Genomic DNA, 96615 nt, shown 5'->3' with positions numbered 1-96615 from the left:
CCTGTAATACCACCAATAATGTGATAAAAGGCTGTCAAGTTGCAGTACATACCTGGCATATGTCTTCCCCCAATCTTGGTCATGGTCCCTACAGACTCAGACCCTGGCTTGATGTTTCATACGATTTATTGGGTTACAACTCTATTTACAGTAATGAGGTTCAATTCCATAATCAGGGAAGTACCATTTACGCCATTGGAAACAACTGGTCTTTACAATCCTGTTCTTTTACCGGTCCGTTTGGTTTTGATGAAGAATCAGCCCCAAATGTAATTTGGTCCCCGGTCTTGGCAGAACTGGTTCCTTCACCAGAGATTGCCAATATTGAAGAGCTGTATCACAAAGCTTCCAAACTTGAGGCCATAGGCGAGTTTGAAACGGCACTGGAACTATATTCCCAGGTTGTAACGGCAGTCCCGAATGAAAAGCCCGGAGAACTTTCCCTGTATGGATTGGCACGCTGTTACAAGGCACTTGGTCAGGAAGAAGCCATGATACAATCACTTGTTTCTATTTCAGAACAATTTGAAGGAACCGGTGTCCATAAACACGCTCACTCACTCTTATCATCTCATAAGATCAAAGACGGTGAACTACCAATGCTTTTAGAAGCAGAAGGTCACATTCATACCATTCGCACGGAATACCCGAATCATGAGATGGAGCCCAAACTCTTGTATGAAGAATTTTTGATTGCAAATAAACGCGGCGATGGTCCTTTAGGCAGAACCGTTGCAGGAAGTGATGTATCTCTTAGTGCCAAAGAAGTTTACCGTAAACTTGAGAGAAACCATCCAGACTCGCCGTTTACCTTTCTGGCTGGTTTAGAGTCAGCAAGCAGTAAAAAGACAAAAACCACCGCAGCCGTTCCAACATCATTTACCCTGTATCCCGCCTACCCGAACCCCTTTAATCCAACCACCACCATCCGGTTTGATATTGGCGTAGGGGCGAGACATGTCTCGCCACTACAATTGCGGATTTACGATATCACCGGCCGGCTGGTGGAAACCCTTCTAAACGAACCGATTGCACCCGGAACACATGAAATCATATGGAATGCAGAATCATCATCCACCGGTGTTTATTTTATCGTCCTCACATCCGGAAAGGAACAACAAGTGCAGAAAATTGTGTTGGTGAAATAGAAGGACACTCGTCCCTCAAATTCGCAATTTCTAAAGCTTTTTTATTACTATTATAATTATTATGGATCATGAATTCTGACAAGAAAGCTCTCATAGTTACAGCACTTAAATCAGAGGCAAAACCGTTGATTGAGTATTACGGTCTGAAATTTGAGACGGAAACACAATTTCGGGTTTACCATAAAGATTACATCACACTTCTCATTTGCGGGCTCGGGAAACAAAAAGCATCCGAATCGGTAACGGAATTTCTGAGAATTTATCCGGAAGATTATTTGCTGGTCAATGTAGGCATTGCAGGCGGAAATCCCAAAACAAGCAAGATTGGTGAAATGTATGTGATTCATAAAATTACAGACAAAAATTCCAAACGTGAGTGGTTTCCGGACATCCTGCTGAAGCACGGTTTGAAGACTTCAGAATTAACTACTGTGGAAAATGCGGTCACGGACGGTTACGGTGAATATGAAAATCTGGTGGACATGGAAGCATCCGCGCTGTTTGAAGCTGGAATAAAATGCATCCCGGCGCATAGAATGGTGTTCCTGAAAATAGTATCGGACGCGATGGAAGCGTCTGAATTCAGCGCAATAAATGTGGATTTACTAGTTCGAAAAAATATATCGGAAATAGCCCGGGTTATTCAATTGTGTTTAAAATCTAATATTTGAGTTTAACTGCCTGACTCATCGGGCGATTCTTCTGATTCTTTCGATTCCTGATTCACAAAATCCTTTACTGTTTCTACGACTTTGGGTGCAAGGTCCAACAGTTTTGATGTAACGCTGTCTTTTTCGCCAATGGTCAATAACCGAGCGCCATCCGGGCCGATGATCACAAACCCAACCGGCTCGATAGACCATCCTCCACCAACACCTTGTCCGGCATCAGTTTCTTTACTTTCACCGCCTCCTCCGCCGAATCCGAATGTCACCTTGGAAACCGGAATAACTGTATGATCTCCGGCTTCAATTGGGTCACCGACTACAGTGCGCGTAAGCATTAAATCTTGAATTTCATTCAATGTATTTTTTATGAGGTTTGTAATGTCCATGATTTATCCTTTCTGAAAGCTAAAATTAAAATAAGTCTTAGTGAGATTCCACACTAATAGTACAGGTATAAGCTTGAAGCAAATGGAACCGGTCAAATCTGTATCAAGTTGATGGGTAAAAATCGGTCGAATATTAAAATTGAATCGAGAAGAGACAATGGATCCATTCAATGCCTGAAGTCCGCCAAATACGATTCCGGTATGCGCAGAATTTTTAAACCCCAGTTTTCCGGTTAAATCAAATTGGTTCCATTGTAGTGACTTTATCGCCGGTTTCATATATTTTATTGAAAGAAATTTCTTTCTTTTCGTTGTATCATCGAGTTTAGTTTGAGTCCGCCTACTTTTTTTTATTGAAAACTGAAACCACGGATTTTGATAGGGGCCCAAAGAAATAATTTTTGAAGGCAAAACAGATAGACCGAATTGATTTGTGCCAAATTTTACGACGCCTTTTGTAGAAATAATAGTTTCTTTCAAAACCAAATTTCCATCCAAAGATATTTTCCATGGGAGAATAGAAATAAAGAATAATACGAACAGAAGTCCGCAAAAAATTTGAAGTAGTAAAAAGACAATACTCATTCAAAAAGCATATTGGTATGCGTTAGAAGTTCTTCTGCACGTTCTTGTGAAAGCAAGTTTTCCGGCATAGCATCCGGCAGAAGGGCAGGATCTGCATCAATCACAAATTGTAGGTCTTTTTCAAAAGATTCCCGGTCACCCGACTTGGTATGTAAGTACCGCGCTCGCAAAAGATATGTCTCGAAATAATTTGGCTCGGTTGCGATAGATTTGTTAAAATAATCAGTTGCGAAAGAAAGATCCACTCCCGGCAACCGTGCATAAAATGCTCCGAAAAATCGATTGGGGCCTCCAAAGAAATAATCCGAATTAGAAGCTATAATTTTATGCATTAGCACTTCAAGCGTTTCTCTGTACTGCAATCGCTCAATCACTTTTTTGTTTGCAAGAAATCGTCCCTTGTTTGCGCAATACCAGTACATTACCGGCACTGAATTTTCCGGTAAGGCAGACAATCCCGCAAACGATTTGACTATGGAATCACCTTGGGTTGAATCAAATACAGTCATATAATTTTTTGATGAAGTTATCCAAGTCCAAGTCGCATCAGCGCCTTCCTGAAAAAGAGCATCTTTCATAGCGGGATCTTCTTCTACATAATAACCAAGGAAATGACAAATGCGAGCAAAAAGAGCAACTGCATTTTGATCGTGCGGCGCTAGAGAAACGGCTTGTTTCAGCATGACATGCGCCAAGCGGGCATCCTTAAAACGAACCCGCTTTCCCCAATGTTTTTCTCCGCGCTCAACCAACTGTTGGACATTGTCAGAAATATTATCAGGTATTTCACTTACTCCAAATGAAGCACAGCTGGAAACGAATATCAAAATGATAAGGAAAAATGATGTAACTTTCGCAAGTGAAGAAACAGTTATTTTATCGCTTACACTTGATAGGTGTAATTTATTGTTCATTGACCGGAATTCATTGTTTAACAATCGGGAATTTCGCACGCAATACCTTATGGGTTCAAGGAATTGGATAAAGCCATTAAAATAAAAGGAATAGACCTTGCGTCACTCTTTGGTGCTGCAGATGCACATTTGCGTTTAATTGAAGATACATTTTCTGCTCAAATTATTGTTCGTGGTGAGGAGATTAAATTAAGCGGTGAAATTGAAGCGATCAACCAAATCCATGAAATATTTCATGAAATGATTCAAACACTAAATCGAAAAGGATCACTCACACAAAAGGATGTAAAAGGATTGGTGGATTTGGTGCGGGCGCACAATGGTCATGAAAAAACTACCCCGGATGATGTCATTCATTATGGAATAAAAGGGTCCATTTCACCGCGCACAGATGGACAAATCGCATATATGAAATCGTTCCGAGAAAATGATATCGTGGTGGCTGTTGGTCCAGCCGGAACAGGAAAAACATATCTTGCCGTTGCCGCGGCCGTCGCCGCTTTAGACAACCATGAAGTCAGCAGGATTGTATTATGCAGGCCGGCAGTTGAAGCAGGTGAAAATTTGGGATTTCTTCCCGGCGATCTAAAAGAAAAAGTAGATCCGTATTTAACACCGCTTTACGATTCGCTGGATGATATGCTACCCAAATCCCGATTGAACCCAATGTTAAATAACAACACGATTGAAGTCATCCCTTTAGCCTATATGCGAGGTCGCACCTTGAGTGATGCGTTCATGATTTTGGATGAAGCGCAAAATGCCACAACCATGCAAATGAAAATGTTTTTAACACGATTGGGCGTGAATTCAAAAGCGATTATTACAGGTGACGCAACACAGATTGATTTACCAAAACGAACCGAATCCGGGCTTTTGCAAATTATGGATATTATGCAAAATATAGATGGAATTGGATTTGCGAAACTCACTGAAATGGATGTGGTAAGGCATAAACTTGTGCGCGATATTATTAAAGCATACGATTCGAATGGTGGAAAATGACGAGCAATAATTCCACTCCGTTTTTTCTTTCAAAGGAATCTCTAGGGGTAGATTTGGATCAAACATTTGGCACCTTAGAAAAAAACATCACGGCGGATATTGCTGTAGTGGGTGGCGGTATCACCGGTGTTTTAATTTCATACTTTTTGGCAGAAGCCGGAATAAAAACTGTTTTGCTTGAAGGGCAAATTATTGGGAAAGCAGCAACCGGACGGAATACAGGATTTATATTAACCGGTACCGTTGAACATTATAGTCGTGTTAAAGAACTACTTGGAAAAGAAAAAGCAAAAAGATTGTGGAACCTGACACAAGAAAATCATGAAGTTTTGTTTGACATTATTTCAAACGAAAAAATTGCATGTGAATACAGAAAAAACGGAAGTTTAATTCTTGGAGTAAGCGAACAGGAAGGGAAAGAATTAAAAGCAACTTATACAGAATTAGTTTCTGATGGGTTTCACGTAGATTATTTGGATGAAGTTGCTTGCAGAGAACATTTGAATTCTAATCAATTTAACGGTGCAATTAGAATGCGAAATGATGGCGAAATTCAGCCGGTGAAATTTGTTCGGGATTTGGCGAATATTTTGAAAAATAATGGTATGCCCGTTTTTGAAAAAACGATGGTAAACCATATTTCAACTGATGAAACATCTGATTCTGTTCAGATTGAAACAGATAAAGGAACTGTGTCTTGTGCAATGGCGATTCTTGCAACCAATGCTTATTCCGCGAAACTTCAATCTCGCCTAAAAGATAAAATTGTTCCGGTGAAGGGTCAGGGGTTTGTGACGGATCCTTTTTCTGAAAAATTATTTGAAGAAGTGATTTACGCAAATTTTGGATATGAATATTGGCGACAACTTCAAGATGGCAGATTTATGGTTGGCGGATTTAGAGAAAATGCTCAAAATTCTGAGGAAAATGATTCCGAAAATGTTGATCTTGAATTGTTGCAGGGATTATATGATTACTTCACATCCTTATTCCCACAGGCAAAGTCGGTTAACATTTCCCACGCTTGGGCAGGAACAATGGGTTTTAGTCAGGATGGACTTCCGCTTTTGGGCGCAGTTCCGGGAAGCTCAAATGTATTTGTTTGTGGTGGCTATACAGGGCACGGCTTAGGATTTGCCGGATCGCTCGGAAAAATGGCAGCGGAAATGATGATTGAAGGCAAAACACCAAATAGTGATTTATTTTACACACAACGATTTGCAGCATAGGAAAAAAATATGAAAAATACCTTTAGAGATGTCTTTTTAGTAGCAGCTAAACGAACGCCTGTAGGCGCATTTCAGGGTAGTTTGTCTTCTGTATCTGCAACTACTTTGGGTTCGGAGGTGGTTAAAGCAATTTTAGAAGAAACAAAAATCTCACTCGACTCTGTTGATGAGGTGATTATGGGTTGTGTCCTTTCTGCCGGCCTTGGACAGGCACCGGCCCGTCAGGTTGCTTTACGATCGGGTCTCTCGAATTCTGTTGAATGCCTTACCATAAATAAAATGTGTGGATCCGGATTAAAAGCAGTTATGCTTGCGAGTCAGGCAATCAAAACCGAAGATGCAGACTTGATCATTGCCGGCGGAATGGAAAATATGACGCGGTCTCCGTATTTGATTCCAAAGGGAAGAGATGGGCTTCGTTTAGGTCACGGGAAAATTATTGATAGCATGATTGGAGATGGCCTGTGGGATGTATATAACGATAAGCACATGGGTAATTGTGCAGAAACTTGTGCTACAGATAGAAATTACGATCGAGAAGATCAGGATGCGTTTGCGATTGAATCATACACACGAGCGCAAAAAGCTCAGGCTGACGGATTATTTGACGAAGAAATGATTCCTGTTTCTGTCCCCCGCCGAAAAGGAGACGATATTATTGTGGAAGTAGATGACGAACCTAACCGTGCAAATTTTGATAAAATGAAATCACTCCGCCCTGCTTTTGATCGGGATGGAACTATTACCGCTGCCAATGCTTCCAAAATTAATGATGGCGCTGCAGCTGTTTTAGTTGCTTCGGAAAAAAAGGTGCAGGAATACCAATTAAAGCCAATGGCTAAAATAATCTCTCAAGCTTCCGCGGCTCATGATCCAGAATGGTTTACGACTGCTCCGAGTAAGGCAATTGCTAAGGCACTTTCTAAAGCAAATATCCAAGCAGATGATATTGATTTATGGGAGATAAACGAAGCATTTGCTCCTGTTGCTCTGGCAGCGATAGAAGATTTTAATTTAGACCGTGAAAAGGTAAATGTGCATGGCGGCGCGATTGCTTTGGGTCACCCAATTGGCGCAAGTGGCGCGAGAGTTTTGACCACTTTACTACATGCCATGGAAAACCGAAATGCTAACAGAGGACTTGCAACGTTGTGCATCGGCGGCGGCGAGGCTGTTGCCCTCATCGTGGAAAAAGTATTATGAATTTTGATTTAACAGAAGAACAATTATTGATTCAAAAAACCGCAAAGGAATTTGCGAAAGAACATCTCGAACCGGGTGTCATTGATCGAGATGAAACTTGTACGTTTCCGAAAGAACAAATCGCTTTAATGGCCGATCTTGGGTTTATGGGCATGATGGTTCCGGAAGAATATGGTGGCGCCGGTTTGGATGCCGTCAGCTATGTAGTTGCATTAGAAGAAATTGCTGCAATTGATGCATCGGCTTCCGTCATCATGTCTGTGAATAATTCTTTAGTCTCTCAGTTAATAATCCATTTTGGTTCGGATGATCAAAAGACCAAATATCTACCGGATATTGCCAATGCAACAACCTTAGGTGCTTTTAGCTTGAGCGAACCACAATCAGGATCGGATGCCGGAAATATGAGGACGTTCGCCGAGCGTAAAAATGGCAATTATATTTTAAACGGAACCAAAAATTGGGTTACAAATGGATTAAGTTCCGGGTTGGTAATTGTTATGGCGGTAACCGAAAAAAATGTGGGCAACAAAGGTATTTCTGCCTTTATTGTTGAAAAGGGAATTAATGGGTTTTCCACCGGAAAAAAGGAAGATAAAATGGGTATTCGGGGTTCAGACACATGTGAACTATATTTTGAAAATTGTGAAGTGCCTGCAGATTCCATCATTGGCAATGAAGGAGACGGTTTCAAAATTGCACTTGGCACATTGGATGGCGGGCGGGTTGGAATTGCAACCCAAGCTTTGGGTATTGCCAGGGCCGCAATGGAAAAATCTGTTGCCTATGCAAAGGAACGAAAACAATTCAAGAAACCAATTGCAGAATTTGGAGCAATCCAGAGTAAACTGGCTAGAATGGCAACGAATATCAATGCTGCTAGATTGCTCATTATGAATGCTGCTCATTTAAAAGATGAGCATAAACCATTTTCAAAGGAAGCGGCTATGGCAAAAGTATTTGCATCCCGAGTTTCTATGGAGGCTTCTACCGATTGTGTTCAAATTTTTGGAGGCTATGGTTACATGCGTGAGTATGGAGTAGAACGATTAATGCGGGATGCGAAAATAACCCAAATTTACGAGGGTACATCAGAAATCCAAGAAATGGTGATTGCGAGGTCTTTACTACATGAATAATATGAACCCATCTTCCGATATTAACTGGGATAGTCTCGGATTTGAATTTTTTCCAACTCGAAGTATGTTTCGGATGGATTCAAATGAATCCGGACAATGGAATAATGGAGGACTTATCCCGTTTGGCGAACTTTCTTTTTCTCCGGCATCGGGTGTATTGAATTATGGTCAAGGTGCTTTCGAAGGCACCAAGGCATTTCGTTCAGTGAAAGATAGAATAGTACTTTTTCGCCCGGATATGAATGCGGAAAGACTGGGTCAATCTGCAAAAAGGTTGGTGATGCCCAAAGTGGAAAAAATTGATTTCCTTAGTGCGGTAGAAATGGTTGTTCGAGATAATGCGGATTTCATTCCACCGTTGGGAAAGGGATCTCTTTATATCAGACCATTATTGTGGGGAACGGGACCTGTGCTTGGAGTTCGTCCTGCTCCAACCTATACATTTATAGTATTTGTAACACCGGTTGGATCTTATTTCAAAAATGGCGTAAAACCTCTCAAGTTAAAAATGACAAGAAATTTTCACCGAGCCGCTCCGCATGGAACCGGAAATGCCAAAGCTATCGGAAACTATGCAGCATCTCTGTTCCCGTTAAAGCTTGCAAAGGAAACAGGTTTTGACGAGGTATTGTATCTGCATGCTGCCGATGAAACACAACTGGAAGAAGTTGGATCTGCAAATGTTTTTATTGTGAAAGACAATGTGATTAAAACACCCAGATTATCAGGATCAATTTTGCCCGGTATTACCAGAAATTCCGTCATCCGAATTGCGAGAGATATTTTGAAATTGGAAGTAGAAGAAACAGAAATAACGATTAAGGACTTATTAGCGGCAGATGAGGCTTTTTGTACCGGAACTGCCGTAGTGGTCACTCCAATTGGCAACATTACCGTTGAAGAAGATGCGCATTCTATTTCCGGTGGTGGAGAAGGAAAAATCACAGCGCAATTAAGAAAAGAAATAGTAGGAATTCAGCGTGAAGAACGTGATGATCCGTTTTGCTGGGTTCACCCAGTAGATAAAGAATCCAATGACGAAAAGTGATAACTGATGCATCCCCGTCGTAAAGCTAGAGAGTGGGTTTTGCAAGGACTGTATTCTATGGCGATTTCTAAAGAAGATAAAGACAAGGTTTTGGCAGATATCCTTGCTCGAGGAAATCCTCAAAAAAAAATTCGATCTTTTGTAGAAAATTTGTTTACCACCTGCGTGGATAAACAAGAATGGTGCGAAGAACAGATCAAGTCGCACCTTCAAAATTGGGATATGGATCGAGTTGCGCTCTTAGATAAACTGGTTCTTATTATGGGAATTTGTGAGATTCATTTCATTGATGAAGTTCCTCCAAAAGTAGCAATTTCAGAAGCGATTGAGATTGCTAAAATATTTAGCACGGATGAAAGCGCATCTTTTGTGAATGGAATTTTAGATGCAGTGTATAAGAATACCAAAGCAGAAAAAACGGTATTGAATGAATCAGAAAGAGAATAACTCCTCATTTTGGGAAGAAAAATATTTGGATAATAGTCTTGGTTGGGATTTAGGAGGTCCTACACCAATATTTATTCAAATTTCTTCAGAATTTAACCCGGGAAAAATTTGTTTTGTAGGATGCGGGCGAGGTCATGATGCAATACGTTTTGCTCAAAAAGGGTTCGACGTTACAGCCGTTGATTTTGCACCATCAGCGATTCAAGCTGTAAATAACTTAGCAAAAAAATCAAATGTTATAGTTCATGCAGTTCAGGCCGATATATTTTCTTTAACACCTAAATACTCCGAAACGTTTGACTACATTATTGAGCAAACATGTTTTTGTGCTATGCATCCTAATTACCGGATCAATTATGAAACATTAGTGAAATCAATTTTAAAACCCGGAGGGCACTTGATTGGGCTTTGGTTTCCATTAGACAAAACCATTAATGAAGGTGGGCCTCCTTGGGGAACAAGTGTGGAAGAAGTAAAAACACTCTTTAATTCTGGTTGGAAAATAAAAAAGGAAGAATTTCCGGAACTATCAATTGAACGAAGAAAAGGCCGAGAAAAATTGATTATTTTCAAAAAAGAATAACAGCTTAACTTCTTTTTACACCATTAAATTTCAAACTAACTTTGAGGTCATGATTTCAAATTATAATATCGCAAACATCGCGGATAAATAATTCTATTTGCAAAGTATATTGACACTCAGAACCCATTAAATTAATTAGATGTTTCAGAATACCTTAAAGAAAATGTTCGGCACTCACTCTGATCGTGCCATCACGAAATTAAACCCTCTAGTTGAGGATATTAATCGCGTTGCGGAGTCGCTCCTTTCGAAAAGTGATGAAGAGTTGGTTGCGCGAACACGCGAATTTCAATCTGAATTTTCCGAGATTGAATCATCCATTCGCTCATCTATGGAAGAGAAAGCAGCAGATGATGTTCTGGAAGCAGTCCGGGAAGCGCAAAACATTAAATTAGAAGAAATTCTCCCAGAAGCCTTTGCGATGGTGAAAGATACTTGCCGAAGATTATGTGGTCAATCATGGAATGTGGTTGGGCTCGAAACCGATTGGCAAATGATTCCTTATGATGTTCAGCTGGCTGGCGCGTTGATTCTTAACAAAGGTTCTGTAGCGGAAATGAAAACAGGCGAAGGAAAAACTTTGGTTGCTACCATGCCTATTTACTTGAATGCGCTTAGCGGAAAAGGTGTGCATGTGATTACGGTGAACGACTATTTGGCACAGCGTGATGCAGAGTGGATGGGCGAAATATATAAACGGCTAGGACTTAGTGTTGGTTTTATTCTGAATTCCATGGACAATTCAAAACGTAGAGAAATGTATGGATGTGATGTAACCTACGGCACGAATAATGAATTTGGGTTTGATTATTTACGAGATAACATGGCCCTTCGTCCGGAAGACCAAGTACAACGAGGACATAATTTTGCAGTTGTAGATGAAGTAGATAGTGTTCTGATTGATGAAGCACGAACACCTTTAATTATTTCTGGCGCAGTAGATGCCCCCGTGGATAAAACGTTTACTGAACTTCGGCCGCTGGTGCAAAGTCTAGTGAAAAGACAGCAATCGCTTGTATCGTCTTTACTTTCAGAAGCAGAAGCTTTTATGAAAGTGGAAAAGGATGATGATGCAGGATATAAATTGCTTCAAGCAACTCGTGGAATGCCAAAGCATCGTCAATTGTTAAAAGTGTTTCAGGAACAGGGGACGAAAAAGCTTGCACACAACGCAGAATCTGAACTGCTTCGCGATAAAAAACTCCACGAAGCAGATGAAGATCTTTATTTCAGCATTGATGAAAAAACGCATGTTATTGATATTACGGATAAGGGTAGAGAAACGATTGCACCTGACAATCCCGAAGCGTTCGTAATCCCGGACCTTGGTGAATTACTTCATGAAATTGACGAGCAAGAAGATTTGTCTAGTTTAGAAAAAGACCAAGAAAAGGAAAAAGTACACCAACTTCATGCCGAACGCAGTGGAAAGATTCATAATATCACACAATTGTTGAGAGCATTCACAATGTATGAAAAAGATGTGGAGTATGTTGTGGATAGCGGTAAAGTGTTAATTGTAGATGAATTTACCGGAAGAGTACTTCCCGGCAGACGCTATAGCGATGGACTTCACCAAGCACTGGAAGCCAAAGAAAGTGTAACGGTGGAGCGTGAAACCCAAACGCTGGCAACTATTACGATTCAGAATTATTTTAGACAATATGGAAAACTCTCGGGCATGACGGGCACTGCTGTAACTGAAGCGGATGAATTTGGCAGCATTTATAAATTGGAAGTCATGGAAATTCCACCCAACAAAGAAATTATACGCGATGACCGGAATGATTACGTGTATAAAACAAAACGGGAAAAATTCAATGCGGTGATTGATGAAATTGAAGAGTGTAATAAACGGGGACAGCCTGTGCTTGTTGGAACCATTTCGGTGGAAGTTTCGGAATTGTTATCTCGAATGCTAAAAAGAAAAGGTGTCGTTCATAATGTTTTGAATGCCAAGCAGCATCGCAGCGAAGCGGAAATTGTAACATTGGCCGGACAAAAAAGCGCTGTGACAATTGCGACTAACATGGCCGGGCGAGGGACAGATATTAAATTGGACAAAGGAGTAATTGAACTTGGCGGTCTTCATATCATTGGTACGGAACGACATGAATCCAGACGGATTGATCTTCAGCTCAAAGGAAGATCCGGTCGACAGGGTGATCCCGGTTCATCACGGTTTTATCTGAGCTTAGAAGATGACCTTATGCGCTTATTTAATAGTGAACGGATTGCCAGCATCATGGACAAAATGGGCGTGGAAGAAGGAGAAGTTATTACGCATGGCATGGTAACACGCGCAATTGAAAATGCACAGAAAAAAGTGGAAGAGCGAAATTTCGGTATCCGAAAACATCTACTCGAATATGACGATGTTATGAACCAACAACGTCAAATTGTCTATAATATCCGTAATCAAGCACTGAACGGTGAAAATGTTAAAGAATTTATTCAAGATTTAATGGAAGATTTTATTGATAATGAGATAGACCGCCAGGAATCTGAAGATCCTTATGGTTGGGATTGGGAAGGATTAAAACAAAATTTGGCGTCTCATTTACTTGTTGACGTTGGTTTACAGAAAATTGAAACCAACAAAGGAACTACCATATCAGCAAATGATGTTCATGCTTTTGTTCTTGACAGAGCAAAGGACGTTTACACTGCAAGAGAATCCCTTATCCCGGAAGATGCTATGCGGGGCTTTGAACGGTTTGTGGTTTTAAGAACGATGGACGATAAATGGAAAGACCATCTTTATGCCATGGATCAAATTCGAGAAGGTATCAATTTGCGTGCGTACGGACAAAAAAACCCGTTGTTGGAATATAAATCGGAAGGTTTCGCGTTATTTTCTAACATGATGAATACTACAACAGCTGAAACTGTTCAACGCTTGTTTCGAACACAAATTAGAGGAATGGAGGGCGCTCCGGCTGTTCAGGAACCTCAATCTCGAAATGTTAGTTTGCAGCACGATGAATCAACCGGAATGGGGTTTTCAGCTCCACGCCAAACCGAACAACCCCGGCAGGGACAACCCAAGCAACCTGTTCATAACGATAAAAAAGTAGGCAGGAATGAAAAAATTAAAGTTGTCAGTCCAAGTGGAAAAGAAGAATGGATTAAACATAAAAAACTTCAGCAATATTTAAATAAAGGATACTCTAGAAGCGTATGAGCATTAAAGATAAAAAAAATAGATGGGGATTTTCGACGCGTGCGATCCACACCGGAAATAAAAGTGACGAACAAACGGGGTCCATTTCGCCACCAATTTATTTGACATCCACTTATAAACAGGATGCAGTTGGAAAAACTCGCGGTTTTGATTATTCCAGAGTTGGCAATCCAAGTCGGCAGCGTTTGGAAGAAAATTTGGCAGCGCTTGAAAGTGGTAAACATGGAATTACATTTGCCACGGGAATGGCAGCATCAACTGCTTTGTTTCAACTTTTTAATAAGGGTGACCATATTCTCATTTCCCGAAATACATACGGCGGGACTTATAGAATGAGCATGGAAGTTCTTCAGAGGCAGGGTATTGAATTTAGTTGGGTAGATACGAGGGACCCCGAACATGTTGCCACCCAAATAAAAGAAAACACAAAGTTGGTATTCGTTGAAACTCCTACGAACCCACTCTTAGAATTGTGTGATTTGGAAGCCATGTCGAACCTATGTAAAAGCAACGGGATTTTACTTAGTGTGGATAATACGTTTATGAGTCCCTATGGTCAGCGTCCATTAGAATTTGGCGTGGATATTGTTATGCATAGCACCACGAAATCTTTAGCAGGACATTCCGACGTATTAGGAGGTGCGCTAATAACAAACAGTTCAAACTTGGCCGAAAAACTTCATTTTATGCAAAAAGCAACCGGTGCGGTTCCAAGTCCTTTTGATTGCTGGATTATTTTACGGTCAACAAAGACACTTGCATTGAGGTACCAAAAAGCATCGGACTCAGCCAACGAACTTGCTGGGTGGCTTTCCAAACAAAAAAAAATATCTGGGCTGATATACCCGGGACTAAAAAGTCATCCTCAATATGCATTGGCATTAAAACAACAAACGACACCGGATGGTACTCCGATTTTTGGAAACATGATTTCGTTCGATTTAGGTTCAATCAAAATGCGGGATTCCTTTTTGGAAAAACTACAGTTGTTTACTTTGGCTGAGAGTTTGGGCGGTGTGGAAAGCCTTGTATGTTGTCCCTATCATATGACACATGCAGCAATCCCAAAGGATTCAAAATTAAAAATGGGTATTACCGAATCCTTAATAAGATTATCCGTAGGTGTTGAAGATACGGTTGATTTAAAGTCTGACCTTTTGACCGCTTTTAATTAAAACAAGGTGTTTATTGAAGATTTGATCTAAATCACATGCTCAGGATTGTTTTTGGTAAATAGGATGTCATGAAATAACTTTCGCCACTTTCTCAAGAACAGTTGTGGGTGATTATTCCCCTGAAAACAAGGAAATTTGGTAAAATACTATGAAACAAACAACACGACTAATGCAGTTATTAATTACAATTGCTCTGGCTATAATTAGCCAAGCGCCTCTCTATGCTGATACCGTTACGGTTTCAATTGGTGAGGTTGAATTTGATGGGTATCCAACTTCTGTGACGGTGCCGGTTATGGTGAACAATCCATCCAATACTGTGGGTGGAATCCAATTTGATATTACAGGTTCCCCGGATATTGTTGACCTTACTACTGTTTCCGGTACGGGAAATGCATCCGGATTTACCGCATCATTCACCACATATTCAAATGGGACGAATAGAATATTGTTTTACAATGGAACAGGAATAAGCCCGATTCCGGCGAATTCCGACACTGTGTTATTACTTATTTATGATGCTTCTAGCATTGCATCATCCGTAATAGAATTGCCCATTTCCAACCTTGTCGTTACGGATTCGGCCGGAGTGGCTCTCCCATCAGTTGGCGTGGACGGAAAAATTGAAATTGGGAATGTTGTATCTTTTAGTATGGATTCAGATTCAGGTGATATTACAGATTTAGTTACGCTTCACATTTCAATGGTAAATGATGGTGCTGTTGGCGGCTTTCAGTTTGACTTGGTGGATGAACCGGAATATTTAACTTTGGATTCTGTTTGGCTTGCCACCCGTACGGAAAATTTTACTTTATCTACTTCAAACCAATCCAATGGAACGCGATTTATAATTTACAATTCCGGTAATAATAACGTTGCTGCTGGAAGTGGCGAAGTATTGAATGTTCGTTTTCGGATCGACTCATTAGCTTATGTAGGAGAGGTTGAGGTACAAATTGAAAACCCGGTCGCTTCTGATAGTATTGGCGGTTCTTATTGGATTTCTGAAGCTACAAGCGGGTCCGTAAATGTTTGGCCGGGATATTTAGACAGACCACATTCGTTAACTGCTTCATCTGGAGAAGATGCCCAAGTAACTCTGACTTGGAGTATACCAGGATCCGGCGGTGGTGGAGGTGGCGGAGGCGGAACCGACGAACTTCCAATTGACCAAGGGTTTGAAGATGGCGAATTTGGGAACTGGGCAACTATTCAAGGTGGCGGAACACCGGGAGATGCGACAACAGGGCCGAATTCCTATTGGCATATTTCAGATGGAAATCCAAATACCGGGACATACAACGCTCAGGTAGATTGGGGATTTAATATTGACACATGGCTTATGACACCTTCGCTTGATTTAAGTAGTGAAACTTCTGTTTCACTTGGATTTTTTTGGAATTCGAGTTATACATGGCACGTGACCAACGACAATGGTGATTTATTTGTTAAAGTCAGCACCGATGGTGGAACCACTTGGGGTAATTATCTTTGGACTTTCGGAGACATAGGCGAATGGGAAGATTTTACTTGGTATGAAACAAATTTAGATCTTTCCGCTTATGCCGGAGAAAGTAATGTTATAGTCGGCTTTCATGTGGTTGCGGATGATAATGGTGCCATTTATATGGATGATGTAACAATTACTGGATCAGATGATTTAATAGCTGGTTTCGGTACAATTTTTTCCGCAAGGAATTCAGAACCATTATCTTCAGAATTAAAAACTTTAGCATTATCTAACGGAAACCCGACATTTCCCAATACAAGAGAAACAAATCGCGATTTATCAGGTTACAATATTTATCGGTCCACAACATCACCTGTAGATGTTTCTTCTTTGAATTTCATTTCATCAGTCGGCGCATCTGCCGAGACTTATGAGGATACCGATGTCAGTAATGGTGTTGATTACCATTATGTTGTGACTGCTGATTATGGCGATATGGGTGAATCCGGTCCATCTAATGAAGCAACCGGTACCCCTGTCGAGTGGGTTGAAATTGGAATTGGTAGCGGTGAAGCACTTTCAGGTCATCCGGATACTTTGGATCTCACAATTAATAATGACGGCGGAATTTCATCCTTTGGATTTATAGTAGCAGATGTCCCGGACAAACTAATTGCTGTTGATGTATTGACTTCTGACAGAACCAATGGGTGGATTGTAGATGTGGCGGAGAACTCTGATGGTGAATTTGAAGTAACAGGATTTTCGGCCACAGGAAGTCTTTTGGGATCTGGAAACGGTGCGGTTTGTAAAGTTGTAGTTACACCGTTTAGCCTTGAGGCTTTGACGCTGAATCTAACGATCACCGGCGCAGAAATTGTTGATGCCAATGGGAATGAAATGCCGTGGTCTTCAAATGCAGGTATTTTTGAGATTGATGTTGAGACGCAATCATTAATGTTATTAAATAATTATGGTGATCCGGGTCAATCAGTATCTTTGTCGCTACTGCTCAATAATACTCAAAATGTACATGCTGTCCAGTTTAATATTGATGATGGTGGTGCCGGATATGTTGTTGGCTCATCCGTGAATGTGACGAATGCGACGAATGGTTGGCAGATTAGTGGTGCGATTGTTGGTGGAACTTATCAAATTTTACTTTTTGATCTCTCAGGCAATAATGGAATTGGTCCCGGCACAACGCATTTAGCGGATATCGAGTTTGCAATTTCAAGCTTTGCCCCAACCGGATCGGCTGTCATTGTTAACATTTCAGATGTGAGCATGACAGATGCTAGCTCGGTGGAAATGTATGTGGAATCATATCCTGCGTCAATCGGGGTTGGAGTTCCGGAAGCTATTTTTACCATTACGGATATTGTGACGACTGCATCGGGTAAGGTGAGTGGTTATTCTATTGGGCTCGCAAACACAGCGACTGTGGGATATTTTGAAGTAAAAGTCATTGATTTACCAAATGCGTTACTTGCTATTGATGTTCAGCCTACTACTAGATTATCAGGAGGAACAACAGGTTCCGGATCTATCGGTCCTGGTTCAGGTGAAATTGAAACAGGCGATGCATACATTTGGGGTTATTTCAATTCAGGAGGCATTGCACCGGGCACGGGGGCGATTGCAGATGTAACAGTCTATGTTGATGAAACGTCCGGATATTTTGGTAGCGCAATGTTAATGATAACTCATACAGCTGCCACGAATGAAAGCCAACAAGTTCTGTATTCTATGGGAATGGGACAAAGTAGTGTGGCATTAGCCACGGATACTGAAACAAATGTTATCCCAAAAACATTTAGCCTACATCAGAATTATCCAAATCCCTTTAACCCGGCAACCATTGTATCTTACGATTTACCAAAGGCATCTGATGTCCGTCTTACCGTGTATGATATGATGGGAAGACAAGTTAAAGTTTTAATTCAGGGGCATGAGTCTGCTGGTAGAAAACAAGTCGCATGGAATGGAACGGATGAAAAAGGTCGAGCAGTTAGTGCAGGTGTTTATCTTTACAGGATTAACACAGGATATCACTCCGCTACTCGAAAAATGCTTCTCATGAAATAATCCGTAACTGTTTATTAGTATTATTTAAAAGGGCTGACTTTCTCAGCCCTTTTTTGTTTCTGTGCGCTATGAATGGATGTAATTTCCGCGTCTGAGTAATGCCGCGGTGGTGGAATTGGTAGACACGCTAGATTTAGGATCTAGTGCTCTCAAAGCGTGAAGGTTCGAGTCCTTTCCGCGGCACAAATATATGTATGATACATGACACCATTTGATCCGATAAATCCTCCAAAGGATAAACAATCCATATTGAAAGTTGTAGTCCACAGCTTTTTTGTGGTTCCTCTAATTATTGCGGGGTTTGCATTGTTGGTGTTTCTCATGGTGCGGATACTTACGGATGAACCTCGGACGGCAGAAGATTACTTGGTAGATGTAAAAGTAGGCGGTAACACCAAACGGTGGCAAGGCGCCTTTGAATTATCTAAAATATTATCCAATCCCAAATTAGTTCCAAATGATCCACGGTTTGAGGAAGAAATGATATCAGCATTTGAGTATGCTAAACACGATCGTGACCCTCGAGTAAGACAATATTTAGCTTTGGCAATGGGGCAACCAGGGAAAACAGCTTATTTACAACCTCTAATCAATGCATTAAATGATGATGAGGTTATCATTGCATCAGCTACGAGAGCAATTGGCCTTATCGGTAGTTCGGACGGCGTTCAACCACTAATAGAATTACTGGAACATTCCTTACCACAAGTTAAACTGCAGGCAGTTATTGGTTTAGGGATTATTGGTGAAAGATCTGCAATTCCGCATTTAATACGAACACTTGAAGATTTAGAACCAAATATTCGTTGGGATTCAGCGATTGCTTTAGCAAAGATGCAAAATAATGCCGGAAAGAAAATTTTATTAGACCTCTTGGATAGAAGTTATTTAGATTCTTTTCCAAATATTGATGCTGGAGAGCAAGATCAGGCTATTTTGATTACTGTGAAAGCTTCGCGGTGGATTTTGGATCCTGAATTAAAACAATCATTAATAAAGCTAAGAGATTTCGATAGAAATCTGCATATACGAAATGCGGCTAGAAAGATATTGAAGGAAAAAGAAAGTTAGATTTTCAAATGGTAGATATTGAAAAGAAAACCGTCACAAAAGATCCCGGTCGAAGACCACCGGCTGCACTAGAACATTCAAAAGAATCCAAAGACGTAACTAGGAGATCCTTTTTTTCCTGGCTTTCTTTCGGCTGGTTGGCATTTGTTGCAGCAACGGGTGGCTTTTTTACCATGATGCTTCGATTCTTTTTTCCTAATGTTCTGTTTGAGCCGGAGCAAACCTTTCGAGCTGGGTTCCCGGATGATTATGTCAAGGGCGATGTTGATTTACGGTGGAAAGATAAATATGGCGTGTGGATGGTACGGAATGACGAAGGGATTTATGCTCTTTCAACTGTGTGCACACATTTAGGTTGCACGCCAAATTGGCTCCCCAATGAACGCAAATTTAAGTGTCCCTGCCATGGTAGCGGATTTCAGGCTTCTGGAATTAATTTTGAAGGACCCGCTCCCCGTCCACTTGAACGATATAGAATTGTATTGGCAGATGACGGGCAAATTATTGTAGATAAAACACGAAAGTTTCAACAGGAAAAAGGACAATGGTCTGATCCTGAGGCATTATTAAAGGTATAATACTCTATGGCTGAAAACAAAAAGAAACCTTTTTTAGAAAGGGCAAAAGAAACTCCGGTATGGAAATCAATTTTCCGCGGAGGTGGTGTTCCAAAAAGTCGCCGTCAGCGAATGATGGCAGTGCTGAATTCAGTATTTCTTCATCTTCATCCGGTTCGTCTTCCCAAACATGCAGTAAAGCTAAAGTTTACTTGGTGCATGGGTGGTCTATCTTTTTTCATATTCCTAATTTTGACAATTTCTGGAATTTTACTCATGTTTTATTATAGACCGACAATTGAATATGCATATACGGATATTATTGATCTTGGCGAACAAGTTCCTTTCGGAATTATGCGCGAAGTACATCGTTGGGGCGCACATGCTATGGTGATAACGGTTTGGCTGCATATGTTCCGTGTGTTTATGACAGGTTCATACAAACCGCCGAGAGAATTTAATTGGGCGGTTGGGGTAATTTTATTGCTATTAACATTGTTGCTTAGTTTTACCGGTTATCTATTGCCATGGGATCAGCTGGCAATTTGGGCGATTACGGTTGGATCTAATATGGCGCGGGCAACACCTTTTCTTGGGCACGAAGGTCCGGGCGCAGCCATGCTGGCAATCGGTGATATTAATTTTGTTACCATGGCTAGTGATGTCAGATTTGCTCTTATCGGTGGACGATTTATGGGCGAAGCGGCATTGTTAAGATTTTATGTTCTCCACTGTATCGGCCTTCCATTTATTATCATGATATTTATGGCAGTACATTTTTGGCGCGTTAGAAAGGATGGGGGAATTTCCACTCCTGTGTAGATTATGGAAGCATTTAAAGACCTTGTAAATACCCTGTCAAACCCGACCATTCTTTTTACGATCACGGTGACATCGTTCTTTTTTATTTTCCCTCCATCGGAATGGTTTGATAAATGGCATAGACGCTTAGGGCTTCATCTTATTTGGACGAAAAAAGGTTTCATCATAATTACTACTGCAATGATTGGATTTTTTATCATTGGATTAAATGATCCTAATTTTCGAGCGATTGTTTTAAAACCTGATAATGTACCGATATCAGGTCTCATTTTTCTTTTATTTTTCTTTACCTGGCTTTCTATGCGACAAGCGTATCGAAATGACGAAAGAATGTTAGCCGGTGAGAAACCGGATGAATATTATGATCCGCCTAATGATAAAGTATTGGTATGGCCGGATTTGGTTTATGTAGAATTTATTGCTCTGATTCTGTTTTCAGCATTTTTGATGGTTTGGTCTATCGGATTACCGGCACCTATCGAAGAACCTGCGAATCCAACGGAATCACCCAATCCCGCTAAAGCACCCTGGTATTTTTTGGGTCTACAGGAATTGCTCGTATATTTTGATCCGTGGCTTGCAGGTGTATTGTTCCCGTCATTAATTATAGTCGGTTTAATGGCGATTCCATTTTTGGATAGAAATCCTGAAGGATCGGGATATTATAGTTATAAAAATAGAAAATTTTCGATTGCAATGTTCATGTTTGGTTGGTTGATTTTGTGGAATATGCTAATTATTGTCGGCACTTTTTTACGCGGTCCCAATTGGAATTTCTTTGGTCCGTTTGAATATTGGGATATTCATAAACTGGCACCCCTAACCAATATTAATTTATCCGAATTTGTATATGTGAAATGGCTTCATTCCGCATTGCCGGAAAATATACTACTTCGTGAAATATGGGGATTTGCTGTTTTGGGAATCTATTTCCTAATTTTACCTCCGCTGTTAGCAAAGACACTCTTAAAACGATTTTACAATGATTTGGGATCTTTTCGATATTCAATTTTCGTAATTCTCCTCCTTACCACAATTATGCTACCCGTTAAGATGTATTTAAGATGGATTTTCAATCTCAAATACATTATTGCAATTCCTGAGTATTTTTTCAATATCTGACCTTTATGCATCAATCTCAAGAACGTCATTACAATATTCTAAAGTTGAACAAATGGTTCGCTATTTCAAGCTTACTGTTCACCTTTGTTTGGTTATTGGTGTTTGCGAATGACTTTAATCGCCAATGGAAACCATACCAAAAAACTTTCCGAAAATTAGAAATAGAAAAAATTCGATTGGATCTTAGTGCTGCTGAAAAAGAATTGGCTTCTAACGAGAAATATGATCTTGTTTCTTCAGAGCTTCAAGATGCTGAGAATGAATTGTCTTCCAATGAGGATAAACTTAATTCATTTCAAATCACTATTGACACGTTAAAAGCTGAACAGTATCGCATGAATCAGCTTTATCAATTTTCAAAAGCACTCTACGATGCTCAGAAATATACTGTTGAGCAGGCAATGTTTGGTCATGGAGAGAAACAAGTCGAGGCTGCGAAGTTGAATCGGTTAAAAGAGGAAACTCTAACCTTTAAAATGGATTTGGAATCCATAGAATCGTATCTCGAAACAGAAGAAGAATCCGTAAAGAAAATTCAGTCAAATGTTAAAAAGGCCAAAGATCGAGTTGGGCGAGTTAAACGGTCTAAAGTTCTCCTAGAACGTAGATTGAAAAAAACTGATCCGGAAGCGATGTCATTTGCCAATAAAATTGGGAATGTGGTGCGCGATTTACCAATCCTTGATTTCATTAACCCGTATTACGAAGTGAAACAAGTTGTGGTAAAGGATTTAAAAGATGACCTTATTTTCTTGGATGTCCCGAAGGTTGATCGATGTGTGACGTGTCATCTTGGAATTGATAAACCCGGATTTGAGGATGCACAACAACCCTATACAACTCATCCGGATTTAGAAAAATATATAGCACCAAATTCTGCACATCCGATGAAGGAATTTGGTTGCACAACCTGCCATATGGGGCGTGGACGTGGTACCGATTTTATTTCAAGTGTACATTATCCCGATTCTGAAGAACAGAAGAAAGAATGGGAAGAAAAATATCATTGGCACAAACTTCACCATTGGAGTGAGCCAATGCTGCCAATGAGCCTAGTGGAAGCATCGTGTTATAAATGTCATAGTGGAACCATGCCTGTAAAGGGGGCGCCGAAATTAAGTCTTGGACTCGCCATCGTAGAAAAAGGTGGCTGTTTTGGTTGCCATCAGATAGATCGTTGGGAAGAAACTCCAAAATCTGGTCCCGGACTAAAAAAGATTGCGTCTAAGACAACCAAAGATTTTGCATATAAGTGGATTTATGCTCCACGGGAATTCCGCCACGACACATGGATGCCGCATTTTTTCAAACAAATTAATTCCAATAATGAAGAATCGATCAAACGTACAAATCAGGAAATCCATGCTATTGTGACATTTCTGTTTAATCAGAGCGAATCATACAAAATGGATCGAGTATCGACGGGGAATATAGAAAACGGCAGAATGTTGGTGAATTCTCTCGGTTGTAAAGGATGCCATCGCATGGAAGAAGATTCTGAAAGCGAGTGGGAAACTTCCTTTAATTCAATGCGCCGCCAACAAGGTCCCAATCTAATTCATTTAGGATCCAAGACTTCCCAGCGTTGGGTTTACAATTGGATTAGAAATCCCCAAGGATATCATCCTGAATCCAAAATGCCGAATCTTCGTTTAAATAAACAAGAAGCAGCTGATATATCTGCCTTTTTAGTGTCCAATCGGAATGAAGAATTTGATAGTCAAATTATTCCAGATTTAAATGAAGGCGAACTAAATAAAATTGTAAAATCGTTCCTAGAACAAACTAGGCGTAAAAAAGAGGTGGATTCTGTTCTTGATACAATGGATATCAATCATAAACTAAATTTTGCGGGAGAAAAGTTGGTAAGTCATTATGGTTGTTTTGGATGTCATGATATTAGCGGGTTTGAAAATGCGAAACCAATTGGCACTCCACTTTCTATCGAGGGAAGTAAATTAATTACCAAACTAGATTTTGGTTATTTGCATGATGAAATTGATCACACAAAATGGGATTGGTTTCGTTTGAAATTAGATAATCCCCGTATTTATGATATGATTCCGCAAGGAGAACAGAATTATGAAATGAAAGTGAAGCGTCCGTTGGAAAAAATGCGTATGCCTCATTTTGGATTAAATGAAGACGAACTTGATGCAATTGTTACGGTTATTATGGGGTGGGTTGATGACGAACTTCCCGCTGATAAACTACCTCCCAGAACAACGCGTAATATGGTGGTTGAGGAGGGTGAACGTCTTCTCCAAACGTATAATTGCAAAGGGTGTCATAATATTGATGGAGATGGTGGCGCTATATTATCGACTGTCGCTGAATGGTTGGAAGAAGTTGGAGGCACAGAATCTGCGGAAGACGCAAACCTAGTCCAATCTTTTGGTCCACCAATTTTAAATTCTGAAGGGAAAAAAGTTCAACCTACTTGGTTATATAATTTTTTCAAGAATCCAATCATGATTCGACCGAATTTACAGGTTCGAATGCCCAGTTTTAATATGATATCCAATAATGATTGGAATAAAATGATAAAGTATTTTCAGTATAAAGATGACCAAATGTTGGCGTATGAAAATCCTCATAAGGTTAATAGAAATTCAACAAAGTATAAAGCAGGAAAAGTAATTCAGGAATTAGGCGCCTGTAATAATTGTCATTTTTATGGATCTAAAAAACCAAAACAGGCGGCGCTAACATGGGCTCCAAATCTGGCGTTGACCAAAGAGAGATTACGTCCCGGATGGGTTGTAGATTGGTTACGAGATCCACAGGCTATCATGCCCGGAACCAAAATGCCGGCACCGTATCTTCCGGTTGATGAACCCACTGAAGATGTGCGGTCTAATTGGGGGAAAGATGTTGCCAAATTGCATCCGGATAGCGAGATATTACTCAATGCACTTAGAGATTATCTTTGGGGCTTAGAAGGACGTAAGGATGTTTCATCCATTGTAAAGAAACATTTGAAAGTAGAAGGGTACGGATTTATTGTAGAGGACGAAGAGGATGAGGATTGGTAGCTAGAATCTCAAATCCAATAATTATTAAATAAAAAAGGGGCGAGTAAACTCGCCCCTTTTTTGTAGGAGGGTTGACCCGATTATTTTTTATCGGGTCTCTTAAACGTCAAAATTAATTCTGTTGATTCTTTTCCAATGGTAACACTTTTTTCTAAAATTCCGTATCGTGGGCTAAATTTTTCCTGCCAGGCAATAACTTCATACTGACCGGGAGGAATATCACTAATTTTAAAAGAACCGTCACTCGAAGTTACTGCAAAATAGGGATGATTAAAAACTTGAATATAAGATCTCATCCACGGGTGTACATCGCATTTAACTTTAAACACATCTTCAGCTTTTTCAAATGAAATAACTTTTTCCTTCACAGTTTTAGGCATACCAAAATTGAATTCTTTGTTGACTTTAGGTAATCCATGGATATTGTGCATTGTAGCATCGCTATTTAAGATTTTTACATTCTGACCGGCTATAACTCCAGAAACATGTGGAGAGTACATGCACCCACTTTGATCTAATATGACTGGGTCTGTTGGCGTGTCGCCGTCAAATTTAACATCTTTTAAATATACAAGAACGTTTGCCATATTGCCTTTTTCATCAACAATAAAACTTTCGTTATAAACTTTTGCTTGATGAGACGCACCGCAAACAGGGTCAGAATCCATTCGGACAGCTTTTCTTTTGGGAGCTTTTCCCTCATATTTTACTGTTCCTAACAAATCGCCTGCAATCAACGAAACTGAAAATGAAAAAAGAATTAAAAAACTAGTTTTGTATTTCATATCTGATACAACTCCTTTGGATTGTTCTAAATTAAACCTGCGAATTTAATTGCTCAAATTAACCTAATCAAAGGGTGTTGTTAAAACTAATAATCATCAAAAAGATAATGCAACCTTTGATGCTTGTATTTAATAACACAATAATATTATATTGAGATAATATATTCCACAAAAAATATTTGACATTTTTGTCATTAATAATATAAAGGAAATGAGTGAAAAAGGTATTTATGAATGCAAATTTTTGTTGTTCTAGCGCTTCTCCGAGAGTTATCAAATTGATGTTATTGTTTATATAATGCCCTTGTCAAGGGGCAGAATATTTACTAAGGATGAAATGGATACATGGAATACTGTTTTATCTATGCATGAAAAAACCCGAAGTCAACAAGTTGTAGATGTGTTCCATAGCGGGCTGGCAACTTTGAATATTTCAGCAGAAAAAATTCCACAACTATTTGATATCAATAGACAATTAGAGAAAAGTAGTGGATTTAATGGAGTGTATGTTTCTGGTCTGGAAAATGGAGAAAGTTTTTATTCTCTTTTGGCAAAACGATTATTCCCTATTGGGAATTTTATTAGAGATAAAGGAGATTTGAGTTATACACCCGAACCGGATATGATTCATGATCTGTATGGACATATTCCTTTTTTGATTGATAGAGAATACGCTGACTTTTGTCAAAAAATTGGTGAAGTTGCCTGCATGTTTATTGATAATGAAAAAAAATTCCATCAGTTTGAACGGTTTTTCTGGTTTACCATTGAATTTGGCCTCATCAAAACAGATGACGGCCCCCGTGCATTTGGCGCCGGAATTGCATCGTCTATTGGTGAATGTGACTTTGCACTCAGTGGTGGACCTGAAGTAATTGACTTTGATATTGAACTTATGATTAATCAAGAATTTCGAATCGATGAAATGCAGAACAAGCTATTCATATTAGATAATAAAGAACAGCTTTATGGATGTGTTGAAGAACTGGTTCAGAAAGTAAATACTTGATAGGTTGAAATTGTTTAATAAAAATAAAATTAATACTCAGAGAATTATTTTACGATCGCTTCCAATCTTATTCACGCTCTCTTTTCTGTTGGCTCAAAATAAAGAAAGTGAAATTTTATATAAGGAATATTGCTCCGGATGTCATGGAATAGATGGAAATGGGAACGGAGATTATTCATACCTACTTTATCCAAAACCACGAGACTTGACCAATGGCGTATTCAAAATAAAATCCACTTCTGCCGGCAACCCTCCCACCGATCAGGATCTGTTTACTACAATTCACGATGGAATGCCGGGAACGGCCATGCCGCCCTTCAATTTTTTACAAAAACATGAAATAAAATCTCTGGTTGATATTGTGAAAAAATTCAGTTCAATGAATAATAAAGGTGTTCAAAAAATATCTGTACCGGATGAATTACCCGTAACGAATGAACTCATTGAATTAGGGAGATCAATTTATACAGAAGTTGGTTGCAATATGTGCCATGGGAATACCGGTAAAGGTGATGGATTGTCATCCCAAAAACTGGTGGATTCCCAAGGATATCCAATTATTCCAAAAGATTTTACCAGCGGTGTATACCTGGGCGGGGGAACAAATCGGGATTTATATTTACGATTTGTAGGAGGAATGGATGGAACGCCAATGCCATCCTACGGAAATCTGGCTGAAGTGTTAGGAAAGCCAAAATCCGAAGAGAATAAACTGGCTTGGGCTTTGGTTCATTATGTAAAAAGTCTGGAAACAAAACCAGATAATATATTACAGAATCAAGCAAAAGATAGAAAGCTGGCGGCCGTAAAGACAAGTCGATTTGTCAAACCCGATCAATTTATGGACGCTTCTTTTTCTTTATGGAATCGTGCTAAAACCTATTCCATTCCGATCTCCCGCCTATGGCAAAGTGACAATGTGAATTACCAAATGGTGAATGTGCAGGCTCTTTATAATTCAAAATATATTGCCATCAAAATGGAATGGGAAGATCAGTCCCAAGATCAAGAATTATATCGGGTACAGGATTTTCAGGATGGGGCGGCTATTCAATTCTCACTTGATGGAACCAAAGGATTTCATGGAATGGGGTCTGAAGATCATCCTACAGACATTTGGTTTTGGAAAGCAGAATGGCAAATGCGGACCAATGAAAAAACGGAATCCGATATTGTATTGGCTTACGCCAATCGGATCAGTGATTCAAATGTGAACACTTACCCCACACTCATGAATGATATGGCTTATCTCTCCGGAAGAGATGCAGGAAATATCAATTCTGAATTAGGGAAAACATCGCCTGTCGAAAATGTAACAGCAGTAGGTCCCCAAACGGTAACACCCTTTTCTGAAAATGAACAAAAGGTAATGGGTAATGGCACATGGGACGGACAAAAATGGCAGGTTGTATTTGTCCGCAAACTCCAATCCGATTCAGAACAAAAAGTGAATTTTAAGAAAGACAAATCCTCTCCCATTGCATTTGCGATTTGGAATGGCAGTGAAAAAGATCGGAATGGACAAAAAATGGTTTCAACTTGGTATGAATTAGAACTGAAGGATTAGTAATGAATAAAGACTCTATTAATAATGGTAAAGTCAATCCTGAAAATCAAAAACCACAAAACGGGATTAGCCGTCGGGATTTTTTAAAGGCCGGTACAGCTGGGTTAGGTAGCGCCGGACTTTTATGGTCCATGCCCGGAAGTATGTTTTTTCTGAAAGGTATTCCCGGGATTGAGAATCCTCTGACCCATTATCCAAACAGGGATTGGGAAAAGATCTACCGCAACCAATACAAATTTGACGATTCTTTCACTTTTATCTGTTCTCCCAATTGTACCCACGAATGCCGAATGCGGGGCTTCAAACGCAATGGCGTTATGATTCGGACTGAACAAAATTACGATTCCCATAAAATTAAAGACCTTTACGGCAACCAATGCACCCATGCATGGAATCCACGGGGTTGTTCCAACGGATTCACTTTTCACCGGCGCATTTACGGCAGTTACCGATTAAAATATCCCATGGTGAGAAAAGGCTGGAAGCGATGGGCGGATGATGGCTTTCCATACCTTACGCAGTCGAACCGAGACAAATACAAATTCAATTCCCGCGGGACGGATACTTTGGTGAAAATATCCTGGGATAAAATTGAAAACTACATTGCCAATGGACTCATCAATATATCCACAACTTACAGCGGCGATATTGGGAAAAAGCGATTGCTGGAACAAGGCTATCCTGAAGAAATGCTCACCCATTGGGAAGGCGCCGGGACGCGCACTATAAAGTTGCGGGGTGGTATGGGTTTATTAGGTGTGATAGGGAAATATGGCGCTTACCGCTTCAGCAATACGTTGGCGTTGGTGGATCATCATGTTCGCGGCGTTAGCAAAAAAGATGCAAAAGCCGGCCGCAATTGGTCTAACTATACTTGGCATGGTGATCAGGCACCCGGTTTTCCATTTGTTCATGGATTACAGGCTTCCGATGTGGATATGAATGAAATGCGTTACAGCAAACTGTTGGTTTCGATTGGGAAAAACTTGGTGGAGAATAAACGGGCTGATAACCACTTTGCGGCAGAGATCATGGAACGGGGCGGAAAATTGGTGAATATTTCACCGGAATACGGCGCTTCGTCTTCCAAGGCTGATTATTGGCTCACCGTTCGACCCAATACAGATACTGCTTTATTGCTCGGTATTTCCAAGATTATTATTGATAAAAACTGGCACGATAAGAAATTCCTGAAAGAATTTTCGGACTTCCCCTTATTAATTAGAAAAGATACGCTGAAACGCCTGAAGCCGGAAGATTTTATTCCAGACTATAAAAACCAACTATCCGAAAATGGTCCCAGTTTCAAAATCCACGGCATGAAAAAAGAGCAGTATGAAAAAATTGGTGATTTTACCATTTTTGACAGGACGACCAAATCTGTCCAGCCGCTCACCCGGGAAGATATTGGCGAATTCCTGAAAAAGAAAAAAATTGATCCGGCGCTTGATTGGGATGGAACCATCAAAGATAAGGACGGAAATGAAATTGAAATATGCACCGTTTTCTGGGCGTATAAGCATATTCATTTAAAAGATTATGATCTCGATTCGGTGGTTGAAATCACCCATTCAAATAGGGAATTGATTCAACAATTGGCCAAAGATCTGGCCACAATCAAGCCGGCGGCGATCCATATTGGTGAAGGATTAAATCACTGGTTCCATGCTGTGGAAAATAATCGCGCCTGTTATTTGCCGGTGATTCTCACCGGAAATATTGGCAAGCGGGGTGCCGGGTGCCATACCTGGGCCGGAAATTATAAAGCAGGGATTTTCCAAGGGTCAAAAGAAGTTGGACCCGGATTTAAAGGCTGGGTAGCGGAAGATCCATTTGCACCCAACTTGGATCCAAAAGCCACCGCAAAGGAATTAAATATCAAGGGGTATGCCCGGGGAGAAGAGCCATCGTATTGGAATGTAGGGGATTTCCCTTTATTGGTGGATACGCCCAAATTTGGTAAAAAATCATTCACCGGCGAAACCCACATGCCCACCCCCACCAAAGCGATTTGGCATAACAATGTAAACCTGCTGAACAACGCCAAGTATCATTATGAAATGATAAAAAATACCAATCCCGGGATTGAAATGATCATCAGTCAGGATATTGAAATGACTGCCACCTGCGAGTATGCGGATATTGTGCTGCCGGCCAACAGTTGGGCAGAACAACAGAGTTATGAATTAACTGCATCCTGTTCCAATCCATTTTTGCAAATCTGGAATGGCGGTTTGAAACCAGTTTTCGATTCCAAAGATGATGTGCTCATTTGGGCAAGTGTTGCCGAAAAGTTGGGTAAAATCCTGAAAGATAAACGATTCGAAGAATACTGGAAATTCGTGCTGGAAGGAAAGACGGAAATCTATATTGATCGTCTGTTGGACGGCAGCAACACGACAAAAGGTTACACAACCAATGATATCATGGATGGGAAATACGGCGAGCCCGGTTCTGCGCTCATGTTATTTCGGACTTATCCCCGGATTCCTTTTTATGAGCAGATCAAGGAAAGTACACCTTTTTATACCCCCACTGGAAGACTGCAAGCCTACAACGATGAACCGGAAATTATCGAATATGGTGAAAATTTCATCGTCCATCGGGAAGGTCCTGAAGCAACGCCTTATCTGCCCAATGTAATTGTTTCCAACAATCCCCTAATTCGTCCAGAAGATTATGGTATTCCAGCTGATGCAACTTCGGCGGGAGAACGACAGGCGCGGAATCTGAAACTGCCTTGGCAGAAAGTAAAAAAGACCAAAAACTTTTTATGGGAAGACGGTTTTTCATTTTATTGCTTAACGCCAAAATCTCGCCATACAACCCATTCAAGTTGGGCAGTGACGGATTGGCACTTTATCTGGAGCAATCCCTTTGGCGATCCATATCGAAAGGATAAGCGGCAGCCCGGCGTGGGTGAGCATACAATGTATATGAATTCCGATGCGGCGAAGGATTTGGGTATCGAAGATGGCGATTATGTTTATGTGGATTCGGATCCCCAAAATCGCCCTTATCGCAATTTTGATGTGAAGGATCCATTTTATAAAGTGGCACGGTTAAAAGTCCGTTGCCGTTATAATCCATCTTATCCTTACCATGTGATCATGATAAAACACGGCGCATGGATGGCCACTGAAAAATCTGTTTTGGCTCATGAAACCCGGGCGGATGGGCGTGCTCAATCCATAGATACGGGATATCAGGCCAGTTATCGCTATGGTTCTCACCAATCCTTAACCTATGGCTGGCAGATGCCCATGCAGCAATTGGATAGTCTCTTCCACAAAGCAAAAGCAAAAATGGGATTTTTATTCGGTTACGAAGCGGATAATCACGCCATCAATACCGCGCCAAAAGAAACATTGGTAAAAATCACATTTGCTGAAAAAGGTGGCTTGAAAGGAAAAGGGAAATTGGACATAGTTAAATCTGGTTTCACGCCAGCGAATGAAAATGAATTCATGGAAAATTATATTGCCGGAAATATCACAACCATCGGAGATGATGAATGGTAAAAGACTACGATAAAGAAGATCCTTTCGAAATGAAAGCGATGGAAATCCCCGGTGGAAATATAATTCATCAAGCGAAGGTGATGTCGGAAGAATTTCGAGATATGGGAACAACAAAAGATGAATTATTGACTATGTTTTCCAATCCTTTTTATGGTGGTTTGTTTATGGCTTATAGTCAACTTGGAAAGGAATCCATTGAAAAAATTGTTGGTCAGATTTATGAAAATATTCATGTGATAAATGGGCAGGAGAACTAAATGAATAAAGTCTATAATTGGCAAATAAACCGTGATATGAGTTATCCTTATGAAGGGAAATATCCAGAAAGACAATTTGCCGCCGTTTTTAATATTAATCGCTGTATTGCCTGCCAAACCTGCACCATGGCTTGCAAAAGCACCTGGACATTTTCCAAGGGACAGGAATTGATGTGGTGGAATAATGTTGAAACAAAGCCCTATGGCGGTTATCCCCAATATTGGGATGTGAAATTGCTCAACCTGATGCAAAAGGCTCATGACCGTCAAGACAAAACTATGACTTGGAACGATGAAGGTGAATATGATGGTATGACCATTTTTGAAGCAGCTGAAAAAGAAAAAACGCAAAATGGGCAATCCCGTGTTTTGGGCTATTTACCTGAAGATCATGAATGGACCAAACCCAATATTGGTGAAGATGTTTCGCCGCCCAAATCGACGAAGAAAGATAAAATGGGATATATTACCGATCCTATCAAACTGCCGGAACATAAGAGTTTCTTTTTCTATTTACAGCGAATTTGCAACCATTGCACTTATCCAGCCTGTTTGGCGGCTTGTCCAAGAAAAGCCATTTATAAACGAGATGAAGACGGTGTGGTTCTTATCGATCAGGAACGGTGTCGCGGTTATCGAAAATGTGTGGAAGCATGTCCGTACAAGAAAGCCATGTATAATGGTCAGACAAAAATTTCGGAAAAATGCATTGCTTGTTATCCCAGATTGGAAGGTCAGGATGACCATATTACACCCGATGGTGTTTCGGTAGAAACACGATGTATGGCATCTTGTGTGGGGAAAATCCGAATGCAGGGTTTAGTGAAAATGAATCAAGATGGATTGTGGACAAAAGATGAAGAAAATCCATTATACTGGATGATCCAAAAGGAAAAAGTCGCCCTGCCGCTCTATCCACAATTTGGGACTGAACCGAATATTTTTTACATCCCGCCAAGATGGGCGCCCAGAGCTTATTTGACCCAAATGTTTGGCCCGGGAGTGGAACAAGCTATCGATCGTTACACGGCGCCATCCCGTGAACTCATGGCGATTTTGCAACTTTTCCGTGCCCAACGAGAAGTGATCTATAAATACCAAATTAAAAAAGGTCCCAAGATTTATGAAAAAGAAGTCACACTTTCAGACGGTTCACAAAAGATATTAAATATATACAACGATACGGTGATCGGTTACAATGAACAGGGTAAAGAATGCGTTCGCACCACAGTGGAAGAACCCATGTATGAACGGCCGGGCATTCATTTTAATTCAATTTGATATGGATACATTAACAAAACAAAGCCATCTGTTAGAAATACGTTCAACTCTTTATGGTACTGTGTCTGCACTGTTTTCAGATCCCGAAAGTGAAAAATTTGCCATGTTGTTCACACCCAAAATCCAAGGCTGTGTTCTGGATGCCTGTTTCCAAATAGAAGAGTTGGAGCATAGTGAAGAAACCACCTTGTCAAAATCTTTCCAAATGTTGATGTCAAAATTGGATGAAAAGAAAAAAGAAAATATCAGGAATGAATTTGTGAATGTATTTGGCCATACCCTGTCCAAGCAGATTGCTCCTTATGCATTGGAGCATTTAAAAAATTCCGATGTGTTTTTTCGCACCCAGAAACTGGCTGACTTGAATGGATTTTATAAAGCATTCGGGATGGAAGTGGAGTCCATCGAAAGAGCCGATCATATTTCTACTCAAACCGAGTTTCTTTCTTTCCTATTGCTAAAAGAGTTGTTAGCTCTAACAAATGAATTAGATGAAGAAAAAGAGATTTGCGAAACAGCATTTATTGATTTCAATCAAAATCATTTTTCAGATTGGGCCAAAATGTTTGCTGGAAATCTGGCTGATAAAATTAATGGTGACTTTTACAATTTGAGTGGAAAGTTTTTACACACTTTTATTGATTGTGAAAAAATATCAAAAGCCACGATTAATTAAAAATATGTGAAAGATTAAAAGATGTTTTGGCCCGTATATTCTTTTGATGAATTAAAAACCTTTGTATTTAATGCATTGGAGCATAATGCCAGTTATTATGACCATAATATAATGGGATTACCAGCAACATATCTTGATCCAAAAATGTTTCCTGCGGATGCGGATTTTCTTGAAAATGCACCATTCATTAAATCCTTTATAGAAAACCCAAATCATATTGGACTCCATACCTATGAAAAATCAATTTCATCATTTCAGGGTACACAAAAACTTGAATTAGATTTACTCCGGATATGTGCAGAAGAGATATTTAAAGCAGTACCCAACAACTATGACGGGTATGTTGCTTCTGGCGGCACCGAATGCAATATGCAAGCTGTTTGGATTTACCGTGAATATTATAAAAATGTTTTAGATGCGAAAAATGATGAAATAATTGTATTATTCTCGGAGGATACTCATTATTCTCTTTTTAAAGTTTGTAATATTTTACAATTGAATTTCAAATTACTGAACGTTGATTTCAATAGCAGAGAAATTGATTTTGAAAAACTTGATAATTTATTGAGCGAACTGAAAGCGGATGGTGTTAAATATTTTATCACAGTATTGAATATGGGCACAACCATGTTTGGATCTATTGACGATATTGATTCGATTACTCATTTATATAAATCTCATAACATTCAATTTAAAATACATGTTGATGCTGCATTCGGAGGTTTTATTTACCCATTTACCAATCCCAATAATGTCTTCAATTTTGAGAACCCAAATGTGGATTCAATATCAGTTGATGGGCATAAAATGCTGCAGGCGCCTTATGGTACAGGGATATTCCTTATAAGAAAAGGGTTGATTGATAATGTTTTGACTGAAGAGGCCAGTTATATAGAAGGACTGGACCATACGCTTTGCGGTTCCCGTTCCGGAGCCAATGCAATTGCCACTTGGATGATTTTAAATATGCATGGATCAAAAGGTCTCATGGATCATATGGAACAATTAATAATAAAATCGGACTTTATTTGTAAATCTTTATCTGAATTAGATGTTCAGTTTTTCAGGAATGAATTCATGAATATTGTGACAATTCCTTCGGAAGATATTCCAATGAGAATCTGTGAAAAATATACTTTGGTACCTGATACGCATAAAGGCCAGCCCAAGTGGTGGAAGATTGTTGTCATGGAACACGTAAACTGGCAATTGATAGATAAATTTTTACTTGATGTTGCTCAATGTAATAAAGATAATCTTGGTATGAGTTTAGCTTATGGATAAAAAGTTTTTTACCCAATGATATTTATGTGACAAGATTATGAAAATAATAAAAATTACCATCAAATTAAACAATGCTTAAAGGATTAGATATGTTTAAAGAATTAAACGACGGTCATGTAATAAAAACCATGTTTACAGAACATGAACATATTTTAACTATTTTGGATGAACTGCAAATTTTAAGAGAGCAATTATCATCACAGGATCATTCAAATAATGAAAAACTGTTACCCCAAATAAATCAATTTTCACTTCAATTAATTTCCGCTGAACCCCATCACCAACGGGAAGAAGATGTTCTTTTTCCGGCACTTGAATTATTGGGAATAATTGGTCCGCCACAAGTCATGAGGCAAGAACATGGGCTAATTCGAAATATGAAACATCAATTAAAAAAGGAAACAGTTGAATTTGGAAATAACTGGAAAGAACAGGTCAATTCACTCTCTTATTTAATTATTGAATTGTGCGACACACTTCGACAGCATATTCATAAAGAAAATCACATTTTATATCCCATGGCATTACAGGCAATCACAGAAGATTCCCAATGGGACAAAATGAAAATTAAATGTGATGAAATCGGTTATTGTTGTTTTTGTCCAAATGAATTGCAGGAATTAGTAAATAATTAACCAACAGCATATTTTAGATAAAAAATATTAATGACTAAAACTTCGAGATACTTCATTAAAACATCCTTCCTTTGCTTTGGGCTGGGGTTGGCAACGGGGTTTTGGCAATATGGCCACTTTGTATTTGGTTGGTTGGCACCATCAACACTCATTATGGCTCATACACATATTATTCTAATCGGAGGTGTGATGAATATGATTATTGGTGTAGCTACGTGGTTTTTTCCACGTTCAAAAAAAGGATATAAGTATTACAACCCAAAGTTCATCTGGGCTTTGTATTGGGTATTGGCCACGGCGACCATCGGGCGATTTTTCACAGAGGTCCTTGCCGGATATCAAGTTGACGGTACGCTGTTAGTTATGGCTTTTTGGGCATCAGTTCTACAAATGGTTTCGCTCGGTTTCATCTTTTTACAATTATGGGATAGAGTACGATCGAAGGGAAGCAATATTAGAGAACAATTGGGGGAATCATTTTAAAATTAATTTGATTTAAAGTTTGTAAGGAGTACAGAATGATGAAAAAAATAATAAAAACAATGACAGGGGGAATATGGTTAGTGGATCCACCTAAAGATATTTCTTTGAATGGGTATAGAATCGATAATGTCATCCAATACACAGATTTTGTTATTACGCTTTATTTTGGTATTGTGGTTGTGTCACTCATATTTTTTATTTGGCGTTATAATGCACGTAAACACCCTCATGCAGTTTATGATTTAGGTAATACTAAAAAACACCGTTATTTGACAGTCGCTATGGGTCTTTTAGTATTTTTCTCAATCGATGTGGTGATTGAATCCATGGCATTTAAAGATTTAAAAGAAGCATTCTGGAAATTTCCCAAAGGAGAAGATGTTGTCAGGATAGAAATTATGCCACAACAGTATGCTTGGAATATTCGTTATCCTGGGGATGATGATATTTTTGGTACAAACGATGATATTGTGCCTCCACAAAACATTTTACATATTCCTGTGAATACGCCCATTGTGGTCCAACTGACTACCTACGATGTCATTCATTCGTTTTATCTACCCAATTTCAGGTATAAGCAAGATGCAACACCGGGGATGGTTACGGCCATGTGGTTTCAGGCAAAAGAGACAGGAGATTATGAATTTGCCTGTGCTGAATTATGTGGGAATAGCCATTTTAAAATGAAGGGTTTTCTTACTGTAGAGTCAAAAGATGAATTTGATAATTGGATTGTCGCTCAGGAACCGGAAGTGACTGACGACGACGACGATTGGGGATTTGAGGAAGAGGATGAAGGTGTTCCAACAAAATGGGGATGGCAATGGAAGGAATTAAAATGAGCAGTTCAAAATCGATTATGAGTACCCATATTTTTTCGACCGATCATAAAACGATTGGTAAACAATTTTTATTTCTCGGAATATTTTTTCTACTTTTCGGTGGATTCCAGGCCATGCTTATCCGGTGGCAGTTGGCATACCCGGAGCAGCCGGTTCCATGGTGGCTATTTGGATCTATAGTGAATGGAGAAGCGGGAATGATCACTCCTGATGTTTATAATCAATTATTTACTATGCATGGTACCATTATGATATTCTGGGCAATAACGCCATTATTAATCGGTGCTTTCGGGAATTTTGTGATTCCGCTTCAGATTGGTGCCAAGGATATGGCTTTCCCAACATTGAATATGCTCTCATTTTGGACATTCTTTCTTTCGGGAGTGGTGTTATTGGTTTCATATTTTTTACCGTTGGGTGTAGCTTCGGGTGGTTGGACTTCCTATCCACCCCTGAGTTTACCGGCAGGGGGGATACCTGGTTTGGGTCAGGCTTTCTGGACGTTGTCCATTACACTCATGGGTGTGGCCACAATGATGGGTGCCATTAATTATGTCATTACAGTCATCAGGCTCCGAGCACCGGGAATGACCTATTTTCGCATGCCCCTGTCTGTGTGGGGATTGTGGCTTGCATCCATTTTAAATGTCATTTTTGTCCCGGTCATTGCTGCTGGATTGATTATGTTATTGACTGACCAATTACTGGGAACTCAATTCTTTTTGGCAGGGCGTTTAGCCGCAGGCGGCGGCGGTGATCCTTTATTATTCCAGCATGTATTCTGGATTTTTGGACATCCAGAAGTGTATATCTTGATTTTGCCCGTATGGGGGATTGTATCTGAATTACTCTCGGTTTTTTCAAGGAAACCGGCATTTGGTGCTAAAATTACAGTTATATGTATGAGTACGATCGTGGTCCTAAGTTCAGTCGTTTGGGGGCATCATATGTACACCACGGGGATGAGTCCTTTGTTGGGGAAAACTTTTATGTTTCTAACGCTTCTAATTAGCATTCCATCCTCTATTTTCTTTTTCAACTGGTTAGCAACACTTTGGCGTGGGTCCCTTCATTTTGACCCCCCGATGTTGCATACTATGGCCGTGATTTGGGTATTTGCTATAGGTGGGCTTACAGGACTTTATAATGCGACAGTTACAGCTGATATTTATCTTCACGATACCATGTTTGTTGTGGGTCACTTCCATTACACCATGGCTGCATCTGTATTATTTGGTGGATATGCTGCAATTGCTTACTGGTATCCAAGGATGTTTGGTCGAATGCTGAACCCTCTTCTAAGTAAAATTCATTTCTGGGGAACATTTATATCGATTAATCTAGTCTTCTTTAACATGATGGCTACTGGGTATGCGGGTCAGCACCGTAGATTATATAATCCGGGTGAATTTGAATTCCTAAAGCCATTGGCAGATATCAATATTTTTATAACAATTTCGGCATTTATACTTGGTGCTTTCCAAATCTTGTTTTTATATAATTTTATTCATTCAATGGTAAAAGGAAAAGTGGCAGAAAATAATCCATGGAAATCGAATACATTAGAATGGACAATGGACTATCCCATTGCTCATGGAAATTTTAGCACAGCCCCTCAGGTGGTTAACGGTCCGCATGAGTACAGTAATCCCAATGTGAAAGACGCAGATTGGGTTTGTCAAACTGTCAAAATTGGAAATGAATCATGAGTCCACAAGTACAGTCTGCTGATTCGCTTCGAATAGAATGTGATATGGACACATCTAAAATGGGGGTTCTTGTTTCTTTGGGTGGAATTATAATGCTCTTTGTTACTTTTCTAGCAACATTTTCTGCAATGGTGGCTAAGGAATTGGCAACCATTAACCTAAATGGGGACACAATTATAGTGGCCGGCGTAACCACCCTTCTTTTGATTTTGAGTAGTTTAATGTTTCATTCATCTTATAACCGATGGAATGTGAGAAATGGGACGACAAATTTCAACTATTTGTACGCCAGCGCCTTCTTTGGAATTGTATTCTTATTCGGCCAAATTAAATTATGGCTAATGTTAGTTGGCATAGGATTTACAAGCAATGGTAATGTTCTTGCAGGAATGGTTTATTTGATTGGCGCTGTCCACGCGGTTCATCTAATTGTAGGTTTATCAATTTTATGCTGGTTAGGGTATCAACTTAAAAATAACCGCCAAGTGAAATCCGTTCGATATCAAATGATTGGATGGTTTTGGCATTTCCTCACTGTTTTGTGGTGTATTATCTTCGTGTTTTTTATCATCATATTATGAAAGGAATACAATGGATCAAGCAATACCAATGAATAAATCTTTTTTTGGAAAAGCCACCACCGGAAAATTGGGGATGTGGTTATTTATCGTAATGGATGGATTAACCTTTGGAGCGATTATAATCGGCGGACTCGGCTTAAGAATATCAACAGAAACTTGGCCTATCGCTGGGTCTGTTTTAAACGTACCACTGACCGCTTTTAATACTTTCCTTTTAATTTGCAGCAGTTTTACCATGGTAATGGCATTGAACTCTATTCTTAAAGATGACCAAAATGGGTTAATCAAATATTTAGCTTTTACTATTGCAGGTGGTGTCATGTTTCTTGGTATTCAAGTTTGGGAATATTCCCATTTTATTATGGGTGGTGAACATTTAGGAAATCTCTTAGCGGCAGTCGGGATTCCTGGAGATCAATTTTTGCCAACTACAGGCATTTATGGATCTGTATTTTATGTAACAACCATGTTTCATGGTCTTCATGTTTTATCTGGAGTAATTTATTTATCTGTTATTCTATCAATGGCATTAAAACAAAAGTTTTCTGCTGATAATTATGACCGTGTTGAGATTGCCGGATTGTTTTGGCATTTTATAGATCTCGTTTGGATTCTTGTATTCACAATAATTTACCTCATTTAAAGGAGTGACAATGGAAGATCATAAAAAAACCTATTTATGGAATGCCATCGGACTGGCTATTTTGACAGTGATTGAAGTTTGGGTAATTGGGTTAGGATTGCCGAGAATGGGGCTTATTGCGTTATTACTCTCAATCACTGTTACAAAAATTATGCTGGTTGCATTAGTATATATGCATTTGAGATATGAAACCAAAACATTGCGTCGTCTCATAGCGCTTCCAATTCCACTTGCGTTGTATTTCCTTTGGGGAGTGATGTATGATTTGGCTTATTCCTGGACAATGTAAATCATGAATGTAAAATCATTCGGATTTCTATTATTTTTTGAGAAGGTATTGTCCTGCCCTTATTGCGCAGCTGGTGATACGATAGGAAGTTCAATTTCAGCATATATTCCCTTGTTAGGTATTATTATTAGCCCGTTTATTATATCAGGGTTTTTCATTATGTATGTGAAAAGGCAAAAATAAGTTTATTGAAGGATTGAAATAATTATGGTAAAATACAACACTATGCTTTATTCTAAATCAGCAGAGTACGCGATTCAAGCAATGATTTATCTTGCGGAAACAAAACCCGAGAAACCGGTTATGATTCGAAAAATTGCTGCAGAGTATAATATCCCATACCATTTTTTAGCGAAAATCATGCAAACATTGGTGAAGCAGAGATTAATAAAAGCAGTTCGTGGTAGAACTGGAGGTGTATTACTGGCAAAAGATCCCAAAAAGATTTTCTTGAATGATATCGTTTATGCAATTGATGGACTTCCTCCTGAAAAAGAACAGTGTATTGTTGGTTTGGATCTTTGCACAGATGATGCTCCGTGCCCTCTCCATGATCAGTGGAAACCAATTCGTAGTAAACTTCGAGAATTAATGTCATCTGAGCCACTCGATGTTTTAGCGAAAAATGTAATTAAAAAACGTAAATTAATGAATGGATGATTTAGGGGAAGCCACGAATATATAATAACCGTTTGTAGGAACCAATTTTACTGATTTATATTTGTTATCTCGTTTTTAACGATTTTATTCAACATATCCGAAAAAAGACTAAGCTAAAAGGAATTTTATGAGCGGACATTCAGATACGACTCACGAAGAGTCATTTTGGAGAAAATATATTTTCTCTATAGACCATAAAGTTATCGGTCTGCAATACGGCATTACAGCATTGATTTTTTTGTTTTTTGGATTTTGTCTCATGATGATGATGAGATGGCAGTTGGCATATCCAGAACAACCCATACCTTGGTTCGGGTGGCTTTTTGGTGATAACGGAATTATCCTGCCTGAAATGTATAATTCATTAGGTGCCATGCATGGTACTATCATGATATTTTTAGGTGTTGTCCCACTCGCAGTAGGCGCATTTGGCAACTATTTTGTTCCCCTTCAAATTGGGGCACCGGATATGGCTTTTCCCAAATTAAATATGACAAGTTTTTGGTGTTATTTCGCAGGTGGGGTTGTGATGATGGTTGGTTTCTTTGTCCCCGGTGGTGCAGCAAATTCTGGTTGGACGTCCTACCCGCCATTGGCTGTTATTGCCACCACAGGCCAAACAGTTTGGCTTTTTGGAATGGTTCTACTGATTACATCATCTCTGTTGGGTTCTGTAAATACAATAACAACTATTGTTCAACTGCGGGCCAAAGGCCTTACATGGATGAGATTGCCATTCTTTGTATGGGCCCAGTTTGTAACAGGATTTCTTTTGCTTTTGGCTTTCCCACCTTTAGAAGCAGCCGGCGTACTTCAATTAATGGATCGCCTTTTGGATACAAGCTTTTTTCTACCATCGGGTTTGGTTGTTTCCGGCGAAGTATTGGTTGATCGTGGTGGCGGTAGTCCATTATTATGGCAGCATATGTTTTGGTTTCTTGCCCACCCAGAAGTATATGTACTTATTCTGCCCGCAATGGGAATTGTCGCAGAGGTATTAGCAAATAACACAAGGAAACCACTTTGGGGATATAGATCAATTGTTTATGCTTCAGTCTTTTTAGGATTCATGTCCTTTATTGTTTGGGCGCATCATATGTTCATGACAGGAATGGGTGCTACCATTAGTGCTTTTTTTCAAACCACAACAATGATCATTTCTGTTCCTTCGGTAGTTATTTTAACCGCGATGTTTATTTCTCTTTGGGGGGCATCCATTCGATATAATTCGGCCATGCTTTTCGCATTGGGTTTCCTTCCAATGTTTGGTATTGGTGGGCTAACGGGGTTACCTTTAGGAATTGCAGCTTCGGACATTCATCTTCATGATACTTATTATGTAATTGGTCATTTTCATTATGTTGTTGCACCTGGAACCATCTTTGCGCTATTTGCAGGCGTATATTACTGGTTTCCAAAAATGACTGGTAAACTATTGAATGAAACGTTGGGGAAAATTCACTTTTGGCTTTCAATGCTATTTATTAATGGTATATTTATGCCAATGTTTGTTCAAGGATTGGCTGGAATTTCACGGAGATTGTGGGATGGCGGCGTTACCTACGCACACGCAACCGACACTCTTTGGCTAAATGAAGTAATGTCAGCATCCGCATGGTTATTGGGCTTAGCACAAATCCCGTTTATCTATAATTTAATCAAAAGTATGAAGTCGGGCGAGAAAGCAGAAAGTAATCACTGGGAAGCCACAACTTTGGAATGGACAGATGCACCTTCACCTCCGTTGCCTCATCGAAATTTTGAAGTTATTCCAGAAGTTCATCGTGGACCTTATGAGTATAGTGTCCCGGGGGCTGATAAAGATTTTACCCCACAATCTGAAGCGTAAGAAAGGATTTTAATGGAGATTCCATATAATGTAGAAGAAAGACAAGATACTGGCATGTTTAATGCCAAACTGGGTATTTGGCTTTTTTTGGCCTCGGAAGTCATGTTATTTGGTGGCTTGTTTTCTGCCTATGTTTTTCTGAGAATGGGAGATGTGACTGGCGCATTTATTAGTGGATCTAGCGAATTAAATATCCCATTAGCTACGTTTAACACCTTAGTTTTGATTTCATCCAGTGTAACCATGATCATGTCGTGGGTTTCACTAAAATTGGATGAACAGAAGAAATTCAAAATCTACCTAGGAACCACACTGTTATTAGCAGGAGTGTTTTTAGTTGTAAAGTATTTTGAATATACTGCGAAATTTCATCATGGAATTTTCCCTGAAACATCCACCTTTTTTGCTATTTATTTCACCTTAACTGGACTTCATATGCTTCATATAATTGGAGGGATGATTGTCATTTTCTATTTTTTATTTCCCGGGTCTAAAATGATAAGAACTGAGTCAGAACGATTTACTAATAGAATTGAAATTGTCGGACTATATTGGCATTTTGTTGATTTAGTCTGGATTTTTCTTTTCCCGGTACTTTACTTACTTTAGGAGATAATGATGAGTGGACATAGTACAGAAGACATAAAAAAAAGTGTCAAAATTTATATAGGTGTTTTTGCAGCTTTAGCTGTTTTAACAGTTGTAACCGTTGCGGCATCTTATCTTGATTTAAGTTCGGGAGAATCCTTTTTTCTCGCCATTATCATTGCTACCGTTAAAGGAACGCTTGTAGCAGGGTATTTTATGCATTTGTTTTCTGAAAGAACAACGGTCTTAGCAGTTTTAGGATTGACATTCTTCTTTTTAATTACAATTATGTTTTTGCCTTATATAGCTTTTACAGATCAAGCGGTGATTTAAAGATGCTAAGTTTAAAATCGTTTCACATATTTTTTATTTCTATTTCAATTGTAGTTACCCTAGGATATGGATTTTGGCAACTTCAGAATCTGTCAAATTATGTGAGTTTTTCTACAGTTTTTGGAGTTCTTGGATTAATAAGTGGCTCTGGGCTTATCATTTATCTTCAAAAAATGATTAAGAAATTCAAAACCATTTAATTTGGTTGATATGCTTCGATTAATGATAATAACCGGCCTTTTTTTATTCCCACATATTACATTTGCATGTGCAACCTGTTATGGCGCGTCTGATGACCCCGCGACTATTGGAATGAACTGGGCAATTATGACATTGCTGGGCGTTACTGGAACAATGCTTGGAAGTGTTGCTACTGTTATGATTCGATTGAAAAACAGGGCAAAGAAATTCAAAGCACAAAAGAAAGATATTTAGGAGGGAAAACTTGTGTTAGATCTTTTAAGAAAATATGGATTACCCATAAATGCATCATCTCATGGGGGATCAATAGATGAAGTTATGGTTTTATTTCACTGGCTTATGCTATTTCTGTTTGTAGGGTGGGGGCTCTTCTTTATCTATACCTTAATTCGATTTAGAAAATCAAGAAATCCCAAAGCTGATTATACAGGTGTGCAAAGCCATCTTTCTTCTGGGTTGGAAGTGGCTGTAGCAGTTATTGAATTTGTTATTTTAATTGGATTCGCAATCCCAATTTGGGCAACTCGTGTAAATGATGTTCCTAATAGCGCATCAGGCGCAGAAGAAATAAGAGTAATCGCTCAGCAGTTTGCTTGGAATATCCATTATCCTGGAGAAGATGGAAAATTTGGGAATCGGGATATCACATTAGTTGACGAAGCAGAAAACCCAATTGGGATTGATAGAGAAGATCCCAACGCTGCTGATGATTTTGTGATGGTGAATCAACTTCATATCCCCGTTAATAAACCTATTCGTATTGATCTTTCATCTAAGGACGTGATTCATAGCTTTTTTCTTCCTGAATTCAGAGTAAAACAAGATGCGGTACCGGGAATGAGTATTCCTGTGTGGTTTGAAGCATCGATGACCTCTAAAGAATTTATTGAATCTCTCAATGGAACCACTCGGGACACACTACCTGAAGTTGAAAAAGGTTTCCAAATCGCCTGCGCTCAACTCTGCGGACTTGGTCATTACCGCATGAAAGGATATTTAACGGTTCACGATAAAGCCGGATATCAAGCTTGGCTAGATGAACAAGCAGAATATTTTGAAGAAGAAAGTGACGATGAGGATTGGTAGAATTTTATCTTTTTTTTCTAAACTCTGATGAATCTTAGCCAACCTTGGCTACGCTGGTTTTCTAAACTGGTCATAATTTCAACGCTCGGTCTAATTTTTGCCGGCGCTCTTGTCAAAAGTCATGAAGTTGGCCTTTCTGTCCCCGATTGGCCTACAACCTACGGAAAACATATGTTCACTTTCCCATTTTCTGAAATGGTTGGTGGCATTTTTTATGAACATTTGCATCGGTTAATTGCGACCACCATTGGAATATTGACAATCGTGTTGGTTGTTGGGCTCGGTTTGTCGAATCGCCCGTCTTGGATAAAAAAAATGGGTTACTCTGCTTTAGGTGTAGTTATTCTTCAAGGAATGCTCGGTGGAATTACGGTTCTCTATTTTTTACCGCCGATAATTTCGATATTCCACGGAATGCTCGCGCAGGGATTTTTAATAATGACCATCATCATTGGATATTCACTTTCCAAAGAAGGAGAAAATAGAGAATCAAACAACGGTGAAGAAAATAAGCAATTGATTCGTCCAGCATTTATTCTTTTGATTGCAGTAGTGGTACAATTATTTCTCGGAGCGCTCATGCGACACACCGGCTCAGGTTTGGCGATTCCAGATTTCCCAACCATCGGAGGAGGGTGGCTCCCAATATTTAATGATTATTTTTTAGGTCATATCAACGATATTATGTACGAAAACGATATGGAATCAGTTTCCATAATTCAGATTTGGATTCATTATATTCACCGATTAGGTGCGTTGGCAGTTACCTTAATAACGGTGTATTTTGTAACTAAGGTTTTTAAAGGTAATATATCTAATGTTAAACCCAGTGGAATTAGACTTTTGATATTATTGATTATCCAAATTACGTTAGGTGCAACTTCCATTTGGACCTTCAGGGATCCAATCATCACAAGTTTGCACGTTGTTACCGGTGCTGGATTTTTAGCAATGGTTTCCCTAACCATTCTCAGAGTTATTCCGATTAAATTATCATGAAGAAACACCCTCAACCGGCAAAAAATAAAATAGGAGCGTATCTTGAACTGTCCAAACTGCGTATTCTGACAATGGTTCTGGTTTCGACGATAATTGGATTTGTGATGGGTTCGACGACTGATTTGGATTGGATACGATTGTTATGGACTTTAATTGGTACCGGATTAACCGCCGCAGGTGCCGGAGCGTTAAATCATTATCTTGAACGCAATTATGATATGTTAATGGATCGAACGAAAAACCGTCCAATTCCTTCTGGAATTCTTACTCCGGGTGAGGCATTAATGTTTGGCATTATTTTGGTTCTTGTTGGAAGTGCGGGTTTGGTAATTAAAATTAATGTACTTACCGGATTTATTTCTCTTCTAACAGCTTTTTTGTACATTCTGGTTTATACTCCTATGAAGAGGATAACGTGGCTTAATACATCGATCGGCTCCATTCCCGGCGCAATCCCTCCGTTAGGAGGTTGGGCAGCAACAACCGGATCATTGGATTTAGGCGCTTGGATTTTATTCGGGATTTTATACTTATGGCAGCATCCACATTTTTATGCAATTGCCTGGATGTGTCGTGATGATTATAAAAAAGCAGGTTTTAAAATGCTTCCAGTGATTGAACCAAACGGAAGTAGAACCATTCGTCAAGTTTTTTGGCATTTATTATTATTAATTCCAATTTCTTTCCTTCCATACATCATCGGGATGATGGGAGGTGTTTATGCAATCGGAGTTCTATGCCTTGCATTCGGATTTTTAGCATCTGCCATTCCCCTTGGAAGGTCTTTATCGGATGAAGCGGCGCTGTTGCTATTGAAAGCATCCGTGTATTATTTGCCGGCACTTCTTTTGCTGATGATAATTGATAGGGCTCTGTTATTATGACACACGGATTCAAAAATTATACATTTATCATTTTTGGGATAATTATTTTCCTTGCAGGCGGATGCGATTTCATTTCTAAATCAAAGCCTCTCCCAATTTTAGGTACAATCCCCAACTTTTCATTAACGAATTCAAATGGAGTGCAAATCGGATTAGATGAATTAAGAGGAAAAGTTTGGGTCGCTGATTTTATTTTTACCACGTGTGCAGGTCCCTGCCCGGTGATGAGTATGCACATGTCAAGACTTCATGACGAATTCAAAGACGATGAAAGAATTCGGATGGTATCAATTACGGTTAATCCGGATTATGATACTCCGGAAGTATTGACAAATTATGCGAAACAGTATAAAGCTCGGACAGATCTATGGTATTTTTTAACCGGATCCTATGAAGCGATTCAATCTCTCGTCGCAAACGGGTTTAAAATGGGAGATACAGAGGATATTGTTTTCCACAGTACTCGCTTTGCCTTGGTGGATCAGGAGTCTCGGATTCGTGGTTATTATACAGGAACAGAAACGGATGAAATGGAAAAATTGATAAAAGATATTGTTCGCTTAGTCCAATAATTTTCAGAATGAATAAAGTAAAAACTGATTCATTTTGGAATCGCATTATATATATTGTTTCAACTATTATTGTTTTTGCTATAGCGTTTCTATTCCTCGGACCTAGGCCGGATGGAATGAAAGGAATGCTGGATGTTTCCGGGCTCCCTTTAGTGAATGCGACATTAAATTTTGCAACATCCGTATTATTAGCGAACGGTTGGATAATGATAAAAAAAGGGAAACGGGAAATACATAAAAAAATAATGCTAACCGCATTTGCCTTTTCCTTCGCTTTTCTTGTGACATATGTGATTTACCATTGGTTTAAAATCGGACCAAAGATGTACGACGGCGGTTGGAGTGAAGTATATTATTTTATCCTGATTACACACATTATTATGGCTACGGTCATTGTTCCTTTGGCACTTTTTACCTTATATCGCGGTTGGACATCTCAGCTTCCGAAACATAAAAAAATTGCAAAAATAACCCTTCCGATATGGTTGTATGTTTCTGTGACGGGCGTGCTGATTTACGGAATGCTTTATTTGTAAAATGGATTTTCTTCCTAAAGAAATCGAGCAATATTGCCTTGAGCATTCAGAAAATGAATCGGACTTTTTCAAAAGACTTACAAAAGATACTTACGATAAAGAAGATGTCCCAAGAATGCTGTCAGGTCCGATGGTTGGAAACCTATTGCAATTATTGGTACGGTTGCTAAATCCAAAGCTGGCACTTGATATCGGGACTTTTACCGGATATTCCGCACTCAAAATGGCTGAGGTAATCCAGGATGACGGAATTGTCAAAACCTATGATACTAATGAAAGAGAATTGGCGAAAAAATATATCGCAGAGGCACCATTTGGGAATCGAGTAGAATTAAAGATTGGTGCTGCTTTGGAATCTCTAGCCGAATTATCGGATTCAGTAGATTTGGTCTTTATTGATGCGGATAAAATCAACTACGGAAATTATTATAATTGTTCTATGGAATTGCTTAGGCAAGGCGGAGTGATTGTATTGGACAATATGCTCTGGAATGGAGATGTGCTTAATCCAATGGACAAAGATTCAAGGGCGTTAAATGCCATGAATTTATTTATTCGGGCAGATGAAAGAGTGACGAATCAACTGCTACCCATACGTGATGGTCTTATGATTGCGCAAAAATTATAGTATACGTTAAGGCGACATTTTTTCTTTTATTGGAAGAACAAGACCGCCAAAACGATTATCAATTTTAAAGCCGATTTTGTAAAAGAGATCAGAATGAATAAAGTTAACTGTCAAATGGGAATAAGATCTGCTATGGAGTCGAAAAACGAGTTCGTTGATTAGAGGAATACTGAGACCTTTATTTCGAAATGCAGATGCTATTACAACTTTTTCTAAATGAGCAATATTTTTTCTGGTTTCTCGCCAAATTATACCACCTACTAAATCATCATCTTCTGTAAATAAGAGCATAAATTCATGTTCTTGTTTAATTGAAATAAAAAAATCAGCCTTTTCCAATAGAGAATTAAATTGTGCAATATCCTTTGGGCGTGAAGGTGGCCGAACTGTGTATTGCAACCCATCCTTATCATGAATTAAATAAATAAGATCAAGATGCCCAGATGACTCTCCTTCGTGCGCCACTAGTTCGGCAAAATCTGCAGAACCAACATGCTCGTAAATCAAACGTGTAAGAAAAAATTTGTCATCATTATTTGCCAAACTTGTTTTATGAATAATCTGAAGTTTGTCGGTTAATTCAGTTTCAGAAATGATCCCTTTCCTTGTCTCGAGAACCATTTGCTCAAGCTGAATACGAAGTTGTTCGTGGCTATCTTTAAAGCAAGTCATCAAAAAGAATTGTAGTCGGATACTTGGATCAATTTGCAATAAATGAGCTAGACGATAATCTTGATAAAGATCGAAAATGATTTCACTTTTTGCATCTACAGTTGCGTTCGGATTCAACTGACTCCATCGCTCATATCTTATGGTGGCAAATACCAGTTTTTTCGGGAGGATTCCATCTGATTCAACTTCCGAAATGAAACTGGAAATAGTTTCTTGAGAAAGTCCATAATCTACATCGTCTTTCATCTCATCACGTGCAGATCGAAGCATAACAAGACCTTGTCTAATCCCAAAGACTTCCAAGACAACGGTAAGGATAACTTCCCATCCTGACATCATGCTTAATTCTTTATACCTAGCTTCGGTCCTAGAAATGAAACTATTGGCAAATCGCTGAATAAGTATAAGAAGCGATTGTGTTTCTCTTAGAAAAAATATAGAAGTGATATATCCACCATCTGAGAAATCATGTTCCGGAATACAAAATTGAGATGGATCAGGATCTGATAATCCTTTTTGGCAACCGGTTCTTTTCCATAATTCCAAAGATAACTGAGCGCTAGTCCAAATGTAATGAAACCAACGCATTTGCCATCGATCAATCGCCAATCCTGATTCAATATCCTCGCGGTGTCGGTTAAGTAAATCTTCTACAGATGAATGTATTGAAAAAGCTTCAGTATAAAGATTAAATTTAGGATAATGCCCAAATAGTAAATTGCTACATGCATCAGTGTTAAATGTTGGTCCTGCTAATGTCAATATTTTCACCTGATTATTGACATTTTGCTCCTCAGTTGAATTATAACTATTTAGAATGAGGTTAAATGATGCATCGTTTTTTGGTCTAACTAGTAGTCTGAATGCACGACCCAATGATTCTGAATGGTAAGCACTAATCCAAATACCATCAATCGGAATATTATTTAACGTGATAATTTCTCTACCAGCTAAAACGAGAGCTTCATTTAGCAATGGAGTATTTTCAATTGCATTTATTATGTGAATTTGAAGGGCCTCATCAATACTCGGGTCAAAGGAAATAACATCTTTCCAATCAGGCAAATCAATTATTTTTTCCCGATAGGGTTTAGTTGAATCATGTATAAGGTTTGTCCTAAAGTTACTTTCTAATTTTTGAAATGCTTTATCAGCATTTTTCTGAATCCCCACCGGAAAAAAAGGTTGGTTCCAACTGGAAAATTCAGTTCTTAAGGGTAGAAAATATTTAGGTTTGTCCTTGGCAAAGTCCACCATCCAAATGAATACTTTTTTGATAAGTTCTGTAGAAAATCCTGTGCAGGAATCCGGTTGAATTTTGTATTCATTTAATTGATTTAAGAAAGATTTAATATGGTCATTAACCAGTTTGCCCGAATCAAAAGAGACAGCGTTTAAATCTTCTAAGTTATATGCGTGTTCTAGACTGTCGCGTATTATTTTGGCAAATACATCCGCTTTCAATAAGGAAACCGCAAGATTCAACATGGCAGATCGGCATTTTATTTTTGGATGCGTATTTAGTCGCAATAGGATGGATGGAATAATGTGATTCCATATACTTCCGGGTTGCTGGGTCATAGACTCAAATTTTGCAACGGCCGAAATAATTTTCGTAGACGAATTGCTCCGAAGTACAATAGCTTGGTTGTGGAGGAATTTAAGAAAATCTTCAGTTTTTCCATCCTCATCAGGGAAAGGAACTGCTTCATGGCGAGTATTTTTCAAAAGAGGAACATGCGAAGCGTAAAGGTCAATTTCAGATGATGGATTAAATTCACTAAGGCGAAAGGGGATGTCTCTTAAAAAATTTACAAATTCAATATTGCCGAGCCAAAGTTCGGGCGACCTCAAATACATTTCTAGATCAAACGTTGGCTTGGGTAGAATGTAAACAAAATCGCCTACCTGAAACCCTTTTTCGCAAGATAGTAAAGTAAGTACGGGTTTTCCCTTTATAGTTAGTTTTTTACCGTTCCATTCAACATTTGAGGACAAAATTCCTTTTTCTCTTATAATCCAATTTGGGATTCTCAATTCAATTTCATCTTTAATGAAACTGACGCTCGAACGTTTATACATTGGTTCTATAACTGAGGAAAAATTCTTAATAATAGCTTTCCGTTTAACCGTCCCTTTTTTGGTGAGTTCTCCATGTTCAGAACTGAACGCCCGTGGTATTAAAGCAAAGTTGACAAGTCGCTCATGAGGTGGTAGAAAACTGTTTACAGAATTGACGATGGTGGAAAAATGGTTCTGTATTTCTTTAGTATCGGCAGTCGATTTTAATTCGGTAAATGTCTGATCCGGATAAATCAATATACAATTGTATTCCATTCCGTCACCAATTAGGAAAACAGAATGGATAGAATCAAAATCCTTAAACAGATTTTCTATTTTTTGTGGCGCGATTGTTTGCCCCCGACTATTTTTATAAATTTCTTTTTTCCTGTCAACTATCGTAAAATGTTTGTTCGTTTCTTTAAAAATATCTCCTGTATGAAACCAGGATGAATCTCGTTGAATTACTTTTTGTTGTTCACCCAAATATCCCGGTGATACATAGGCACCTCGAATTAGCAGTTCCCCATCTTCTGCAATCAATAGTTCAATGCCGGGTAGGGATTTACCAACAGAATCCGGTTTGTAATCTGCTGGTGGTGTCATTGTAATTCCGCCTGTTGCCTCAGTCATCCCGTATCCGCTCATAAGGCTGACATTGTTTTTTTGGAAAAACTTGAATACTGCCGGTTCAAGATATCCGGCGGCTGACAATCCCCATTTTAAGCGTCCACCTGTGATTGTATCCGGAGATCCTCCGTCGCATAATTCATAAATCTGATTCCATCGTTTTGGTACGCTGATAAACACGGTTGGCCGGATAATTTTAAAATCTGAAAGAAGACTTTGAAATTGGGGAGATCTGGCAAAAGTGTAGGTTGCTCCTAAGAAAATACTTCCGAGCATTTCAAGATATCGCCCAAATGTGTGATAAAGTGGTAGGAATGAAAGGAAAATATCATCCGGTCCGATCCCCGGTAAGGCCAAAGCTCTTGCGAATCGTTTTGAAATTATATTTAATGGGGTAAAAACAATTCCTTTGGGATGAGCGGTAGTTCCTGACGTGTACATGATGGTAGCGATGCCGTTGATATCTAATTGATCCCGACGGTCTAACAAATCTGACTGTTGAATGTCTGCCCCATTCGCAAGGAAGGCGTCCCAGCCAATTTGGGAAGCTGTTGTTAGATCTTTTGTACGAAGCTGAATAGTTCGAATATCTGAAGTAGGATTCACGGCAGCAGCAAGGAGTCCGGCTGCCCGCTGTCCCCCAGAAAAAATGTGCGTTATACCGCTATGTTCAATGATATATTTTAAATCTTCTGAAGTGGAATTCAGCGGAAGAGGAACAACGTTAAATCCAAATGAAAGACAGGCGAGATCCACAAGAGTTCCTTTGAAAGTGTTGGGTGTTAAAATTCCAATAGTGGGCTCTTTGCCTTTTGTTAATGCAAAAATTCCCTGCCCTGTTCGACGTATGTATTTCAAAAGTTGTTTAAACGAAATTTTTACTATTTCATCGGGTTGAATGATTTGAAATACGGTTTTATCGCCGTAGCGTTTTGCTCTGTCTTCAATCACATGACCTATGTGGTATCCTGAGAGTTCCATCAGCCGAACGAGTTCCTTTAGCCATGGGTCAATACAATCATTCTCAGAAATGCAATGTTGGAAATAAGGATGGGCAGCTACATCTAAAAATGCATGAATAGATTGATGGTTGGCTACATCTTCGTTTATGGATTGGGCTATTTCCAAAAGTTCAGACGCAGATATTTCACCTAATTCAACCTTTTCAAGGAATCTAGGAGTGGATTCGGGGGTTAACTTCACGAGCGGAATTTAGAATAATTAATTCCACAGTATGAAATTTTTCAAGTGCAAACGAATAAAATTTCTGAATAGAGACATATTGTCATTTTTTGCCATAGTTCGTTATTTGTAATGGAAACAAATTCTGTCAACAGTTTATAAAAATTGGAGTTACCATTTGTCCTTTGGAACAGGGTGCTGTAAGTTTCTGGTGAAATAATCTTTAAGGAAAAATTATGACACAGAAAAATTCTGCTAAAGCCAAGCCCAATGTTTACTCGATGAGTGAGGTAAACATATTAATGAAAGATACTCCGAAGAAAATTCAATCGTATGTGAACGATTTGGAAGAACAAATTTCCCGGATGAGCCAAATTGGCTTTGCTCTTTCGAAGGAAAAGAATATGGATATTCTTTTGGAAATGATCTTGTTGGAAGCGAAGCGTATCGCAAATTCTGACGGTGGCACTCTGTATATGAGGACAAATGATAATCGGTTAGCATTCAAAATAATGAAGACGGATTCGCTTGATTTTCATATGGGTGGCACATCTGGTGTGGATATTCCCTTTTATCCAATTAAACTATATTTGGATGATGGAAAACCAAATAATAATATGATTGCAGCCTATGTTGGTCTTTCGGGTGAAACCGTAAATATCCCGGATGCGTATAAAGCGGAAGGTTTTGATTTTTCCGGCACACGTGCTTTTGATGAAAAAACCGGTTACAGATCCCAATCTTTTTTAACGGTTCCATTACGTGATCATGAAAATGAAATTATCGGCGTGCTCCAACTTTTAAACGCGCAAGATCGGAAAACCGGCGATGTCATTGCATTCACTGAAAAGGTACAGGATTTGGTAGAAGCATTATCTAGCCAAGCTGCGGTTGCTATTACGAATAAAAACTTAATTAAAGATTTGGAAGAACTATTTGATTCTTTCATTCAGGTGTTGGCCGCTGCCATTGATGCTAAATCAAAATATACAGGCGGGCATTGTCAGCGGATTCCCGTCTTGACTGAAACGATTGCTAATGCAATTAATGAATGTAAAACCGGCGCACTGGCAGATGTGTATTTTGATGAAGATGGCATGCGGGAATTATTGGTGGCTGCATGGCTTCATGATACGGGAAAAGTGGCCACACCGCCTCATATTGTGGATAAATCCACCAAACTAGAAACCATCTTAGATAGAATCCATTTGGTGAATACACGATTTGAGATTATCAGGAGAGATGAGGAAATTAAATTCCTTAAGAAACAGTTAAAATTAGAACAAGCAGGAAAAACAGATGAAATGAAAGAATTGAGAAAATTGTATCGTTCAAATCTTAAACAGATTGCCGATGATCAGGATTTCATCAATTCTGTAAACATCGGCGGTGAATATCTTTCGCCGGAGAAAGCGAAAAGAATCAAATCAATCGCCAAGCGAAAATGGAAAGATGGAAAAGAGAGAAAACCAATTATTTCTGATGACGAAGTGTACAATCTTTCCATATCCCGCGGAACTCTAACGGCAGAAGACAGGCAAATAATAAACGACCATACGATCCATACAATCAATATGCTGGAAAAACTACCATGGCCTAAAAAACTATCCAATGTTCCTGGCTGGGCCGCTGCACATCACGAAAAACTCGACGGCACAGGATATCCACAGGGATTGACTGCTGAGGATTTACCAATTCAGCCAAGAATTGTTGCTATTGCAGATGTGTTTGAAGCGTTGACTGCCAGTGATCGTCCCTATAAAAAGGGCAAAACTGTTTCTGAAAGTCTTCGGATTATGGGTTTTATGCGAAATGATTCTCATCTAGACCCTTTTCTTTACGATCTCTTTACCAAAGAACGAATTTGGGAATCGTATGCAAAAGAGTATCTTGCTGAACACCAACTTGATGTTGATTGAAAACATCCAAAGAGGTTATTCAATAACTTAAGGTAAAATGAGTTTCGAAATACCAATTGTCATAGGGATAATAATCCTCATGTTTATCCTGTTTGTAACCGAGGTGTTTGCCTTAGAAGTATCGGCATTGGCAATCCTATGCATATTAATTCTTTTTGATTTCCTGAGCCCTTCAGAAGCGGTGTCCGGGTTGGCCAACCCGGCAGTTATTACGATTGCTTGTCTTTTCATTTTAAGCCATGCTATTCAAAAAACCGGGGTACTCGAATACTTGGTTGCAAGAATAAATACCATCGCCAGCCGGTCATTTTCGTTGGGACTTTCCGCATACCTCTTTAGTATTGCTATCTTATCTGCTTTTGTAAACAATACTGCCATCGTGGCAATTTTCATGCCAATTACAATCAGAATGGCTCATCAATACAAAATCAGCCCTTCAAAAGTGTTAATTCCGCTAAGCTACGCTGCGATTATGGGTGGCACATTGACCTTAGTTGGCACTTCTACAAATCTTCTTGTGAATTCTATTCTCACTGCATCGGGGAACGAACCGTTAGGGATGTTTGAATTCACCAAATATGGTTCAATTCTTTTATTAGTCGGTTTAGGGTATATGATTGCAATTGGATATAAAATTTTACCATCTCGTACTGTAACATCTAGTTTGACTAAAAGTTATCATATGGGCGGATTTTTAACGGAAATGAAAATTGGTAAAGATTCACCTTTAGTTGGAAAAACAATTCTCGCTCGCGCCATTAACCAAAATTATGATGTGACTGTGATTGATATTTTACGCGAAGGATCTATGATAACATCCAATATCAGAAATACAATTTTATTGGATAACGATATTTTATTTGTACGCGGTTCAGTTGACAACTTTTTAAGAATGAAAGAGGTGGAAAAAGTTAATTTGCTAACCGACGAAAAATTGACACAGTTCGAACTTCAACAAGAAAACAATATTTTGGTGGAAGCTTTGCTAACAGAGAAATCTGACTTGATCGGACTCAATTTACTTGGATCAAATTTTAGACGCAGGTATGGTAGTTTTGTTTTGGCGATTAGGCGCGAAGGGTCCATTCTCCGGGAAAAAATCGCAAAGGTGATTTTACATGCTTTTGACACCCTCCTAGTTTATGGTCCTCGTGATAAAATTCAGGAATTGGCGGACTCGAACAATTTTATTGTTCTGGAGGAAATAGAAGCAACTATGAAAAAAAGCCGGTTCTGGTGGGCGAGTATTGTTACCGTTATCGGTGTTGTAACGGTTGCTGCTCTCGGAATTATGCCTATAATGATAGCGGCATTAATCGGATGGGTTGTTCTGTTACTTTTAAAAGTTATTACACCAAATGAATCTTACCAATCCGTTCAGTGGAATGTGATTATTTTAATAGCAGCTCTCATTCCACTTGGTATTGTAATTCAAACCAGTGGGACTGCAGATTGGATCAGCAATTCTCTATTTAACTTCTCGATGTCTTTTGAGGAAGCTTGGCAGCCGTACATTCTTTTATCTCTCATATATCTAATTACTGTCATTTTAACAGAAGTGTCATCCAATGCTGCAACAGCAATTATCATGAGCCCAATTGCATTGGCATTGGCGGCAAAGCTTGGATATGATCCTCGTCCATTCATTTTTGCAGTGTGTTTTGCTGCATCTGCTTCTTTTATTACACCCATTGGATACCAAACAAATTTGATGGTTTATGGCCCCGGAGGTTACAAGTATAAAGATTATCTAACTGTCGGACTTCCGCTTGCCATTGCACTTTGGCTTTTGGCATCTTTCCTGATTCCCATCTTATGGCCGTTTACAGTAATTGGATAAATACCTGAACCTAATCATTACTTTATTACAGGTGATTGGTGATCGTAAATTAACAGCTTATGTCCGAACTAAATGACCGCAATTCACGCCTCACACTTTTTCTAGATAATCCACAAAAAGCACTTTGGACATTGGCCATTCCCATTATGCTTGGTATGGGAATCCATACGCTCTATAACATTGTTGATATGATGTTTATTGGGAGATTAGGTGGAAATGCTATTGCAGGCGTTGCCTTTAATATGCCGGTATTTTTTCTAGTTCTCGGACTCACCATGGGATTGGGCTCCGGTGTAACCGCTTCTATTGCAAGATTTATTGGGAAAAATAATAAAAGGAATGCAGACAATAGCGCAGAACATGCTTTGGCAATGGCGGCTGTGATTGCTACAATTTTTACTATTTCAGGTTTACTTTTTGGACATAAAGTTTTAATCATCCTCGGTGCGGAAAATGAAATTTTATCTTTAGCGTGGGATTATCTTCATATCATAATTCTTGGATTACCTTTCATGATTTTTTCCGGATTTTTTAGATCTATTTTAGCCGGGGAAGGTGATATGAAATTTCCTATGCTGGTTGCAGGACTGGGAACAATATTGAATATCATTTTAGATCCAATTTTCATTTTTGATTTAAATAATTACGGTGGATTTGGTTTAGGTTTAGGCGTGAAAGGCGCTGCCATGGCAACGATCATTTCACAATGCGTTGTTTTTGTTATTTTTATTTTTATGCTTTTTGTTAAAAAACATGCTTATATCACATTTCGGTTAAAAGATTTTTCACCTTCAAAAGTGATTCTATGGGATATTGTAAAGGTGGGATTGCCTGCATCCATGTCCATGATAATAATGGCAGTTGGACAGGGAGTCTTTAATAAAATCCTCATCCATTATTCACCTCAAACAGTTGCAGCATATCAGGTCGCTGGGCGGTTGGACATGCTTATTTTATTGCCCATATTTGCTATCGCAGGCGGATTAACTACACTCGTTGGAATGTTTTATGGTGCGAGTAGAATTGACGCTTTAAATCAAATTGTAAAATATGGAATTTCACGGGTTTTTATTATTACCATCGTTTCATCCATATTTGTTTATTATTTTGCAGAAATATTTTCTTCCATGTTTACTAAAGATCAAGAAATTATTGATGTTGCTGTTGGCTATTTGAGATTAATGTGTCTCATGTATCCGTTTGTAGCTATTGCCATTTCTTCCGGACGAATCATGCAAGGGCTGGGGAAAGGAATTCCAGTTTTGGTCATTACCACTATTCGTGTACTGGTTGTGAGTGCGGCATTGGCAACCTATTTCAAGTTTGTATTAGATAAACCTGTCGTTTGGATCTGGTATGCAATGATGATTTCTACAGCTGTTGCATTTACAATTGCTGTGAGTTGGGTTAGAGTAGAATTGAATGCATTAAATCGTATTTATAAGGATATTCGATGAGTCGGTTAACTGATATCGAAATTCAGGAAAAACTATCTAGTTTATATGGCTGGGAATTCAAAGATAATGCCATCAAGAAAACATTCACATTTAAGTTCTACATGGAAAGCATAGACTTCATTAATCGGTTAGCAGAAAAGGCAGAAGAAACCAATCATCATCCGGATATGGTTGTAGGCTGGTGCAGGATTGACCTCGCATTTACATCGCATGATCAAGGTGGAGTAACTTCGGCGTGTTTTGGCATGGCAGAGATTGCCGAATTACTTAAGAAGGAATAGATGAACGACAAAAAAAGGGTTTCCGGTGAACCCTCTACATTTTGATATTTAAGTTTCGTTAACTGACTTTTCTAACGCCCGTCAGCATTGCTGCACAAACAATTGACTTTACAATATCGCCGACTAGAAAAGGATAGAAGCCTATCACCAAGGCTTCGTTAAATCCGAAATTGAATAAGGTAAGGAAAGCTGTCCCTGAAAAAAGAATGAAGGTTGTAGAACTAAAACAGGTTAGAAAACTAGGGATCGGTTTTAGCGTAAATCCCTTTTCTGCAAAGTAACCTGTTAAAAATGCAGCGGGAATAAACGCCCATAAATATCCAGCAGTCGGTCCTACTAAAACGTGAGCGCCGGCTTTAAATTCAGCGAAGACCGGAAGTCCGGATGCACCCTCAGCCAAATACGCCATCACCGCGAATGCACCGCGCTTAGATCCAAGCAAACCTCCAACCAAAATAACGCCAATTGTCTGCCCTGTTATGGGAACGGGACCAAACGGAACCGGAATGGAAATCTGCGCAAGTGCGGCAATGATAAGGGATCCCAACAACACAGCAATAATACGCGCTATTGGCGTGTCGAACGAAATGATCCCCGTTTGTTTCATTGGTATTGTAGTTATTTTCATAATCTTAATTTATTGAATTATTTTGTGATTGGCTTACAAATAAACTCAGAGATCACCCGGTAACCAACCTCTCTTAAATGGTCATTATTTAAGCAACAACATTTTCTTTGTAACTGTTTTATTCCCATAAGTTAAGGTGTAAAAATACAAACCCGAACTAACATTTCTTGCATTCCAAATAGATGACTGTAATCCTTTGGTTTTTCTATCATTTACTAAAATCTTAACTAACTGGCCATTCAAATTGTAAATCGAAATGTTTATGAATCCGGGTTCAAATACTTCATAAGAAATCGTCGTAGTAGGATTAAAAGGATTGGGATAATTCATTACATAATATTTTTGTGAAATTACTACAGCGTCATTTATGGCCAAATCATGTCCTAGTTTTAGCGCAACCGGACGATGATCCGAAAAATTTTCATCGTATGCATCGAATCCGCCTGCCATGTTTTCATCGATTGCTATCGTTTGTATAAGGGAACTGGTATTTCCAAAACCATCAAATAGTTCATTTGTGATAAAGATATGATCAATATGAGAAGGCCAACTTGGATAAGACCATCCCGAACTTGGACCATTTGCAATATCAATATCGGCAAAAAGATAATTCCCGTCATCATCAAGAATGGTTTGAAACACATTTTGTGCCGATGCATCCGTTAAAATATCGTTGAGATCACCTAATACAATAACATTTTCATCAGGCAAATTCACATCAATATAATCCTTTAGAAGATTACTAGCGTCAAACCGCCGTGTTTCTTCATCCCAGGAATCAGAGAGATCCATAGTACCATTACCGCAACATTTGAAATGATTATTAATAATATAATATTTCTGATCCTGATAATTCATATCCATCACCATAGGCGAGCGGGGAAATGGACGCCAATAGGGCTCTTCTGTATAAATTTCATACATGCTGTCAATTTCAATCACACTCGTTTTATAAACAAATGCCAAGCCGCCAAACCAACTTGACTGAAAATAGTATTCATAATCATCAATATCGTAAATCATTTGTTTAAACAAAGTTGTGTCTGTTATTTCCTGAAATGCATACAAATCAATATCTAAGGACTGTATTATTGCAGACACGGAATCAACAGTAGTTTGTCCATTTTTTGGGAACCATTCTATATTCCAGGTCATCACTTCAAAAGTATCATCCGTTCCAAATGACAGATCGCTTAAACTTTGAGACATTGACGTTGTAATAGCGATTAGGATAACAAATAAATAATTAAATTTCATTGCTGCTTCTTATGGGTTCGATTTGTGTGCGGCATGGCGAAACAGCCAAGCCGATCCCGCAAATAGCGCGACAAAGAATCCATTCAAGATCAAGATCTCGACCATGGAGATTTCAGGACCCTGATGCATCCCAGCGATCAAAGCAATTATGGTGACCAACGTTTGTGCGACGGCCATTGCGAACATCGTCCGTGACATTCCCCGTGGATTCAATCGCACGATAATGGTCCCGATGATTCCAACGGCGAGCACGCCGCCATACATCAGATTGGTGTCGTTATTTTCACTCCCGATGTTGCCAACGGCACCGTTAACCCAGAAGAGAATGAATGCGCCGGTGAGCGCAAGACCTACAGCTAATCTGTACACGGTATTGCCTACTTTAATCGTTGCCAACTTATACGTGAAACCCGTGCTGACTAATAGAATCCAGGCGATTGCGAAATCAGCAACGTCCCAGTTTACTTCGTCTGTAATCTGCATTGCCAACAGCGGCAGTAGCAATATGAATGCCGCAGAAAGCATTACTTGGGGTAGAAAATTAATCATTTAGTAGAAAGTAACTCCAATACCCATCTCGGCAACATCCGAAAAAGTGGGACAATAATGTTCCATTGCCAAGGAAGAGTATATCTACGTTTACCTTTGGCTATCGCGTTGGAAATTTTACAGGCGGCTGTATTGGAATCCATCAGGAAAAACATTTTGAATGAGTGATCTTCCGTCATTTCGGTGGCAATCCAGCCAGGGAAAACAACTGTAGTTGATATATTGTGGAGGCGAAGACTGTAATCCCAACTATCGCCCAAAACCCGCACAGCTGCTTTTGACCCGGAATATCCACCGTGGCCAACCATTCCGCGAGTGCCGGCTATTGAACTGATAATGCATATCCGCCCTGATTTCTGTTCTTTTAGCGTTGGGATGAAGGGAATGATTGTATTGGTAACGCCCAAGATATTCACGGATAAAATTTTGTTTATTGCAGATGCATCACCGGATGAAAGTTTATCGGATCCGCCCACGCCGGCATTTGCGATTACAATATCAACGCTACCGGCTTCATTTAGAAATCGATCGATCACTTGTTTGCAGGAATCTTGTTCGGAAACATCCAATTGTAAGACGATTGGCGTTCCGCCAAGATCCTTGATTTTTGTTCCTACTGCAATTAGCCGATCTTTTCTGCGGGCAGCAATGCCAACCGTGGCGCCCAGTTTTGCATAATAATAAGCAAGCGATTCACCAATTCCACTGCTGGCGCCGGTAATGAAAACTTTTTGTGAAGATGAATTCAAATTTTAATGAATATCTTTTGTCTATAAAGCCACAGCAAAATCAGCCACCACATTATCACATGGAAAAGGGCAAACAGGATAGAGCCGTTCAAATCACCTGCCAATGGCTGGAAAATGGTTTTGTATAAATAGGAATATCCTGAAATAGATTGTTCATCAAGACTAAACTTGACTTTAAGAATGGTTTTAGTCCAAAGACCTGAACCAACGAACAGAAAAATTGAATTGGTTCCATACACTACAAATGGCCAAAAGATTTTTTTTATTCCTTTTAGATCAATGCACCAAATAAGACCGGCAAGAATAATGGATGCAAGGCCGGCTGTGAATAAAACATAGGAACTGGTCCAAAGTGATTTATTTAACGGAAACGCCAGACTCCAAACAAGTCCGGCAACAATCTGAATTCCACCAGAAATGAACATTTTTTTTACATTTTCATTCATGTCAACAGCGGTATGAATCATGACACCTGCCATATATCCCATCAACAGGGTTGCGATTGCCGGAAGCGTACTAAACAATCCTTCCGGATCGAATGGAATTCTGGTTCCAGTCCATAAATGAGATTCACCCAAAATTGTTAAGTCAATCATTCTAACCATATTATTTTCAAGTGAAAATGGCGCAGGACCTCCGAATCCCCATAGAATAATCCAATATCCAACCAAGGTAGAAAAAATGACTCCCCACAGCTGCTTAAACGAGAATCGAAGGACAAGGAAAGCACCAATTCCATAGGCAATTCCGATACGTTGCAACACTCCCATTATCCGAAAATGAGACCAATCCCAATCCTGTCGTATGAAAGGAAACGCATTCAATAAAATTCCAAATGCAAAAATGGTAACGGCTCTCCAAAAAATCTTGACGTATACATCTTTACACCGGCAAAATTTTACCTTTCCCAAAGAAAAACGCATTGCGGTCCCCGCGATAAATAGGAAGAATGGAAAAACGAGATCAGTAAGTGTACAACCGTGCCATTTTGCATGACGAAACGGCGCATAAACGTGAGCCCATGTTCCAGGATTATTTACGAGGATCATGAGCGAAATGGTCATGCCGCGGAAGACATCTAAGGCGAGAATTCTTTGAGATGAATTCAAGAGTCTATTTTTCCTAATAAATTATTCCAGAGCCACCAGAAACCAATTCCTGAGATGAAGAATAAACTTATAGCATATCCTGTATTCCCAAACATCCAATTTCCGATAGCAAAATTCAATCCATAGATTAACCCAATGCCGGCGATCCAATTAAAGAAAAACCCTTGAGTTACTGGTTGCAGTGTGGCCCCTTTGGCATAAGACCCCCACCATCCACCCGGCTGAACTTTTTGGTAAAAAGTCGTTAATGTTTTTTCGGATTCAGGTTTGGTTATGAATGTGACAATAATCCAGACTATGACAGCCACCGGAACAATAATCATTAATTTATGATGAACTTGAATAGTTACGCCGAACAGAATGGGTGATTTATCAAAAAGTGTGTACTCCAATCCCGCAGAAATGGTTTGGTTCCAGGCAATAATTTCTAGGACAATGGTTATAATTATGGAGGTAAGAAGAGCAGAAATTTCCGTCCAGGCATTAATGCGCCACCAAAACCATCTTAAAATGAGTACAAGACCAATTCCAGCACCCATAGAAAAAATGAACTCCCAAGCCTTGCTAATACTTTGCATGTTGATAGCAACAAATGCTGAGCAAATCATAAGTATTACAGTAATAATTCTGCTCACCAAAACATAATGCTGCTGATTGGCATCTTTTTTGATAAATCGTTTATAAATATCATGTACCAAATAAGAAGCTCCCCAATTCAGGTGAGTATCAATTGTTGACATAAATGCCGCAAGAAATGAAACAACCAAAAGACCTTTGAGTCCGGCGCCCAAAAATTCATTCATAATGAGAGGATAACCTGCCTTCGTTCCCAATTCAGAATAAGATTCCGGGATAATCGGAAAAACAACCATACTAACCAGCGCAACGGCAATCCAAGGCCAAACGCGGAGTGCATAATGAGCGATATTGAACCAGAGGGTTGCTGCCAAAGCGTGTTTTTCATTTTTTGCAGACGACATCCGCTGAATGATATATCCACCACCATCTGTTCCGTGATGCGACCACCACATTATGGTGATGAAAATGAGAAATTTTGAGAAAGGAGATTCCCAAAAGGTAAGAGAGGAAATATCAGCATTCGGAATAGGAGGAATAAATTTTAATGTATTCTCATGAACAACTCCCGAACTTGTTAATGCTTGCAGTTTTTCTAAAAGTAAATCCATTCCTCCAACTGCATTTACGGCGATGATTGCAAGGATAATTGAACCTGCCATTGCTATGACGAATTGGACTAAATCCGTCATCACCACGCCCCAAAAACCGGAGAGCAATGCGTAAATCAAAGCAATGATAACACACGCCCAAACTGCTGTCCATCTGTCAATATTTAGCATAACCGCAGTGACGGAAGCCATGGCGTTAATCACCCAGCCCATTACAATGAAATTGTAAAGAATGCTAAAATACCCTGCTTTGAATGCCCGTAAAATAGCTGCCGGTTTTCCGCTATAACGAACTTCCAACAATTCGTTGTCTGTTAAGACTTCAGCTCTGCGCCAAAGGCGCGAAAATAGTAGCGCACCTAATAATCCTGAAAGTAAGAGATTCCACCAAAACCAATTTTGCCAAATACCTTGTCCGCGGACAAATTCGGTAATTGCTAAGGGAGTATCAGCGGCAAATGTGGTTGCCACCATGGACGTTCCGACAATCCACCATGGGAGAGACCTTCCGGATAGAAAATATTCTTCTGTGCTTTTCCCCGCTCGCCTTGAGAAATATACGCCGACTCCAAGGGAAAAAAGAATGTATCCGCAAATGATGATCCAATCTATTGTGTGTAATGCCATAATAATTTTAGAGTGTTTTCAACTTGGCTCTTGGAAAATAATGTTTCAAAATTTCATCAGAAGATTTTCCCGAAAGAGTCATCCCTAGCGCGCCGATCTGGCACATCCCTGCGCCGTGCCCCCAACCTTTTCCTTTTAATGAAAATGAACCGGGAACCCCATTTGAAATTCGATTTGGTTTCATTTTGAAAGCAGAGCTGTAAAGAAATGTTGGGGATAGAGTTTGACGGATTTCATATTCAGTTTCAAGGATGTGGTGCTGTTGCTTGTTGTTAGAATCTAAGCATACAAGACTGCAAGAAAGAATTCTTCCTGATGGTCCTCGGCGTTCTTTTTCCAAGCCAATGACAGCAGAAATATTCAACCTGTATAATTCATTCACTTGCGCAATTAGTTCTTCCTGTGAGATTTCATAATCCCATTTGAAATAGGAATGATTTTCATCCACATTTCCGAGGTATCTCTGTAATTTGAATTCCGGAATAAAGTCCGGACCGCAATAAGATGGTGAACCATCTACAACAGATTCAAGATATTCCAAAATGGGTTCATTGGGCCAAACATTGCTCCCAATTTCTGAAATTCCTCCACATGATTTGGAATATCGAGCATCACAAATACTGTCTCCAACAGTAAGTATTTTTCCAGCCGATTTATGAGATGCCGATTTTGCATGTTCAGACAGTCCCGCTATTCCCTGATACCGCTGACAGCAGTCATCATTACACACATCAATCGTAAGTTTTGGATGTTTCTTCCCTCGGTTCGCCAGCACCCAAGAACGTGCTGTTATCATTTGTGCTTCCAAAAAGGAAGAAGGGCATTTAGCATTCATTTCAGACACTGCGACACAGGCAAGATATTGTTCCAAAGAAATAATATTAATGACAATGAGTGAATCGCCCGATTTCCTGATTTCTATATTCCCCGGAAGTGTAACATTTATTAATTTTTTCCAATGGAACCCACGTCCAGCGGGGACATGATGTACAGTAATGCCATGCTCCTCAAAATCAGAGGATGTTTTTTTTATTGTAAAATTCCCGTCCTTTATTGAAGACACGAATGAACCGGGAGTCTCACTAAAAAGGAAATGTTTATTTTCTGATTCGATTATGTAGCAATTAGGATCAGAAAATGATAATTCAATTTCTTTTTGTTTATCAATTGGGAGAATGATGCCGATTCGAAACAATGTTTCAGATTGTGGAAAATTATTTGAGGAACTGTTCATTTTACCTCAGTGAACTTTTTGGCCAATTGACTAGGTTTGAGCGGCATCTATCCCGGCACCGATAATTGGCGCTTTCCTAAGTGTTGAAATTTTAACCAGCTCGGGATTTATTTGAAGGTTGTCTAAATAAACTGCTTTTGCATCTGTGTGAAGCCGATCGGATTTTTTGATCAGGTTTCTCAATTGATGAATCAATGGTTCCCATAAAATACCGTACCCTTTGGAAGATTCAAGCAAAGCCCCCAAGCGCTGGCCGATAATAATGCGATCCAAAATTATCCCTAAATATGGATGTTTAGATGATGGCGTCCCTCGATTCGGATCAACGAAACCATAACGACCTTCCCACCCGGAATAAATGGTTTCTATGCGTTCGAATAACAAATCCGCCAAATTGAAGCTGACATCGGCAAACGTTTTCAAGGCTGGCTCTTCCTTTTGAATAGCACGCTTCAAAATAACGTCAGCATTAATGCCATCGGCATTGAGCGATTCAATTGAAATGCCGGAATAGGTACTGTAAATGGATTGAATCCCGCCGGTAGATGCAAACTGTTCCATTTCAATTTGGTCTTGGTTCATCATTTCCCACGATTTAAGAAGCCATGCTTTTGTGTCGTCGAACGGCACCAGTTTGCCCTTAAGTTTTAATGCATCCGCAGTGCCTGTTCCCCCGCCAAGATAGTATCCATTGGTAACAGCTTTGAATAAACCATCCGCGGCAAACTCTTCGCCCAAACCGCAGTAATCAGCATCACTGCCCAAATGGTGAATGGGCTTTGCTAATTGTAGTCCTTTTTGAGAAAGTATTTGTTCTAAATTGTCGCAAAAATGGGGCATTCTGGGACCATTGGCCATGGCAGCGATCCCACGAACGTCCACTGTTTTCAACCCGGGCATTCCGATACCGATAATAATTTGTTCCCCAATGTTAATTTCTGAAATTGTTTCAACGAATGTACCGATAATCGCCTTTTCTTGAATCTGTTCCGCATCGGTTAATATTATGCCGGAATACATTTCTTTGAGTTGGGAATCAATATTCACCGGTGTAAAACCGGGATCGAAACCCGGAAAATCAGAATATATTTTTTGTGATTGATCTCGTCCCAGCGTAAAACCGGCGGAAGATTGTTTAATCCGCGAGGCGCTGACTTTTGTGGCCCCTCCGTCAATTCCGATAATTGCTGGATTGTTCATCATGTTGATTGATTCAGGGTTTGCCGCCTGTGTATGGCTTTTAAACGCATATAATCTTTTGCATTATCGTTCCGATTAACGGTTATTTCATCAATCGAATGATCCGTTCCTCCGGGGTGACGGACCACATCATAAATGGCGTCATAAATTCGACCCATTTTATATTTTTCGCTAATGCGCATGACCAATTCATAATCTTCGGCATAATTACGACTGTACGGATCATCGTTCATTCCGAAATATCCCACATCTTTTATGACTTGAATGGACATACATCTTGGCGCACCGGCACCACCAATACGAAGTAAATTATTCCGCCCGTTGTCATCTGTCCATTCGTCATGTGTCACCGTGGGGATGTCTTCTTTACGTTTCAGAGTACCATCTTTTTGTAATTCCCAAACATCGTAACTGCCAATCACTAAACCAATTTTCGGGTCGGAGTCGAAAATTTTCAATAATTTTTCCACAGCTTTGGGTTTCAATCGATCGTCCGAATCCAATTGAACATAGAATTCTCCGCGCGCTACCTTCACGCCTGAATTAAGGCAATACCCGATATTGTTAATATCCAATACAAGCAATCGAACTTGTGGAAAGTCCTCATTATATTTATCACCGTCAGACATATATCGTTTTACTTCCGGAATAGTGGTATCGCTTTCTCCACCGTTCACCACGACAATTATTTCAATATTCTGTACAGTTTGCTGAAAACAGCTTTCTAATGCTGACCCAATGAATTCCGGGCGTTCATTGACAGGAATAATGATGGTTGCTTTCAATGATGGATCATGCTTTGGTTTGGGTCTTGGTTCATAAAAGTCATTAGGAGAAAGATAAGCGTCAATACGCTTTAAATGATTTGTGCAAATTTTTTCTGATTCCAATTGGCTATCTTTGCTTTCCATAAGATAATCAAACACATTTGCCGATTTTTTTTGTGCTTTAACTGTGTAAAGACTTCCGCTGTAACGGTTGGCAATACGTATCAAATCCCCATGTTCTGATAATTTTACACGTAAATCATACATTGTTTGATGTTTTAGCGATTCATCAAATCCACCACATTGTTGAAAAGCTGATTTTCGGACACAAAACACTAGTCCGTAATCTTGATTATCCCTGATGCGCCCTTCGTGGTGATGAAGCAAGTGAATTTCTTGAATTTCACCATTATTGTCTAAATCATAATCGGAATAAATCATAGCAGCATTTGGATTACGTATCATGGTTAGGTTGCAAATATCAATAGTTGACGTATTCAAATAGACCGGTGCGCTTAGGTTATTAATCAGTAAAAAGAATGGTTCATCAGATTGGTTAATTGCTTGATTCAAAACAGCTGCAGCATTTGTGTTTTGAATTGATAAAAATTGAATAGAAGAATCAACGCCGTCAAAGGGCTCTCCCACAGCGAATATCTGATTAGGTTCTGTTGATTGGTTAAGAACAGAATTGACCGTATCCCGGACATCTGAAATGGATTGAGTCTTTGGGCTAGGTATCGTGAAGAAAATATTCATAGTTAATAATTTAATGATTTTATTAGAGTTCTAAAACTAATGCAAATTATTTCATAGTTCATGTAACTTTTTTCATCATGAAAGTAAATAAACAATCATTTACCATTATTGGTGCTATTATTTGTATTCGGTTGCTATTCGGAGCAGTTCAAAATACCGTATCCATTTACAGCGAGTCCATGGACAAAGACCTTCCATGTTTAATTATCCTCCCGGATGAATATAAAGATTCTGCTCTCCGATTTCCTGTTGTGTTTTTGCTTCATGGTTATAGCGGTAATTATAATAATTGGTCAGAACACACCGATCTAGGGAACTATGCTGACAGGCATAAAATGATCCTTATTTGCCCTGAAGGTGGTTATAATAGCTGGTATTTGGATAGTCCAATGGATGCCAACAGCCAATACAGGACCTTTGTCGGGAAGGAGCTGGTTCAATATATTGATCTAAACTACCGAACGATTCCCAGGCGGGAACACCGGGCGATTACTGGATTGAGTATGGGCGGACATGGTGCTTTATATCTTGCCTTGGAGTTCTCGAATAATTTTGGATCTGCAGGGAGTATGAGCGGTGTGGTTGATTTAAAATTCACTACAAAGAAAAATGAATTGGGTGAGAAAATCGGGTCTTTTGATAATTTCCCGGATCGATGGGTACAGTATTCAATCAACTCTAATGTGATAAAATTCAAAGAAACAAAAACTCAGTTAATCATTGATTGTGGTGTTGATGATGCGTTTATTGAAAGTAACCGATTGTTACATAAACAATTGTTGAAATTAAATATTCCACATAATTATTCTGAAAAACCGGGTGGCCATTCTTGGGATTACTGGGTGAATATTTTGGATGACCATTTGATATTTTTTAATCAGGTTTTTATGGATCATTAGCTTTTTTCAATTTTTTTAAACCATGGTCTAAATCTACACTTCTTTGGTAAGCATAAAATCTGTGGATAAGATTCAGACCAAAGAAATCATCAAGATAGAAGAATTGTTATTTTAAATTCAACCCTTCATGAAAAAAACAAATTCATTCATTCTTAACGTTGTTCTCATTTTCATCCTGTCAGGTTGTACCGGTCCGGGAGGTATTATGTACCGAGGAACATGGGCAGAGCAAACAATAAAGAAACTCACTTTACGCGAAAAAATCGGTCAAATGATGCTTGTTCGAATGAATATGAAATTTATGAATAATGAAAATTCGAAGTGGAAAGAATTGAAATCAATTATAGGAACGGATGGTGTTGGTGGTATTCATATTTGGTATGGAGATGCCGGTTCGTCTTTAACTATTCTGAATGAAATCCAAAAATTGTCGAAAATCCCTATTTTGGTAGATGCCGACATTGAATATGGGTTAAACCAAAGATTTAAAGCCGGAACTGATTTGCCACCGCTAATGGCTATTGCGGCTACAGGCAATCCAAAATTTGCGTACGAAGTCGCCAGAATATCTGCGACTGAGGCTCGCGCTGTAGGGATTCATTGGAATTTCTCTCCGGTAATAGATGTAAATAATAATCCTGCAAATCCGATTATCAATACGCGATCTTTTGGCGAAACGCCTGAAATCGTTAACAGGTTCTCGGAGGAATACATTCGCGGTTTGCAGGATTTCGGCATGTTGGCAACTGCCAAACATTTCCCGGGGCACGGAGATACCGAAACGGATTCACATTCAAATTTAGCTCAAATTCCGAGTGACTCTGCACGAATTTGGTCTATGGAAATTGAACCTTTCCGCCATGCAATTTCCAAAGGTGTCGATGCAGTCATGGTTGCGCATGTTACCTCGCCGGATTATCAACCCAATGCTGAATTGCCGGCAACTCTTTCCAAATATTGGGTTACAGATGTATTAAAAGGCGAATTAGGATTTGATGGTGTTGTGGTAACAGATGCGATGAGCATGGGCGGTATTACAAAAAATTATTCGGATGATTTTGCACTAATTAAAACTATCAATGCCGGATGCGATTTTATCATTCAGGCGCAAAGTGTAAAAAATGCTATTGATGTTGTAGAAGCAGCCGTTCTTAATGGAACAATTATGGAATCGCGAATAACTAAATCCGCACTCAAAATGCTTACTATGAAAGAAAAAATTGGGTTGAATCGAAACCGCTTAATTAATCTGGAATATGTCCAACGAACTCTTGGGTTAGCATCCAATAAAAAAACCGCATCGTTGATCGCCGAGAAATCATTGACTTTGGTAAAAAATGAAGGTGGCGTTCTTCCGTTGGATGTTACGTCTGATGAAAATTGGATAGTTATCGATTTATATGATTCGCCAAATAATCATTCAAAAAGTTTAATGACCCAGCTTCTATTGAAATCTGGAAAAAAAATCATCCCATTTCAAATAGATGAATCCGATAGTTCGGATTATCACGCATCTGTTTTGAATCAGATCGAACCAAATACAACTATTGTTGTAAATGTTTTTGCCAGTCCAAAAGCATGGAAGGACAGAATTGGACTTCCGGTCCATGAAGCTGATTTCGTGAAAAGTCTTGCCAAAAAAACAGATAAGCTGGTAATAATCAGCTTTGGAAATCCTTATCTCATCCAAGATTTTCAGGATCTACCTGTTTATGTATGTGCTTACAAAGGAAATTCCATCTTGCAAAAAGCTGCTGCCAAAGCAATTTTGGGACGAATCGCTTTTACCGGCACTTTGCCGATCTCGATTCCGGAAGTAGCAGAATTGGGTTTTGGTATTCAAACAGAAGTGTTGAAACAAAAACCCGTGGGTAGTTCTGGTAAACCTGGGAAATTACTGAAGCGTTCGATGCCATATGAAATAAATGCAGATGTTTCGGACCTGCAAATTTTGATGAATGCAGCAGTCGCAGATTCAGCTTGGCCGGGTGCTGTTATGTTGGCAGCAAAAAATGGAACTATTTTTTTTCACGAAGGGTTTGGGTTTCATACATACGATAAGAAAAAACGAGTCCAACCATCGGATATTTTTGATTTGGCTTCATTGACAAAAGTTGTAGGTACTACCATGGCTATCATGCATTTATTTGATAATGGAAAAATTCAATTGATTGATGCCGTAATGAAATATGAATCCAATTTTAAAGGGGATAAAAAATCAGAAATCACAATTAGGCACTTATTATCTCATACTTCAGGTTTACCGCCTTTCGAACTTTTTTATAAAACAGATGCAAATTGGGACGATGTGTTGAAAACAGAATTAATTTTTAACCCCGGAACGGACTATAAATATTCTGATATTGGATTTATGATTTTAGGAAATATTGTAGAAAAAGTATCAGGAAAATCTTTGGATATATATTTAAAAGAAGAAGTGTTTGACCCCATTGGATTATCAGAAACGGGTTTTAATCTTCCTGAAATCAAAATGCACCGAACTCTTCCAACGGAATTAGATGCAAACGGAAATCCATTGCATGGTGTTGTGCATGATGAAAATGCTCGCTATTTTGGTGGAGTGAGTGGACATGCTGGAATATTCTCGACTGCTCGTGAATTAGCGATTTTATCACAAACACTTCTGAATGGTGGACTATTTGGCTGGAAAAGAGTTTTTAAAGAAGAAACAATCAAAAATTTTACAAAGAAAGCAGATATTTTTCCGGGAAGTTCCAGATGTTTGGGTTGGGACAGCCCTTCGGATTCATCCAGCGGAGGCGTATTCTTAAGCGACTCAAGTTTTGGTCACACCGGATTCACGGGAACGTCACTGTGGATTGATCCGGAAAATAAAATGATTGTCGTTCTGCTTACAAATGCTGTACATCCTCATCGCTCTTGGAAAAAACCGAAGTATTATGAATGGCAGCAAAGAATTAATTCCGCTGCTTACGAGGCAGTAGGTTTGAACAAACTAAATCCAAATTTGCTAAAGAGGAAAAGATGGGAATGATAAGGAAGAAAGAAAACGGAAGAATTAAAAAGTCAATTTTTCTACTTTTGTTCCTAATGGTAGTGTTTGCCTGTTCTAATAATTATGATTGGGTGAATTCACTTCCAAAACCATGGACATTATCAAACAAAGAAGTATCAAAGATTTTACCTGAGTTTTATAAGCGATTCCCGGATTTTTATGATCGTCTTAAAGCCTTTGCAATATGGCGAGTTGGGACACCTTATGATATTTTTAAACTAGGCGAGGAAGCAGAACCCGATTTGGATCCCATCATACGGTTGGATGTTTCAGATTGTACAGTTCATGTACTCACGAGTCTTGCTTTCACACAAAGTAAATCTTGGAATGAAGCTCGTCGGAAAATGATTGCTATCCATTACAAGGACGGTACTCCAACTTATAAAACGCGTTGGCATTATACGTCGGACAGAATTTCATTCCACCCGTCAACGGTTGATATTACTACCGAACTATTGAGTCAAGGCGAACTTGAAATAATAGATATTGTATTGAATCAAAAATTGGATGGAAGTGAATTTCTTGACTTAGATTGGAAAAAGGAATCAACGTTGCTCTATATCCCCAATAATAATATCAATAAAAAGCTGTTATCAAAACTACCAGATGTATGTGGAATAGCTTTTGTGAAAAAAGACTATTTCAAGTCAGGGATTGTCATTGCTCACGAAGGAATTTTAATTAATAATAAGAATCTAAACCATGCGTCTTCAGAATATGGTCAAACAGTAAATGTCGATTTTATGGATTATTATTTTCGGGAGTCAGGCCCATTATTTGATGGTCTATTCATCTATAGGTTTGAGCCATTAGGTAAGAATAACTAGTTTAAATTCAGAGTAGGCCTTTCAATAGATTCCTCTAATTTCCGTGCTGAGGCTAGAAATTCTTCCACGTTCATTTCTTTTAAGTAAATAGCGCCATGCACTGCTCTAAGCTGAGGATTATTATTTTGATACCAATAATCCCGTCCCAGTAAAAGTTGTAAATCTTGATGTTGTTCAACCCAGATTTTTTGAGTCAGATCGCAAAACGGACCATTTAATTCATAACTTGGGAAAGATGCATTTTTTTGACTAAGATAACAATTCATAAACGTTGAATTTAAAATGGCTAATGAATTCAAAGTGACAGGTACTATTAAATCTGCTTCATCCAAAGAGAATCGGTACCATACATTTCGATATCCCCAAATTCGCAATTGGGAAAGATCTTTCTCATTTTTCCATTGACGAACTGCGTCTGCAATTGACTGAAGGACTTTGTAATGAGTATCCGGCCCACTGCCTTCGGGATCAAATGCTAAAGATATTACGGTTGGATTTATTTCCTTTAGTTGATCCAAAATTGGTACTACATCTCGAGACTGTTCCGGCGATTCGGTAAAAATTTCACCAGTGTAAAATCCTAATCTTAAATGATGAATATCCTGTACCCTAACACCATAATTTGCCCAAACTAGTTCTTCTTCATATTCTCTAACCATCCCTTTCAATTTTTGGATTTCTAGAGAATTATTTTCACCATCATAGCATTTACTTAGTTCATTTATGATTAATAATATTTGGTTCTTTAATTCAATTTTATTTTTGATTTTATAAATTTTTACGACACAACGGATCACCCTATGAACCATTCCTCGTATTTGTCCTTTCGGTCTATTCTGAGCTATTTTATCAAGATAATGGAAAACATCCTTGTCCCATTTACGTTTAAAACCATCAGAGAAAAAATCTGCAAATTCTACCATTTGTATTTTTCCAATTGATAATAATTGGATTGCATTTTTTAAAATTTCGGTAATGAAGCCATTTGTTACGGAAGTAAACCCGGAAGTCATATTGGCGAAATGATGTGAATTGGTGGATGACCGCATGAGATGAATGATGTGTGGCATCATCCCTAGCATAATATCATCATGATGTGGACCCGTATGATAAAAGACTTGATTTTCTTCGTCCTTTATCCCTTTTTGAATTTTGGCATCAATGTTTGCAATAATTTCTTCCACAGATGTTTTATTTAGATTTGGAATATGTTTGCAAATTGGATCATTTTTAAGATCGGTAACAGTTAATTTTTTTCCAAATGTATTCGACGAGTGCGCCAATTGAAGCAAGGCACGTTGTTTTTTTGATTCGCTCCACTCTGCATTTTTCCAGTATATATTTTCTACATCCTTTAAATGTTTTCCCGCACCTTTGGTTAAATAAAATCTGCTATTTTTTAAGGTTTGCAAAACGCTTGCCGGATAAATTACATCGGGAGCATTTTCGAGGGATTTCTTTACAATTGTAGCCTTTGCTTCCCCGGCTGCTGTAATAATTGCAACAGCATTTTTATTTGTCGTAATTGTTCCGAGGCCGATGGTAATAACCAACCTATTTTTACTGATTTCAATTCCACCCAAGTCTGTGGCTGCAGCAGCTTGAGTTTCAAAATTGGTTTCCATAAGCCGAGTGGTAGAATTATGATCTGACCCTCTGACATTAAAAGCGATATGACCATCCGGACCAATTCCTCCGAGGAAGAATCCAATTCCGCCGAGATTATTAATTTTGTTTTCATACTCTGAACACCATTGGTCAATTAAAAAAATGGAACGTTGCTGTTCTTTTTCTGTATTGGATTTAGGGTCTTTATACCGTAACGAAAGATCCACCAACCCATCCGGAAAAACCTCAGACCAAGGTTTGTTCTTAAAAAGTGAAATTTGGTCACAATTAATTAACACAGCTTTTTCCTCCGGTATTCCCATACCATTTAGATAATATTTTTTTATATAATGGTTGAAACTATTATGCTGTTTTGGATTTATTGGATAAAACTCATCAATTTGAACGAAGGTTAGACAAGATAGATCAGGTTTTTCTTTCAGATTTAATCCATAATTATTTCTCATTGAAGTCAATTTTTTATCATTCCAGTTTGTTAATAAATGATGTGTCCACTTTATAAAATATTCCGGCGTTTTTCCGGTGGGAAGACTGATGATGCCCTTAGGATTTTCTGAAACCCATTCTAAAAATCGCAGAGCAGTCAGTAAGCCAAGTTCCGGAAAACTATCTACCAAAATATAAGGAATCTTAGTAGCTTGAGATTTGAATCCTTGTTTTTTGGAAAATGCTGCTTCTGTTAAGGATAGGGGTATATTATGCACGATTTTTGTAATTTTTGAATACAATTATGGAATAAATCTAATGCTAACTAATGGTGGGTTTTCTATTTTTATTAACCAACTATAAAATTAGATTGGAAGACTACGGATTAAATTATCATGAATATATGCATATTTGAAGACGAGGCTGTAAAAACCTTAAGCCCGATGGTGAATTTCCGACCCGTATTTGATTTACGGGCGGGATCGCTATTAATTCGGGAAAAAATAACATCCGCCTTCCCGGATGCGAAAGTTTCCTATTTAGTCCGGAAAACAATTGCGGCATCCGTTCAGGCATCCAATCCTGAATCATCTGTAAATACAACGAATTCAGATGAGGAAACGCTTTTCATTAACGGTCGACTCGTGATAGATAATGCAATCCGGAAAGAAATCCATAGTTTAGCTTCCGGGCAGATTCTTAGCTGTAATGGTGATGTTGTGGCGGCTCGAAAGAATGCAGATTCCTTCGATCTTAATAATTTTGATTCTTCCGATTCAGTAAAATACGATGCATTGTTGGTCAATTACATCTGGGAATTAATTGCCATGAATGGGGTCCAAATTGAATCAGATTTCAAAATTCTTACGCAAGGAAATCCTTCTTTAATTGGAAACATTTCTGCTGAAGCGCATTTCATTCATTCAGACAATATTCATATATCTGCTGGAGCCGATGTTCAACCCGGTGTTGTAATCAATGCTAAAAATGGATCTGTCTTTGTGGATGAGAATGCCATTATAATGCCGAATACATTTATTGAAGGTCCGGTGTTTATCGGAAAGAACACGATTGTAAAAGCTGGTGCAAGAATACTTTCAGGAACATCTGTTGGAGAAAAATGCAAAGTCGGCGGTGAGGTTGAAGAATCCATCATTCATTCTTATTCCAATAAACAACACGATGGTTTTTTGGGCCATTCTTATTTGGGTTCTTGGGTGAATCTTGGAGCCAATACAAACACGAGTGATTTGAAAAATGATTACGGAAATGTAAGCATGATTTGCGATGGTAAAATGGTTGACACCGGAATGATGCATGTTGGGCTTATCATGGGAGACCATTCGAAAACTGGAATTAACACGATGCTCAACACGGGCACAACTGTGGGATCATCCTGTAATATGTTTGGGAACGGGTTTCACCCAAATCATATTCCATCGTTTACTTGGGGAGGACCGGACACAAATTATACGGAATATCGATTGGATAAGGCTATTCATGTTGCAGAAAAAGTCATGGATAGAAGGGGTGTGCAAATGACAGCAGATGATAAAGTTATGATGCAAACCGTTTTTGATTCTACAGCAGAAGAACGAACCATATTCTCTTAAATGCGTCGATCGCTAATCCTTTTAATCTTGGGAATAAATATTTTGTTTCCAAAGGATCAAAAAATTCCCGACTATATAAAAGCAGGAATTCATGAATCATATAGTGGTAAATCTAATAAAATTATCATTGGTTCAACTATTCTCGGTGCTGTGATTGCTTACCAATATGATACAAACCTTCAATCCTACGCCCAACGCCAAGGGCTCATGTCTGAGTCCACGGCAAATTTTGCAGATGATTTCGTTATGGATGGTTGGTCTATCGGAATTCTTACCGGAGGCATTATTGCTGAGCATTTTTTATCCGATAACTCAAAATTAGATCTTCATAGAAAATTTAAATATGCATTTACCTCAATGGCGACGTCAACTGTTTTAACATACGGATTGAAATATGGCGTCGCGCGTGAAAGACCAAATCTATCAAATAGCCGTTCTTTTCCATCGGGACATACATCCCACAGCTTCACGATTGCTGCGGTTTCGCAGGAATTATTCGGATTCAAAATTGGTGTGGCTGCTTACACAATGGCTTTCGTTGTTGGCTTGAGCAGAATTCAAGATAATAAACATTATCTAAGCGATGTGATGTTTGGCGCCGGGCTTGGAACCGTCATTGGACGGGGATTCGGAATGGTTTATAAAAAAGAGACAATCGCAGCATCCTTTCAGCCAACTTTGGACGGAAAGATAAAAATGTCGGTTCGGTTTTAAGTTAAATTGGGTTTATTTTCTTGTAGATGTGAATCAAATCATGAGAAAAACATATGAATAAAACAGATTTAGCCAACGTTGCCAAGCAAATATTTACAGTCGAAGCTGAAGAATTAATTAAAGCTTCTGCCCGGATTCCTTCCGATGTTGTAAAAGCGGCAGATTTAATTCAGAATCACGACGGGAAAGTAGTTGTGTGTGGTCTTGGGAAATCTGGACTCATTGCTCAGAAAATAGTTGCCACATTTTGCAGCACCGGAACCCAAGCAGTATTTTTACATGCTGCAGAAGCGCTTCATGGCGATCTTGGGATTTACCATCCTGGCGATCCAACTATCCTTATATCCAAAAGCGGTAGTACAGATGAAATTCTGAGGCTTGTTCCCATATTGAGGGAATTCCAATCACCATTAATAGGAATCATTGGAAATTCAAATTCTAGGCTTGCAGAAAAAGTAGATATTGTATTGGATGCTTCTGTAAGCAGAGAAGCCGATCCGCTCGGAATTGTTCCAACATCCAGCACAACACTTACGTTAGCGGTTGGCGATGCGCTGGCTGCGGTTTTGATGAGCGCAAACGGTTTTAAGCACGACGATTTCGCTCGATATCATCCGGGTGGTGACCTTGGAAAAAAATTAAGATTACATATTCAGGATATCATGCAGCCGTTGGAAGATTGTGCTGTTGTAAATTCTGATGAAAAATTGAGGAATGTCGTTATCCAAATGACAGAAAAACCGCAAGGCGCGGCTCTTGTTCTGAATGAAAATCAATCCCTTTCTGGAATCGTGACCGAAGGCGACCTCAGGCGATGCCTCGCTGAAAATGGCGACATTGATCAACTTTCTGCTGAAGAAGTGATGACAAAGAATCCGGTGTCCGTTTTGGATACGTTACCACTTAGTGATGCAGTCAGTCTCATGGAAGACAGAACGTCGCAAATTTCTGTTTTACCGGTGATGAACGAAAACGGACTTTGTACAGGTTTGCTCCGAATTCACGATATTTACCAGACGACACTTCCGTAAACCTAACAGACCCTTTGCTGCCCGCACTATCGCATATAAAGTGCATTATTGTAATTGCTCAGTTTTCTTTTCCCTGTCATAGGGGATAATGATAGTGAGGTTAATATAAATTGTTCTTTAAAAAGGGCGCATTCATCTAATCTTAAAGCATATTAGTTTCAATTTTAGTGAGCTCAATTTTAGCTTAAACTAAAACGCCCCAGCCAAAAAGGTCGGGGCGTTTTTTAATCCATTGTTCGAATTACCTCATCATCGAGAAATCAGCTTTTTCCATGATTGGATAGCCAAGCGATTATAATTAATCTTTTGACTTTTATTTTCCTGGACAAACATCGGAATGAAGGGGCGAGAACTACTGGAACGATGAAAATATAAGCGCATTTTCATGGTCATAGCTGTCAGGCTGCCGTCATCAAACAGAATTGCATTTTCCATCTCATCCAAACATTCATCTTCGCTGATGGGATTCCCTTCATCATCCTTGGCATCGTCCCCGCAGGGGCTTTCTTCAATGATAAAAGTTGCATTGTTTCCGACAACATAATATCGCATTGAAAATGTATCAATATAGGCATTTCCTTCGTCATCCATCCCATCCTCAATGATAGTTATGTTTATACTGTCTGCTGTCCAATTGCCGCTGAAGGTATCAATTGTGGTTGTTTCATTTCCTAATGAATCTTCTTCTGTCCACTGATCAATTCCGTTAAACGTACCATCAGCATTAATGGTAAGCTGTGTAGGTCCGCCTTCATTTTCTTCAAATTCCGATGGATCAAAAATGAATGCAGTCTCTGTCGGAGTGTTTGCCGGAATAGTGAGGTTGGTCAGGGCGAGTGTTCCACTTACAGAAACTGTTGTTGTGGAATCCACGGACCACGTTGAATCTGTTTCTGTAACCTTGTACAAAGTCATGGCGGAGACAGTTGCTGAAAAATTCGAAGAGTCGTACGTGTAGGTCGGTTCATCATTCACATATTCAGCTACTCTAAATGAGTCAGGGTCGAAAGTATCAAGGTCGTCTAATGAAGACCATATCGGAATTGTGAGCACCTCAACAAATGCATGTTCTGTATCATTTCCAGAGCCGTCAACATCGTTACTAATACCGAATATAGTAATTATTTGCTCTGTTGAGCTCCCTTCAATAATCGATTTCAACATAGAAATCATATCAATATTAGACGATATAAAAGTTGGCTCGTCCTGTGATCCATCAACCCACGTTCCGCCCATATTCATACAATCAGTTTCATCAACAGCGTCAATATAATCACCGTTGGCGTCTATACATTCTCCTGAATCATCAAAGGAATTCAAATATGCTAATGGCCAAAGATAAGTGAGCGAGGCTGCATGATCGCCGGTTATAGTAAGCGCCCCCGTACCTTCTTCAAAAAAGTGATACAGTACCTGATCCGAACTCACTGTTGCTTCCATGGAAACTACCATACTGTCTCTGTCCCATGTGCCGACAAGTTCATCAGGGTTGCTCGTGATGGACTCTTCATCCTGAAGGAGTTCCTCACACGACCAGAATAAAAGTGATGTCAGCATCAAGGCTGAAATGATTTTAATTGGTTTCATAATATGCCTTTCTATTGTTTATTTATATTCCAAAATACAAGTTTAGCTAAATGGAAAACAACAGGGAATTATTTTTGGTGATACATCGCACAATTCCCTTTTCTACAATTTTCATAAAAATGAAGAAATCGTTTTGGATATTTTATAAATCTTTTAATTTCGCACCCGTTAATTCTAATGAAATTGTAGATCATTATATGATAAAAATAACAAATTTGACAAAAAACTACGGCAATGTAGAGGCGGTAAAGTCCATTAATTTTAATATCTCCGACGGAGAAATTGTGGGTTTCCTTGGTGCCAACGGTGCAGGAAAAACTACAACTCTAAAAATGATTACAGGATTTTTAGCGCCGACATCAGGATCTGTTGAGGTAAATGGAATGGACATTGGTGAGTCTCAACTTGAAATACAAAGACAAATTGGTTATCTACCCGAGACAAATCCGCTTTACGGTGAAATGTCTGTCCATGAATATCTGGAATTCATTGCACAGGTTCGGGGTATCGTGAAAAAAGATTTTACAAAAGCACTTCGCCGGGTCGTAGCAAAGTGCGGTCTAAAAGGCGTAGTTCATAAATCCATTTCATCCTGTTCCAAGGGATACCGCCAGCGGATTGGTCTTGCCGCTGCCATGATTCATGACCCCGATATTCTGATTCTTGATGAGCCGGTCACTGGCTTGGATCCAAACCAAATTGTAGAAATTCGCGAGCTTATTAAAGATCTCGGTAAGGAAAAGCTGGTACTGATGTCGAGCCATATTCTGCAGGAAATCCAAGCGACGGTTGATCGGATTCTGATTATTGATAAAGGTGTAATTATCGCGGACGGTACAAGTGAAGAATTGATGAACAACTTTATGGGAAATGTAAAGCTGACTTTGGAAGTAAAAAATGCTGAAGACGACAGTATAGCTGACATAAGTGAAAAAATACCTGAATTAACGCTTTTATCCTCTGAGAAAAAAGGTGACTTGCACCGGTTTAATTTTGAATATGCGAGAGAATTTGATCCGAGGGAGGCGGTGTTTCATTACGCGGTTGAATCCGGATGGGTAATTTTTAAAATGACACCCCACACCGCAAATCTTGAGGAAGTATTCCGTACGCTAACAAATTCTGAGGGTGGCAATGGGTAACATAAAAGCTGTTTATCTCAAAGAAGTGCGGGGATATTTCAACACTCCGATGGCTTACATTTTTCTTACCATTTTTGCACTTGTAAACGGATACTTTTTCACCAACACCTTTTTCCTGATCGGGCAGTCAGATTTGAGATCGTTATTTAGTACTATTCCGCTCGTTTATTTATTTTTCATTCCTGCTGTATCAATGGGACTTATTGCTCGGGAGCGAAATATCGGAACCATAGAAATCATGAATACACTCCCGCTGAAGACTAATGAATTTGTCATCGGAAAATTTCTGGCAGCTTTGACATTGATTTTGGTAGCCTTAGCAGTAACATCAATTCATTTTTTCACACTCATTCAGGTTGGCGATAATGTAGATACCGGCGCCGTCATTAGCGGCTATATTGGTCTTGCGCTCGTGGGCGCGTTGTACACCTCAATTGGAACGTTTGCAAGTAGTGTTACTGAGAATCAAGTTGTCTCTTTTATTATTGGTGTTTTTATCGTTTTGACATTTTGGCTTTTGGACAAATTGCTAATTTTTATTCCCACTTCAGTAGCAGGTTTGGTTCAATACCTTGCGGTGGAATATCATTTATCAAATATTTCACGCGGTGTTATTGATACTCGAAATCTTGTCTATTTCTTTTCTATTATTGGATTCTTTTTATATCTAACAATCCATATGTTAGACCTTAGAAAATGGAAAGCTGGTTAAGATGGATTTGAAAAAATCAGCTTATCTGGCTCCGGCAATTTTGGCGACAGCACTCGTCGTTCTAAATATTGTATCCCGTGATAAATTTTCAAGGCTAGACTTAACGGACAACGATCAGTTTACCTTATCCATATCTAGCAGAAATGTACTAGACAGTATAGATGATTTACTGATAATGAAAGTGTATTTTTCTGATGATCTTCCGGGTGAGCTTGGGAATACCCGCCGCTATTTGCAGGACATTCTCGAAGAGTACGAAGCGTATGGTAATAATAATGTACGGTTTGAATTTTATGCTCCGGAATCGGATGAAGCATTGGAAGAAGATGCACAAAAATCCGGAATTATTCCGGTCCAGATTCAGGTTGTTGAGAATGATAAAATTGAAGTGAAAAAAGTATTTATGGGTTTATCCATTTTATACGAAGATAGGAGAGAAGTATTACCGGTAATCCAAACCACCACCGGTTTAGAATACGATATAACAACCAAAATTAAAAAATTGGTTGAAACAAATAAACAAACAGTTGGACTTGCTACTTTAAACGGAAAAAGCGATCAACTTGAAAACGTCCAACGATTGATTTCTGAACGCTATTTGGTGCGTAATATTGACCTCGCAGATCCGGTACCATTTAATATCAATCTAATTTTAGTTCGCGGTGTAACAGATACACTTTCAGATTCGGTAAAATCGAATCTTGAAGATTTTCTCGCTCGTAGCGGAAATATGGTATTGGCGCAATCACGGGTGAATGCAAGTTTATCCACACAGCAAGGGACAGATATCCAATCGGATATATTTGAAATCTTAGATGCTTACGGACTTCATTTGGAAAATAATCTTGTTCTTGACCGGGTTTGTTCCCGCGTAAATGTTGGTAGAAATATGGGGATGATTCGAATGAATGTTCCAATGGAATATCCATTTTTGCCTTTGGTAAGGTCTTTTAACGAAGATGAACCACTCGTAAGCGGACTTGAACAAATGCTACTCTTTTTCCCCAGCGAGATTTCCATAATAGATTCTCTAATACCGAACGTTTCGGTTCGTCCACTTTTTTCGAGTTCTGATGGTTCAGCGATTATGAGTGGATTTTATAATTTGAGCCCGGAGCCGCAGGCAAACCCTATTTTTCAGAGGCTGAACAAACCGGGGAAAATTGTTGGGGCGAGATCAGAAAAAGTGGATCCATCCACCGGACTATTGAGTCAGGTAATTCTTATTTCTGATATAAGGTTTTTGGATGACGGTTCAGGCGCTGAATCTGCAGAAAACCACATTTTTTTAATGAATTCTGTCGATTATCTAATGGGCGATCACGGGTTGATTGAACTTCGCTCGAGGCAAATTACCAGCAGACCGCTAAAGGAACTTTCGGATGGAGAACGACGCAATTGGAAATGGTTGAATATTTTCATGCCAACTGTACTTATAATCGGATTTGGATTATTCAGAAATCGAAAACAAAAAAACATAGCGCGTAGGCTAGAAGAATTGTATGACGAATAATTTGAAGATTTTACTGGTTGGGTTGGCTGTAATCCTGGCTGCTTATTTCCTGAATTCATATACACAAAAAAGCAGACACGTTCCTAAGCACATTATTTTCAATGTCGATCAATCTAACATTTCTGCATTTACAATCATTAATGGTGGGGACAGCCTTTCGTTACTTCTTTCGAACGTTTGGACCATTGCAAAACATGATTCTTTAGAAGTGAAGGAAAAAGTAATGGATAATTTTCTGGACCGAACTTTAAAAGTAAAACGTGGAACCATTATATCAAGAAAAAAGGAAAAATGGGGAACCTATTCCGTGGATGAAATTCAGGGAACCACATTAAGTGTGTTAGATGGAAACGGAAAGGATGCTGGTTCAGCAGTATTTGGAACATCCAAATCGGATTTTTCTCGAAATTATGTACGCATTGGTGATGATCCGAATGTGTACCAGACGGACATCAGTATTATTTATCAGCTTCAAACAAATCCGACTTATTGGGGACAAGTATCTGATTCGATAGATACATCCTCGAATGAATTTTAGACCCGGCTGTCCTTTTACTTTATAGTTTCCTCCACGAATCTCAGCATTTTTTTCTGTTGGCTAAGCCAACCAAGCCGAGTTTCTATATTGACATAACGTATTTTATTTTTTAAGGCAGCCCACGATAGAGAGCCGTCATCAAGATCAGGTAATTTGTCTTGAAGAATTACGTTAAAAGGTCCGTCTGCGAGTTTTTGGAAATCAGACTCGTTGGTGCATAGAATAAAATCTCTCGGATTTTGTTTTGGTTTGATTGAATTTAGTCGGCTTGCAGGTAATTCCATTCTGACATTATAACCACGGAAATTGTTATGAACTGCAATTAATAAACCGCCATTAGATGGGAGCAATGTTTTCAAAAAAAGTTCCCGCGTGGAATCCAATTGGTCTAAAACATCAGACAAATTATTCACTTTCCAATCCGTTTTAAATTTTTGTAAAGTGTTTTTTGCCCCAGGTCGCGAAAATAGTCGGTTTGGATCTACTTTTGTAGTGGCTAGCGAAATTTCTCTATCTTCGGATCGTATGAAAAATGCAGAACCGGGATAATGCTGAATATGATATTCCAGTGCCATTTCGGCTGTTTTTTCGTCCCCGTGAAGCCAAATGAAACGATGATCAGATTCACCTGATTTTATAATCCGAAATTCAACGCCAGCAAAGGAAATGGTGTTTGCTGGATCGCCATTAACCATGGTGTGCGCACTGGTCAGTGCAAGTAAGCCAACCCATAATTTATTTAACAAGAACGATTTTTTGGAAAGCATTATCACGTCCTGAATTTAACTGTAGAAAATAAATTCCGCTCGGATGATTTGATGCATTCCATTGGATTTCATGATGTCCCGGCTCAGTAATTTCTTTAAACAATGTTTCAACCAATCGTCCGTTGATATCAAAAATGTGTAAAGACGTTGCCTGAACCGTCTTTACCGGAATATCAAACCGGATTGTGGTTGTGGGATTAAACGGATTTGGATAAACTGTTAATAATGAAAAACCGTAAGGCAATTCATTTCCAAGTCCAACTTGGCTAGGACAATAATTTCCATCAGGTGCAAGTTGGGGAAGTATATTGTCCGGATTTGTTACCAAATTAAACATCAAAGTATCTGTGGATTCAAATAAAGCTGGTGTGCACGGTTCCCATTCATTTGCGATGCCGTTGCACGTTTGGGCATCGGCAAGAATTCCCATATTCGTTACAATGCACCAATACAGATATTCCATTGCCATGCAATCGTATTCACAGGAATTATCATCATAATGATACCAAGCTTCATTCGGGTATGGATTTGGAATCGACGTAAATTGTCCACCTCGAGCCACGTCCATGGCATGTGTTAAATCAGATGAATTAGGCGTCAAACCATATAAATCAGGATACACTTCTACATGTCCACAAGTATTGATTGTGTGCAAAACTTCTTCGACGGTTGCATCACTTCCCCAGTGCCCGGGTTCACTTGGATCAATTTCGTTTCTGAACAAAACAGCGCCGGCGCAATCATCAAAATTGTCGGAAAAGAGATCAATGGCAGAACCGTTCTCAGAATTAAAAATTGGCATTACAGTATTCAATCCTGCTAAGGACGATTGAATGAGCGGATCGTCCACAACGCCATCTTCATCATTATCTAATAATTCTGCTGCCACCGCTGCAACGTGCAACACTTTTTCATCGGTGATATTGGATTCTGCATAAATATCAATACAATCCAAAACACGAACATATTTTGTAAATACACCTAAGGCTGGGTCGTTAGGATTTGGATTATCTTCGATGGTAAAGCAAACCGTATTTTGTCCCTTTACGAATAATGGAAAAAGGATGACAAATATGAATGAAGAGAATTTTTTTATGATACTTTTTTTAGTTAACATTTTCTTATGGATTCTTTAAAGATTGAAGATAGTCCAATAATAAATTACTCATGGCTCTTATTCCAACTTCAAGGCAACTATCATCTGCCCTAAACGTAGGCGTGTGCACCCAACCCGAAGTGGTGCCTGGTTTAACAACACCGAGGCGATAGTACATACCGGGAACTTCATTCGCGAAGTAAGCAAAATCTTCACCGCCCATCACAGGCTCCATCATAAGCACATTGTCATCGCCTATAACCCGCTTGAGAGTCGGAATCATTCGTTCCGATAAAGCAGGATTATTGATGGTCGCCGGTGTACCGCGATTATATTTGAGTTTAAACGACCCACCGTACGCTTTGGTAATACCTTCCAAGATTTCATTCATACGTTTTTCCACTTTGTCCCGCGTTCCCGGATTATACGTGCGCACCGTTCCTTCCATGTACACTTCCGAAGGAATAATATTGAAACGCTCTCCACCGCGGATAATTCCCACTGTAATTACACTGGGCTCAAGAGGAGAGAGAGATCGAGAACGGATTGTCTGGAACGCGCTCACGACTTCGGTAGCCATGATAATAGGATCTACGGATTTATGTGGATAAGCACCATGGGACTGTTTTCCCTCGATTATAATTGTGAAATGATCCACCGCCGCCATGGATGGGCCGATAGTCATACCGATTTGCCCGACTTCCAATCCTGAATGGGTGTGAAGTCCGAAAATTGCGCTGGGTGTTGGATCATCAAAAACACCCTCCGCCAGCATTAAACCTGCTCCACCTTCTTCTCCCGGTGGTGGGCCTTCTTCCGCCGGCTGAAAAATAAATTTAATTGTACCTGGAATTTCATCTCGAATGGTAGCAAGGACTGAAGCAACTCCCAATTGGACAGAAGTATGAATATCATGTCCGCAGGCGTGCATCACTCCGACTTCTTTATCGAGATAGGTTGTACGGACAGTAGATTTAAATGGCAAGTCAGTATCTTCTGTCACCGGTAGCCCGTCCATATCTGCCCGAACTGCCACCACCCCGCCTGGTTTTCCTCCTTTTAAAATACCGACAACACCCGTGTAAGCAATGCCGGTTTCAACATCATCAAACCCGAGGTTTTTCAAATGCTTGGCGACAAGTTCTGCTGTTTTGAATTCACGGTTTCCGAGTTCAGGATTCTTATGAATCTGATGTCTTAGTGCAATAATACTTTCTAGGTGCGTTGCAGTTGCTTTGTCAATTGTGGTTTGACCAGATAAAAATGTAAAAATCAGGAAAAATACTGTACTTAGTTTTTGCATAATTGTCCTCTGTAATTAATTTTTAGAATGGGAGAACTTAACAATAAAGTCATTATGGTGTAAAACCTGTTACAGAATCTTACCAACTATAAAAACTCAATAATTTTATTCGAATAATTTTAATTTTCTGCGGGAACTTTCTTTAAATTCAATGCTTGAAATTCATTAATAAAGGAATAAAATGAAATTAACCATCATTATTATAGTTGCTGGAATTTTTGGTCTCATGGCTTGCAAATCCTTCTTTGGAAACAAGATTAATTTGACAGCAATCACGTCGGAAAAAGGTGTAGAACTATATGACAATGGGGAATATGTTTTCTTAGATGTCAGAACAGCTAAAGAACATCATGTAAAAGCTATACCGAATACACCGCTTGTCCCGGTGCAGGAACTCGAATCCAGAATTGGGGAATTGGAACAGTATCGGAATAAAAAGATTGTAGTTTACTGCCGCAGCGGGAACCGATCGGGAAAGGCGACAACAATTTTAAACAAACATGGATTTGATGCGGTGAATTTATCGGGAGGAATGATCCGATGGAATGGTCCGGTTACATCTAATGAATAAACGAGTATTATTTAGTGCGATTGGTGCTGTGTTGGGATATGCATATTTTGTTTTTGTCGGGTGTAAAAATGGTTGTGCTATTACAGGATCACCCATAAATAGTACAGTTTATGGCGCATTGGTTGGTTTGGTTTGGAGTTGGCCTACCAAAACGGATAAGGAATAATAAAATGGATTATGGTTATCAAAGAATAATTGATAAATCGTTTGATGAAGTTGATGTTGCCATCAGGGAGACGTTAAAGGAACAAGGATTTGGGGTATTAACCGAAATAGCAGTTGACGAAACACTAAAGAACAAACTGAATGAAGATTTCCGCCGCTACAAAATTTTAGGCGCTTGTCATCCGCCCACAGCATTTCATGCATTGTCAGAAGAACCGGAAATTGGATTATTACTACCCTGCAATGTAACCCTTTGGGAAAATGACGATGGATCAGTTACGTTGTCTGCGATTAATGCTAAAAAAATGTTGTCCGTAACTGGGCGGGATGATTTGGATGAGCTGGCAAACCAGGTGAATAGCTGGCTAAAGACTGCCGTGGATGCTGTATGAATGATATCATTCTTGGAATAATTATTTTAGGCGTATGGCTTTTTATTAATCGGTTACTATTGCCTAAAATGGGTGTACCAACTTGACATAATCCTTTCCCTCAGGTTGAGAAAAAATCAATGCCAGATAAAGATAAAAATAAAAGTGAGGTCTAACTATGCCTATGTATGATTACAAGTGCAAGTTGTGTAATCATGTGTTTGATGAATTGGTTTCTTTTTCTACTTTAGATTCGGATATTGAATGTCCAAAGTGCAAGGTAAAAAACGCTGAGCGATTGCTTTCCGCGCCGCACATATCCACGAACAGTAATTCAGTTTCGTCAAATAATGGTTGCTCAGCCCCAACCGGGTTTTCATGAGCAATTTAATCCCATGGTCATGGGATTAAATATCTGGGTTGGTTTTGAAATCTGAATTTTAATGAAGTTCACTGGATTATTAATCAATCATACTCCGAAGTACAGAAAAACCGTTCTTGCCGGTTAGTAAATCCGCTTTCCCGGGTTTTCTGCTGTCTTCCACAGCGAGAACTATAAATACCATTTCGTCAGATTCCAACGCATAACGGCAAACATCATCTGCGCTGAGTGTCATTACGCCGGCTCGCTTGGTTAAATTGAATTGAATGTTTCCTTTTCCATTGTAAGCTCGGTAAATGAGTTCGGTGCAGACTTGAAATGATGCATCGTTGAAATCAAATTCGAAATCATAACTATTCCCCAGAAAAGAATGGGTGGATTGAAGTGCCATTCGGATTTGATTCAGATCTTCCAATGGTCGAAAAACAACCATTCGGTTGATATGTCTGTCAAGAATATTATACATAGAACTGGACACCACGCCTTCGGACACCGCTTCAATCATATCATCGTTTTCATTTATCATGGTTGATTGGTGAGCCGGGAGGTTCATTTCATCAAGTTGAATTGTTTTCCACTCGTTCCGTTTTCCTGTATATATGATTCCGTGTTTAAAAGTACCCGGTAAAAAGATATTGCTCATGTATCCTTCGGAATAGGTTAGAATAATATCTCCGGGTTTAAGAAGGGAATGCAATTCCAGCTTTTGACCTTCACTAAATTGAATGGACTGACTGGTTGGGGATTTCAAATCACCCACACCCGTGAATACCGTAGCTTTTATAGCCTGAAATCGGCTTCCAAGATCGTCAATTAGGGTTTCAACATTTTTCTGAATTTCACTATGGCGAAGTTGATTTGTAAGCTCAGGTGTAAGTAACACATAATGATTCAGGATCTTATCCCGCAGCTTTATGTGGGTTTCATGCAGGTTTTCTAATTCGTCAAGCATCGGAGAAAATTCGGGATTTGACAAAAGCGCATTTAAAGGTGTTTCCGATGTATGTAATTCCTGTATAAAAAGTTCTCTGGCAACATCTAGGTCTTCAAGATTTTTCGGATTTGTGAGACTGTCGAATATTTTAGAGAATGTACCTTCCGGGATTTTGACCCGATAGTAGGATTCATTCAATTTATTGACGATCTGATCATCATCCATGTAGGTTGTAACCAAAATACCGCTATACCGATATAAAGTGAGTGCCGCTGAATATCCAATTACAAATGCTTTCATATTGGCTTCCGGGTCATCCGTGAACGTGTTATATGCGCGGTATTTATTGATGATTTCCCATAAAGATCTTCTGCAAATTAGAAATCGAAAAAGAAGATTTTCGATTTGATCGTGTTCAATATTTGATATATAACCTTTTTCTTGACGGGATGATGCATTTTTTTGTTCGAACATTTCCCGGAACATGTCATTTAGAACGGTTTTGAATACGGTTAATTGACGGATATCAGGGGTAAATTCCTCTGCTTGAGCATGGGATAAACTAAAGGAGAACAGGATGGTGAGGATTATGTGACGCATAGAATTAAATCTACGGTAATTATTTGTAAAATAGAATCCGTAGATTGTTTGTGAATTTTTCCAATTATAATTGTTGTGAATTGATCGTTTTTCTTAAAAAACGTTAATTGGTTTTCAGCATCCAAACTGAAAAAATATTATAAAGGCGATACACAATATATGCATGTAAAATGGTAAGGATAATTATGAAAAAAATTATTAATATAAGATTGGATAAGATTGTATTGGTTGATCAAGAACATTAAAATTACTTGCGACCAAAATCCGCCGAAGTAATATCGCATCGAGAGAGAAATAGCATCATGATGAAAAACAAAATAAAATGCCTGCCCCTATTGTCGTTTTTGATAATATCATCAGTGTTTTCCCAAGAGAAGATTGGTGTGTCGGAAGTCTCTTCTAATAAGTCTGAAAATAGACAAACTCAAACCGAGAATTATGGTGACCGCCAAAATTGGGGAGAGTTGGAATATAATCCCATTGATGAAGCTTCTGGGATTGTGGCAAGCCGGAAAAATGAGAATGTATTTTGGGTGCACAACGATTCTGGAGACGAAAATAGAATTTATGCATTCGATAATGAGGGAAAACATCTTGGCGTTTATTATTTGGATGGATGTTCCGCAAGGGATTGGGAAGATATGGCCACAGGGCCGGGGCCCGTTGATGGTGAAACTTATTTATATATTGGCAATATTGGCGATAATGATGCAGAGTATAATCTAAAATATATTTATCGGGTGATAGAACCCACGGTGGGCTCGAGTCAATCACCTGTAACAGAAACAATTTATGGTGCGGATATCATTACTTTTCAATATCCTGATGGAAACCGCGATGCTGAAACACTTATGGTTGATCCATTAACAAAGGATATTTATATCATTTCAAAAAGAGAAGAGCCCGTAAATGTTTATCAACTTGCCTACCCACAGGCAACAACAGGAACGGTTACTCCTCAAATGATGATTGATATCGATTTTTTTCCTGGGATAAATAATGAGTCAATTCATCGTATTGTCGCGGGCGACATTTCTGCAGACGGTTTAGAGATACTTGTTAAATCTTATCAGGATGTTTTCTATTTTTCACGGAACCCGAATGAGGACTTATGGGATGTTTTTAATCATGATTTAGCAACTGTACCATATACTCCGGAAGTACAGGGTGAAGCGATTGCTTGGCATCCCCAAGGATTTGGTTATTTTACGACGAGTGAAGAAAAAAATAATATTTCCGCACATTTATATTTTTATCCAGATACACTTGGGTGTACGACTTCCGATGCGTTAAACTATAATCCATACGCTACAGGGGATGACGGGAGTTGTGAATATCTCGGTCTGGATGAGTTTTTTCGCTCACAGGATTATGTATTAGGATTTGCATATCCAAATCCATTTAATCCCACAACCACTATTCGATATGACTTGCCGGAAAACTCACACGTAAATATTATGATTTATGATATTATGGGGCGAGTGGTAAGAACATTGGTTAATAATCGACAAAGTGCAGGATTTAAATCTGTCATTTGGGATGCTACGAATGAATTAGGTCAACCCGTAAGTGCTGGAATGTATCTTTACAAAGTACAGGTTGGGGAGTTTGTTCAGATAAGGAAGATGGTGTTGTTGAAATAAATTTTATCCTTTCAAAGCATCAACCTCCACATTCGTGGGTTTTTTTGTTTATGTGATGAGGGTTAAATTTCTACTTCAAATAATGGGATTACACCCACAAACATTTTAATTAATCCAATCAATAAATAGGAATATAAATATGGCGACTTTGATTTTGCGGGATACACACCGCGCATTGGAAGAGAAAATGGAATATCTTGATAAATTAAAGAAAGAGACTTCATTAAAGATTAGAGATGCAGCTAGTCATGGAGATCTTAAGGAAAATGCGGAATACCACGCTGCAAGGGAAGAGCAGAGTTTGATAGTACGTAAGACACAAGTGCTACAGACCCATTCGCCATTCCAGATCATCGAGTATAGCGAAATTGAAACCGACAAGGTAAGATTTGGAAATAAGGTTACAATCCGTGAAGAGGGCAAGGATGATGCCGAAGACTATTACCTATTAGGTCCCATCGAATTCGAATTGGATCTTTATCCATTGGTTGTAACCTACCATTCACCTTTTGGCCAAGCCATAATTGGGAAAAAGATTGATGAAGAATTTACGCTTGAAATCGAGGGTAAAGAGACGATTTTCACAATTACTGCAATCGAAAAGATTTCTGCAGGATAATGATCAAAACTAAACAGCTACAACAATAGGTAGAGTATTGAGAAGACTTATCAAGTCTCTATCATTCTATAAATAAAAAAGCCCTCATATTGAGGGCTTTTTAGTCTGCGGGAGGGACGTTACACTCAAAGCCCCCATTTTGGTGTAATGATTTATTTATCCATATTTCTTCGTCCAATGATTTAAAAACTATTGTATAAAACGAACGTTCGTACTAAAATGGCGCCATGAATAAAGGACATTATACACGAGAGACCATTTTGGATGAAGCCATTTTCATGGCTAGTACAACAGGGTTTGAAGCATTAACTATTGGAAAATTATCAAAAGCTGTGGGTATGTCTAAAAGTGGACTTTTTGCACATTTTAATTCTAAGGAACAGTTGCAATTAGATTTATTAAAAGCTGTCGTAGAGAAATTTTCGAAAATTGTTATAGAGCCATCATTAAAGGTGCGAAGAGGGGAGCCAAGAATCCGAGCGCTTGCAAAAAATATACTGACCTGGGATAATTCAGGATTTATGCCAGGGGGTTGTATGATACATACTGCAACTATTGAATTTGAGGGTAGGCCGGGTCCCGTTAGGAATTTTTTAGTCTCCCATCAAAAATATTGGATTAACTTTATAGAAAAAGCTGCTGGTATAGCAGTTGAAGAAAGGCAATTTCGAAAGAATCTGGATATCAATCTATTTGCATTTGAATTTCTGGCTATTTTCCCATCTTACCACTATTCATCCCATTTGTTAAATGATCCACAAGCTGAAAACAGAGCATGGATTATGTTTGAGCGACTAATAAAGGATGCTCAGATTTAATCTAATTCATGAGACATAAAAAAAATCTTATTATGTTGGGATATTTACTATTTCAAACATTTTTGTTTGCAGATGGGCCATATTCAGTGGGTATAATTACAGAAGCGGACGGATTAAGAAATGGGCCTGATTATCAAAGCGGAATTGTTTATTATCCAATTGATGCTGTAGGTCCATTTCCAACGATTGTTATGGTCCCCGGTTTCATGAGGCTTATTTCATCTATAGAAACGTGGGGACCTTTTTTGGCATCTTATGGTATTGTGACTATGTTTGTAAATGTGAATTGGATTTGGGAATTCCCAATGCTAAGAGCGTATGCTTTGCTGGATGGGATTGTCACAATTGAAGAAGAAAATGACAGAACTGAATCACCCTTATTTGGCAATCTTGCCCTTGAACAAATAGCAGTTGGCGGTTGGTCTCAAGGTGGAGGTGGAGCTTTGTTGGCAGCCAGTTTGGATTCATCTCTTAAATCGGTATTGGCTTTAGCACCATGGTTAGAAAGTGAATATGCTTCACCTGAGATTTTAAACATAGATGTCCCTGTAATATTTATCAGTGGTGAAAATGATGAAGATGCCCCAAATGTTCAGCATACAAATGTCTTTTTTGCATTCACCCCAGAAACAACAAATAAATTATTATTTGAGATTGCAGGCGGGAGCCATTGGACTGTAACAAATCCTAACAATAATGTGGACATGGGTTTAAAAGCCTTGTATTGGATCGAAAATTTTGTTCGCAACGATCCCTCCAATTGCGATGTGTTATTAGAAGTTCCGCCATCAGCTTCAATTTTTGCTACAAATGTGGAGTGCCAAACTGTGGGTGATTTAAATAGTGATGAATCGATTGATATCTTTGATGTTCTCTTGATCGTTGATTTAATTATAAACAGTTCAAGTTATAATGGCCTTGCAGACTTTAATGGTGATGATTCAATCGATATGTTGGATGTTTCCACGATGGTTAATTTTATTATGGCTGGGTTGTAAACTGGAATCGGATATAAAATGAAAAATATATTACTTATCACAATACTGACATCTTTCTGTCTTTCGCAATCGGAAGAATGGATTTATTTCAACAATATGACGAACTACGAATGGGGTGTGGGAATGGATTTTAGCGTGAACAGAATTTCACCCGATGGATCTGTCAATGAAATAATATTAGAAGACGTTCGATATTCCGATCTTTCTGAAGACGGTACCAAATTATTATACGTTAATTATGAACTAATTGGAAATATGGGTTGGGATCAGCTTGGACCAGTGAGTTTTAGTATTTACAATACTGAAACATCGGACACCATCAGTTCAATAACCGGTATTTATCCGACAAATCCAAGATTTACCCATGATGAAAATATTGTGCTATATATGGAAGGATCTCAATATTCAAATTGGCAATTATATAAATATTCTTTTGCTGATAGTTCAATCACAATGTTAAGTGACTCATTGAGTTCCGCTTTTGATAATATGGCACTTTCACCGAACGGACAACAGGTACTCTATTTTAAACTAACTGAAGATGAAGACACGGAAGATTATTTTATGGACGTTGATGTAATTGTAGCTGACATTGAAAGCGGTGAAACAACCATATTAGCCACAATCCCTTATTTAGTTATTAGTGGAAACGGCATTTGGGTTAATAACCCGATTTGGAGTGATAATGGTTTTATTTACTTAACTTTTCTTGATGATAATAATTGTGCTCAACTTTTTGGAATACACAGTACTTATGGCTATATAACGCAATTAACAGATAATCCATGCACAGGTGAAATAGGCTATTATTGTATACCATCTATTTTAAAAACAAAAGAAACTGATTTAGATAAATTTGTTTATACCACCTGTAGTGATACTCTAGGTAGTAATGAACATTGGATTTATGATATTGCTTCCAATGAATCTTCCTATCTTGGTTATTTTGGCGGTGATAATTTTGCGTCTATTGCCATGGGTCAATCATGGTCACCAGATGGAACAAAAGTTGTATTTAACGAATGGCTTTTTGGAGGAATGATACTAATTCCAGGACATATGAGAATATATGATACGGTTACTGAAAGTATCGATACCGTGGGAAATGCCCTTAATATAGATGATCCGGAATCATATTATGCAGCCTCGCCAGTAATTTGGTTTGCCGAAGCCGAAGTGAATGTTGATGAACCAACTGATATCTTGCCAACACAACTATCTTTAGAACAAAATTATCCAAATCCATTTAATCCAACCACAACCCTTCGATATGACTTACCTGAAAACTCACAAGTAATTATTATGATATATGATATTATGGGACGTGAAGTGAGAACATTGGTTAACAATCAACAAAGTGCCGGCTATAAATCAGTTGTTTGGAATGCCACCAACAATTTAGGACAGCCAGTAAGCGCAGGGATGTATTTATATCGAATTTCGGCCGGAGAATTTCATTCAGTTAAAAAGATGGTTCTTATGAAATAGCTTTATCTATATAAACTAAAAAGCCCTCGAAAGAGGGCTTTTTTGCTTCGGGGTGGACGTTACACTCAAAGAACTCTTTTTACCGTTGGTGTCTCTTTTTAAGTGAAATTATTTTTTTGACTAATCAATAATTGATTGTAGTGCGTTGTAAGTACATGTAAATTCATATAATTACAAAAGGTAAACAATGAAGAAACTAATCAATATAAGAATGGATGAAAATATTTTGGCTGATTTGGATCACTACGGAAGTGTTTTGGAAAGGACACGAACCTATTTGATTGAAAAAGCAGTCACCGCCTATTTCGACACTTTAGATGAAATGAT

At 39.0% G+C, this 96615-nt stretch carries 88 protein-coding genes and 1 tRNA gene; 68 read left to right on the top strand and 21 right to left on the bottom strand.

The window, feature by feature from the left end; genetic code table 11:
• The first annotated feature begins 59 nt into the window (after positions 1-59).
• On the top strand, positions 60-1148 hold the full coding sequence (locus HOD97_02140; protein ID MBT4280411.1) for a T9SS type A sorting domain-containing protein: 1089 nt from the start codon (positions 60-62) through the stop codon (positions 1146-1148).
• A gap of 68 nt (positions 1149-1216) precedes the next feature.
• A complete protein-coding gene (locus HOD97_02135; GenBank protein MBT4280410.1) occupies positions 1217-1819 on the top strand; it encodes a hypothetical protein in 603 nt (200 codons plus the stop codon).
• Between the two features lie 2 nt (positions 1820-1821).
• Here HOD97_02135 and HOD97_02130 read toward each other — a convergent pair whose 3' ends face one another.
• From HOD97_02130 to HOD97_02120, 3 genes are read right to left on the bottom strand one after another with little or no spacing between them, the layout of a single operon-like run.
• Positions 1822-2202 (bottom strand): sporulation protein, encoded by a 381-nt coding sequence (locus tag HOD97_02130; GenBank protein MBT4280409.1) that lies wholly within the window; start codon positions 2200-2202, stop codon positions 1822-1824.
• Between the two features lie 3 nt (positions 2203-2205).
• Positions 2206-2787, bottom strand: a complete 582-nt coding sequence (locus tag HOD97_02125) for a DUF2953 domain-containing protein (GenBank protein ID MBT4280408.1) — start codon at positions 2785-2787, stop codon at positions 2206-2208.
• Positions 2784-3701: a hypothetical protein gene (locus tag HOD97_02120; protein ID MBT4280407.1), complete on the bottom strand. Its 918-nt coding sequence runs from the start codon at positions 3699-3701 to the stop codon at positions 2784-2786. Before HOD97_02120 ends, HOD97_02125 begins: the two co-directional genes overlap by 4 nt.
• 63 nt (positions 3702-3764) lie before the next feature.
• Between HOD97_02120 and HOD97_02115 the strand changes: the two genes are divergently transcribed.
• The 9 genes from HOD97_02115 (at position 3765) to HOD97_02075 (ending at position 14714) form a co-directional block, all read left to right on the top strand.
• Positions 3765-4706 carry an AAA family ATPase gene (locus HOD97_02115; protein ID MBT4280406.1) on the top strand — a complete coding sequence of 314 codons (942 nt, stop codon included), beginning with the start codon at positions 3765-3767 and terminating at the stop codon, positions 4704-4706.
• Positions 4703-5935, top strand: coding sequence for an FAD-binding oxidoreductase (locus HOD97_02110; GenBank protein MBT4280405.1), 1233 nt, complete (start codon positions 4703-4705; stop codon positions 5933-5935). Before HOD97_02115 ends, HOD97_02110 begins: the two co-directional genes overlap by 4 nt.
• Positions 5936-5944: 9 nt before the next feature.
• Positions 5945-7138 carry an acetyl-CoA C-acetyltransferase gene (locus HOD97_02105; protein ID MBT4280404.1) on the top strand — a complete coding sequence of 398 codons (1194 nt, stop codon included), beginning with the start codon at positions 5945-5947 and terminating at the stop codon, positions 7136-7138.
• Positions 7135-8277: an acyl-CoA dehydrogenase gene (locus tag HOD97_02100; protein ID MBT4280403.1), complete on the top strand. Its 1143-nt coding sequence runs from the start codon at positions 7135-7137 to the stop codon at positions 8275-8277. Before HOD97_02105 ends, HOD97_02100 begins: the two co-directional genes overlap by 4 nt.
• Before the next feature lies 1 nt (position 8278).
• Positions 8279-9325, top strand: coding sequence for a branched-chain amino acid aminotransferase (locus tag HOD97_02095; protein ID MBT4280402.1), 1047 nt, complete (start codon positions 8279-8281; stop codon positions 9323-9325).
• 6 nt (positions 9326-9331) lie between these two features.
• A complete protein-coding gene (gene nusB / locus HOD97_02090; protein ID MBT4280401.1) occupies positions 9332-9772 on the top strand; it encodes a transcription antitermination factor NusB in 441 nt (146 codons plus the stop codon).
• Positions 9753-10355, top strand: coding sequence for a methyltransferase domain-containing protein (locus HOD97_02085; protein ID MBT4280400.1), 603 nt, complete (start codon positions 9753-9755; stop codon positions 10353-10355). The genes nusB and HOD97_02085 overlap by 20 nt, the downstream gene beginning before the upstream one ends.
• Before the next feature lie 139 nt (positions 10356-10494).
• A complete protein-coding gene (secA, locus tag HOD97_02080) occupies positions 10495-13539 on the top strand; it encodes a preprotein translocase subunit SecA (GenBank protein MBT4280399.1) in 3045 nt (1014 codons plus the stop codon).
• Positions 13536-14714, top strand: a complete 1179-nt coding sequence (locus HOD97_02075) for a PLP-dependent transferase (GenBank protein ID MBT4280398.1) — start codon at positions 13536-13538, stop codon at positions 14712-14714. Before secA ends, HOD97_02075 begins: the two co-directional genes overlap by 4 nt.
• A gap of 91 nt (positions 14715-14805) precedes the next feature.
• On the opposite strand, the gene HOD97_02070 is transcribed toward HOD97_02075, so the two are convergent.
• Positions 14806-14871, bottom strand: a complete 66-nt coding sequence (locus tag HOD97_02070) for a hypothetical protein (protein MBT4280397.1) — start codon at positions 14869-14871, stop codon at positions 14806-14808.
• Between HOD97_02070 and HOD97_02065 the strand changes: the two genes are divergently transcribed.
• From HOD97_02065 to HOD97_02035, 7 genes are all read left to right on the top strand, one after another.
• Positions 14863-18252: a T9SS type A sorting domain-containing protein gene (locus HOD97_02065; protein MBT4280396.1), complete on the top strand. Its 3390-nt coding sequence runs from the start codon at positions 14863-14865 to the stop codon at positions 18250-18252. The two genes, HOD97_02070 and HOD97_02065, sit on opposite strands and share 9 nt — an antisense overlap.
• A 100-nt stretch (positions 18253-18352) precedes the next feature.
• Positions 18353-18435, top strand: a tRNA-Leu gene (locus tag HOD97_02060).
• Between the two features lie 18 nt (positions 18436-18453).
• Positions 18454-19323, top strand: a complete 870-nt coding sequence (locus tag HOD97_02055; protein ID MBT4280395.1) for a HEAT repeat domain-containing protein — start codon at positions 18454-18456, stop codon at positions 19321-19323.
• An 8-nt stretch (positions 19324-19331) separates the two neighbouring features.
• Positions 19332-19901, top strand: a complete 570-nt coding sequence (locus HOD97_02050; GenBank protein ID MBT4280394.1) for a ubiquinol-cytochrome c reductase iron-sulfur subunit — start codon at positions 19332-19334, stop codon at positions 19899-19901.
• Between the two features lie 6 nt (positions 19902-19907).
• Positions 19908-20702, top strand: coding sequence for a DUF4405 domain-containing protein (locus HOD97_02045; GenBank protein ID MBT4280393.1), 795 nt, complete (start codon positions 19908-19910; stop codon positions 20700-20702).
• Positions 20703-20882: 180 nt separating this feature from the next.
• Positions 20883-21824, top strand: coding sequence for a cytochrome C (locus HOD97_02040; protein MBT4280392.1), 942 nt, complete (start codon positions 20883-20885; stop codon positions 21822-21824).
• A gap of 5 nt (positions 21825-21829) precedes the next feature.
• Positions 21830-24859 (top strand): c-type cytochrome, encoded by a 3030-nt coding sequence (locus HOD97_02035; GenBank protein MBT4280391.1) that lies wholly within the window; start codon positions 21830-21832, stop codon positions 24857-24859.
• 80 nt (positions 24860-24939) lie between these two features.
• Here the strand turns inward: HOD97_02035 and HOD97_02030 are convergent, their stop codons facing one another.
• Positions 24940-25644, bottom strand: a complete 705-nt coding sequence (locus HOD97_02030; protein MBT4280390.1) for a hypothetical protein — start codon at positions 25642-25644, stop codon at positions 24940-24942.
• Positions 25645-25981: 337 nt separating this feature from the next.
• On the opposite strand from HOD97_02030, the gene HOD97_02025 reads away from it, so the two are divergent.
• From HOD97_02025 to HOD97_01900, 26 genes are all read left to right on the top strand, one after another.
• A complete protein-coding gene (locus HOD97_02025; protein MBT4280389.1) occupies positions 25982-26653 on the top strand; it encodes a phenylalanine-4-hydroxylase in 672 nt (223 codons plus the stop codon).
• Positions 26654-26663: 10 nt separating this feature from the next.
• Positions 26664-28220, top strand: a complete 1557-nt coding sequence (locus HOD97_02020; protein MBT4280388.1) for a hypothetical protein — start codon at positions 26664-26666, stop codon at positions 28218-28220.
• Between the two features lie 2 nt (positions 28221-28222).
• Positions 28223-31741 carry a molybdopterin-dependent oxidoreductase gene (locus HOD97_02015; protein ID MBT4280387.1) on the top strand — a complete coding sequence of 1173 codons (3519 nt, stop codon included), beginning with the start codon at positions 28223-28225 and terminating at the stop codon, positions 31739-31741.
• On the top strand, positions 31735-31998 hold the full coding sequence (locus HOD97_02010; GenBank protein ID MBT4280386.1) for a hypothetical protein: 264 nt from the start codon (positions 31735-31737) through the stop codon (positions 31996-31998). The genes HOD97_02015 and HOD97_02010 overlap by 7 nt, the downstream gene beginning before the upstream one ends.
• A complete protein-coding gene (locus tag HOD97_02005) occupies positions 31999-33279 on the top strand; it encodes a 4Fe-4S dicluster domain-containing protein (protein MBT4280385.1) in 1281 nt (426 codons plus the stop codon). It begins immediately after the preceding gene.
• On the top strand, positions 33245-33955 hold the full coding sequence (locus HOD97_02000; protein ID MBT4280384.1) for a hypothetical protein: 711 nt from the start codon (positions 33245-33247) through the stop codon (positions 33953-33955). Before HOD97_02005 ends, HOD97_02000 begins: the two co-directional genes overlap by 35 nt.
• A gap of 21 nt (positions 33956-33976) precedes the next feature.
• Entirely contained in the window at positions 33977-35239 is a 1263-nt protein-coding gene (locus HOD97_01995; protein ID MBT4280383.1) for an aminotransferase class V-fold PLP-dependent enzyme, read from the top strand.
• A 71-nt stretch (positions 35240-35310) separates the two neighbouring features.
• On the top strand, positions 35311-35874 hold the full coding sequence (locus tag HOD97_01990) for a hemerythrin domain-containing protein (GenBank protein MBT4280382.1): 564 nt from the start codon (positions 35311-35313) through the stop codon (positions 35872-35874).
• A 30-nt stretch (positions 35875-35904) separates the two neighbouring features.
• Positions 35905-36357, top strand: a complete 453-nt coding sequence (locus HOD97_01985) for a hypothetical protein (GenBank protein MBT4280381.1) — start codon at positions 35905-35907, stop codon at positions 36355-36357.
• A 35-nt stretch (positions 36358-36392) separates the two neighbouring features.
• Positions 36393-37199 carry a hypothetical protein gene (locus HOD97_01980; GenBank protein ID MBT4280380.1) on the top strand — a complete coding sequence of 269 codons (807 nt, stop codon included), beginning with the start codon at positions 36393-36395 and terminating at the stop codon, positions 37197-37199.
• A complete protein-coding gene (locus HOD97_01975) occupies positions 37175-38908 on the top strand; it encodes a cytochrome-c oxidase (GenBank protein MBT4280379.1) in 1734 nt (577 codons plus the stop codon). The genes HOD97_01980 and HOD97_01975 overlap by 25 nt, the downstream gene beginning before the upstream one ends.
• Positions 38905-39489 carry a hypothetical protein gene (locus HOD97_01970; protein ID MBT4280378.1) on the top strand — a complete coding sequence of 195 codons (585 nt, stop codon included), beginning with the start codon at positions 38905-38907 and terminating at the stop codon, positions 39487-39489. Before HOD97_01975 ends, HOD97_01970 begins: the two co-directional genes overlap by 4 nt.
• A gap of 10 nt (positions 39490-39499) precedes the next feature.
• Positions 39500-40132: a heme-copper oxidase subunit III gene (locus tag HOD97_01965; GenBank protein ID MBT4280377.1), complete on the top strand. Its 633-nt coding sequence runs from the start codon at positions 39500-39502 to the stop codon at positions 40130-40132.
• A gap of 10 nt (positions 40133-40142) precedes the next feature.
• Positions 40143-40421, top strand: a complete 279-nt coding sequence (locus HOD97_01960) for a cytochrome C oxidase subunit IV family protein (GenBank protein ID MBT4280376.1) — start codon at positions 40143-40145, stop codon at positions 40419-40421.
• A 207-nt stretch (positions 40422-40628) separates the two neighbouring features.
• Positions 40629-41081, top strand: a complete 453-nt coding sequence (locus HOD97_01955; GenBank protein MBT4280375.1) for an Rrf2 family transcriptional regulator — start codon at positions 40629-40631, stop codon at positions 41079-41081.
• Positions 41082-41208: 127 nt separating this feature from the next.
• Positions 41209-42930 carry a cytochrome C oxidase subunit I gene (locus HOD97_01950; GenBank protein ID MBT4280374.1) on the top strand — a complete coding sequence of 574 codons (1722 nt, stop codon included), beginning with the start codon at positions 41209-41211 and terminating at the stop codon, positions 42928-42930.
• 12 nt (positions 42931-42942) lie between these two features.
• Complete coding sequence (locus HOD97_01945; GenBank protein ID MBT4280373.1) at positions 42943-43539, top strand: heme-copper oxidase subunit III; 597 nt, start codon at positions 42943-42945, stop codon at positions 43537-43539.
• A 6-nt stretch (positions 43540-43545) separates the two neighbouring features.
• Positions 43546-43851 (top strand): hypothetical protein, encoded by a 306-nt coding sequence (locus tag HOD97_01940; GenBank protein ID MBT4280372.1) that lies wholly within the window; start codon positions 43546-43548, stop codon positions 43849-43851.
• A 2-nt stretch (positions 43852-43853) separates the two neighbouring features.
• On the top strand, positions 43854-44051 hold the full coding sequence (locus HOD97_01935; GenBank protein ID MBT4280371.1) for a hypothetical protein: 198 nt from the start codon (positions 43854-43856) through the stop codon (positions 44049-44051).
• Positions 44052-44073: 22 nt separating this feature from the next.
• Positions 44074-44286 carry a hypothetical protein gene (locus HOD97_01930; protein ID MBT4280370.1) on the top strand — a complete coding sequence of 71 codons (213 nt, stop codon included), beginning with the start codon at positions 44074-44076 and terminating at the stop codon, positions 44284-44286.
• A 12-nt stretch (positions 44287-44298) separates the two neighbouring features.
• Positions 44299-45138, top strand: a complete 840-nt coding sequence (locus HOD97_01925) for a cytochrome c oxidase subunit II (GenBank protein MBT4280369.1) — start codon at positions 44299-44301, stop codon at positions 45136-45138.
• Between the two features lie 27 nt (positions 45139-45165).
• Positions 45166-46137, top strand: a complete 972-nt coding sequence (locus HOD97_01920; GenBank protein ID MBT4280368.1) for a cytochrome oxidase biogenesis protein CtaA — start codon at positions 45166-45168, stop codon at positions 46135-46137.
• Positions 46134-47021: a protoheme IX farnesyltransferase gene (gene cyoE / locus HOD97_01915; GenBank protein ID MBT4280367.1), complete on the top strand. Its 888-nt coding sequence runs from the start codon at positions 46134-46136 to the stop codon at positions 47019-47021. The genes HOD97_01920 and cyoE overlap by 4 nt, the downstream gene beginning before the upstream one ends.
• The gene (locus HOD97_01910; protein ID MBT4280366.1) at positions 47018-47593 is read left to right on the top strand and encodes an SCO family protein; all 576 of its coding nucleotides are present in this window, start codon (positions 47018-47020) and stop codon (positions 47591-47593) included. Before cyoE ends, HOD97_01910 begins: the two co-directional genes overlap by 4 nt.
• 8 nt (positions 47594-47601) lie before the next feature.
• Positions 47602-48129 (top strand): DUF420 domain-containing protein, encoded by a 528-nt coding sequence (locus HOD97_01905; protein ID MBT4280365.1) that lies wholly within the window; start codon positions 47602-47604, stop codon positions 48127-48129.
• A gap of 1 nt (position 48130) precedes the next feature.
• Complete coding sequence (locus tag HOD97_01900; protein ID MBT4280364.1) at positions 48131-48757, top strand: methyltransferase; 627 nt, start codon at positions 48131-48133, stop codon at positions 48755-48757.
• A gap of 6 nt (positions 48758-48763) precedes the next feature.
• On the opposite strand, the gene HOD97_01895 is transcribed toward HOD97_01900, so the two are convergent.
• A complete protein-coding gene (locus HOD97_01895) occupies positions 48764-53323 on the bottom strand; it encodes a GNAT family N-acetyltransferase (GenBank protein ID MBT4280363.1) in 4560 nt (1519 codons plus the stop codon).
• A gap of 281 nt (positions 53324-53604) precedes the next feature.
• Here HOD97_01895 and HOD97_01890 point away from each other — a divergent pair, with 281 nt between their 5' ends.
• Genes HOD97_01890 through HOD97_01875 form a run of 4 tightly spaced genes read left to right on the top strand, consistent with a single transcriptional unit; the run spans position 53605 to position 58799 of the window.
• Positions 53605-55221, top strand: a complete 1617-nt coding sequence (locus HOD97_01890; GenBank protein ID MBT4280362.1) for a GAF domain-containing protein — start codon at positions 53605-53607, stop codon at positions 55219-55221.
• Between the two features lie 37 nt (positions 55222-55258).
• Positions 55259-57061, top strand: coding sequence for an SLC13 family permease (locus tag HOD97_01885; GenBank protein ID MBT4280361.1), 1803 nt, complete (start codon positions 55259-55261; stop codon positions 57059-57061).
• A 59-nt stretch (positions 57062-57120) separates the two neighbouring features.
• Complete coding sequence (locus HOD97_01880) at positions 57121-58518, top strand: MATE family efflux transporter (protein MBT4280360.1); 1398 nt, start codon at positions 57121-57123, stop codon at positions 58516-58518.
• Positions 58515-58799, top strand: coding sequence for a 4a-hydroxytetrahydrobiopterin dehydratase (locus HOD97_01875; GenBank protein ID MBT4280359.1), 285 nt, complete (start codon positions 58515-58517; stop codon positions 58797-58799). Before HOD97_01880 ends, HOD97_01875 begins: the two co-directional genes overlap by 4 nt.
• Positions 58800-58857: 58 nt before the next feature.
• Here the strand turns inward: HOD97_01875 and HOD97_01870 are convergent, their stop codons facing one another.
• The 9 genes from HOD97_01870 to HOD97_01830 form a co-directional block, all read right to left on the bottom strand.
• Positions 58858-59427 (bottom strand): biotin transporter BioY, encoded by a 570-nt coding sequence (locus tag HOD97_01870; GenBank protein ID MBT4280358.1) that lies wholly within the window; start codon positions 59425-59427, stop codon positions 58858-58860.
• 84 nt (positions 59428-59511) lie between these two features.
• On the bottom strand, positions 59512-60684 hold the full coding sequence (locus HOD97_01865) for a T9SS type A sorting domain-containing protein (protein ID MBT4280357.1): 1173 nt from the start codon (positions 60682-60684) through the stop codon (positions 59512-59514).
• A 9-nt stretch (positions 60685-60693) separates the two neighbouring features.
• The gene (locus tag HOD97_01860) at positions 60694-61209 is read right to left on the bottom strand and encodes a hypothetical protein (protein MBT4280356.1); all 516 of its coding nucleotides are present in this window, start codon (positions 61207-61209) and stop codon (positions 60694-60696) included.
• Between the two features lie 20 nt (positions 61210-61229).
• Entirely contained in the window at positions 61230-61982 is a 753-nt protein-coding gene (locus HOD97_01855) for an SDR family NAD(P)-dependent oxidoreductase (protein MBT4280355.1), read from the bottom strand.
• Entirely contained in the window at positions 61979-63091 is a 1113-nt protein-coding gene (locus tag HOD97_01850) for a DUF5009 domain-containing protein (protein MBT4280354.1), read from the bottom strand. Before HOD97_01850 ends, HOD97_01855 begins: the two co-directional genes overlap by 4 nt.
• A complete protein-coding gene (locus HOD97_01845; protein ID MBT4280353.1) occupies positions 63088-64905 on the bottom strand; it encodes a Na+:solute symporter in 1818 nt (605 codons plus the stop codon). The genes HOD97_01850 and HOD97_01845 overlap by 4 nt, the downstream gene beginning before the upstream one ends.
• A 7-nt stretch (positions 64906-64912) precedes the next feature.
• Positions 64913-66139 carry a SpoIID/LytB domain-containing protein gene (locus HOD97_01840; protein MBT4280352.1) on the bottom strand — a complete coding sequence of 409 codons (1227 nt, stop codon included), beginning with the start codon at positions 66137-66139 and terminating at the stop codon, positions 64913-64915.
• 30 nt (positions 66140-66169) lie between these two features.
• Entirely contained in the window at positions 66170-67342 is a 1173-nt protein-coding gene (locus HOD97_01835; GenBank protein MBT4280351.1) for a hypothetical protein, read from the bottom strand.
• Positions 67339-68865, bottom strand: a complete 1527-nt coding sequence (locus HOD97_01830; GenBank protein ID MBT4280350.1) for a glycosyltransferase — start codon at positions 68863-68865, stop codon at positions 67339-67341. The genes HOD97_01835 and HOD97_01830 overlap by 4 nt, the downstream gene beginning before the upstream one ends.
• 77 nt (positions 68866-68942) lie before the next feature.
• On the opposite strand from HOD97_01830, the gene HOD97_01825 reads away from it, so the two are divergent.
• The 3 genes from HOD97_01825 to HOD97_01815 all read left to right on the top strand — a co-directional run bounded on the left by HOD97_01825 (position 68943) and on the right by HOD97_01815 (position 73628).
• On the top strand, positions 68943-69764 hold the full coding sequence (locus HOD97_01825; protein ID MBT4280349.1) for an esterase family protein: 822 nt from the start codon (positions 68943-68945) through the stop codon (positions 69762-69764).
• A 127-nt stretch (positions 69765-69891) separates the two neighbouring features.
• The gene (locus HOD97_01820; GenBank protein ID MBT4280348.1) at positions 69892-72780 is read left to right on the top strand and encodes a serine hydrolase; all 2889 of its coding nucleotides are present in this window, start codon (positions 69892-69894) and stop codon (positions 72778-72780) included.
• Entirely contained in the window at positions 72777-73628 is an 852-nt protein-coding gene (locus HOD97_01815; protein ID MBT4280347.1) for a DUF1460 domain-containing protein, read from the top strand. Before HOD97_01820 ends, HOD97_01815 begins: the two co-directional genes overlap by 4 nt.
• Here the strand turns inward: HOD97_01815 and HOD97_01810 are convergent.
• Positions 73625-75964: a glucosamine-6-phosphate isomerase gene (locus HOD97_01810; GenBank protein ID MBT4280346.1), complete on the bottom strand. Its 2340-nt coding sequence runs from the start codon at positions 75962-75964 to the stop codon at positions 73625-73627. The two genes, HOD97_01815 and HOD97_01810, sit on opposite strands and share 4 nt — an antisense overlap.
• Before the next feature lie 114 nt (positions 75965-76078).
• Here HOD97_01810 and HOD97_01805 point away from each other — a divergent pair, with 114 nt between their 5' ends.
• From HOD97_01805 to HOD97_01795, 3 genes are read left to right on the top strand one after another with little or no spacing between them, the layout of a single operon-like run.
• A complete protein-coding gene (locus tag HOD97_01805; protein ID MBT4280345.1) occupies positions 76079-77296 on the top strand; it encodes a hypothetical protein in 1218 nt (405 codons plus the stop codon).
• Positions 77297-78010: a phosphatase PAP2 family protein gene (locus tag HOD97_01800; protein MBT4280344.1), complete on the top strand. Its 714-nt coding sequence runs from the start codon at positions 77297-77299 to the stop codon at positions 78008-78010. It abuts the gene before it with no gap.
• A 53-nt stretch (positions 78011-78063) separates the two neighbouring features.
• Entirely contained in the window at positions 78064-79041 is a 978-nt protein-coding gene (locus tag HOD97_01795) for a KpsF/GutQ family sugar-phosphate isomerase (GenBank protein ID MBT4280343.1), read from the top strand.
• Between the two features lie 249 nt (positions 79042-79290).
• Here HOD97_01795 and HOD97_01790 read toward each other — a convergent pair whose 3' ends face one another.
• Positions 79291-80628: a hypothetical protein gene (locus HOD97_01790; protein ID MBT4280342.1), complete on the bottom strand. Its 1338-nt coding sequence runs from the start codon at positions 80626-80628 to the stop codon at positions 79291-79293.
• A 197-nt stretch (positions 80629-80825) separates the two neighbouring features.
• Here HOD97_01790 and HOD97_01785 point away from each other — a divergent pair, with 197 nt between their 5' ends.
• Genes HOD97_01785 through HOD97_01770 form a run of 4 tightly spaced genes read left to right on the top strand, consistent with a single transcriptional unit; the run spans position 80826 to position 84533 of the window.
• Positions 80826-81770, top strand: a complete 945-nt coding sequence (locus HOD97_01785) for an ATP-binding cassette domain-containing protein (protein MBT4280341.1) — start codon at positions 80826-80828, stop codon at positions 81768-81770.
• Positions 81763-82482, top strand: a complete 720-nt coding sequence (locus tag HOD97_01780) for an ABC transporter permease subunit (GenBank protein MBT4280340.1) — start codon at positions 81763-81765, stop codon at positions 82480-82482. Before HOD97_01785 ends, HOD97_01780 begins: the two co-directional genes overlap by 8 nt.
• 1 nt (position 82483) lies before the next feature.
• On the top strand, positions 82484-83995 hold the full coding sequence (locus HOD97_01775; GenBank protein MBT4280339.1) for a GldG family protein: 1512 nt from the start codon (positions 82484-82486) through the stop codon (positions 83993-83995).
• Entirely contained in the window at positions 83985-84533 is a 549-nt protein-coding gene (locus tag HOD97_01770; GenBank protein ID MBT4280338.1) for a DUF4340 domain-containing protein, read from the top strand. Before HOD97_01775 ends, HOD97_01770 begins: the two co-directional genes overlap by 11 nt.
• 14 nt (positions 84534-84547) lie before the next feature.
• Here the strand turns inward: HOD97_01770 and HOD97_01765 are convergent, their stop codons facing one another.
• From HOD97_01765 to HOD97_01755, 3 genes are read right to left on the bottom strand one after another with little or no spacing between them, the layout of a single operon-like run.
• Positions 84548-85300, bottom strand: a complete 753-nt coding sequence (locus tag HOD97_01765) for a hypothetical protein (protein MBT4280337.1) — start codon at positions 85298-85300, stop codon at positions 84548-84550.
• Positions 85269-86417, bottom strand: coding sequence for a T9SS type A sorting domain-containing protein (locus HOD97_01760; protein ID MBT4280336.1), 1149 nt, complete (start codon positions 86415-86417; stop codon positions 85269-85271). Before HOD97_01760 ends, HOD97_01765 begins: the two co-directional genes overlap by 32 nt.
• Before the next feature lie 4 nt (positions 86418-86421).
• On the bottom strand, positions 86422-87699 hold the full coding sequence (locus HOD97_01755; GenBank protein MBT4280335.1) for an amidohydrolase: 1278 nt from the start codon (positions 87697-87699) through the stop codon (positions 86422-86424).
• Positions 87700-87880: 181 nt separating this feature from the next.
• Here HOD97_01755 and HOD97_01750 point away from each other — a divergent pair, with 181 nt between their 5' ends.
• The 4 genes from HOD97_01750 (at position 87881) to HOD97_01735 (ending at position 89188) form a co-directional block, all read left to right on the top strand.
• Positions 87881-88270 carry a rhodanese-like domain-containing protein gene (locus tag HOD97_01750; GenBank protein ID MBT4280334.1) on the top strand — a complete coding sequence of 130 codons (390 nt, stop codon included), beginning with the start codon at positions 87881-87883 and terminating at the stop codon, positions 88268-88270.
• The gene (locus HOD97_01745) at positions 88245-88436 is read left to right on the top strand and encodes a hypothetical protein (protein ID MBT4280333.1); all 192 of its coding nucleotides are present in this window, start codon (positions 88245-88247) and stop codon (positions 88434-88436) included. Before HOD97_01750 ends, HOD97_01745 begins: the two co-directional genes overlap by 26 nt.
• Before the next feature lie 4 nt (positions 88437-88440).
• The gene (locus HOD97_01740; protein MBT4280332.1) at positions 88441-88827 is read left to right on the top strand and encodes a DUF302 domain-containing protein; all 387 of its coding nucleotides are present in this window, start codon (positions 88441-88443) and stop codon (positions 88825-88827) included.
• A 157-nt stretch (positions 88828-88984) separates the two neighbouring features.
• A complete protein-coding gene (locus HOD97_01735; GenBank protein ID MBT4280331.1) occupies positions 88985-89188 on the top strand; it encodes a zinc ribbon domain-containing protein in 204 nt (67 codons plus the stop codon).
• Positions 89189-89267: 79 nt separating this feature from the next.
• Here the strand turns inward: HOD97_01735 and HOD97_01730 are convergent, their stop codons facing one another.
• Entirely contained in the window at positions 89268-90722 is a 1455-nt protein-coding gene (locus HOD97_01730) for a hypothetical protein (GenBank protein ID MBT4280330.1), read from the bottom strand.
• A gap of 302 nt (positions 90723-91024) precedes the next feature.
• On the opposite strand from HOD97_01730, the gene HOD97_01725 reads away from it, so the two are divergent.
• The 6 genes from HOD97_01725 to HOD97_01700 form a co-directional block, all read left to right on the top strand.
• Positions 91025-92365, top strand: a complete 1341-nt coding sequence (locus HOD97_01725; protein MBT4280329.1) for a T9SS type A sorting domain-containing protein — start codon at positions 91025-91027, stop codon at positions 92363-92365.
• 139 nt (positions 92366-92504) lie between these two features.
• Positions 92505-92984, top strand: coding sequence for a hypothetical protein (locus HOD97_01720; GenBank protein ID MBT4280328.1), 480 nt, complete (start codon positions 92505-92507; stop codon positions 92982-92984).
• Between the two features lie 227 nt (positions 92985-93211).
• Complete coding sequence (locus HOD97_01715) at positions 93212-93802, top strand: TetR/AcrR family transcriptional regulator (protein MBT4280327.1); 591 nt, start codon at positions 93212-93214, stop codon at positions 93800-93802.
• Between the two features lie 8 nt (positions 93803-93810).
• Complete coding sequence (locus HOD97_01710) at positions 93811-94800, top strand: hypothetical protein (GenBank protein MBT4280326.1); 990 nt, start codon at positions 93811-93813, stop codon at positions 94798-94800.
• Positions 94801-94818: 18 nt separating this feature from the next.
• Complete coding sequence (locus tag HOD97_01705) at positions 94819-96288, top strand: T9SS type A sorting domain-containing protein (protein MBT4280325.1); 1470 nt, start codon at positions 94819-94821, stop codon at positions 96286-96288.
• Positions 96289-96475: 187 nt separating this feature from the next.
• Positions 96476-96615 (top strand): CopG family transcriptional regulator (locus tag HOD97_01700; protein ID MBT4280324.1); only part of this gene is annotated, 140 nt, incomplete at its 3' end.

This window comes from Candidatus Neomarinimicrobiota bacterium (assembly GCA_018651745.1).
Taxonomy (GTDB): Bacteria; Fidelibacterota; Marinisomatia; order Marinisomatales; family TCS55; genus JAAZYX01.
This window is presented reverse-complemented; position numbering and strand designations above follow the sequence as displayed.

Coding starts and splice junctions, on each gene's coding strand:
- HOD97_02110 (MBT4280405.1), top strand. CDS start 4,703: ATGACGAGCAATAATTCCACTCCGTTTTTTCTTTCAAAGGAATCTCTA.
- HOD97_02125 (MBT4280408.1), bottom strand. CDS start 2,787: ATGAGTATTGTCTTTTTACTACTTCAAATTTTTTGCGGACTTCTGTTC.
- HOD97_01755 (MBT4280335.1), bottom strand. CDS start 87,699: ATGCAAAAACTAAGTACAGTATTTTTCCTGATTTTTACATTTTTATCT.
- cyoE (MBT4280367.1), top strand. CDS start 46,134: ATGAAGAAACACCCTCAACCGGCAAAAAATAAAATAGGAGCGTATCTT.
- secA (MBT4280399.1), top strand. CDS start 10,495: ATGTTTCAGAATACCTTAAAGAAAATGTTCGGCACTCACTCTGATCGT.
- HOD97_02100 (MBT4280403.1), top strand. CDS start 7,135: ATGAATTTTGATTTAACAGAAGAACAATTATTGATTCAAAAAACCGCA.
- HOD97_01775 (MBT4280339.1), top strand. CDS start 82,484: ATGGATTTGAAAAAATCAGCTTATCTGGCTCCGGCAATTTTGGCGACA.
- HOD97_01960 (MBT4280376.1), top strand. CDS start 40,143: ATGGAAGATCATAAAAAAACCTATTTATGGAATGCCATCGGACTGGCT.
- HOD97_01790 (MBT4280342.1), bottom strand. CDS start 80,628: ATGAAACCAATTAAAATCATTTCAGCCTTGATGCTGACATCACTTTTA.
- HOD97_01770 (MBT4280338.1), top strand. CDS start 83,985: ATGACGAATAATTTGAAGATTTTACTGGTTGGGTTGGCTGTAATCCTG.
- HOD97_01785 (MBT4280341.1), top strand. CDS start 80,826: ATGATAAAAATAACAAATTTGACAAAAAACTACGGCAATGTAGAGGCG.
- HOD97_02140 (MBT4280411.1), top strand. CDS start 60: ATGTCTTCCCCCAATCTTGGTCATGGTCCCTACAGACTCAGACCCTGG.
- HOD97_01875 (MBT4280359.1), top strand. CDS start 58,515: ATGAGTCGGTTAACTGATATCGAAATTCAGGAAAAACTATCTAGTTTA.
- HOD97_01990 (MBT4280382.1), top strand. CDS start 35,311: ATGCTTAAAGGATTAGATATGTTTAAAGAATTAAACGACGGTCATGTA.
- HOD97_01905 (MBT4280365.1), top strand. CDS start 47,602: ATGAATAAAGTAAAAACTGATTCATTTTGGAATCGCATTATATATATT.
- HOD97_01910 (MBT4280366.1), top strand. CDS start 47,018: ATGACACACGGATTCAAAAATTATACATTTATCATTTTTGGGATAATT.
- HOD97_02130 (MBT4280409.1), bottom strand. CDS start 2,202: ATGGACATTACAAACCTCATAAAAAATACATTGAATGAAATTCAAGAT.
- HOD97_02135 (MBT4280410.1), top strand. CDS start 1,217: ATGAATTCTGACAAGAAAGCTCTCATAGTTACAGCACTTAAATCAGAG.
- HOD97_01835 (MBT4280351.1), bottom strand. CDS start 67,342: ATGATGAACAATCCAGCAATTATCGGAATTGACGGAGGGGCCACAAAA.
- HOD97_01950 (MBT4280374.1), top strand. CDS start 41,209: ATGAGCGGACATTCAGATACGACTCACGAAGAGTCATTTTGGAGAAAA.
- HOD97_01940 (MBT4280372.1), top strand. CDS start 43,546: ATGATGAGTGGACATAGTACAGAAGACATAAAAAAAAGTGTCAAAATT.
- HOD97_01945 (MBT4280373.1), top strand. CDS start 42,943: ATGGAGATTCCATATAATGTAGAAGAAAGACAAGATACTGGCATGTTT.
- HOD97_02005 (MBT4280385.1), top strand. CDS start 31,999: ATGAATAAAGTCTATAATTGGCAAATAAACCGTGATATGAGTTATCCT.
- HOD97_02105 (MBT4280404.1), top strand. CDS start 5,945: ATGAAAAATACCTTTAGAGATGTCTTTTTAGTAGCAGCTAAACGAACG.
- HOD97_01735 (MBT4280331.1), top strand. CDS start 88,985: ATGCCTATGTATGATTACAAGTGCAAGTTGTGTAATCATGTGTTTGAT.
- HOD97_01765 (MBT4280337.1), bottom strand. CDS start 85,300: ATGCTTTCCAAAAAATCGTTCTTGTTAAATAAATTATGGGTTGGCTTA.
- HOD97_02035 (MBT4280391.1), top strand. CDS start 21,830: ATGCATCAATCTCAAGAACGTCATTACAATATTCTAAAGTTGAACAAA.
- HOD97_01845 (MBT4280353.1), bottom strand. CDS start 64,905: ATGGCATTACACACAATAGATTGGATCATCATTTGCGGATACATTCTT.
- HOD97_02010 (MBT4280386.1), top strand. CDS start 31,735: ATGGTAAAAGACTACGATAAAGAAGATCCTTTCGAAATGAAAGCGATG.
- HOD97_01935 (MBT4280371.1), top strand. CDS start 43,854: ATGCTAAGTTTAAAATCGTTTCACATATTTTTTATTTCTATTTCAATT.
- HOD97_01750 (MBT4280334.1), top strand. CDS start 87,881: ATGAAATTAACCATCATTATTATAGTTGCTGGAATTTTTGGTCTCATG.
- HOD97_01805 (MBT4280345.1), top strand. CDS start 76,079: ATGAATATATGCATATTTGAAGACGAGGCTGTAAAAACCTTAAGCCCG.
- HOD97_01995 (MBT4280383.1), top strand. CDS start 33,977: ATGTTTTGGCCCGTATATTCTTTTGATGAATTAAAAACCTTTGTATTT.
- HOD97_01740 (MBT4280332.1), top strand. CDS start 88,441: ATGGATTATGGTTATCAAAGAATAATTGATAAATCGTTTGATGAAGTT.
- HOD97_01930 (MBT4280370.1), top strand. CDS start 44,074: ATGATAATAACCGGCCTTTTTTTATTCCCACATATTACATTTGCATGT.
- HOD97_01745 (MBT4280333.1), top strand. CDS start 88,245: ATGGTCCGGTTACATCTAATGAATAAACGAGTATTATTTAGTGCGATT.
- HOD97_02000 (MBT4280384.1), top strand. CDS start 33,245: ATGAACGGCCGGGCATTCATTTTAATTCAATTTGATATGGATACATTA.
- HOD97_01825 (MBT4280349.1), top strand. CDS start 68,943: ATGAAAGTAAATAAACAATCATTTACCATTATTGGTGCTATTATTTGT.
- HOD97_02055 (MBT4280395.1), top strand. CDS start 18,454: ATGACACCATTTGATCCGATAAATCCTCCAAAGGATAAACAATCCATA.
- HOD97_01830 (MBT4280350.1), bottom strand. CDS start 68,865: ATGAATATTTTCTTCACGATACCTAGCCCAAAGACTCAATCCATTTCA.
- HOD97_01795 (MBT4280343.1), top strand. CDS start 78,064: ATGAATAAAACAGATTTAGCCAACGTTGCCAAGCAAATATTTACAGTC.
- HOD97_01890 (MBT4280362.1), top strand. CDS start 53,605: ATGAAAGATACTCCGAAGAAAATTCAATCGTATGTGAACGATTTGGAA.
- HOD97_01975 (MBT4280379.1), top strand. CDS start 37,175: ATGGCAATGGAAGGAATTAAAATGAGCAGTTCAAAATCGATTATGAGT.
- HOD97_02025 (MBT4280389.1), top strand. CDS start 25,982: ATGGATACATGGAATACTGTTTTATCTATGCATGAAAAAACCCGAAGT.
- HOD97_02065 (MBT4280396.1), top strand. CDS start 14,863: ATGAAACAAACAACACGACTAATGCAGTTATTAATTACAATTGCTCTG.
- HOD97_01705 (MBT4280325.1), top strand. CDS start 94,819: ATGAAAAATATATTACTTATCACAATACTGACATCTTTCTGTCTTTCG.
- HOD97_01985 (MBT4280381.1), top strand. CDS start 35,905: ATGACTAAAACTTCGAGATACTTCATTAAAACATCCTTCCTTTGCTTT.
- HOD97_01760 (MBT4280336.1), bottom strand. CDS start 86,417: ATGTTAACTAAAAAAAGTATCATAAAAAAATTCTCTTCATTCATATTT.
- HOD97_01880 (MBT4280360.1), top strand. CDS start 57,121: ATGTCCGAACTAAATGACCGCAATTCACGCCTCACACTTTTTCTAGAT.
- HOD97_01820 (MBT4280348.1), top strand. CDS start 69,892: ATGAAAAAAACAAATTCATTCATTCTTAACGTTGTTCTCATTTTCATC.
- HOD97_02030 (MBT4280390.1), bottom strand. CDS start 25,644: ATGAAATACAAAACTAGTTTTTTAATTCTTTTTTCATTTTCAGTTTCG.
- HOD97_01970 (MBT4280378.1), top strand. CDS start 38,905: ATGAGTCCACAAGTACAGTCTGCTGATTCGCTTCGAATAGAATGTGAT.
- HOD97_01980 (MBT4280380.1), top strand. CDS start 36,393: ATGATGAAAAAAATAATAAAAACAATGACAGGGGGAATATGGTTAGTG.
- HOD97_02050 (MBT4280394.1), top strand. CDS start 19,332: ATGGTAGATATTGAAAAGAAAACCGTCACAAAAGATCCCGGTCGAAGA.
- HOD97_02095 (MBT4280402.1), top strand. CDS start 8,279: ATGAACCCATCTTCCGATATTAACTGGGATAGTCTCGGATTTGAATTT.
- HOD97_01720 (MBT4280328.1), top strand. CDS start 92,505: ATGGCGACTTTGATTTTGCGGGATACACACCGCGCATTGGAAGAGAAA.
- HOD97_01730 (MBT4280330.1), bottom strand. CDS start 90,722: ATGCGTCACATAATCCTCACCATCCTGTTCTCCTTTAGTTTATCCCAT.
- HOD97_01710 (MBT4280326.1), top strand. CDS start 93,811: ATGAGACATAAAAAAAATCTTATTATGTTGGGATATTTACTATTTCAA.
- HOD97_01955 (MBT4280375.1), top strand. CDS start 40,629: ATGGTAAAATACAACACTATGCTTTATTCTAAATCAGCAGAGTACGCG.
- HOD97_01725 (MBT4280329.1), top strand. CDS start 91,025: ATGATGAAAAACAAAATAAAATGCCTGCCCCTATTGTCGTTTTTGATA.
- HOD97_01780 (MBT4280340.1), top strand. CDS start 81,763: ATGGGTAACATAAAAGCTGTTTATCTCAAAGAAGTGCGGGGATATTTC.
- HOD97_02075 (MBT4280398.1), top strand. CDS start 13,536: ATGAGCATTAAAGATAAAAAAAATAGATGGGGATTTTCGACGCGTGCG.
- HOD97_01800 (MBT4280344.1), top strand. CDS start 77,297: ATGCGTCGATCGCTAATCCTTTTAATCTTGGGAATAAATATTTTGTTT.
- HOD97_01885 (MBT4280361.1), top strand. CDS start 55,259: ATGAGTTTCGAAATACCAATTGTCATAGGGATAATAATCCTCATGTTT.
- HOD97_01865 (MBT4280357.1), bottom strand. CDS start 60,684: ATGAAATTTAATTATTTATTTGTTATCCTAATCGCTATTACAACGTCA.
- HOD97_01870 (MBT4280358.1), bottom strand. CDS start 59,427: ATGAAAATAACTACAATACCAATGAAACAAACGGGGATCATTTCGTTC.
- HOD97_01920 (MBT4280368.1), top strand. CDS start 45,166: ATGAATCTTAGCCAACCTTGGCTACGCTGGTTTTCTAAACTGGTCATA.
- HOD97_01965 (MBT4280377.1), top strand. CDS start 39,500: ATGGATCAAGCAATACCAATGAATAAATCTTTTTTTGGAAAAGCCACC.
- HOD97_02085 (MBT4280400.1), top strand. CDS start 9,753: ATGAATCAGAAAGAGAATAACTCCTCATTTTGGGAAGAAAAATATTTG.
- HOD97_01715 (MBT4280327.1), top strand. CDS start 93,212: ATGAATAAAGGACATTATACACGAGAGACCATTTTGGATGAAGCCATT.
- HOD97_01815 (MBT4280347.1), top strand. CDS start 72,777: ATGATAAGGAAGAAAGAAAACGGAAGAATTAAAAAGTCAATTTTTCTA.
- HOD97_02120 (MBT4280407.1), bottom strand. CDS start 3,701: ATGAACAATAAATTACACCTATCAAGTGTAAGCGATAAAATAACTGTT.
- HOD97_02015 (MBT4280387.1), top strand. CDS start 28,223: ATGAATAAAGACTCTATTAATAATGGTAAAGTCAATCCTGAAAATCAA.
- nusB (MBT4280401.1), top strand. CDS start 9,332: ATGCATCCCCGTCGTAAAGCTAGAGAGTGGGTTTTGCAAGGACTGTAT.
- HOD97_01860 (MBT4280356.1), bottom strand. CDS start 61,209: ATGCTTTCTGCGGCATTCATATTGCTACTGCCGCTGTTGGCAATGCAG.
- HOD97_02045 (MBT4280393.1), top strand. CDS start 19,908: ATGGCTGAAAACAAAAAGAAACCTTTTTTAGAAAGGGCAAAAGAAACT.
- HOD97_01840 (MBT4280352.1), bottom strand. CDS start 66,139: ATGAACAGTTCCTCAAATAATTTTCCACAATCTGAAACATTGTTTCGA.
- HOD97_01900 (MBT4280364.1), top strand. CDS start 48,131: ATGGATTTTCTTCCTAAAGAAATCGAGCAATATTGCCTTGAGCATTCA.
- HOD97_02040 (MBT4280392.1), top strand. CDS start 20,883: ATGATTGGATTTTTTATCATTGGATTAAATGATCCTAATTTTCGAGCG.